At 65.9% G+C, this 90,996-nt stretch carries 91 protein-coding genes, 2 tRNA genes, 1 other RNA gene and 1 riboswitch; of the genes, 54 read left to right on the top strand and 40 right to left on the bottom strand.

Annotated elements, in window-relative coordinates:
• The first annotated feature begins 414 nt into the window (after positions 1 to 414).
• Positions 415 to 591, top strand: coding sequence for a hypothetical protein (locus tag NCCP691_RS19870; protein WP_220810309.1), 177 nt, complete (start codon positions 415 to 417; stop codon positions 589 to 591).
• A gap of 131 nt (positions 592 to 722) precedes the next feature.
• Complete coding sequence (locus NCCP691_RS19865) at positions 723 to 1,391, top strand: hypothetical protein (RefSeq protein WP_220810308.1); 669 nt, start codon at positions 723 to 725, stop codon at positions 1,389 to 1,391.
• A 12-nt stretch (positions 1,392 to 1,403) separates the two neighbouring features.
• Here NCCP691_RS19865 and NCCP691_RS19860 read toward each other — a convergent pair whose 3' ends face one another.
• On the bottom strand, positions 1,404 to 3,359 hold the full coding sequence (locus NCCP691_RS19860) for a cytochrome c/FTR1 family iron permease (protein ID WP_220810307.1): 1,956 nt from the start codon (positions 3,357 to 3,359) through the stop codon (positions 1,404 to 1,406).
• Positions 3,360 to 3,570: 211 nt separating this feature from the next.
• Between NCCP691_RS19860 and NCCP691_RS19855 the strand changes: the two genes are divergently transcribed.
• Entirely contained in the window at positions 3,571 to 4,407 is an 837-nt protein-coding gene (locus NCCP691_RS19855; RefSeq protein WP_220810306.1) for a YdcF family protein, read from the top strand.
• Here the strand turns inward: NCCP691_RS19855 and NCCP691_RS19850 are convergent.
• The 5 genes from NCCP691_RS19850 to NCCP691_RS19830 form a co-directional block, all read right to left on the bottom strand.
• Entirely contained in the window at positions 4,404 to 4,652 is a 249-nt protein-coding gene (locus NCCP691_RS19850) for a hypothetical protein (RefSeq protein WP_220810305.1), read from the bottom strand. The genes NCCP691_RS19855 and NCCP691_RS19850 overlap by 4 nt on opposite strands.
• A 78-nt stretch (positions 4,653 to 4,730) precedes the next feature.
• Positions 4,731 to 5,630 carry a YihY/virulence factor BrkB family protein gene (locus tag NCCP691_RS19845; RefSeq protein WP_220810304.1) on the bottom strand — a complete coding sequence of 300 codons (900 nt, stop codon included), beginning with the start codon at positions 5,628 to 5,630 and terminating at the stop codon, positions 4,731 to 4,733.
• Positions 5,631 to 5,716: 86 nt separating this feature from the next.
• A complete protein-coding gene (locus NCCP691_RS19840) occupies positions 5,717 to 6,034 on the bottom strand; it encodes a hypothetical protein (RefSeq protein ID WP_220810303.1) in 318 nt (105 codons plus the stop codon).
• A 102-nt stretch (positions 6,035 to 6,136) separates the two neighbouring features.
• Positions 6,137 to 6,212 (bottom strand) — tRNA-Asn (locus NCCP691_RS19835).
• A 69-nt stretch (positions 6,213 to 6,281) separates the two neighbouring features.
• Positions 6,282 to 6,539, bottom strand: coding sequence for a hypothetical protein (locus NCCP691_RS19830; RefSeq protein WP_220810302.1), 258 nt, complete (start codon positions 6,537 to 6,539; stop codon positions 6,282 to 6,284).
• Between the two features lie 285 nt (positions 6,540 to 6,824).
• Between NCCP691_RS19830 and NCCP691_RS19825 the strand changes: the two genes are divergently transcribed.
• A complete protein-coding gene (locus tag NCCP691_RS19825) occupies positions 6,825 to 7,037 on the top strand; it encodes a hypothetical protein (RefSeq protein ID WP_220810301.1) in 213 nt (70 codons plus the stop codon).
• A gap of 19 nt (positions 7,038 to 7,056) precedes the next feature.
• Here NCCP691_RS19825 and NCCP691_RS21570 read toward each other — a convergent pair whose 3' ends face one another.
• The 3 genes from NCCP691_RS21570 to NCCP691_RS19810 all read right to left on the bottom strand — a co-directional run bounded on the left by NCCP691_RS21570 (position 7,057) and on the right by NCCP691_RS19810 (position 8,153).
• Complete coding sequence (locus NCCP691_RS21570; protein WP_220810300.1) at positions 7,057 to 7,491, bottom strand: J domain-containing protein; 435 nt, start codon at positions 7,489 to 7,491, stop codon at positions 7,057 to 7,059.
• 81 nt (positions 7,492 to 7,572) lie between these two features.
• Positions 7,573 to 7,806: a hypothetical protein gene (locus NCCP691_RS19815; RefSeq protein WP_220810299.1), complete on the bottom strand. Its 234-nt coding sequence runs from the start codon at positions 7,804 to 7,806 to the stop codon at positions 7,573 to 7,575.
• A 188-nt stretch (positions 7,807 to 7,994) separates the two neighbouring features.
• Positions 7,995 to 8,153: a hypothetical protein gene (locus NCCP691_RS19810; RefSeq protein WP_220810298.1), complete on the bottom strand. Its 159-nt coding sequence runs from the start codon at positions 8,151 to 8,153 to the stop codon at positions 7,995 to 7,997.
• A gap of 262 nt (positions 8,154 to 8,415) precedes the next feature.
• On the opposite strand from NCCP691_RS19810, the gene NCCP691_RS19805 reads away from it, so the two are divergent.
• Positions 8,416 to 8,652, top strand: a complete 237-nt coding sequence (locus NCCP691_RS19805) for a hypothetical protein (RefSeq protein WP_220810297.1) — start codon at positions 8,416 to 8,418, stop codon at positions 8,650 to 8,652.
• 124 nt (positions 8,653 to 8,776) lie between these two features.
• Here the strand turns inward: NCCP691_RS19805 and NCCP691_RS21545 are convergent, their stop codons facing one another.
• The 6 genes from NCCP691_RS21545 to NCCP691_RS19780 form a co-directional block, all read right to left on the bottom strand.
• Positions 8,777 to 8,899 (bottom strand): hypothetical protein, encoded by a 123-nt coding sequence (locus NCCP691_RS21545; protein WP_274387244.1) that lies wholly within the window; start codon positions 8,897 to 8,899, stop codon positions 8,777 to 8,779.
• Positions 8,900 to 9,009: 110 nt separating this feature from the next.
• A complete protein-coding gene (locus NCCP691_RS19800; RefSeq protein WP_220810296.1) occupies positions 9,010 to 10,107 on the bottom strand; it encodes a mechanosensitive ion channel family protein in 1,098 nt (365 codons plus the stop codon).
• A gap of 108 nt (positions 10,108 to 10,215) precedes the next feature.
• Positions 10,216 to 10,353 carry a hypothetical protein gene (locus NCCP691_RS19795; protein WP_220810295.1) on the bottom strand — a complete coding sequence of 46 codons (138 nt, stop codon included), beginning with the start codon at positions 10,351 to 10,353 and terminating at the stop codon, positions 10,216 to 10,218.
• Positions 10,354 to 10,515: 162 nt separating this feature from the next.
• Positions 10,516 to 10,857: a hypothetical protein gene (locus NCCP691_RS19790; protein ID WP_220810294.1), complete on the bottom strand. Its 342-nt coding sequence runs from the start codon at positions 10,855 to 10,857 to the stop codon at positions 10,516 to 10,518.
• A 133-nt stretch (positions 10,858 to 10,990) separates the two neighbouring features.
• Positions 10,991 to 11,248 (bottom strand): DUF1488 family protein, encoded by a 258-nt coding sequence (locus NCCP691_RS19785; protein WP_220810293.1) that lies wholly within the window; start codon positions 11,246 to 11,248, stop codon positions 10,991 to 10,993.
• A gap of 150 nt (positions 11,249 to 11,398) precedes the next feature.
• Positions 11,399 to 11,635, bottom strand: a complete 237-nt coding sequence (locus NCCP691_RS19780) for a hypothetical protein (protein ID WP_220810292.1) — start codon at positions 11,633 to 11,635, stop codon at positions 11,399 to 11,401.
• A gap of 133 nt (positions 11,636 to 11,768) precedes the next feature.
• Between NCCP691_RS19780 and NCCP691_RS19775 the strand changes: the two genes are divergently transcribed.
• The 5 genes from NCCP691_RS19775 to NCCP691_RS19755 all read left to right on the top strand — a co-directional run bounded on the left by NCCP691_RS19775 (position 11,769) and on the right by NCCP691_RS19755 (position 15,215).
• The gene (locus NCCP691_RS19775) at positions 11,769 to 12,059 is read left to right on the top strand and encodes a hypothetical protein (protein WP_220810291.1); all 291 of its coding nucleotides are present in this window, start codon (positions 11,769 to 11,771) and stop codon (positions 12,057 to 12,059) included.
• Between the two features lie 111 nt (positions 12,060 to 12,170).
• Positions 12,171 to 12,368: a hypothetical protein gene (locus NCCP691_RS19770; RefSeq protein ID WP_220810290.1), complete on the top strand. Its 198-nt coding sequence runs from the start codon at positions 12,171 to 12,173 to the stop codon at positions 12,366 to 12,368.
• Positions 12,369 to 12,504: 136 nt separating this feature from the next.
• Entirely contained in the window at positions 12,505 to 12,741 is a 237-nt protein-coding gene (locus tag NCCP691_RS19765) for a hypothetical protein (RefSeq protein WP_220810289.1), read from the top strand.
• Between the two features lie 92 nt (positions 12,742 to 12,833).
• Entirely contained in the window at positions 12,834 to 13,331 is a 498-nt protein-coding gene (locus NCCP691_RS19760; protein ID WP_220810288.1) for a glycine zipper 2TM domain-containing protein, read from the top strand.
• Between the two features lie 99 nt (positions 13,332 to 13,430).
• On the top strand, positions 13,431 to 15,215 hold the full coding sequence (locus tag NCCP691_RS19755) for a glycoside hydrolase family 2 protein (protein ID WP_220810287.1): 1,785 nt from the start codon (positions 13,431 to 13,433) through the stop codon (positions 15,213 to 15,215).
• Here NCCP691_RS19755 and NCCP691_RS19750 read toward each other — a convergent pair whose 3' ends face one another.
• The 7 genes from NCCP691_RS19750 to NCCP691_RS21540 form a co-directional block, all read right to left on the bottom strand.
• Positions 15,216 to 15,914: a UPF0149 family protein gene (locus NCCP691_RS19750; protein WP_220810286.1), complete on the bottom strand. Its 699-nt coding sequence runs from the start codon at positions 15,912 to 15,914 to the stop codon at positions 15,216 to 15,218.
• 111 nt (positions 15,915 to 16,025) lie between these two features.
• The gene (locus NCCP691_RS19745; RefSeq protein ID WP_220810285.1) at positions 16,026 to 19,802 is read right to left on the bottom strand and encodes a pilus assembly protein; all 3,777 of its coding nucleotides are present in this window, start codon (positions 19,800 to 19,802) and stop codon (positions 16,026 to 16,028) included.
• A 17-nt stretch (positions 19,803 to 19,819) separates the two neighbouring features.
• Complete coding sequence (locus tag NCCP691_RS19740) at positions 19,820 to 20,365, bottom strand: pilus assembly PilX family protein (protein ID WP_238482512.1); 546 nt, start codon at positions 20,363 to 20,365, stop codon at positions 19,820 to 19,822.
• A gap of 26 nt (positions 20,366 to 20,391) precedes the next feature.
• A complete protein-coding gene (locus NCCP691_RS19735) occupies positions 20,392 to 21,405 on the bottom strand; it encodes a PilW family protein (RefSeq protein ID WP_220810283.1) in 1,014 nt (337 codons plus the stop codon).
• Positions 21,406 to 21,446: 41 nt separating this feature from the next.
• Positions 21,447 to 22,028, bottom strand: a complete 582-nt coding sequence (gene pilV, locus NCCP691_RS19730; protein WP_220810282.1) for a type IV pilus modification protein PilV — start codon at positions 22,026 to 22,028, stop codon at positions 21,447 to 21,449.
• Positions 22,022 to 22,489 (bottom strand): GspH/FimT family pseudopilin, encoded by a 468-nt coding sequence (locus tag NCCP691_RS19725; protein WP_220810281.1) that lies wholly within the window; start codon positions 22,487 to 22,489, stop codon positions 22,022 to 22,024. Before NCCP691_RS19725 ends, pilV (NCCP691_RS19730) begins: the two co-directional genes overlap by 7 nt.
• Positions 22,483 to 22,905 carry a type IV pilin protein gene (locus tag NCCP691_RS21540; RefSeq protein ID WP_274387243.1) on the bottom strand — a complete coding sequence of 141 codons (423 nt, stop codon included), beginning with the start codon at positions 22,903 to 22,905 and terminating at the stop codon, positions 22,483 to 22,485. Before NCCP691_RS21540 ends, NCCP691_RS19725 begins: the two co-directional genes overlap by 7 nt.
• Before the next feature lie 105 nt (positions 22,906 to 23,010).
• On the opposite strand from NCCP691_RS21540, the gene NCCP691_RS19715 reads away from it, so the two are divergent.
• On the top strand, positions 23,011 to 24,000 hold the full coding sequence (locus NCCP691_RS19715; protein ID WP_220810280.1) for a serine/threonine protein kinase: 990 nt from the start codon (positions 23,011 to 23,013) through the stop codon (positions 23,998 to 24,000).
• A 9-nt stretch (positions 24,001 to 24,009) separates the two neighbouring features.
• On the opposite strand, the gene NCCP691_RS19710 is transcribed toward NCCP691_RS19715, so the two are convergent.
• Both NCCP691_RS19710 and NCCP691_RS19705 read right to left on the bottom strand, forming a co-directional pair.
• Positions 24,010 to 24,348, bottom strand: coding sequence for a hypothetical protein (locus NCCP691_RS19710; protein ID WP_220810279.1), 339 nt, complete (start codon positions 24,346 to 24,348; stop codon positions 24,010 to 24,012).
• A 28-nt stretch (positions 24,349 to 24,376) separates the two neighbouring features.
• Complete coding sequence (locus NCCP691_RS19705; protein ID WP_220810278.1) at positions 24,377 to 24,847, bottom strand: Lrp/AsnC family transcriptional regulator; 471 nt, start codon at positions 24,845 to 24,847, stop codon at positions 24,377 to 24,379.
• A gap of 100 nt (positions 24,848 to 24,947) precedes the next feature.
• On the opposite strand from NCCP691_RS19705, the gene NCCP691_RS19700 reads away from it, so the two are divergent.
• The 5 genes from NCCP691_RS19700 (at position 24,948) to astB (ending at position 31,124) form a co-directional block, all read left to right on the top strand.
• Entirely contained in the window at positions 24,948 to 26,081 is a 1,134-nt protein-coding gene (locus NCCP691_RS19700) for a saccharopine dehydrogenase family protein (RefSeq protein WP_220810277.1), read from the top strand.
• Entirely contained in the window at positions 26,060 to 27,562 is a 1,503-nt protein-coding gene (gene amaB, locus NCCP691_RS19695; protein WP_220810276.1) for an L-piperidine-6-carboxylate dehydrogenase, read from the top strand. The genes NCCP691_RS19700 and amaB overlap by 22 nt, the downstream gene beginning before the upstream one ends.
• Before the next feature lie 109 nt (positions 27,563 to 27,671).
• Positions 27,672 to 28,694, top strand: a complete 1,023-nt coding sequence (gene astA / locus NCCP691_RS19690) for an arginine N-succinyltransferase (protein WP_220810275.1) — start codon at positions 27,672 to 27,674, stop codon at positions 28,692 to 28,694.
• Between the two features lie 7 nt (positions 28,695 to 28,701).
• A complete protein-coding gene (gene astA, locus NCCP691_RS19685; protein ID WP_220810274.1) occupies positions 28,702 to 29,745 on the top strand; it encodes an arginine N-succinyltransferase in 1,044 nt (347 codons plus the stop codon).
• Between the two features lie 29 nt (positions 29,746 to 29,774).
• Positions 29,775 to 31,124 (top strand): N-succinylarginine dihydrolase, encoded by a 1,350-nt coding sequence (gene astB / locus NCCP691_RS19680; RefSeq protein ID WP_220810273.1) that lies wholly within the window; start codon positions 29,775 to 29,777, stop codon positions 31,122 to 31,124.
• On the opposite strand, the gene NCCP691_RS19675 is transcribed toward astB, so the two are convergent.
• On the bottom strand, positions 31,103 to 31,855 hold the full coding sequence (locus NCCP691_RS19675; RefSeq protein WP_220810272.1) for a response regulator: 753 nt from the start codon (positions 31,853 to 31,855) through the stop codon (positions 31,103 to 31,105). The two genes, astB and NCCP691_RS19675, sit on opposite strands and share 22 nt — an antisense overlap.
• A gap of 226 nt (positions 31,856 to 32,081) precedes the next feature.
• Here NCCP691_RS19675 and NCCP691_RS19670 point away from each other — a divergent pair, with 226 nt between their 5' ends.
• From NCCP691_RS19670 to NCCP691_RS19625, 10 genes are all read left to right on the top strand, one after another.
• Complete coding sequence (locus NCCP691_RS19670; RefSeq protein ID WP_220810271.1) at positions 32,082 to 36,311, top strand: hypothetical protein; 4,230 nt, start codon at positions 32,082 to 32,084, stop codon at positions 36,309 to 36,311.
• Positions 36,312 to 36,525: 214 nt separating this feature from the next.
• A complete protein-coding gene (locus NCCP691_RS19665; RefSeq protein ID WP_220810270.1) occupies positions 36,526 to 37,698 on the top strand; it encodes a nuclear transport factor 2 family protein in 1,173 nt (390 codons plus the stop codon).
• A complete protein-coding gene (locus NCCP691_RS19660; RefSeq protein ID WP_220810269.1) occupies positions 37,698 to 38,936 on the top strand; it encodes a L,D-transpeptidase family protein in 1,239 nt (412 codons plus the stop codon). The genes NCCP691_RS19665 and NCCP691_RS19660 overlap by 1 nt, the downstream gene beginning before the upstream one ends.
• Before the next feature lie 506 nt (positions 38,937 to 39,442).
• Entirely contained in the window at positions 39,443 to 40,273 is an 831-nt protein-coding gene (locus tag NCCP691_RS19655) for a hypothetical protein (RefSeq protein WP_220810268.1), read from the top strand.
• A gap of 238 nt (positions 40,274 to 40,511) precedes the next feature.
• Positions 40,512 to 40,772, top strand: coding sequence for an AbrB/MazE/SpoVT family DNA-binding domain-containing protein (locus NCCP691_RS19650; RefSeq protein ID WP_220810267.1), 261 nt, complete (start codon positions 40,512 to 40,514; stop codon positions 40,770 to 40,772).
• Positions 40,766 to 41,086 carry a type II toxin-antitoxin system PemK/MazF family toxin gene (locus NCCP691_RS19645; RefSeq protein WP_220810266.1) on the top strand — a complete coding sequence of 107 codons (321 nt, stop codon included), beginning with the start codon at positions 40,766 to 40,768 and terminating at the stop codon, positions 41,084 to 41,086. The genes NCCP691_RS19650 and NCCP691_RS19645 overlap by 7 nt, the downstream gene beginning before the upstream one ends.
• 17 nt (positions 41,087 to 41,103) lie before the next feature.
• A complete protein-coding gene (flhD, locus tag NCCP691_RS19640) occupies positions 41,104 to 41,415 on the top strand; it encodes a flagellar transcriptional regulator FlhD (protein WP_220810265.1) in 312 nt (103 codons plus the stop codon).
• Positions 41,416 to 41,497: 82 nt separating this feature from the next.
• Positions 41,498 to 42,598 carry a hypothetical protein gene (locus tag NCCP691_RS19635; protein ID WP_220810264.1) on the top strand — a complete coding sequence of 367 codons (1,101 nt, stop codon included), beginning with the start codon at positions 41,498 to 41,500 and terminating at the stop codon, positions 42,596 to 42,598.
• Between the two features lie 282 nt (positions 42,599 to 42,880).
• Positions 42,881 to 46,069, top strand: coding sequence for an ankyrin repeat domain-containing protein (locus NCCP691_RS19630; protein WP_220810263.1), 3,189 nt, complete (start codon positions 42,881 to 42,883; stop codon positions 46,067 to 46,069).
• A 174-nt stretch (positions 46,070 to 46,243) separates the two neighbouring features.
• Entirely contained in the window at positions 46,244 to 49,867 is a 3,624-nt protein-coding gene (locus NCCP691_RS19625; RefSeq protein WP_220810262.1) for an ankyrin repeat domain-containing protein, read from the top strand.
• Between the two features lie 191 nt (positions 49,868 to 50,058).
• On the opposite strand, the gene NCCP691_RS19620 is transcribed toward NCCP691_RS19625, so the two are convergent.
• From NCCP691_RS19620 to NCCP691_RS19580, 9 genes are all read right to left on the bottom strand, one after another.
• Positions 50,059 to 50,134, bottom strand: a tRNA-Lys gene (locus NCCP691_RS19620).
• A gap of 91 nt (positions 50,135 to 50,225) precedes the next feature.
• On the bottom strand, positions 50,226 to 50,972 hold the full coding sequence (gene ybgF / locus NCCP691_RS19615) for a tol-pal system protein YbgF (RefSeq protein WP_220810261.1): 747 nt from the start codon (positions 50,970 to 50,972) through the stop codon (positions 50,226 to 50,228).
• A gap of 3 nt (positions 50,973 to 50,975) precedes the next feature.
• Positions 50,976 to 51,503 carry a peptidoglycan-associated lipoprotein Pal gene (pal, locus tag NCCP691_RS19610; RefSeq protein WP_220810260.1) on the bottom strand — a complete coding sequence of 176 codons (528 nt, stop codon included), beginning with the start codon at positions 51,501 to 51,503 and terminating at the stop codon, positions 50,976 to 50,978.
• 40 nt (positions 51,504 to 51,543) lie between these two features.
• Positions 51,544 to 52,815, bottom strand: coding sequence for a Tol-Pal system beta propeller repeat protein TolB (gene tolB, locus NCCP691_RS19605; protein WP_220810259.1), 1,272 nt, complete (start codon positions 52,813 to 52,815; stop codon positions 51,544 to 51,546).
• A gap of 2 nt (positions 52,816 to 52,817) precedes the next feature.
• Positions 52,818 to 53,768 carry an energy transducer TonB gene (locus NCCP691_RS19600; protein WP_220810258.1) on the bottom strand — a complete coding sequence of 317 codons (951 nt, stop codon included), beginning with the start codon at positions 53,766 to 53,768 and terminating at the stop codon, positions 52,818 to 52,820.
• Positions 53,765 to 54,202, bottom strand: a complete 438-nt coding sequence (locus NCCP691_RS19595) for an ExbD/TolR family protein (RefSeq protein ID WP_220810257.1) — start codon at positions 54,200 to 54,202, stop codon at positions 53,765 to 53,767. Before NCCP691_RS19595 ends, NCCP691_RS19600 begins: the two co-directional genes overlap by 4 nt.
• Entirely contained in the window at positions 54,203 to 54,892 is a 690-nt protein-coding gene (tolQ, locus tag NCCP691_RS19590; RefSeq protein WP_220810256.1) for a protein TolQ, read from the bottom strand.
• A 63-nt stretch (positions 54,893 to 54,955) separates the two neighbouring features.
• Complete coding sequence (gene ybgC, locus NCCP691_RS19585) at positions 54,956 to 55,402, bottom strand: tol-pal system-associated acyl-CoA thioesterase (RefSeq protein ID WP_220810312.1); 447 nt, start codon at positions 55,400 to 55,402, stop codon at positions 54,956 to 54,958.
• A complete protein-coding gene (locus tag NCCP691_RS19580; protein WP_220810255.1) occupies positions 55,402 to 56,148 on the bottom strand; it encodes an SDR family oxidoreductase in 747 nt (248 codons plus the stop codon). The genes ybgC and NCCP691_RS19580 overlap by 1 nt, the downstream gene beginning before the upstream one ends.
• Before the next feature lie 144 nt (positions 56,149 to 56,292).
• A riboswitch (ZMP/ZTP riboswitch) is annotated at positions 56,293 to 56,396 on the top strand.
• Positions 56,397 to 56,492: 96 nt separating this feature from the next.
• Here NCCP691_RS19580 and glyA point away from each other — a divergent pair.
• The 13 genes from glyA to NCCP691_RS19515 all read left to right on the top strand — a co-directional run bounded on the left by glyA (position 56,493) and on the right by NCCP691_RS19515 (position 66,859).
• On the top strand, positions 56,493 to 57,740 hold the full coding sequence (gene glyA / locus NCCP691_RS19575; protein ID WP_220810254.1) for a serine hydroxymethyltransferase: 1,248 nt from the start codon (positions 56,493 to 56,495) through the stop codon (positions 57,738 to 57,740).
• 151 nt (positions 57,741 to 57,891) lie between these two features.
• Positions 57,892 to 58,362, top strand: a complete 471-nt coding sequence (gene nrdR / locus NCCP691_RS19570; protein ID WP_220810253.1) for a transcriptional regulator NrdR — start codon at positions 57,892 to 57,894, stop codon at positions 58,360 to 58,362.
• A gap of 113 nt (positions 58,363 to 58,475) precedes the next feature.
• On the top strand, positions 58,476 to 59,018 hold the full coding sequence (gene pilV, locus NCCP691_RS19565; RefSeq protein ID WP_220810252.1) for a type IV pilus modification protein PilV: 543 nt from the start codon (positions 58,476 to 58,478) through the stop codon (positions 59,016 to 59,018).
• A complete protein-coding gene (locus NCCP691_RS19560) occupies positions 58,943 to 59,902 on the top strand; it encodes a PilW family protein (protein WP_373870375.1) in 960 nt (319 codons plus the stop codon). Before pilV (NCCP691_RS19565) ends, NCCP691_RS19560 begins: the two co-directional genes overlap by 76 nt.
• Positions 59,899 to 60,558 (top strand): pilus assembly protein, encoded by a 660-nt coding sequence (locus NCCP691_RS19555; protein ID WP_220810250.1) that lies wholly within the window; start codon positions 59,899 to 59,901, stop codon positions 60,556 to 60,558. Before NCCP691_RS19560 ends, NCCP691_RS19555 begins: the two co-directional genes overlap by 4 nt.
• A 13-nt stretch (positions 60,559 to 60,571) precedes the next feature.
• Positions 60,572 to 61,006 carry a type IV pilin protein gene (locus NCCP691_RS19550; protein ID WP_220810249.1) on the top strand — a complete coding sequence of 145 codons (435 nt, stop codon included), beginning with the start codon at positions 60,572 to 60,574 and terminating at the stop codon, positions 61,004 to 61,006.
• Positions 61,003 to 61,548 (top strand): GspH/FimT family protein, encoded by a 546-nt coding sequence (locus NCCP691_RS19545; protein ID WP_238482513.1) that lies wholly within the window; start codon positions 61,003 to 61,005, stop codon positions 61,546 to 61,548. The genes NCCP691_RS19550 and NCCP691_RS19545 overlap by 4 nt, the downstream gene beginning before the upstream one ends.
• A 102-nt stretch (positions 61,549 to 61,650) precedes the next feature.
• Positions 61,651 to 62,742: a bifunctional diaminohydroxyphosphoribosylaminopyrimidine deaminase/5-amino-6-(5-phosphoribosylamino)uracil reductase RibD gene (gene ribD, locus NCCP691_RS19540; RefSeq protein ID WP_373870374.1), complete on the top strand. Its 1,092-nt coding sequence runs from the start codon at positions 61,651 to 61,653 to the stop codon at positions 62,740 to 62,742.
• 12 nt (positions 62,743 to 62,754) lie between these two features.
• The gene (locus tag NCCP691_RS19535) at positions 62,755 to 63,378 is read left to right on the top strand and encodes a riboflavin synthase (RefSeq protein ID WP_220810247.1); all 624 of its coding nucleotides are present in this window, start codon (positions 62,755 to 62,757) and stop codon (positions 63,376 to 63,378) included.
• Between the two features lie 77 nt (positions 63,379 to 63,455).
• A complete protein-coding gene (ribBA, locus tag NCCP691_RS19530; protein WP_220810246.1) occupies positions 63,456 to 64,568 on the top strand; it encodes a bifunctional 3,4-dihydroxy-2-butanone-4-phosphate synthase/GTP cyclohydrolase II in 1,113 nt (370 codons plus the stop codon).
• Between the two features lie 106 nt (positions 64,569 to 64,674).
• Positions 64,675 to 65,160 (top strand): 6,7-dimethyl-8-ribityllumazine synthase, encoded by a 486-nt coding sequence (gene ribH, locus NCCP691_RS19525; RefSeq protein ID WP_220810245.1) that lies wholly within the window; start codon positions 64,675 to 64,677, stop codon positions 65,158 to 65,160.
• 3 nt (positions 65,161 to 65,163) lie between these two features.
• Positions 65,164 to 65,634 carry a transcription antitermination factor NusB gene (gene nusB / locus NCCP691_RS19520; protein ID WP_220810244.1) on the top strand — a complete coding sequence of 157 codons (471 nt, stop codon included), beginning with the start codon at positions 65,164 to 65,166 and terminating at the stop codon, positions 65,632 to 65,634.
• Between the two features lie 55 nt (positions 65,635 to 65,689).
• Positions 65,690 to 66,859 (top strand): pyridoxal phosphate-dependent aminotransferase, encoded by a 1,170-nt coding sequence (locus NCCP691_RS19515; protein ID WP_220810243.1) that lies wholly within the window; start codon positions 65,690 to 65,692, stop codon positions 66,857 to 66,859.
• A gap of 44 nt (positions 66,860 to 66,903) precedes the next feature.
• Here the strand turns inward: NCCP691_RS19515 and NCCP691_RS19510 are convergent, their stop codons facing one another.
• Positions 66,904 to 67,833 (bottom strand): lytic transglycosylase domain-containing protein, encoded by a 930-nt coding sequence (locus NCCP691_RS19510; protein WP_220810242.1) that lies wholly within the window; start codon positions 67,831 to 67,833, stop codon positions 66,904 to 66,906.
• 471 nt (positions 67,834 to 68,304) lie between these two features.
• Between NCCP691_RS19510 and ubiD the strand changes: the two genes are divergently transcribed.
• Both ubiD and ffs read left to right on the top strand, forming a co-directional pair.
• Complete coding sequence (ubiD, locus tag NCCP691_RS19505) at positions 68,305 to 69,789, top strand: 4-hydroxy-3-polyprenylbenzoate decarboxylase (protein WP_220810241.1); 1,485 nt, start codon at positions 68,305 to 68,307, stop codon at positions 69,787 to 69,789.
• A gap of 44 nt (positions 69,790 to 69,833) precedes the next feature.
• Positions 69,834 to 69,932, top strand: an RNA gene (ffs, locus tag NCCP691_RS19500) — signal recognition particle sRNA small type.
• A 40-nt stretch (positions 69,933 to 69,972) separates the two neighbouring features.
• Here ffs and NCCP691_RS19495 read toward each other — a convergent pair.
• Positions 69,973 to 71,613, bottom strand: coding sequence for an isovaleryl-CoA dehydrogenase (locus NCCP691_RS19495; protein ID WP_220810240.1), 1,641 nt, complete (start codon positions 71,611 to 71,613; stop codon positions 69,973 to 69,975).
• A 70-nt stretch (positions 71,614 to 71,683) separates the two neighbouring features.
• On the opposite strand from NCCP691_RS19495, the gene dnaX reads away from it, so the two are divergent.
• The 7 genes from dnaX to NCCP691_RS19460 all read left to right on the top strand — a co-directional run bounded on the left by dnaX (position 71,684) and on the right by NCCP691_RS19460 (position 77,871).
• On the top strand, positions 71,684 to 73,561 hold the full coding sequence (gene dnaX / locus NCCP691_RS19490; protein ID WP_220810239.1) for a DNA polymerase III subunit gamma/tau: 1,878 nt from the start codon (positions 71,684 to 71,686) through the stop codon (positions 73,559 to 73,561).
• Between the two features lie 30 nt (positions 73,562 to 73,591).
• Positions 73,592 to 73,918 (top strand): YbaB/EbfC family nucleoid-associated protein, encoded by a 327-nt coding sequence (locus tag NCCP691_RS19485; RefSeq protein WP_220810238.1) that lies wholly within the window; start codon positions 73,592 to 73,594, stop codon positions 73,916 to 73,918.
• 22 nt (positions 73,919 to 73,940) lie between these two features.
• Positions 73,941 to 74,537: a recombination mediator RecR gene (recR, locus tag NCCP691_RS19480; RefSeq protein WP_220810237.1), complete on the top strand. Its 597-nt coding sequence runs from the start codon at positions 73,941 to 73,943 to the stop codon at positions 74,535 to 74,537.
• 4 nt (positions 74,538 to 74,541) lie between these two features.
• On the top strand, positions 74,542 to 75,786 hold the full coding sequence (locus NCCP691_RS19475; protein ID WP_220810236.1) for a CaiB/BaiF CoA transferase family protein: 1,245 nt from the start codon (positions 74,542 to 74,544) through the stop codon (positions 75,784 to 75,786).
• Positions 75,787 to 76,060: 274 nt separating this feature from the next.
• On the top strand, positions 76,061 to 76,648 hold the full coding sequence (locus NCCP691_RS19470) for a HupE/UreJ family protein (protein ID WP_220810235.1): 588 nt from the start codon (positions 76,061 to 76,063) through the stop codon (positions 76,646 to 76,648).
• A gap of 145 nt (positions 76,649 to 76,793) precedes the next feature.
• A complete protein-coding gene (locus tag NCCP691_RS19465; RefSeq protein ID WP_220810234.1) occupies positions 76,794 to 77,255 on the top strand; it encodes an OsmC family protein in 462 nt (153 codons plus the stop codon).
• 1 nt (position 77,256) lies between these two features.
• Positions 77,257 to 77,871 carry an FMN-binding negative transcriptional regulator gene (locus tag NCCP691_RS19460; protein WP_220810233.1) on the top strand — a complete coding sequence of 205 codons (615 nt, stop codon included), beginning with the start codon at positions 77,257 to 77,259 and terminating at the stop codon, positions 77,869 to 77,871.
• Positions 77,872 to 77,908: 37 nt separating this feature from the next.
• On the opposite strand, the gene tal is transcribed toward NCCP691_RS19460, so the two are convergent.
• The 3 genes from tal to pgi all read right to left on the bottom strand — a co-directional run bounded on the left by tal (position 77,909) and on the right by pgi (position 81,474).
• On the bottom strand, positions 77,909 to 78,844 hold the full coding sequence (tal, locus tag NCCP691_RS19455; protein WP_220810232.1) for a transaldolase: 936 nt from the start codon (positions 78,842 to 78,844) through the stop codon (positions 77,909 to 77,911).
• Positions 78,845 to 78,939: 95 nt separating this feature from the next.
• Positions 78,940 to 79,809 carry an SIS domain-containing protein gene (locus NCCP691_RS19450; protein WP_220810231.1) on the bottom strand — a complete coding sequence of 290 codons (870 nt, stop codon included), beginning with the start codon at positions 79,807 to 79,809 and terminating at the stop codon, positions 78,940 to 78,942.
• Positions 79,810 to 79,818: 9 nt separating this feature from the next.
• Positions 79,819 to 81,474 carry a glucose-6-phosphate isomerase gene (gene pgi, locus NCCP691_RS19445; RefSeq protein WP_220810230.1) on the bottom strand — a complete coding sequence of 552 codons (1,656 nt, stop codon included), beginning with the start codon at positions 81,472 to 81,474 and terminating at the stop codon, positions 79,819 to 79,821.
• A gap of 245 nt (positions 81,475 to 81,719) precedes the next feature.
• Here pgi and edd point away from each other — a divergent pair, with 245 nt between their 5' ends.
• The 6 genes from edd to NCCP691_RS19415 all read left to right on the top strand — a co-directional run bounded on the left by edd (position 81,720) and on the right by NCCP691_RS19415 (position 90,874).
• Complete coding sequence (edd, locus tag NCCP691_RS19440; RefSeq protein WP_220810229.1) at positions 81,720 to 83,636, top strand: phosphogluconate dehydratase; 1,917 nt, start codon at positions 81,720 to 81,722, stop codon at positions 83,634 to 83,636.
• The gene (eda, locus tag NCCP691_RS19435; RefSeq protein WP_220810228.1) at positions 83,633 to 84,262 is read left to right on the top strand and encodes a bifunctional 4-hydroxy-2-oxoglutarate aldolase/2-dehydro-3-deoxy-phosphogluconate aldolase; all 630 of its coding nucleotides are present in this window, start codon (positions 83,633 to 83,635) and stop codon (positions 84,260 to 84,262) included. Before edd ends, eda begins: the two co-directional genes overlap by 4 nt.
• Positions 84,263 to 84,367: 105 nt before the next feature.
• Positions 84,368 to 85,039 (top strand): ribose-5-phosphate isomerase RpiA, encoded by a 672-nt coding sequence (gene rpiA, locus NCCP691_RS19430; RefSeq protein WP_220810227.1) that lies wholly within the window; start codon positions 84,368 to 84,370, stop codon positions 85,037 to 85,039.
• Positions 85,040 to 85,165: 126 nt separating this feature from the next.
• On the top strand, positions 85,166 to 86,566 hold the full coding sequence (locus NCCP691_RS19425) for an efflux transporter outer membrane subunit (protein ID WP_238482511.1): 1,401 nt from the start codon (positions 85,166 to 85,168) through the stop codon (positions 86,564 to 86,566).
• Positions 86,567 to 86,579: 13 nt separating this feature from the next.
• Positions 86,580 to 87,746, top strand: a complete 1,167-nt coding sequence (locus NCCP691_RS19420; RefSeq protein WP_220810226.1) for an efflux RND transporter periplasmic adaptor subunit — start codon at positions 86,580 to 86,582, stop codon at positions 87,744 to 87,746.
• A 20-nt stretch (positions 87,747 to 87,766) separates the two neighbouring features.
• Positions 87,767 to 90,874, top strand: coding sequence for an efflux RND transporter permease subunit (locus tag NCCP691_RS19415; protein WP_220810225.1), 3,108 nt, complete (start codon positions 87,767 to 87,769; stop codon positions 90,872 to 90,874).
• Here NCCP691_RS19415 and NCCP691_RS19410 read toward each other — a convergent pair.
• Positions 90,871 to 90,990 carry a hypothetical protein gene (locus tag NCCP691_RS19410; protein ID WP_373870352.1) on the bottom strand — a complete coding sequence of 40 codons (120 nt, stop codon included), beginning with the start codon at positions 90,988 to 90,990 and terminating at the stop codon, positions 90,871 to 90,873. The genes NCCP691_RS19415 and NCCP691_RS19410 overlap by 4 nt on opposite strands.
• Between the last annotated feature and the right edge of the window lie 6 nt (positions 90,991 to 90,996).

Genomic DNA, 90,996 nt, shown 5'->3' with positions numbered 1-90,996 from the left:
AACCGGGAACGTCCGCACCTGGCCCTCCAATACAAAACGCCCGATGCAGTGCATCGGGCGTTTCAAAGGAGCGATCAGGCAGATAATTTACCCTGCTTAACCGTCAACCTATAGCAGGACGGGTCAGGTCCTGACGTATCGATGCCGCGCGCATTCCACTTGTCTGCGAGGCGGATTCCAGCCTCCGCCACCCCCTTTCTCCGTCGCTGCCTTGATTTTACTCAGCCGCAATTTTCTCTTGCGGATCAACGCCTTGTGGCGGAATCACCTGGTTGTCCACAGACTTGGGCACAGAATCTGTGGGCAATCGGGGCACTTGTTCAGCGCGGCGGCAACACTCCCATATTTATGGCTGGCGAGGGGGGAGGGGCTTGGCTATGCTCTGCACCTGCTCATTTTCACTTTGCCGCTGCAATGACGAACCAGGCCACAGAATTCGCCAAAGTCCTTCGGGGACTTGCACGCTTTTCGCAGTGTTCCGAGAGCCGCGCGGCGTTTTCGCAAGCGGCGGAGATGATTGAACGGCTGATCCGGGAGAATCGCGATCTCAGGCAGACGCGCCCGGCCGAGGATCCCGCACAGCTTGCCTGAGGCCGCTTCCTGGTACGCTCAGTCTGTTGAGCATTGTCATAACTTCATTTCTTCTGCCGCCGGCGCGAAGAACCCCGTGACGCATCAGGCATCTAGCCAGATGCCTTCCCTCCCATCGTCACGGAGCAACCATGAAGAAAAACGCGATTCTTCCAGCGCTGCTGGCACTCGGCTGTGCCGCCAGTCCGGTCTATGCCCAGGTCGGCCTCACCGGCAGCATCGGGACCACCGGTCTCGGCCTGCACCTGAACCTGCCGGTGTCGGATCAGCTCGGCGCCCGCATCGGCGTCAACGGGCTCAACTATTCGGATGACATCCGCACCACCAACGTCGAGTACGACGCCAGGCTGAAGCTGAGGACGCTGGAGGCGCTGCTCGACTACTACCCGATGGCCGGCAGCTTCCGCGTCACCGGCGGCGTGGTCTACAACGACAGCAGGCTTACGGGTACGGGCACGCCGCGGGCGGGCGGGTCCTATCGGTTCAATGGCACGACCTATCCGGCGGCGACCGCAGGGGAGCTGGAGGCACGGGTCGACTTCCGCAAGTTCGCGCCTTACCTCGGCATCGGCTTCGGCAAGGCGCCGAAGGAAAGCGGCTGGTCTTTCTCGGCCGATCTGGGCGTGCTGTTCCAGGGCAGCCCCGATACCACGCTGCGCAGCAGGGGATGCACGGCGCCGGCGCCGCTCTGCACGGCGCTTGCGGCCGACCTGGAAGCGGAGCGTCGGGAATTCGAAGACGACGTGGAGGACTACAAGGCTTTTCCGGTCCTCCGCGTCGGCGTCAGCTACGCATTCTGACGCCAGGGACTGTCAGACCGAGGCCGGGGGCGTGGTCGGGCCGCGGTCCCTGCCGTTCATCCGGTAATTCAGTGCCATGCTGCCCGCCACGACAAGCAGTACCAGCAGTTGCGCGAGCATGGTCTGCAGCGAGGGATAGATGCCCAGCAGGTCGATGCTCGGCGCGGCGATCGGGGTGATGTCCAGCATGCCCGCTTCCTGGAGTGCGGCCACGCCCTTGCCGATCAGGACCACGGCGAGCACTGCGACCAGCGCCGAACTCACGGCGAAGAACTGGCTGATGGGCAGGCGTGCGGAAGTGCGCAGCATGAGGAACGCGATCACGGCAAGGATCACGATGCCGAGCCCGAGGCCGGCAAGCAGGTAGGCGCCGCTGCCTTCCGTCCACAGCGCGGCGTAGAAAAGCACGGTCTCGAACACTTCGCGGTAGACGGTGACGAAGGCCAGGATGAACAGCATCAGCGCGGTCCGCTTGCCCAGCGCGCCGGTCAGTTTGTCGCGGATGTACATCTGCCAGCGGCCGGCAAGGCTCTTCTGGTGCATCCAGATGCCGACGGCGAGCAGCACCACCGCCGCGAAGATGGCGGAGAAGCCTTCCGTCAGCTCCCGGCTGGCGCCGCTGACTTCGATCAGGTAGGTCGCGGCGAACCAGGTCAGGCCGCCGGCCGCGAGTGCGCTGATCCACCCCGCATGCACATAGCGCAGGGTATCGGCACGGTCGGCCTTGCGCAGAAAGGCGATCATCGCGACCACCACCAGCAAAGCTTCCACGCCCTCGCGCAGCAGGATGGTCAGCGCGCCGAGGAAGACGCCGAACTTGTCGTCCTGCGCCACGTCGAGCTTGTCCTGTGCCTGGGTGAGGAGTGTCTGCAGGCGGGCCTCGATCTGTCTTGCCTCGTCCTTGTCTGACTGCGAGATGGCAGCGCGGTAGGCGCCCATGGTCTGTTCGATCTCGGTGAACAGCGGCTTGTCCTTGATCGCCAGCGCCGGTTCCACCGGCTCGAATCCGTCGAGGTAGGCGGACAGGGCGAGACGGGTGGCCTCTGCCCGGTCTCCGCGCTCCAGCGCCGTCAGGCTCTCCTGCAGTCGGGTGCGGGCAAGCGACAGGCTGCCTTCGGCGGAGGGGGCGAGCGCTTCGGGGTGGTTGCGCAGGTGGGCCAGCACGGCGGCCGCATCCTTCGCCTGCAGGGTCTTCTCCAGGCCGCTTTCGGACAGCTGCGTCAGCGTTTCGATATTCGGCACGGCCGACTGCACGCGCTTGTCCGATTCCCACAGCGACTTGCCCGCCTCCTGCTCCTGCTTGTCGAAGGCCTGGGTGGATACGAAGAATGCCAGTGCCCAGCGGTCTTCGTCCGAGAGTTGCGCGAACGAGGGCATCGGCGTGCCTTCCACGCCCCGCGTAATGCTCTGGTGGAGCGAGAACACGCTGCGCTCGCGGGCACGGGCGCGGTCGGTGAAAGCGATCGGAGGGGGATTCATGCCGGCGGCGGCAGGGCCGTCGCCGCGGCCCTCGGCCCCGTGGCAAGAGGCGCACTGCGCCTGGTACAGCCTGGCGCCGAGCTTGAGGTCGGGGGTCTTGGCCGGCTTCGTCGGCACGGGGTAGGCGGCGAGCAGTCCGGCGGCGAGACGATTGGCCTGCTCGGCGACGTCAGCGGTGCCGGCCTTGGCCTCGACCTTCGACTTCAGCGCCGCCGCCAGCTGCAGCAGCCCCGCCTTCTCGGCCTTGTCGGGCAGCTCGCCCAGCTGTCGCTCCGCGGTCTGCGCGAATTCCTGCATCTCCGCATATTCATCGGCGTCGATCACCTTGCCGTCCGCCACCGCGCCGCCATAGTCGACCGCCATGTAGTCGAGCAGCTGCCAGATCTGAGCTGCCCTGTCCTGTACCGACACGTCGGCGGCGTAGGCGGAGGAGGTGACGGACGCCATCAGCAGGGCCGCCAGGGTGATCAAGACGCGCATCATTTTCATGTTGTATCCGGGTCGGAAATGGTGGAGACGGGTCGCTGCGGCAGTCCGTGCCTGCAGAACCCATCGCTTCCTCAAACGATAATGAGAATTATATGCATTTGCGAACGAGATGATAAGCGATTCAGTGCAGGATTTGCCAGAAACCGGTGAGCGAGGCCGGTGCGCACAGGGGCGAGGTTAGAATTTCGTCCTCTCCCGGATGCCTGCTCACATGGATACGATCGTCTTCTGGTTCACCAAACTCGCCTGGATGCTGCTGTCCCCTGACAGCCTGTTCCTGTTATGCCTGGTCGGGCTGTGGCTGATGATCAGGTGGGGCTGGACGAGGGCGGCCAGGCGACTGCTGATGGCGCTGATCGTCGTGCTGGCCGTGGTGGCGCTGTTGCCGGTGCATGAATGGATGTTCCATCCGCTCGAGCGCCGGTTCCCTGCGCCGACTTCGCTGCCGGAGTCGGTCGACGGCATCATCCTGCTGGGCGGCGCGGAGGAGGCATTGCAGGCGAATGCATGGGGAGGGCCCGAAGTGAATCAGGCGGCGGAGCGTTATCTTGCCTTTCTCATGCTCGCGCGGACTTACCCGGACGCGAAGCTGGTGTTCACCGGCGGATCGCACCGCCTCGTGGATCAGGCATTGAAGGAAGCGGACGTGGCCGTGCGCTTGTTAACGCAGCAGGGACTGGATACCGGGCGGCTTGTCGTGGAGAGGGAGGCCCGCAATACGGCGGAGAATGTACGCCGGACGCGCGAGCTCTTCAGACCCGCGGCGGGCGAAAAGTGGGTACTCGTGACCTCGGCGTACCACATGCCGAGGGCGGCGGGAAGTTTTTGCAGGGCGGGCTGGCCGGTCATCGCCTACCCGGTGGATCATCGTTCGGTCCCGGGGCGGATGCTCCGGCTGGACCTCGATCTGATCAGGCATGCGGCGGGCGCGACAACCGCCGCGCGCGAGTGGATCGGCCTGGCATCCTACTACCTGGGCGGGAAGACGGAGGCCCTTCTCCCCGCTCCATGCGTGGACGCGCCAAGCGCCAGGGATGCCGGCACTTAGCTGTTGAGCACCAGGAAGTGTCCGCCTTCGCGCTTGATCGCGGTCATCCACTCTTTCAGTACCGGCGGCGGATCGCCGTCGCATGCGAGGTCGACATCATGCTTGACCATCTCGTAAGGACCGAATTGCGGCACGGCGCGCTGACCGGTATAGCCGAAATTCTCCAGGTCTGAAATATCCGTTCCGGCGCGCACGACGAGGTGGCGATAAGGGATCTTGGTCGACTTGTAAATATCCACCAGCATAGGGACTCCACGAAAAGCAGTTTGCGGTGCCCTATAGATTTACGTCGAGAAAAATTGTTCCCGGGAATTTTATTGATTTCAGGTACGGAACGAAGGCGGCTTTCGTTCGCTGTCGCCCGGCTGAAGGTCGCGCTCATACTCGGCAATGACCTGGGCGCCGAACAGCAGCAGGCCGGCCGCGATCTCGAGCGTCAGCAGCACGACGATCGCCGTCGTCAGCGAACCGTAGACTACGCTCACCTGCGACAGCGTCGCGAAATACCAGACCAGCAAGTGGCGCGTGATTTCCCAGAGCAGCGCCGCCGTCACGCCGCCGAGCAGCGCATGCCGGATCGACAGCCGGCCGACCGGCATGACGAGGTAGACCGAGGTCACGACCAGGATTTCGCCCGCCACCCCGAGCAGGTAGAGCAGGGCGCCCGACACGCCGTCGAGAGCCCAGCGCCGTCCAAGCAGGCGCACGCTGTCATCGCCCATCGCCTGCAGGCTTCCCGCCACCAGCGTCACCAGGAGCAGTCCGACGCCGAGGAAAAGGATGTAGCAGTAGGGGAGCAGGGCGGAGATCAGAAAATGACGACGGCGGATCGCGACCCGGTGGAAGAAGATGACCGACATCGCATTCTCGAGCACCGTGAAGGCGAGGGAGCTGAAGAACAGCAGCGTCAGCACGAGCAAGGGGCCGATCACTTCGCGATGGGTGAGGAAGTTCGACAGCTCGGCGACGATGGCGCCGGACTGGCCGGGCAGCAGCCATTCGAGATAGATGGCCAGTGTTTGCAGCAATTCGGTTTCGTCGATCAGGTGCGACAGTGCGATCACGGTCACGATCATCAGCGGCACGATCGACAGCAGCGCGTAATAGGCGACGGCGCCGGCGAGAAGCAGGCCCTGGTTGGCGCGAAAGCTCTTCAGCGCGCGCAGAAAGAATGCGCCGGGATGCGTCCAGATGGTTGCCGTGCCGTGATCGCCGTGTCGCATGCCGCTCCGGGGCAGAGTGTGGGCAAGCGCTTAAGCTAGCGCGACCCGGACACCGCCGGCTTGGCATTCGTCACGAGCGGCGCGCCTCATGCGCGGTCCTTGTCCGTTGACGGACCCGGCTTGCGCTCCTGGGAAGCGCCGATGGAATCGGCGAAGCTGGCGTGGGTCTTGTCGAAGGCGGCTTCGACCGCCGACAGCAGCGGGGTGCCGCGATACTGGTTTTTGAACCACCTGCACCAGTAGGCGTCGCGCTCGAGTTCGGCGCGTGCTTTTTCCAGCGCCTGTATGCGATCGTCGCGCGCGCGAATCTCCTGCTGCAATTGGTCGATGGTGCGTGCGGCCTTGTCGGCGAGTGCGACCAGGTCGTCAAGGATGGCGGCAGTCGCGTCCTGCTTTGGGCTCAATCGCGTTCCCCGGAAACGAAACCTGATGGATGGTGGAGCTTTGCTGCGAGCGCGGCGCGCATCATGAATGCCTGCGAAACCTGCGCAGCCATGGAAGAAGCCTGGCTCCCCGACCTGGACTCGAACCAGGGACCTGCGGATTAACAGTCCGTCGCTCTACCGACTGAGCTATCGGGGAAAGGAGGCGGCATTATAGGGCCGCCTTGCCTTCAAGTCAAAGCGTATCACTCGGCCGCTTCCGGCAGGCTTACTCGAAGCGTTTGATGCTGGTCGGGTCGCGTCCGATCCAGGGCCTGTTCGGGATGAACGGGTCGCGCGGATCGGATTTCTCATCGCACTGGCGGTACAGGTGTGCCCAGATGCTGATCGCGCGCGAGATGTCTTCGCGGGTCAGCCTGGGTTCCTTGGGCTTCTTCGACAGCTTGATGGGTGAGTTGTACGGGGCGCCACCGACAGGCGGAATCGCCTTGTTCAGTGGACGCGAACGGGACTGACGCTTTTCCATGGCGGCCTCGCATGCTGCACAAAATCGGCTCATTTCCAGGCAGTACGTACGCGACGCTGCCTTGTCATTGTCGGCGCTGTCGACTGCGACAGGAACTGCGGCCAGGCGTGCTGTCGTCGTTCGCACGCAGGGGATGGGCGCCATGGAAGCTTGGAACGGCGCGAGGCAAACTAGTTCTCCGCGCGAGAGCGGCAATATGAGCCGTTGAAGCGCGGCGGCGGAACTTACGCAAAGATTCCCGTACGAAGAGCAAATACTGCAAAACCAGTTCTGAAGAGGTCTTCAATGCCTGCCGTCGAACAAACCGCCCAAAGGCTAGAGATACTGGTCGAGGCAGCCTGCCGTTACGGTCTCGTTCTGGATCTGCTCACGGCGATTCACGACATGCAGAACGGGCGCCAGCTCGGGCCGGGAGAGACCGAGCTCTTCAACGCCGCATCCATCGCCGCGCTGCTGGCCAAGCTCGAGCGCGAGCGCCGGGGAATAGACCTGGAGTGAGAACGCGCGGCGCGATGCTTCACGCGCGCCGGAAAAGCTTCTTGGTGAATTCTTCGAGCGACACCAGTGCCCGGTGCACCGCGCGTGCGAGCTGATGCGACGGGCGATGCCGGGAATAGAGCAGGTCGAGCGCTGATCTGCGATGCGATCGGTGGGAGTGCCTGCGGGCGTGACGCGATTCGGCGGCCTCGGCGCGGGGCGCATCCCGCGGCTTCTCCGGCGGAGCGGCTTCGGCGCGGGCGATCCACTCATCGTGTTCCTTGCGCTTGGCCGGATCGGAAAGCACCGAATACGCGGTGTTGATGATCTGGATGACGCGGATGGCCTCGGCACTGTCGCCGTGACGGTCGGGATGGTATTTCTGGCACAGCGTCTTGTACGCCGCACGGATAACCTCCGGCGGCGCGTCGCGGGCCACCTTGAGATTGTCGTAGTGCGTGTGAACGTGTGCCATGTACGGATCAGAGAGTCGATCGGGGAATTCCCCGGTTGCGTTTATCCTAATCGACTCTTGCCTTCCAATAATTGCAGAATATCAATGCTGCGGGCCACTCTCGCGAATGAGCTTGTTTCCCGTGCGCGTGGCGGCTTCGATGGCGGCTTCGTAACTGTCGAAGTGACCGTCCACATGGTGCTTGTCGACCACGCACTCGAAGTCTTCCTTGCCCGCGTCGAAGCGAAAAATGCTGACGAAGGGATCCCAGCCGCCCGCCGGCAGCTCATGGGCGATCAGATGCAGCTGGTACTGGCCAACGGTTTCGATCTGCATGCAGTCCTCCTCAACGCAATGATCCTAGCAGCACATCCATCACTGCCATTGAGCACCGTCATTCCACTGCCGGAAAAAAGTTGGCCCGCCGCAGCCTTCCTATGTTGTTCCTGGGAACAATTTCGTAGAATAGGGGTCTAGTTGCCTTCTCACTCCCCTGACCCCGAAAGCCAATAATGACAAGCGAATCACGAGATCTCGAACTTGCTGCCCTGCGCAAACTGGAAGAAGCGGTACGCGCTTGTGGTCTTCCCACCGTCATGGTTTCGGGGCAGCGGCAGCTCGATATGCTGGCCGACGCGCTGCGTGCCGTCGAGCAGGTCCGCAACGCCGAACAACTCGTCCACGGCTGATCGTTTTCCGCGGGGGCGCTCAAACCCTCCGCAGTCCTGCCCTCACATTCCTGCATCCTGCCGTCTTGCCCGCAATTGCGGGCAACGACGCTGCCGGCCGACATCCGCGGCCAGGCTATTCCCGTTTATCCTCTCGCACCACGCTGCTTCCTCACGCGACAGCAAGCGGCTGCTTCATCATGTCGTCACAATGCAGCGGCAGACTTGCCTCACTGAATACCCGGCCGTCGACACCCGGCTTGCGAAGGGAGAATGCATGGAGATCAACAACGAGATGCTGCAGGCTGCGATCAGGAAGGCCGTTGAGGCAGGGCTGCTTCCCCGACATGCATCCCCTGAAGAAATGCGCATCAATCGCGACCTCATGCGGGTTGTCCTGCAGGCGGCGATGGATCAGGCGCCGTCGCCTTCACGCTATGTGTCGAAGGGCGAGCGATTTCGCCCGGTCGCCGATCTTCCTGTTTTTCGTCCGCGCTTTGCGGGGTCGAACTGACCCCCGCGGGCTTTCCCACACATGTTGTGGTCAATCCTGTGGATAAGTGACTGATGGCAGGCCGAAGTCCCTGTTTTTACAGAAGAAATCGGCGCTGCTTAAACTTGGGGCAGTTCCAGGGCGATCAGAGATGCCTGGCAAAGTAGATGGCGGGGTAGGACCAGGCAGTCCAGTATTCCACCGTCGCCGCCAGCAGTTGTTCATTGAACCGGATAACGTTCTTGTAGCCATCGATATAGTTATGCATCTCTGTCTCCTCCGTGGGGGGAGACAAAATGTAGCAATGCGCTCCAGTGCCGGATTTGTGAAAGCGCAAGGATGTTGCGGCACGGATAGTGCGGAGCGAGCGGCCCGCCGTCATGCGGCATCGAGTTCGGCGCGAACCCGCGGCAGGGAGCCGGGATATTCACGCTGCAGAAAACCGAGCAGCCCTTCTCGTACGCGGCACCGGAGGTCCCATGCTCGCCCGGCGTCGGCAGCACTGACGAGAATGCGAATCTGCATCGCCCGTTCGCTCGTTTCCACTACCTGGGTAATGCACAGGCGCCCGTCCCACTCGGGCGATTCGCGGCAGAGGCGTTCCGCCTGCTCGCGCAGGGCGCCGACCGGCGCGGCATAGTCGACCCAGACGCTGACGGTTCCCAGGATTTCGGAGTTGGTTCGCGTCCAGTTCTGGAACGGATTCTCTATGAACCACTGCAATGGGACGATCATCCTCCGCTGATCCCAGATGCGGACGACGACGTAGGTCCCGGTGATTTCCTCTATCTGCCCCCATTCGTTCTGCACGATCACGACGTCGTCGAGACGGATCGGTTGCGTCAGCGCGATCTGCATGCCCGCGAGCAGATTCCCGAGCACCGGTTTGGCGGCAAAGCCCACTACCAGGCCGGCGACACCGGCGGACGCCAGCAGGCTCGTGCCGATCTCGCGCAGCAGGGGCAGTGTCGACAGTGCGGTGCCGGCGCCGATCATGACGATCAGCGCCATGACCGAGCGTGCGAGTACCCTGGTCTGCGTCTGGATCCGGCGTGCGTGCAGGTTGTCGGGCGTATCGGCGGGATGCAGTTCGATGATGGTATGGGAGACGGCACGCACGCAGCGCAGGCCGAGCCAGGTCAGGCCGCACACGATGACGAGCCCGGTGACATGCCGCGCTGCCGCCAGCCCCGGTATATCGTCGGGCGCGCTGCGAAGTATGACCTGGACGATCAGCAGATAGATGAGCACGCCGACGGCACGATGCCCGTACTGCAGCAGGCGCCGCGAATAGGGCAGCGGCTGGGCGAGGCGCGCGAGCACTCGCGTCGCGATCCCATGCAATAGCAGGACCGGCGGCAGCGCGATCAGCAGTTGTACGACGATGTGAATCCAGGGGAGTTGTCGGACGAGAACGATCCAGGGGATGACCGCGTAGCCGAGCGCACTCGACCAGTCGGGTACGGCTTCCGTCATGTTGGCAAACCTGTTTTGTTTCAGACTTGCCTTATCGAGTAAGGACAATACCGGAAGTTCGATCACATCCGGGTGACGGCGCGACGCGCCGGTGCGAACCGCTCCCTGTCAGGAGGCGAGCTGCCGGTCACCGACCGGATTGTGATCGGGTACCGGATCGTCATCCGGGGACGGCTGCTGATCGGGAGTAGGTTCGTCGCCCGGTGCCGGCTCGCGCGGAACCTGATGGTCGTCAAGTGCGAACATGATTGCTCCGGCCAAGGGAAACAGTGAGTGATACTAGGGTAGCCGGGGACGACGTCTTTGACCAGGATCAGGTGCGCGGGAAGGGGGCGAAGACATGGAGCACCAGCCGTATTCCCGCGACCGGCGGACAGTCCGACGAAGACCGCCCGCGTACAACGCGACTCAGGACGTCGTTGCTTCCGAGCTGGCGGTACCCGTGGAAGCGTCCGTCTTGGGCTTGAACTGTTTATCGCTGATCCGGAATTTGGTGCGGCGGTCGCCCATCAGCTGGCGCAGATCGCGAATGCTGAGTTTCGACACTTCGTGCATGCGGATCAGCAGGGATGCACCGACGGGAAGACGCCGGTGACGGATCTTGCTGATCAGCGGCGGTGCGACCTCGAGGGCGCGGGAAAGCGCGGCGTCGTTCTTCAGGTTGAGTCGCTCGATCAGCGATTCGAGAAGATTGTTCGGGTCGTACTGGAACTGCTGCTCGGCAGGTTTGGTTTCGTTGGCTTGGCTCATCTGTCTAAGTCCCCGTTCTTGTTCAGTCGGGTTTTATTCTGACCATTCGAATGGATGTCTTTTTGATAATTCTCAGAGTTCGTAGCCTGCGTACTTCGAGCGAAGTGTGCGCTTGCGTTTTATCGTCCGGCGCTCACACGAAATAGGCGGCGCCGAGAACCAGCGGCGTTCCGCTCACGCCTGCGACGACAAGCCGCCGCGCCACCGCGTGGATCTGATCCTCGAACGCCCGATATGTCTGAAGGAAATCGAGCTGGCTGTTTCCCTTGAGGCGCTGAAGATGGGCGAGCGCATTGCGCGACACCAGGCATTCACGGTCGGTGAAACCTACCTCGACGGTGAAAGAGACGCCCTCTTCGCTGGCACGCGGCTCCGAAATCGTCTTGTACATGCTGGTCTCCGTTATGAATCGTTATGTGAAGGAAGGAAACTGTTGAGGCCATGGTAATAAGACACCCCGGCATGGTTTTGACGGCAGTCAACGGCAGCGATGCCGTACCGGCCCGGCCCGCGCGGTATTTGTGTGAGCGCATGCGCGCCGTCAGCGCGGCGGGTGCAGAGGGGACTGGAACAGGGTGAGCTCCCAGGTATCCGGGATCAGGTTGTGCCGCAGGATGTAGAGGGCATGATCGCTCGCCTGCAGCTTGAAGTAGTGCTCGTTCTGACCCATCCAGCGGTCCACGATCTGCAGGACCGCGAGGGGACGCTCGCCGAGCCTGAACGCGCTGGGTTCAGGGTCGCCGTGCAGGCCGGGCGTGGTTTCGACAGCGAGCAGCATGGTTCCCTGGCCGGACAAGAAGTGTTTTTTGGGCAGCAGTGGCGACGCTTCGTTCCATCGCGCCCGGAGCGAGGCTTGCGCTGGACGCCGGACTCGCCAACAATGCGGGAATTCACAGCGAAGGGAGGAGCACATGTATCTCGATCATCCAAAGATCAGCGCCACCAACAGCAATACGGAGCCTGACCGGATCGAGCGCCTGAATCGGGTGTATGGCTACGCCGTCGGTCAGGCCGATATCACGGGCGACGGGGCGTTTCTCGGCAAGCTGTCCCAGCTGCACGACCACAAGGGCAATCTGATCGTGGTCTGGTTCGAAGAACCGACGGCGGAGCAGAAGGATTACTGGCTCAGGGCCTGGCGCAGCAAGATAGGGGATGAGAGCACGCAGGTGGAGCACCGCGTGGAAGCGCAGGGCGGCTGACGGCTGCATCGCTGTCGGAATTTGTTCCGCTTTCCAGCGCCCCGACTATACTGCTCTCAGTCTTGCCTCTCGTTCCCCGACTGACATGTCGGTCTCCCTGGGTGACTGTTCATGAGCAATGTAAACGAAAGCGAATCGACTTCCGCCACATTCCCGCGCGGGGGGCAGAGCCTGATTGCCGGACTCAAGCCCAAAGGCGCGTGCTGGTACTGCAATCAGCCGCTGGATAATGTCCGCCGGTTTTGCAGCAAGCTGTGCGCCGACGATTACCTGCTCGAGGAAGAGGGCTTCAACAATCCCCGCACGTGAGCGCGCGCTTTTGTCGCGGCCTGTTTGCGATGCCACAACCGGCACCCGCGCCGGATCCCGCTTGGCACAGAGGGCGGTGGACCCCTCCACTTTAATCTGGGCTCCGACAGCGTCATACCGATCACAGGAGCCGACCATGACACCGGAAGAAATTGTTGCGGAGATCAACACGCGCAATCGCGAGGCGCTCGACGCATGCGACAGCATGGAAAGGCTGACCCGCGACCAGGTGCTGACCCTCATGGACAACGCGGCGATGCAGGGCTTCCGCATGGGCAGCAACGTGGCGCTGTCGATGGTGAAGGGCGCCCTGCTGGTGCAGGTGAGCCGGTCGGGCGGCGTGCGGCGGAACGCGAATTCCGATTTCCCTTAAGATACATTCGGTTACAATCTCCCTGTACACGTTCCGGGCGGAAATCCGTTAATCCGCCAGAACTTTGACCCCAGGCAGCAGGGAGAATCGTAATGAATGCAATCAGGGCTTCCTTCGCGCTGACGCTACTCGGCGCATGTGGCGCCGCCTTCGCGGCGGATTTCGAAGATTATGCGCGGGTGGTGAGCGTCACGCCGCAGATCGAACAGGTCAACTATCCGCAGCAGGAGTGCCGGACGGAGTACGTGCCGGTGCAGCGCGAATCGCGCGGCATGGGCGGTTCGATCATCGGCGGCATCGCCGGCGGCATCCTCGGCAACCAGGTCGGCGGCGGCAACGGGCGGACGGTGGCCACCGCCGCCGGCGCCATCGCCGGTGCGATCGTCGGCGACCGCCTCGAAAACAACGGACAGGGCGGTGCGATGGAGCAGCAGGCGGTACGCAACTGCCGCACCGTCGACAACTGGCAGCAGCGCAACAACGGTTACGCCGTCACCTATGAATATCACGGCCGCATGAGCACGGTCGTTCTGCCGTACGACCCGGGCCAGCGCCTGCGCGTACGTGTCGCCGTCTCCCCGATGCCCTGATTTTTCTTCTGCGGCCGGTCTTGGCCTGCCGCATTGCCGGGAACGGCGCCCGGCCGTGTCACTCCAATCCCCATCGCGTTTATAACCGAGGGACATGGAATGGCCGAACCCGCATACCCCCGCCCGCAACTGGTGCGGGAGCACTGGCAATCGCTGAACGGCAAATGGAAGTTCTGCTTCGACGACGAGCGGCGCTTCCGCCGCCCCGGCGACCCGATCGAGTGGACGCACGAGATCGTCGTTCCCTATCCTCCCGAATCCAGGGCCAGCGGCATCGGCGACCGCGGCTTCCATCGCAGCTGCTGGTACCAGCGTGAATTCGACATCCAGGCGCAGGGGCAGCGCGTGCTCCTGCATTTCGGCGCGGTCGATTACCAGGCGCGCGTGTGGGTCAACGGACACCGGGTCGCGGACCATGAAGGCGGACACAGTTCGTTCTACGCGGACGTGACGGATTACCTGAAGGACGCCAGCCGCCATGTGGTCACCGTGCAGGTCGAGGACGATCCGCATGACCTCGCCAAGCCGCGCGGCAAGCAGGACTGGCAGCTCGAGCCGCACTCGATCTGGTATCCCCGCACCACCGGCATCTGGCAGCAGGTATGGCTGGAGCGCGTGCCCCGTACTTATATCCGCAAGCTGCGCTGGACACCGCATTTCGAGGGATTCGAGATCGGCTGCGAAGCCTTTGTCGGCGGCGACGTGCGCGACGATCTGTCGGTCGAGGTGAAGATACGGCATGGCGACAAGATTCTCGCCGACGATGTGTACAAGGTGATCGGCGAGGAAGCCAGCCGGAGGATCGCACTGTCGGACCCGGGCATAGACGACTCGCGCAACGAGCTGCTGTGGAGCCCGGAACGGCCGACCCTTCTCGACGTGGAGATCATGCTGCGCCACGGCGACGAGGTGCTGGACAGGGTGAGCTCCTATACCGCGCTGCGCTCGGCCAACGTCAGCCGCGACCGCTTCATGCTCAACGGTCGGCCCTACCATCTCAAGCTCGTGCTCGACCAGGGCTACTGGCCGGATACCTTGCTTGCCGCGCCCGACGACGAGGCGCTCAGGCGCGATGTGGAGCTGGCCAAGGCCATGGGCTTCAACGGCGTGCGCAAACATCAGAAGGTCGAGGATCCGCGCTATCTGTACTGGGCCGACAAGCTCGGCCTGATGGTGTGGGAAGAGATGCCGTCCTGCTATCGTTTCACGACCCAGGCGATCAATCGCATGGTGCGCGAATGGGCCGACGTGATCGAGCGCGACGCCAGCCACCCATGCATCGTGGTGTGGGTGCCGTTCAATGAATCATGGGGCGTGCCCAACCTGACGCTCACCCAGGCACAGCGCGACGCGGTGGAGGCGCTCTATCACCTGACCCGCACCATCGACCCGACCCGCCCGGTCATCGGCAACGACGGCTGGGAGGCATCCGCGACCGACCTGATCGGCATCCATGACTACGACGGCGATCCGGAAAGGCTCGGCGCCCGCTATTCGTCCAACGTGCAGGACCTGTTCGACCGGCGGCGTCCCGGCGGCCGCATCCTGACGCTGGACGGCTATCCGCACCGAGGGCAGCCGATCATCCTGACCGAGTTCGGCGGCATCACCTATGCCAAGGAACCCGAGCCGGGCGTCAAGGATGTCTGGGGATACTCGATGGCGGGCAGCGACCAGGATTTCATGGACAGTTACCGGCGTCTGCTGGAGGTCGTCAACGAGACGCCGCTGTTCAGCGGATTCTGCTATACGCAGTTCGCCGACACCTTCCAGGAAGCGAACGGGCTGCTGACCGCGGACCGTCGCCCGAAGCTGCCGCTGGAGGAGATTTCCAAGGCCACGCGCAACGTCAAGCCGCACGCGAAGCGGCAGTACGGCATTTGATTACCCGGCGCCGTCCTGCGCGCCGCAGCACTTCTTGAATTTCTTGCCGCTGCCGCAGGGGCAGGAGTCGTTGCGGCCGACCTTGGGCGTTTCGCGCTGGACCTGCTGCACGGCCGACTTGCGCAGCGGCTGCCAGTAGCGGTGGATGTGGGGAATGGCGGCTTCCGTTTCAATGGCGAGCTTGTGCCGCTTGACGGGGTCGTCGACGAGCGCGGCTTCTTCTTCTTCGATTTCGTCGGCGCCGAGCAGGTAGATCGGCCGCAGCATGTCGGCAATCGGGGACGACCATACCGGTTCCCACGCGTCCGCCCGCAACTGCATGCCTTCCCAGAATCCCCAGGCCCAGGCGTCGCCGTCGAGCAGGGTCTTTCCTTCGTGCTGATGTTCGCAGAACAGCGGCTCGAAGTCCTTCGGCGCGACGTCGAAGGTCATCATGACCTCGTTCATGAAACGCGCGATGAGGCCGGTGATGCGGTCCCTTTCCCTGGGTGTCTTGAACTCCGGGCCTTTTTCGCCGAACTCGCCCCAGACCACGGGCAGCCATTCGGACATCGGCACCTGTTCGGGGCCGATCGCGAGTGCGGTCAGGAAGCCGTGCAGCGCGTCCATGGTCATGCCGTCTTCGGCGCAGCGGTCGGAGAGCAGGAACTGGTCGAGTTCCTTGAATTCCTTGTCGGAGAGGGGGTCGTCGAGATGCATGGGGAGGTGGGGCTGAAAGTCGAAGACCGCTATTGTAAGCCTCAAGACCTGAGGGTGCGGACAGAAAAAAAGGCCCGCTTGGAGCGGGCCTCGATGCGCAGGCACTGAGCGTCAGCGTTCGTCCTTGCTGTAGAAATACATGCGCTTGCGCTTGGAGTTGATGATGGGCTTGAGGGCCTGCGGGCTGATCGACACGTTCGTGCCGGTGCGTCCTTTCTGTACCGCGCCAATCACCACCGTGGTCGCCTTTCCGCCGATCGGCACGGAGGTGGCGAGCACCGGGGAGGGCGGCAGACCTCCGCCGACGAAGACCGACGAGCGTACGCCGCCGCAGGTGCCGTCGACACCGATGGCGCCGGACGCGTTGAGGAGATTGACCCAGTAGCCGCGGGCCTCGCCAAGCGAAGCCGAGCAGGAGTTGGCGTTGGCGACCGGACGATTGGTGCTGAAGGTCACCATGCCGCTGGCAATGAGCGCCGAGGTCACGGTTTGCTCGCCCTGACCGTTCTGGTTCAGGCTCATGAACCAGCCCTTGGTGGTCGACTCCGGCAGCACCGGCGTGGTGCTGCAGCTCGTGTTGCTGGTGTAGTCAAGCAACGAGTCGAGATTGGTCTCGACATTGGTCACCGACGGGTCGTCGACATAAACATAGAAGCGGTTCGTGACCTCGGAGTACGGATAGTCGGTGCGCAGCGGATGCTCGCGGTCGCCACTGCCGAGCGCCAGATAGACCTTCTTGCTGTTCGCGAACACCGCGGGGGCGAACAGGAATTTGCGGCCGCCGCCACCGGTATAGGCTACCCGGCGGCTCGTCCAGGACTGCGGCGCAAGCGGAGTGCGATTCGTCGGGTTGTTGACGAAGTCGACGCGATAGATGTTGCCGCCCGTATCCGTAGCGTAGGCATAGTCGGGATAGGAGTCGCCATCGATGTCGACGAAGGAAATGTCGGCAGCCACCGAACGCTCGGTGTTGAAGCTGGCGAGGAGGGCGCCGGTATCGGCATTGAGGATGAAGATCCTGTTGCCCTTGGTGCTGCCGCAGGCCGGCGTTGCCGTGTTCTGGTCCTCGCAGGCGTCATAGCCGCCACCGACGGCGATGACAGGCGTGGTGGTCGAGAAACCCTTGATGAATGCCACGTTCGGCGCCGACCAGGTCTGCCCGATGCCTGCCATGCCGGTCGTGCAGCCGGTGTCGTCGTTCAGGTTGGGGCAGCCGACCTTCCATTTGAACGCGGGGGTATTCGGGTCGGTTACGTCCAGGCCGTAGATCATCCGGCCGCCGCGGCGCATGGTCGGGAAAATCCAGACCTGGGTGTTATCGCGGTTCTGGTAGAGGCCGGTGGAGCCGTCGAAGAAGTAATTCTTCGGCGCGGGCGTGGGCGCGATGTCGATCGGCTGGTCCGGATACCTGACCATCGGCGAATTCGTCATCAGGCGCGACAGGCTCCCGAAGAACTCCGGGGCAACGAAGGCCCATTTCTCCTTGCCGGTGTCGGCTTCCACCGCCCTGAACGTGCCGTCGTTGGCGCCGTAATAGGCGACCACCTGGCTCGGGTGCGGGGTGCCGTCGGCCCGGGTGCCGGAAGGGGCGTAGTTGACCGGCAGCGGACGCGAGTGAATGACGTCGCCATGAATCGAAGGGCGGGTGGTCGTGGTCGAGTTGCTGCCTTTTTCGTTGTTGACGTCTTCGCCGCGCGTGAAGCGCACGACATTGTCGGCCAGACCCGTATTCCCCGTGGTGAAATCCACGAGGCTGGTACCCGACAGCGTGTAGATATTGCGGTTGACGGCCCAGGTCGGGCTGCCGTTGGTAACCGAGGGATTGTTGCCCTTACGCAGGACTTCGGCGACCGCGCCTTTCTCGACCTGCGGTCCGTCCGGGGCGTCCGAGAATTTGTCGAACGTGGTGGTATCACAGGTGCCTGCCGGGCTCGGATTGATGGAGATGTTCTGCCAGTAGTTGCCCGAATCGGTCGTCCAGTATGAGTTCGCGCAGGCGGTCAGGAAGCCAGTGTTGGTGTTGACGGCCAGGTTGCCGGCGACGTCGCCGAGCTCGATGTTGCCACCGGATTCAATGAGCTGGAAGCGCTTCATGTTGCCGAACCAGCGCGGATTGGCATCGGGATCCGGCCGGAACATGCCGATGAAGACCTGGTTTTCATTCTGCGCCCGGTTGGTGGCGTTGACCGGAAGGCTGGTGGAGGCGAAGGTCGTATTCACCGCCTGGATCTCGACCAGAATCTTCTTGAGCGCATCAACGATCGCATCTTCGTTCTTGGCCGCGAAGTATTTGCCACCGCCTGCCTTGGCCATGCTCATCATCAGAGAGGTATGCGTGCCGTTCTGCTGCGCGTTATAGACGTCGATGGTGTAAGTGGTTATCGAGCGTCGGTTGCTGTCTGCAACGGGAACACCCCGCTGATACAGGAAGCGCGCCCATTCATCGGCATTGCGCGGACCCGTGTCGGTAGAGGTGTTACCGGTCGGCTCCGTAGTGGTCACCATGTCGTTGCCGATCACGCTGTACTTGCTCGTGCCGGCCGGGCAGCTTGGCGTCGTGCTCTCGGTTGGATTGCCGCATGCGCAGCTTACTCCGGTGCCGCTGCATTGCGCGGAATAGTCCGCCGTCGAGCAGCTGGCGGCACTGGAATAGCATTGCGAAGTGAAGCCCAGGTTCGTCTGCGGCCCCGGGCTGCTCGTGGTCGTAACCGTCGTCGGCGATGCATGCTGAACGATACGGTAGCGATCGCTGTTGTTTTCGCAGCTGCCGTGAGTGGTGACATTCGCTGCTTCGTACGAACAGGCGTAGGTCGTAGTCGAGTTACCGGAGATGGTCGGGCCGGGGCAGGTCATGCCACCCAGGTCGGTCCGGTTACTGACTGCGTTGCTGGCCGAGTTGAAGTTCTTGTAGCAGGCGCTTGTGAGGCCGTAATTGGTGATCGTCGCGCCCGAAGTGGTTGTGCTGGTGGTGGTGGTGGTGCTCTTGATTACCGAGTACGACTGCTGCCCGCTTGGGCAGCTGGCCGAGGTGTTTGAAGGGACCGGTGCATCGCAGCTGCAGCCTTCCGAGAAGGCGGAGCACTGGGCAGCAAACTCCGCCGGGGTGCAAGCGGCCTTCGAGGCATAGCACTGCGAGGTGGTGCCCACCGTCGAGGGTAATGTTCGCGTCACTTCCCGGAACTCCGGCAAGCCGATCTGCGTGGTGGAGCCTCCGAGCGCCGCCAGCGCATTGGTATTTGCCTGGGTGTCGGCGGCGGGGCCACTGGAATTCGGATTGCTGATGAAGATGACAAAGGCGTTGGCGCAGCTGTTGTCGGCGCTTAGCGGCGAACGAAAGCGCGTGAAGGTGGTTGCATATCCGTTCGGATCGGCCTTGCTCGCGAGGACGCCGTTGGGCGAGTAGGAATTCCCGCCTGAGAAATAGTTGTACACGTCGTACATCAGGTTCCCGTACGGCGTGTTCGAATTGCGCTTCTCGTCGGGGCTGTTGATGTTGTTGTAGATGGTGGTCAGATGCCCGCTGAAAGCCGTCTTGTGGTCGGCCGTCATTGGATTGATCGCGTAGCGGATGAAGCCGCCGTCGTCGTTGGCGTTTCCGCCCGTGACGAATTCCATCAGGCCGATGTTGACGTTCGCGCCCACGGTCTGAATCACGCGCTTGATTGCATTGACCTCGGCCTGGCCTTGTGCCGCTCCCCCAGGCCATTTCTGACTCTGCCGGGACCAGTTCGAGGTATTGTCCAGCACGATCAGGATATTGGGACTTGCCGCGCTGCCGGCGGAAGAGCCGACAAAGATGTCGATGTCCTCCGCGCTGGTACTGGACGCGAGCATGGCGCCGCAGGCCGCTGCGAAGGCGAGCATGCCAGCCTTGATGATTTTTCTCATGTCGATCTCCGTTTGCGTCAGGGGCAGGCCGTCGATATCGCGTCGTTGCTGACACGAACCGCCACGCCCTGCGTTATTTCCGTCTTTGCTTCGGTCACCATATCGCTGGCGAGAGCATGGATTTCCCAGGTACTGTTCGAGCACATCGAGTCGCCGGTGGCGGCGCCGACGATGCCGCTGTTCTGTCCCTGACCGACCGCGCATCCGAGGTCTTCGGCCTCGGCCGAAGTGATTTCCAGATCATCGTTCTTCACAGCCTGGACCATCACGCAGGTGGGCGCCGGAGTCAGCTGAACCTTGACGTCATGCGTGCCATCGCCATTCGTGTCGATACAGCGCTGGTTTGATACGCCGTCGCACGCGTTGACCAGGACGTTGGCGGGATTGTCGAAGAAGCGGGTGCTGCTGATGGCTTCTTCTATCGTTGCCTGCGCGGCTGCATACACCTCGTTGCGATGCTGCATATTGCCGACCGTCTGCAGGCTGCCCTGGCCGAGATTGGCGCTGGTCACCACGAGCAGGGTGATCAGAACCAGCATGATGAGAGCGACCACGAGGGTCATGCCCTCCTGTCTTCGAAGGCGGTCCATCACAATTCCCTTCTTCCGGACGGATTGATCAGACGGATCAGCGCCTCATAGGCGTGCCGCTTATAGCTGTCGCCGAGCGGTCCTACCGCGTTTTCTTCGCCTTCCGCGTCGGTGCCGAGGACGTATTTCTTGGCATCGCTGTAGCCGGGGGTGGGCTGGTTGTTGCGGGCAAGGAGCCAGGTCTTGACGGCGACAACGTTTCGCCAGTTGTCGATGCAGGTGCTGCCGCTGCAACCGTCATAGCTGCCCGGCGCCGGATGATAGACGTCGGGCGAGCCGTCGTTGTTGGTGTCCATGCCATACTCGACCTGCAGGTTCTCTATGCCCTCGACCAGCGGAACGACGGAGAATCCGCCGGCGCCGAGTTCGGCGCGCTTGAGCGTGGGCCGCCCGTCCGTGCCGGTGTCGCTGTCGGCGATGAAGTAGATATGCACGCGGAAGCGGCGCCGGTCAGCCCCCGTAGTGCAATCGCGCTTGTGCCGCGCGGTGCCGCTTGTGCCGAGCGCGAGCGTGAATCGGTCCGTAACGGTCGGCGAACCCAGTTCCGTCACGTTGTTGCACATGGAAGCCTGGAAGTAGGGCAAGGCGGCATCGACCGCGTCGCAGCCGCCGCTGCCGGCGATGCAGGTCTCGGTGCGGCGCACGACCAGGATATCGGTGCCGGCGCGGATGCCGGGCAGACAGGCAAGTCCGCCCTCATTGTCGATACCCTGCACATGCAACGGCAGGGCTGCAATCAGGTCGGCGGGGGCTGTGGCGCATATGTCGGGCAGTGTGGCAGGCGAGACCAGTTCCGTCGGATTGAACTCGCCATAGAAGCCTGCCATGCGCAGATCGTCAGTGAGGAGCTGGACGGCGAAGCGGCCATTCTCGATCTGACGGTTGGATTTTTCTATTTCGCTCTGGGTGGCGTTGGTATTGACGAAAACGCCCGCCAGGCCGGCGATGATCAGCAGCCCGATGGCGATCGCGACCATCAGCTCCACCAGCGAGAAGCCGGAGGAGCGAGACATGGCGTGGGGGGGGATCCAGTGTCGCATGGTGCGCGCCTTCCTCATTTGCAGCCCGGCAGGCCGATGGCGACCTGCACCGATATCGCGCGGCGGCTGGTTTCTTCGCCATAGTTGCCGCTTCCGCATGTCACCGAGGGGGCGCGGGTGGCATGCAGCCCCTGCCACGCGACTGCCACCTGATAGATGCCCGGCGCACAGGCCCCGGGAGTCGTGCTGGGGGCCTGGACCTCGGTGATGCAGCCTCGCGCTCCGACCATCGCGCCGACGTTCGTCTCGTCGGCCCCCTGTTTCTCTGCCGCGCCTTTGAGCGCGAGGCTCCATTCGCACAGATCGCGCTCCGCGCCGGCGAGCGCCGCGCAGCTTGCCGGTTGTGAATCGCCGGTGCCCAGCGTTTCATCGGTGACGTAATCGCCTGCGTTGGCGCGGTTGGCGTTGATTCGTTCCGCCATGTTGTTGAGCAGGACGACCGCCTGCGCGCGCTGATAGGATTCCAGGGTCCCGACATTGAGCTTGCTTTGCAGCCCCGCCAATCCGAGCAGGCCGAAGGCGAGAATGACGATGGTCACCAGTACTTCAATCAATGTGACCCCGTGCTGTCGAATGCGGAAGGTTGAGCTCAGCATGTTGCCTTCTTCTCCGTATAGGGCCGGCCGCTCAGATCGACGCTGATGCACCAGTGGTAGCTGGCGCCGCTGGCGGTAACATCGAAAGAAGGGGCGGTGCCGGCGTCGAGCCGGCCGGAGCTGCGGTAGGTCACCTCGTCCGGACCGTCGATGGCGACGCCGGCCGCCGCGCCGCGCGCGTGCAGGGCCCGGGTGGAATCGGCCGGGTCGAGAATCTGCCAGCCGCCGTGCCACTGGTCGGCCGTCTTGGGCGTGAGCGAGACGCTTACGTTGCGCTTGAGCGCCTCCGAGCGTGCCTTGGTCAGTGCGATGTAAAGATCCGTGGCGACGCTCTTGGCGCGCTGATTGGCGATCATCTCGCTGAAGGAGGGTGCGGCGAGTCCGGCAAGAATGGCCGCCACCGCCAGCGCGACCATAAGCTCGACCAGCGTGAAGCCGGCAAGGCGGCGAACGGTCACCATTTCTCGGCCGGCGTTTTTTCGCCGTTATGCCTGATCGTCAGATTCCCGTCGCCGGACTGTGCGGTGCCGGCCTTTGCATTGGCGGCTGCAGTGAATCCGGGTGGATTGCCTGCGGGGACAGTGATGACGATGTTATATAGGCCGGCAACCTTCGCCGGCGTGGTCAATCCCAGGTCGCTGACTGAGCTGGCGTAGGCCCTGTTGTCAATCAGGTACTGGGCTTGTTTGTCGGCGATCTCCATCAGGTGAGCCTGCGCGGCCGCGCGGTTCGACTTGACCACATACTGGGTATAGGATGGATAAGCGATGGCGGCGACAATGCCGAGGATGGCGACCGTGATCATCAACTCGATCAGGGTGAACGCACGAATTCGGTTCCGACGCATGGTTTCCTCCGGGATTTTCTTTGACAACATTATGGTTGCTCCTAGGAAAAGTTCACCTTTTTCCGACGAATGGCAAGAAGTCGGCGACGAGCGGCTAGGGCGCTCTTACCCGGGTCATTCCGTACAATGGGCGGAATGAACATCCCCTCACACCCCCCTTATGCCGGCCTGACGCCGGATGTCGTGCTCGGCGCGCTGGAAGAACTGAACCTGTACAGCGACGGCCGGCTGCTCGCCTTGAACAGTTATGAAAACCGCGTGTACCAGGCAGGCATGGAAAGCGGGCCCCCGGTCGTTGTGAAGTTCTACCGCCCCGGGCGTTGGCGGGACGAGGACATCCTGGAAGAGCACGGCTTCGTGGAGGAACTCGCCCAGGCTGAAGTGCCGGTCGTGCCGCCGATGAGCCTGAATGGCGCGACGCTGCATGAGCATGGCGGCTTCCGCTTTTCGGTATTTCCCCGTCGGGGTGGGCGGGCGCCTGAACCCGGCGACAGCGCGACGCTGGAGTGGCTGGGGCGATTCATAGGCCGCATTCACGCGGTTGGCGCGCGCAAGCCCTTCCGGCATCGTCCGTTACTGGACGCGCGTAGTTTCGGCGACTTGCCGTTCGCCTTTCTGATGGAGCATGGAGACGTGCCGGGCGAACTGCGGGAAGCCTGGCGCAGTGTGGTGTTGCAGGCCCTCGACGGCGTGCGCCGCTGCTACGACCGCGCGGGCGACGTGCGCCTGCTGCGCCTGCATGGCGATTGCCATCTCGGCAATGTGCTGTGGACCGACGCCGGCCCGCATTTCGTGGATTTCGACGACAGCCGCACCGGCCCCGCGGTGCAGGACCTGTGGATGCTGCTGTCGGGCGAGCGGGGCGAGATGGTGCGCCAGCTGTCGGACCTGCTGGCGGGCTACGAGGATTTCCGCGAGTTCGACCCGCGCGAGCTGTACCTGATCGAGGCGCTGCGCACGCTGCGCCTGATCCATTACTCCGCCTGGCTGGCGATGCGGTGGGACGATCCCGCCTTTCCCGCGGCTTTCCCCTGGTTCAATACGCAGCGCTACTGGCAGGACCGCATCCTGGAACTGCGGGAGCAGGTGGCGCTGATGGACGAGCCGCCGCTGTGGCCGGTCTGAGCCGGGAACTCAGACCTTCTGGCCGCTTGCCGCGGCGCGGTCCAGGTTTTCGATGACCGCGTCCGGATGGTCGGCGCTGTTGGCGAGCAGGACTGCGCGTTCTATCGCATCGTCGCGCCCGTTCCTCGGGAAATAGCCGAGCAGGTAGTCGGCGTTTTCGGTGCCGCGCAGCCCCCGCGCGTCGTCCTTGCCCAGCTTACGCACATACCACACCGCATAGCCGTTGGCTTCTTCGCAGCAGTAGACCTCGGCGTGATGATAGGGCCCGAGCGGATGCTCGTCTGGGTCGGTGTGCCACACGACCTTGCGCCACAGGTGGTTCTTCTTGGTTTCGGGTATCTGGTCCATGTTTGGTCCTTCAGGATGTCGCGGCGGCTCATGCCGGACCGCGGTCGATTCGCTTGGTCAGAATGATCGAGGTCGAGGTCTGCCGCACGCCGCCCGCCGCGCCTATCCGGTCGAGCAGGCGGTCGAGTTCCGCGGTGGAACGGCAGCGCAGCGTCAGCATGTAGTCGACCGGCCCGCTTACCGCGCACAGCGTTTCCACCTGCGGCAGCTGGTCGAGCAGCCTGACCAGGTCCGGCGCCCCGCGCGGGTCGACGGCGATGCCGACATAGGCGCGTACCGCCGGCTGCGCGAGATCCGGGTTCAGCCGGACGCCATAGCCGGCGATCACCCCGCGCTTTTCAAGCGCGGCGATGCGGGCGATCGCCGTGGTGCGGGCGATCCCGGTCCGGCGTGCGATGGCGGCCACCGGCATGCGGGCGTTCGTCATCAGCAGCGCCAGGATGCGCTGGTCGGTATCGTCGAGCGACGGGTCTGACGGTTTGTCGTCCTCGTTCGTCATATTGACGTGAAAGCATACAGGATGACGACGGTTTGCTCCCTTTTTTCCGACTGCGGGCCGCCATAGACTGAATCCAGATCAATTTCGCGGGGGAGCCGGCATGAAGACACGTCTGATCCTGTTCGGCGCCGGCAAGATCGGCGACGCCATCGCGCACCTGCTCGCCGCCACCGGGGACTACGCGCTGACCGTGGCGGATTGCGACGACGGCAGGCTTGCCGCCATCGCGGCACGGGGGCATGAGGGACTGCGCGTCGTGCGTGCCGACCTGGGCGACAGCGCCGCGCTTGGTGCCGTCACCGCCGGCCATGATGTCGCGCTGTCGGCCTGTCCGTTCTTCCTCACGCCGGCGATCGCGGCGGCGGCACGGAACGCCGGCGCGCATTATTTCGACCTGACGGAGGACGTGGAGAGCACGCGCATCGTGCGGCAGCTGGCCGAGGGCGCCGACACCGCCTTCGTGCCGCAATGCGGGCTGGCGCCGGGCTATGTGTCGATCGCGGCGCACGCGCTGGCCGACCGCTTCGACCGCCTGCGCATGCTGCGGCTGCGGGTCGGCGCGCTGCCGCGCTACCCGAGCAATGCGCTGAAATACAACCTGAGCTGGAGCACCGAGGGCCTGATCAACGAATACTGCAATCCATGCGAAGCGGTGGTCGACGGCAGACCGGCGCTGCTGCAGCCGATGGAAGGGCTGGAGCGGTTCGCGCTGGACGGGGTGGAGTACGAGGCCTTCAACACCTCGGGCGGCCTCGGCAGCCTGGCCGCCAGCCTTGCCGGTAAGGTGCCCGATCTGTCCTACAAGACCATACGCTATCCCGGCCACTGCGAGCTGATGCGCGTGCTGCTGCACGATCTGCGGCTCGGACAGCCGGAGCGCCGGCGGCTGCTGCGCGAGCTGCTGGAATCGGCGCTGCCGGCGACGCCGCAGGACACGGTGCTGGTGTTCATCACCGCCTGCGGGGAACGCGACGGCCGGCTGGAGCAGGAAAGCCATGTGCAGAAGATCCACGCCCGGTCGGTGCACGGCCGGCACCTGTCGGCGATACAGCTGGCGACGGCCGCCGGCGCCTGCGCGATGGTGGATCTGCTGCGCGAGGGCAGGCTGCCGCGGCGGGGGCTGGTGCGGCAGGAGCAGGCGCGGCTGCAGGATTTCCTCGCCAACCGTTTCGGAAGTTACTACGCTGAACAGGAACACGCACAGGAGGCAGCATGTACGAGCCCGAATCGCTGATGAAGGAGCTGGGTGTCGATTTCGCCCGCTGGCACGGCGGCGACCTGGTTTGCAGAAGCCCGATCGACGGCCGGGAGCTGGCGCGGCTGCGCGCCGACCGCGGTGCCGACTGCGCGGCCAAGGTCGGGCGGGCGGAGGCCGCGTTCATCGAGTGGCGGCGCCTGCCGCCGCCGCGCCGCGGCGAACTGGTGCGCCTGCTCGGCGGCCAGCTGCGCCGGCACAAGGAGGCGCTCGGGCGGCTGGTGACCATGGAAAGCGGCAAGATCCTCCAGGAAGGGCTGGGCGAGGTGCAGGAGATGATCGACATCTGCGACTTCGCGACCGGCCTCTCCCGGCAGCTGTACGGACTGACCATCGCCTCCGAGCGGCCCGGGCACCGGATGATGGAAACCTGGCACCCGCTGGGGCCGGTGGGCATCATCTCCGCGTTCAATTTCCCGGTCGCGGTATGGTCGTGGAATGCGGCGCTGGCGCTGGTGTGCGGCGACAGCCTCGTGTGGAAGCCATCGGAGAAGACGTGCCTGTCGGCGCTCGCGGTGCAGTCCCTGCTGGAGCAGGCGATGCGCGAGTTCGGCGAGGCGCCGGCGGATCTGTCGCAGCTGCTCCTGGGCGGGCGCGAATGCGGCATGATGCTGGCGCAGGATACCCGGCTGCCGCTCGTCAGCGCCACCGGCAGTACCCGCATGGGCCGGGAGGTGGCCCAGGCCTGCGCGGCGCGGCTGGGACGCAGCATCCTGGAACTGGGCGGCAACAACACCGCCGTCATTGCGCCGAGCGCCGACCTCGAGCTGGCGGTGCGCGCCGTGGTATTCGCGGCGGCGGGGACGGCGGGCCAGCGCTGCACCTCGCTGCGCCGGCTGTTCGTCCATGCCTCGGTCTATGACCGGGTGCGGGAACGGCTGATCGCCGCCTTCCGCTCGCTCGCGGTCGGCAATCCGCTGGACGCGGGCACGCTCGTCGGCCCCCTGATCGACGAACACGCATGGACCGTCATGCAGGATGCGTTGCGGCGCGCGCAGGCCGAGGGAGGGCGGGTGCACGGCGGCGAGCGGGTGCCGGTAGAGGGCTGCGACGGCGGCTTTTACGCGCGCCCGGCGCTGGTCGAGATGCCTGCGCAGGGCGGCGTGGTGCAGGAAGAGACCTTTGCGCCGATTCTCTACCTGCTGCGCTATCAGACGCTGGAACAGGCGATCGCCTGGAACAACGCGGTGCCGCAGGGACTGGCGTCGAGCATCTTCAGCAACGACCTGCGCGAGGCGGAGCTGTTCCTGTCGCCGGCGGGCAGCGACTGCGGCATCGCCAACGTCAACATCGGTCCGAGCGGCGCCGAGATCGGCGGCGCCTTCGGCGGGGAGAAGGATACCGGGGGCGGCAGGGAGGCGGGCTCGGACGCCTGGAAGAATTACATGCGGCGCGCGACCAATACCATCAACTACAGCAGCGAGCTGCCGCTTGCGCAGGGCGTGCGTTTCAGCATCTGAGGCGTGCATGCCGCAGCGCAAGCAGGGCGGCGGCGCAAGGAACCGGGGCTGCGGGAGGATGTCCAGAACAGGGGCGGCCGGGCCGGTCGCGGCGTGAAAGGGGGGAGGCATGTTCGTGGTGAGGCCGGTGGAAAGCGGGGACATACCCGCGTTCGAGCAACTCGTCGCCGAACCGGTGCCGGTGGTGCACACCTTGCCCCGCAGCCGGCAGGCGATCGAAGACGCCGTCGAACGCTCGGCGGCGGCATTTGCCGCCTCGCCCCGCGCGCCGTCGGACGAGTCCTATCTGTTCGTGCTGACGGCGGAGGACGGGAACCTCGCAGGCACCGCCGCGCTCACCGCCACCGCCGGCGCGCGCGGCGCCTACTACGCATTCCGCAGGGACGTGCTGGCCCAGGTCTCGCACGATCTCGGCATCAGTCACAACGTGCACGCGCTGAGCCTCTGTTCCGACCTGACCAACTGCAGCCAGCTGTCGGGCTTTCACCTGGCGCGCGGCGGCAGGACCGAGGCGGCGCTGCTGTCGCGCGCGCGGCTGCTGTTCGCGGCCGCGTCTCCGCACCGTTTTGCCGGCAAGTTCTTCGCCGCGATCTCGGGCCAGCTCGATGCCGAAGGCCGCTCGCCGTTCTGGGAAGCGCTGGGCCGCAAGTTCTTCCAGATGGATTTTCAGATGGCCGAACGCCTGGTCGGCGGCGCCCGCAACCGGAGCTTCATCGTCGAGCTGATGCCGCACTATCCGGTCTATGTGCCGCTGCTGTCCCCGGCGGCCCAGCAGGCGATGGGCCAGGTGCATGGCGCCGCGCGCGAGGCATACGATCTCCTGCGCGCGGAGGGCTTCGAGGCGGATGTCTACCTCGACGTGTTCGACGGCGGGCCGGTGCTGCAGGCGCCGCGCAAGGCACTCAATGCCTTTTCGCGCAGCAGGCGCAAGCGGGCGAGCGCCGCCGCGGCGGGCGCCATTCCCGACAGCGCGCCCTTGCACCTGGTGGCGCCGTTGCGGGCGGAGCGCTTTCGGGCGGTGGCTACCCGATGCGAAGTGTCGGGGCGGTCCGACGGCGTGGCGCTCGATCAGGATGCGCTGCGCGCGCTGGACGTCGCGCCGGGCGAGCATGTGCTGTGCCTGAAACTGTGAGGTCCGGATGCTGATCATTCGCGCCATTGCCGAATCCGACATCGACGGCCTGCTGGCCCTGGCGCAGCTGGTCGGCCCCGGCATGACCACGCTCAAGCCGGACCGGCGCGCCCTCGGCGCGCGGGTGGAAATAGCCTGCGCATCCTTCGCCGAGCAGATCGACCCGACCGAGCGCGATTACCTGTTCGTAATGGAAGACAGCGAGCGGGGAGCGATCGTCGGCGCCTGCGCGGTCAGGGCCGCAGTCGGTCTCCACGAGCCGTTCTACAACTACCGCATCGGCACCCTGGTCCACTCCAGCAAGGAGCTCGGGGTTTTCTCGCAGCTCGACACGCTGTACCTGTCGAACGACCTCACCGGCAGCGCCGAGCTGTGTTCGCTGTTCCTGCACCCGGACTATCGCAGGGGACATCACGGCAAGCTGCTGTCGCGCAGCCGCTTCCTGTTCATCGCACAGTTTCCGCACCTGTTTCCCGAGCGGCTGATCGCGGAGATGCGCGGCTACCAGGATGAAGCGGGACGCTCGCCTTTCTGGGACAGCCTGGGCCAGCATTTCTTCCGCATGGATTTCAGTCGCGCCGACGACCTGACCAGCCTCGGCAAGAAATCCTTCATCGCCGAGCTGATGCCGCGCCATCCGCTGTATGTCGCCTACCTGACGGGCGCGGCGCAGGAAGTCATCGGCCAGGTGCATCGAGATACCGCGCCGGCGCAGCGGCTGCTGGAGCAGGAGGGCATGCACTTCGAAGGCTATGTCGACATCTTCGACGCCGGTCCGACGCTGCAGGCGCGGGTCAGCGAGCTGCGGGCGCTGCGCGAGAGCGAGCTGGCCATCGTCGACGATGCGCGCGCCGCGGCGCAGTCGGAGGATCTGTGGATGGTGGCGCGCCTCGGCCTGCCCGATTTCAGGGTCATCGCCACCACCGCCCATCCCAACCGCGGCCGCATCGAACTGCCCCCGCAGGAACGGGATCTGCTGCACTGCCGACGCGGCGATCCGGTGCGCGCGATGCAGCTCGTTCCGCGCCGGCCGCAGTACGGGCCGCGCTAGGAGCAGCGTGCCGCATTCAAGGAGCTTCGATGGACAGCACACGGGAATACAACTTCGACGGCCTGGTCGGCCCCTCGCACAACTATGCCGGGCTATCCTTCGGCAACGTGGCCTCGTCCAGCAATCTGCGCCAGGCTTCCAATCCGCGCGAGGCCGCGCTGCAGGGCCTGGCGAAGATGCGCGCGCTGGCGGCGCGCGGCTTCGGACAGGGTTTGCTGCCGCCGCAGCCGCGCCCCGATTTCGCCCTGCTCAGGCGCATCGGTTTTCGCGGCACGCCCGCGCAGATCCTCGCGCGCGCCGCGGCCGAAGCGCCGGTGATACTCGCCGCCGCATGGTCGGCGTCGCCGATGTGGACCGCCAATGCGGCCACCGTCAGCCCCGCGCCGGACACCGCCGACGGCCGCACCCATTTCACCGTCGCCAATCTCAACAACAAGCTGCACCGCTCGCAGGAGCAGCGGCAGACCGCCCGCAGCCTGCGCGCGATCTTCCACGACGAGAGCCGGTTCTGCGTGCATGACGCGCTGCCGTCCACGCCGGCGTTCGCGGATGAGGGCGCGGCCAATCATACCCGCTTCTGCGCGGATCACGGGCTGCCGGGGCTGGAGATGTTCGTGCACGGACGCGCCGAGTTCGATCCCTCTCTGGCCGCGCCGCGTCGCTATCCGGCGCGGCAGACGCGGGAAGCGGGCGAGGCGGTGGCGCGCCTGCACGGTCTGGCGCCGGAGCGCGTCCTGCATGTGCAGCAGGATCCGGCCGCCATCGACCAGGGCGTCTTCCACAATGACGTGATTGCCGTCGGCAGCCGCCATGTCCTGTTCTATCACCAGCATGCCTTCGTCGACGAGGCGAACGTCCTGTCGACCCTGCGCAGCCGGCTCGCCGGGCTCGGCGTCGACCTGCAGGCGGTGCGCGTCGACGCGGGCCAGGTGCCGGTGCGCGACGCGGTGCAGAGCTATCTGTTCAACAGTCAGCTGCTCGATGCGCCGGGCGGCGGTTTCATCCTGCTCGTGCCGCGCGAGTGCCGTGAAAACCAGGCGGTCTCGCGCTACCTCGAGGCCGCCGTCGGAAACGGCGGGCCGATCGTGGAGCTGCTCGACTTCGACCTGCGGCAGAGCATGCGCAATGGCGGCGGCCCTGCCTGCCTGCGGCTGCGCGTGGCACTCAACGGGGAAGACGCCGGCCGGGTTCACCCCGGCGTGCTGATGAACGAGCCGCTCTACGCGCGTCTCGTGCAATGGGTGGAAAGGCATTACCGCGACCGGCTGCTGCCCGATGACCTGGCCGATCCGCAGCTGGCGCTGGAGGTGAGGGCGGCGCTCGAAGCGCTCGAAAGCATCCTCGGCCTGCCCGGACTCTACGACTGGACGGACGACTGAAGCATTTGCCGCAGGCGGGCGGCGACCTCGGCGCAGCCCGCTTCGATCCGGGCAAGCCGGTCGGCGAGGCCGGCCGCGTGCCCGCCGCGCGCTTGCCGCTCCATCTCCTGGCACTGCGCCGACACCTCCCGCGCGCCGATGGACGCACAGGCGCCGGCGAGCGCGTGCGCCGCCCTCGCCGCGCCCATGACATCGCCGTCAGCCACGGCGCTGCGCAGCGCGTCGAGCCGGTGCGGACAGTCGTCCAGCCAGAGCGTCGCCAGCTCCGGATGGCGGTTGCCGAGATGGCGCGCCACCGCTTCCAGTCCGTCGGTCTCGCTCGTCCCGCGGGTGTCGGCCGCCGCAGGGCTGCGTCGCGCCAGTACCTCTTCCAGGCCGGTCAGGCTCAATGGCTTGCAGAGGAAATCGTCCATGCCTGCCTCGAGGCAGGACAGGCGCTCTTCCTCGCCGAGCGCGGCGGTTAGCGCGACGACCGGCGTGTGACGCATATTGCCCTCCAGCGCCCGCAGTCGCCGGGTCGCCGCATAACCATCGAGGCGCGGCATTTCGCAATCCATCAGCACCAGGTCGTAGTGACGCTCGGCCAGCATGCGCAGCGCCTGTTCACCATCGGCCGCCATGTCGGCCGCATGGCCGAGCTTTTCCGCCAGCCCGGCGGCGATCATCCTGCTGACCGCATTGTCGTCCGCGATCAGCAGGCGCAGGCGGGGAGAAGCGGGTCGTGAATCCATGTGCTCGATCCTGCAATGTGTCGTGTTGTGCAATCCGGCCGTCACTGTAGCCCTTTTTGCGTCCGCAGGGCAGGGGTGCCGGGGCAGTTGCATAACAGGGAAGTAAACCGGATTCCGCCCGCTGTTCGTCGCCTGCCGCGGGACCCCGGCCGGGGATAATTCATGGTATGTCATGCCGGCCCGCGTACTGGACTCAGCGCCGGCCCATTCAGCGGGAGCGAAAAAAATGAACAACAAGCAGGCGCCGACAACCCCGAGCCAGGCCGCGATCTCCACCCTCGAGGAGGACGATATCGCCGCCGCCGGCTCGCCCGCTTCCCGCGCCGGCGCGATCGACCTCAAGGCGATTCGTGAAGCCATTGCCCGGGTCGAAGCCGAAGCCCGCGCCACGGTAGCCGCCGAGAACCGCGCGCACGCCGAGGCCCGCGCGAGGGCGCTGGCCGAAGACAAGGCGCGGCTTGAAGCCGCCGCCGCCGCCGAGGCCTACCAGAACGCCCGGGCCGCGGAAGAAGCGATTGCGGCCAGCCGCGCCAGGCTGGAAGCCGAGCGCGAGGCGCGCGAGGCGAGCGAGGCCCGCGCCGCGGCCATCCAGCGCGAAATCAACGAACTCAAGGCTCGCGCCGAAGCGGAAGCCGAGGCCCGCCGCAGCGCCGAAGAACGCTCGCGCCTGGAGCAGGAAGCCCGCCTGCGCGCCGAGGAAAAGCTGGCCGCCGAAAACGAACTCGCCTCCCGTGCCCGGGCCGCCGCCGAAGAACTGGCGCAGGAAACCGAACTGGCCCGCTGGCAGGCCGCACAGCGCGTCGCCGCCAGCGAAGCCGCGCGCCAGGAAGCCGAAGCCCGCGCCCGCGCGGAAGCCCGGATGGCCGCCCTCGCGCGCGAGCAGGAACGGCGCGAGAAAGAGGCGCGCCAGTCCGCGGAAATGCTGGCCGATGCGCGGCGCGAGGCGCTCGAGCTTGCGCGCGAACGCGAGCGCGCCGAAACCATGGCCCTGCAGGCCGCGCTGTCCCGCGCGCCGGCGGAAGTGCGCGCGCGCGAAGAGGCGCGCGCCCGCGCCCTGATCGAACAGGAAAAGGAAGAAGCCGCACAGGCACGCATCGCGCTCGAACAGCGCACCGCCGAGTCGCTCAAGCTGCGCCTGCAGGCCGAGGCCGAGATGCAGGAAGCGGCGGCCCGCCGGCAACACGCCGAGTCCGTGGCCGCCGCCGCGGCGACTGCCCGCCGCGAGGCCGAGCAGCAGATACACGCCGCCACCGAGGCACGCATCCAGACCGAGCGCGAGTTGCAGGCCCTGGCGCTGTCCCGTGTCGAAGCCGAACACCAGGCCGAACAGCAGGCACGCGAACGCGCGGCGCTCGAAGCCCGCGCCGCGCAGGAAGCCGCGCAACGGTCCGCCGCCGAGCAGGCCGTGGCCCGCACTGCCCGCGAGCGCATCGAGGAAGAGCAGCGCGCCCGCGCACTGGCGGAGAAGCGTGTCGAAATGGAACAGGCGGCGGCCCGCCTCGCCGCCGAGCAGGCGGCCGCCGAACAGGAGGCGTTCGTCCGCGCCACCGAGCATGCGGAACTGCAGCGCCAGGCCGCCGAACTCGCCGCGCTCAGGGCGCGCGAGGCAACCGAACATGCGCGCGCCGAGCGTGAACGCGCCGAAGCCGAGCAGCAGGCCGTTGCCGCGCTGCAGGACAAGCTGCGCGCGGAAGAAGCGGCGATCGCCGCCGCCCGCGCACGCCAGGCGGCCGAACAGGAACATGCCGGCCTCCTGCGCGAGCAGGCGCAGGCCGAAGCGCTGGCCCGGCAGGCGCGGGAAGAAGAATGCGCCGCCGCCCGCGTGGCCCTGCGGAAGGCGATCGAACGCGCGGACGCCCGGCGCCAGGCCGCCGAGGCCGCCGTGCAGAAAGCCAGGGAAGCCGTGGAACTGGCCCGGCTCGAACGCCAGCGCGCCGACGATGAGCAGGCCGCGCTCGCCGCCTTGCAGGAAAAAGTGGCGGTCGAGCGCCAGCGCGCCGACGCCGCGCGCCAGGCACTCGCCGAGGCGCGCCGGAAGCTGGAAGCGGGCAAGGCCGCCGTTGCCGAATCCCGCGCCCGGGCCGAGGCCGACCGGGAGCACGCCGAGGCCCTGCGCGCCAGGGAAGAATCCGAGCGCGCACTACGCGCCGCGAAGGAAGCCGAAGCCACCGCCGCCCGCCACGCCGCGGAACAGGCACAGGCGGAGATCCTGCTGCAGCGCCAGGCCGCGCAGGCCGCCCTGCAAAAGGCGCGCGAAGCCACCGAGCGGACGCGCATCGAGCGCGAGCGTGCCGCCGCCGAACAGGCCGCCCTGCAGGCCGAGCAGCAAAAGCGCGACGCCGAGCTTGCGCTGCAACAGCAGGCCGAAGCCCGCACGCTGGCCGAAAACGAACAGCAGCGCCTGCTGCGCGCGCGGGCGGCCGAGGAAGCATCGCTGCGCGAAGTCGCCGAACGGCGCGCCGCCGCCGAGCGGGAACAGCTCGCGCACGCCGAACAACAGGCCCGCCTGCAGCGCGAGGCCGCCGGGCTGGCAGCGCGCCGCGCCCGGGAAGCCGAGGCCCTGGCCAGGACCGAAGAGGAAAGGGTGGCGGCTGAACAGCAGGCACTGGCCGCAATCGAAGCCCGCCGCGCCGCCGCCCAGGCCACCCGCGACTATGCCGCGGCGCGCGCCGCCGCCGAAGCGCAGCAAGCCGAGCTGATCCGCCAGCGTGAAGCGGCCGAACAAGCCGCCAGCCAGGCAGCCGAGGCCGCGCGCGACGCCGCGCAGCAGGAAGCCAGCCAGGCCGCGGCGCTGGCCGACGCCGCGCGCCGCGCCGCCGAGGCGGCGGAAGCCAGGGCGAGCCAGGCGGAAGCGCTGGCGCGCGCCGAACAGCGCCGCGCCGAGGCTGAACGACAGGCGCTGGAAGCCGTGCGCGTCCAGCTGGCCGCCGAGCAGGCCGCGCGCGAGGAAGCCGAAGCACGCGCCCGCGCCGAACAGGAACACGCGCAGGCATTGCAGGCGCGCGAGCAGGCCGAGCGCGTGGCAAACGCCGCCATCGCCGCGCAGCTCAGGTCGGAGCAGCAGCTCGCCGCCGCGGCCGCCGAGCGCGCCCAGTTCGAACGCCAGGCCGCCGCCGCCGTGATGAAGAAAGTCCGCGAGGCGCTCGCGCTGGCGAAGGCGGAGCGCGAGCGCGCCGCCGCCGAACAGCAGGCACTGGCCGCGATCGAGCAGAAACTCGCAAGTGAAACCGCGGCGCGCCGGGAAGCGGAGGCAAGGCTCGCCGCCGAGCAGGCTCAGGCGCGCCTGGCCCAGGAAAAGGAAACGGCTGAGCGCGACGCCCGCGCCGCCATCGAGGCCAGCCGCGACGCCGAGCAGACGCTGCTCGCCAAGGCGCGCGAGCAGGCCGATGCCCAGCGCCGGACAGCGGGAGCCGCGATTGCACGCGCGCGCGACGCGGTGCAGCTGGCCAGCGCAGAAAGACAGCGCGCCGATGCCGAACAGCAGGCGCTGGCCGCCGTACGCGACAAGCTGCGTGTCGAGCAGGAGCGCTGCGCGGCGGAGCAGGCGGCACAGCGCGCCGCCGACGCCGCGCTCGCCGCCGAACAGCGTGCGCTCGACGAGGCGCGTGCGCGTGCCGCCGCCGAGGAAGCGCAGGCCGGCGTCACCCGGGCGCGCGAACAGGCCGCCTGTCAGGCACGCCTGGCGGCCGAGGCGCGGCTCGCACTCGAACAGCGCTTTCTCGAACAGGCCGAGCAGCAGGCGAGGGCACAGGCCGACGCCGCCGCCGCGGCCGAGGCGCGCGCACGCGAAGCGACCGAACTGGCGCGCGTGGAAAGCGCCCGCGCCCGCGCGGAACAGCAGCTGCTGGAAGCCATCCGCGAACAGCTGGAGAAGGAAGAACAGGCCCGCGCCGAGGCCGAGCTGCGCGCCCACGCCGCCATCGAAACCGCGCGGCTGGCAGAGCTGCGCCTGAAGGCCGAAACCGAAGCCCGCGCGGAGCAGCAGGCCTGCGCCGAAGCGGAAAAGCTGGCCCTCGAGGCAGCGCGCCGGCAGCAGGAATATGCGCGCGAGAGCGCCCGCCAGGCCGACCGCCTGCGCGAGCGCTGCGAACAGGAGCGGGAACAGGCGCAGGCCCTGGCGTCGGACCTGATCGGACGCCTGAGCGCGGAAGGCGACCAGGCCGGCCAGTGGCGCGAACGCGCGGAAGCCGTCCTGGCCGAATCGCCGCTGTCCGCGCCGCGACGCCGCCGCGTCAGCATCGCCGCCGCGCTCGGCGGTGCCACGCTCGCAGGCGGCATGGCACTCGCCGGTGCCTGGGCCTACTTCGCCGGCGACGCCTCACCCGCCGCGCCTGCGACGGCCGCGCCGGCGGCAGTGGCGCAGGCTTCCGGCACGCTGTCCGCCGGCGTGCCGGCCGTCCTGCAGCTGTCCTATGAGCTGCGCACGGACCCGGATGGCGCCGCCGGCAAGCCATGACGGACGTTCCCGGCGTGTTCCGGGAGCGTTCATTCCTCCGTGTTCCACCTTGCCTTTCTTGCTTGCGCAAGCGTCAAGTCCCGCCCGCGAAATGGCCTTCCGACGGCGCTGAGTATAGAATGCTGTGGTTTTTGCGCCGGCCGCCGGCCGGCGCGCGGTACGCGCCGCGCGCGCCACTGCCGATTTGCTGCAAAATATCGCCGATCCACATTCCATGACCCCCGTCCCGCGTCGCATGTTCCGCTTTTCCCTGCGCTCCAAACTGCACCAGTCGGCTGCCGGCGGCCTGCTCGCCGCGCTGCTGTGCGTGCCCGCGTTCGCGGACGAGCTTGCGGATGTCAACAGATTCATCCGCGCCAACCAGCATGCCGAGGCCCTGTTGCGGGCCGATGCCTATCTCGCGAAAAATCCGCGGGATGTGCAGATGCGTTTTCTGAAGGGCGTCATCCTCGCCGAGCAGAACAAGCCGGCGGAAGCCATCGCCATCTTTCAGAAGCTGACGGAAGACCATCCTTCGCTGCCGGAACCGTACAACAACCTCGCCGTGCTGTATGCGGCGTCGGGGCAGTATGAAAAGGCGCGCGCGGCGCTGGATGCGGCCATACGCACCAACCCCAGCTACGCCACCGCCTACGAAAACCTGGGCGACGTGCACGCCAAGCTCGCCAGCCAGGCCTATGACAAGGCATTGCAGCTCGAATCGGGCAATGCAGCCGCCAAGTCCAGGCTCACCCTGGTGCGTTCGATGAACGGAACCGGCGACGCCACCCGACTCGCCGGCGTCCCGACACCGGCCGCGAGACCGGCGCCGCCGCCGGCCAGGCCCGCCGAGCAGCTCGCGATGGCACGGCCGGAACCGGCTGCGCCGCCCGCGAAACCGGTCGAGCCGCCCGCGCGGCAGGAACCGCGCGCGGAGGCCGCGAAGCCACAGCCCAGGGCCGAGCCGCCCAGGGCCGAAGCACCGAAGGCCGAAGCACCTAAGGCCGAAGCCAAGCCCATGCCGCCCAAGGCCGAACCGCCCAGGCCCGCGCCGAGGCCGTCCAACGCCGAGCGCAACGAAGTGGCCGAAGTGGTCGAAGCCTGGGCACGCGCCTGGAGCGCGCAGGACGTGAAGTCCTATCTCGCTTTCTACGGCAATGATTTCCAGACGCCCGGCGGGCAGTCGCGCAAGGCATGGGAAGACGACCGCCGCGCCCGGATCGCGGGCAAGGGCAGCATCAAGGTCAGGATAGAATCGCCCCAGGTCAGCGTCGAGGGCAACAACGCCACCGTGCGCTTCCGCCAGGTCTACATATCCGACCGCCTCACCGCCACCACCCGCAAGACGCTGGTGCTGGCCAGGCAGGGCGGGCGATGGAAAATCAAGCAGGAGAACACAGGCAGTTGATGTTGCGCTTCCCAATCACATTCCCATTCCTGTCGCCTCGCCCGGGCAAGGCGGCCCGCGCCCTGTTGCTGAGCATGGCCTGTCTGCTTTCCGTGTCCGGAACGGCCGGCGCCGGCCCGCGCGACCGCGACGACAAGCCCGATCCCGAGGCCCTGCTGATCGAGGTCTACAAGGAGCTCGGCGCCAACAACCTGCGTGCCGCGCAGGAAAAGGCCGACCGTCTGGTCGAAGCCTATCCCAACTTCCGTCTCGGCCACCTGGTGCGCGGCGACCTGCTGCTGATGCATACCCGCCCGGTCAAGGTGCTGGGTGCGGTCGACGGCCCCGAGGACAAGCTCAAGAACCTGCGCGCCGAAGCCATGCAGCGCCTGCGCTTCCTGCGCGAGCGGCCCGATCCCAACCTGGTGCCGCGCGTCGTGCTGCAGATGCGCGCCGACCAGAAGCATGTGCTGCTGGTCGACGCCAAGCGCTCGCGCCTGTTCGTGTACCGTCATGAAGGCGGGCAGCTGAAGTTCGTGACCGACTACTACGTCAGCCAGGGCAAGCTTGGCATCAACAAGCTCAAGGAAGGCGACCAGAAGACGCCGGTCGGCGTCTACTACATCACCAGCCATCTTCCCGACTCGCGCCTGCCCGAGTTCTATGGCACCGGCGCGCTGCCGATCAACTATCCCAACGAATGGGACAAGCTCAACGGCCGCAGCGGCTCGGGCATCTGGCTGCACGGCACGCCGCCCGACAGCTACAGCCGGCCGCCGCTGTCCTCCGACGGCTGCGTCGTGCTCACCAATCCCGACCTCGAGAAACTCGCCGAGTCGGTAGAAATCGGCAAGACGCCGGTCGTCATCGCCGAGAGCATTGAATTCGTCGGCAAGCTGCGCTGGGAAAACGACCGCCAGCTGGCCGCGCGCCTGGTGGAAAACTGGCGGCGCGACGTCGAGAGCCTGGTGCCCTCGCGCGTACTGGCCAATTACAGCCGCGACTTCAAGTCGGAGCGGGGCGAAGACCTCAAGACCTGGTTCAACAAGCCGCAGCAGTCCGTCCTGCGCAACGTCAGGAAGCTCGAAGTCAAGCTGCGCGACACCACCCACTTCTTCTACCCGGGCCGTTCCGACATGATCGTCAGCACCTTCACCCAGGAAACGACGATCGGCAAGAACACTTCCTCCATCCGCAAGCGGCAGTACTGGGAGAAGGAAGCCGGCCAGTGGAAGATCATTTACGAACTCACCTTGTGATCCCTCATGCGCCACGCATTCGCGTGGCGCTACCATTTCCGTTCGACGAATAGCAAGCCTGCTTCAGGCTGGTTGAACTTCAGCTCATTGGCGGCGGTCTTTTCGATACGGCAGCATTCCCGCGCCTTGCCGCGGCTTCGCCACGCGATACTCCTCCAGCCCGGCATTGCGCGCACTTCGCGCGCTTTGTGCGCAGCAATGCATGCCGGCACTTCCAGTTTTTTTCGAACATGAGGGCAAGTCGCTTGGCCGGATTCAGATCAGCGGGACGTCCCCGCCAACCTCCACCAACGCCCTCCGGCAATGCCGGAGGCGATGCGTCCCGTTTTGCCGCCGCCAACCTTCCGCCCTACAGGGCCCAGGACGCGGCCCGGCCGCAGCGCACCGAGCCGGAGCTGGATCTCAGCCCGGAGGCCCTCGCAGCCAAGGCGGCGGCCGCCCATTACGACGCGCTCTATGGCGGCGGACCGCAAACCCCGGCGCGCCGTCGTTCACCCTTGCTCATCATGTCGCTCGTTTTCGCGGTGGGCGCGGGCGCCGGCCTCGCCGGCTCGAAATGGTTTGCTTCCACGCCAAAGAATCCGCCCCTCTCCGCGTCCGCGCTGGCGTTGTCCGCCCCGGCCGCCACCGTCGTCGACCCCGACGGCGAGGAGAGGGCGCTGCGCGGCATACGGCCGAGCGAACTCCCCTACGACGGCAAGGCGCCCGCCGGGGAGGTCGAGGGCGGCCAGCGCGAGGCCAGGGCCGAACGGCCGGACCCGGCGCCCGCCGGCGCACCCACGGCCGCCGCCGTGCCGGAATCGAAACCGGCGCCGCCTGAACCGAAAGCCGCGGTGGCGGAAGCGGCTCCCGCCCGGGCCGAGCCGAAAGCCGCCGCGCCCGAGCCGAAACCCCCTGTCCCCGAGCAGAAGCTCGCGGCCAGGGAATCCCGGCCCGAGCCGGTGCGGGAGCAGAGCCGGGCACGGCAAGCCGACCGCGCGGAGGCAGGCGAAACCGCCGCGCCGGCCAGGGAAACGAGACGCGCCGAGACGCCGCGCAAGGCGGCCACCCCGACCCGCACGGCGAAGGCCGGCACCGAAAACGCCGGCGAGGTCGAGCGCATGCGCCGGCAGGCGGATGAAGAATTGAACAAGAAGACCGCCGCCGCCAGCAGCACCCCCCGCCGTGGCGGCGACAATTCACGCCTGCAGCAGGTGTCCAGCGCGCTCGCGAGCTGCGACCGGCGCGCCAACATCATCCTGCGCGAGCACTGCCGCTGGCAGGTCTGCAACGGCATGTGGGGCAAGAACGGCTGCCCGTCCTACGCCAGCGCCCGCCGCGATCCCTACGCCTACTGAACGACGGCGCCGCGTCCGCGGCCCGTCAGCCATCCTTCTTCCTTGTTTCTCAATGCCTTGCGCATCCGCGCTGTCCGTGTTTCTCATCCCGCTTCAACTTCGTCACAACAAAGTTCTTCCGTATAGGCATAACAAAGTTCTTACGAAGTAAGAATTTGTTCGAACAATGTACGAATAAGAATTTTCCAACCAGAAATTTTGTAGTACGATGTTAGAACCTACTGTTAAAGGGATTTCTATGAAGACTGCGATCCGCAAGATGGGAAATTCACAGGGCGTCCTGATCCCGAAGCCCTTCCTTTTGCAGACCGGTCTCGATATCGGTGAAGTCGAGATCCAGGTGGAGAACGACGCGATCGTGATCCGCAAGCCCAAGAAGAAATGCCGCGAGGGCTGGGCCGAGGCATGCCAGCAGATCGCTTCGGCGACGGCGGAAGCCGAGCAGGTGGTCGCCTGGCCGCTGGTACCCGCCGACAAGGAAGCGGGCTTCACATGGTAAAGCGGGCCGAAGTCTGGCTGGTCGAGTTCGACAAGCCGGTCGGCAGCATCACGCAGGAGCGCTGGCCCTGCGTGATCGTCTCGCCGGAAGAGATGGATGAATACCTGAACACCCTCATCGTCGCCCCGATGAGCACGCATGACCTGCCCGCGCCGTTCCGGATTCCCGTGCAGTTCATGCAGAAGGACGGACTGATCCTGCTGGATCAGATCTGCACGCTGGAAAAGGCGCGCCTGATCAGAAGGCTGGGCGAGATTGACGACCTCACCATGGCCCGCGCGCTGGAAGTACTTCAAGAAGTTTTCGCTTATTGAGATAAGGATCGAAACACATGAACGATTACCTGTCCGAAATCCGCGATGTGAATCTCAGCTATCTGATGATCGCCCAGCAGATGATTCGCCACGACCGCGCGGAAGCGATCTTCCGTCTCGGCATCAGCGGCGAAATCGCCGACCTGATCGCCAGCATGAGCAATGCGCAGGTCCTGAAGATGGCGAGCTGCAACGTCATGCTGTCGCGCTTCCGGTTCGACGACAGCACGATCCTCTCGACCCTGGTGCGCGACAAGGCCGGCGCCGCGCCCACGCCGCTGCACGCGTCGATCATCATGGCGTCGCAGGCGCCTGAACAGGTCGCCTGAGAGGGCTTTCGGAACAAGACAGAGATGGTCTCCCGATTCCTGAACGGCCCGGCGCTCGTCGTCATGCGGGGAGCGTGCTGACATGCACACGCTCGACGTGATCGACAGCGCCCTGCAATGGGAGACCGAGCGGCAGAACCGCCTGCATCAGCAGGCGCTCGAGCTGAAGAAAAAACAGGCGCTTGAGGACTCCCATCAGGCCGCCCCCGCCATGATGCCGGCCGCTGCCGTCGACGCCGCGCCCGGCCTGCCCGACAGAGTCAGCCGCATCCCGGACATGCGTTCGGCGCTGATTCCATTCGAAGAGACCGCCGGCGACGAAGTCTGGAGCAAGCCCTTCGCGCTGACCAAGGCCGACCTCGAGCCCTGGACATCCTTCCTCGCCGGCTACAACCAGTCCCGGCTTTTCCTGCAGCCCGCAGGCGGCGCCGCGTCCGCCGCCGCCGCCCAGGCACAGGATCCATCGCACCTCGACTACGCGGTGCGCGCATTGCTGACCCTCAAACGCGTGCCGCCGCGGCTCGTGCTGGAACCGCCGGTGCAGATCAACCGGCAAGTCGAATACCAGGACGTGGAAGCCGAATTGCAGGCATCCGAAGGCAGGCTGCGCCGCGACACGATGCTCAAGCTCGCGCAGGAACTGCATCAGAAGCAGCTCGCCAGAGCGGTGGAGGCAGGCCGCAAGCTTGGCGACGACCTGTATGAAGCGATGATGGGCGAGGGTTACGTCAACCTCATCCGGGCATGGGAGCGCGTCCACGACCGCAAGCCATCGATCGAGGAATTGCACGTGATGCTCAGTACCGGCAAGGTCAAGGCATTGCCGCAGCGCGCGCCCGCATCCGCACCTTCCCCCACCCTTGCATCCGCACCCGCAACCACGCCAGCCTCCGCTCCCGCCGTCGAGAGCGGCGCCAGGCGCAGCGGCACCGCCGCGTTCGCGCAACACGCGGCCCCGGCAGCGGCGCGGCCGGCGCCCAGGCCACCTGCAATGGAGCCGGTGGCCGAGGACGATGATGATGCCGACGCACTCGTGTCCCTCGGCGCCGCGCGCAGGATCGCGCGCGATGAACACCGCCCGGCGCCGAAAGCGAAGCCGGTGCCCCGCATCTACTGGTATCTCCTTCACGCCGCGGCCAGCAGCGCAAGCGCGGCCGCGCTTGCCTGGTTCTGGCTCGGCTGACCGCGGCCACGTCCATCCACGATTTCCGCACCATACCCGCGGCCGCGTTACGCAAACAGCCCGGTTGCTCGTTCACCGGCGCCCCTGAGCGGCATCGCGGGCGCTGCTTCCTCCTGATCAAGTCCACGCACTGACGGCCTTTCCGCGGCTGCCTGCCAACGCATGCCCCTGCGTGGCGCGACGCAGGGAACCCCGGTCGCCCGCCCGCTACTCACGCCTGTGCCTGCTTCCATCCAGCCCGGGCCTCATGGTGGTCGCGGTAATCGACACGGAGAGACAACTATGAGAACGCGCTTTTCAAATACCTTCTTCCTGCCGGATATCGCCCCGCCCGTGCGTGCGGAAGCATCCCGCCCCAGTCGAGCAGCCGCATCGCCGGTGCTGTATGCGCCTGCCAGGTACGGCAACATTCCCAACTTCCGCCAGCATGCGGATTTTCCGAAATTTGAGCGCGAATACCGTGAGTTGATCGACCGCTTGCCAGCATTTGTCGCGGCCCGTGCAGGCGAGCTGGATCCGCCTGTGAGCGAGGCACGGCAAGATGCGATCAGGGCCGACTGTGAAACCTTCAAGGGCCACCTGTTCGAGCCCCAGGGGTTCTTCAGCGATCACGCGAATATCATGTACGGCAGCGCCAAGGAGATGCTGGCCGCTTTTGCCGACAAACTCAGCGACGAGCGCATCGCCCTCCGGTCCCGAATAGACGCGGTAGCGAATCTGAGTTCGACGCTGGCGGTGTGTGCCGGCGGCGTGACGACAGCGATCACCGATGGGCTCTATCAGCTTCGCATGGCGAACACGGGCATCAAAGGGCAGGCAAGGCGGATGATGAAGGCGATGGCGGTTGCCGCGATCCTCTCCCATGTCAAGGCCTCGCACGAGTACTCCGCTAACTTCGAGGTGCATCTGGTGAACCATTACTTCAATCGTCTTGCGGACAAACTCGGCCTCCCGGAGGAGCCGGACCCGTTCGCGCCCAGCATGGCCGCGCGTGTGACGGATGAACTGGCGAGGCGTTGCGAGGACAGCGTGTTCGCCGTGTTGAAGCCGGGTCTGCTCATCAACCGGCTCGCGGACGACTACTTTACACGGGTGAGGGATGCGGTGGGAGCATCGCCGGCGCAAGACGTGGAACTGGGACCCGGGCAGCTGGCGACACTCAACGACCTGAAGCAGAACGTCCTGGATCCGGAGTATGGAGATATCTCCACTCATAGCTTTGTTCACGCCGACGATGAAACGGGCCAGTGTCACCTCTGGCGGACCAGCGCGGGCATCGCGGAGAAGGTGACGCAGTTGATGCGCCGGGAGGAATTGATCGACTTCGATAAAGCCATCACGCTCGCCGAGGACGCCGGCGATGGTGGAGCCATCATGCAACTTGGTCCGTTGTTCTGGACGAAGGACAAGGACGGTCGCTGCGACCCGCTGGAGGCAAGACGCCTGCTGGACATTTCTCCGCTCACGTTGAATCGTCATCCCGAGATTGAGGTCGACGACCTTCCCGAGACCATGTCCGAGATCGCCGGATACCTGATTGAGCAGACCGATCGCGAAAACCTGCAGGCATGCGAGAACGCCGCCCAGTGGATAGGCGAGTTTGTACAGGTCATGCAAGCAGTCCCGCGGGTTGCCTCCGCATGCGCCAGGCAGGTTCTTTTTCTCGGCGCGTCTTTCGGCAATCCCGACGTCATCCAGGAGGTCCTGCAGCTGAACGAGGAAGAGGAGCAGATTTACAAGGATGTCGATATCGAGGGCCGGGACCCGCAAGGACGCACGGCACTGATGCTTGCTGCGGCAGGCGGCCACACCGGCGCCCTCCAGACCCTGATCGAAAGGGGCGCCGATATCGAGGCCGTAACGCCGAATAAAGATACCGCCTTGCATCTGGCGGCCCATCATGGACAGGATGGGGCCATATCGCATTTGCTCACGAAGGGCGCGAACATCGACGCGCTCAACGGCTCCCACATCACTCCCGCGGGTGTGGCGGCAGGGAGAGGGCAGTTGAAGGCCTTGCACGTGTTGATCAAGAACGGCGCGGAGTTGACGAACGTACCCCTGCTGGCCGGGGAACAAGGTCAGACCGAGGCGCTTGAGATATTGCTTAATCATGGAATCGACGAGGATCAGCAACACCGGGGAGACCGGACTGTGCTGATGGCGGCGGCCGGGTTCGGCCATGTGGCGGTGCTGGAGATGCTTCTCAAGAAAGGCGCAGATCCTGGCATCGTGACTGCCAGTTCTCCGCCCGCGCTCCATCTGGCCGCGGAGGCAGGCCACGCGGAAGCTCTCCGGATTCTGCTCCACCACGGAGTGCTCCCCGATCTTCGTGGGCACCACGGTGCCACCGCAGCCATTTGTGCGGCCAGGCAAGGGAAGGCCGAGTGTTTGCGGATCCTGATCGACCGCGGGGCCGATATCAATGCGGAAGATGACCGTGGCTATACAGCCCTTCTGGCTGCTGCGGAACAGGGTCATGTCGAGGCGTTTCGGGTCGCCCTGGAGGGGGGCGCAAGTATCACCGCTCGCACAGTGCAAGACCACACCGCGGCGATGCTGGCCGCCTCGGTCGGCAGCATCGAGATGTTGCAGCGGCTGTTGCAGCATGAGGCAGACCTGCATCTCGCTGACGGGGTCGGGAAGACAGCGATGATGTATGCAGCCGAAGCGGGCAAGGTCGAAGCATTGCGCTTCCTGCTTGACCAGGGTGCGCCGGTGGACGGACGCACCAGCCGGCAGTGGAGCGCACTCATGTATGCCGCCATCCGCGGTCATGGCGAGGCACTCGGGTTGCTGATCGAGCGGGGCGCGGATGTGAACGCACCCGACAATAACGGTACAACGCCGCTCATGCTCGCAGCCCGCGGGGGGCACCCGGACGCGATACGTCTGCTGGTCGAAGCAGGGGCGATCGTCGATGCCGCCGACAACCAGGGCGCCACTCCGCTCATCGCGGCTGCGCTTGCAAACCGCGCGACGGCGGTCGTTGCGCTGCTCGAGGCCGGCGCGGACATTCATGCACAGGCGTCCGATGGAAGGACCGCGGTGATCGCTGCAGCCGAGCAAGGCCATACTTCGGCATTCACCGCTTTGTTCAAACCAGGCGTGCACGATGTGGAAGGGGCATTGCTGCGCGCCTCACCCGCCATGCTGACCGGCATCGAAAGCATGCTGAGGGCACTCGAGCCGGATTTCAAGCTGGAGGTTCTCAGGGTGGTCGCGAAGGGTCTCCGCGGGGCGATCGCCTCCGAGGCGATCAACAATCTTGATGCCTTTATCACGATGGTGAACAACTCCAGGGAAAACCTGAGTCCGACCCAGAAGAAAAGCCTGCTGACGAAAATCAGGGGCGCCCAGAAAATGATGAAGGGGATCTGCAACTCACGGCAATACCACCGGCTCAAGACCAGGCACCCTGAGTTCCATGAACGATACAAGGCAATGAAAACGAACTTGAAGCATGCGTAGTGCCGCGCCCGGCCCGCCTGTCCGGGGCCGCCAGCGCACCGCTCGTGATCGTTGACGGAACCGTGTTTCCATGCCCGACACTCAAGCGGATCGCCTGCTTTAGTCGGGCTCCCGCTCCGTCGAGGCCATCGCCAGGGAGGGAGGAGTCCGGCCAGGCTCCATCAGGAGACGATCATGAGAATGCAGTTCAACCCTGGCTTTTTCACGCCGGTTCAGGTCCCGCCCGCGCCGCCGCAAGCGTCGGCTTCCAGCAGCGCTCCCGCATCCCCGCTGTTATATTCGCCGGCCAGGTATCAGTCGCTCAATGCATTTCTCCAGCACGAGGACTATGCGCGCCTGGAGCATGAGTACCGCGAGATTATCGACCGCATTCCGGATTTTGCAGCGGCGAATGCGGACAAGGTCGCCCCTCCGCTGAGCAGGGCGAGCCTGAACCGGATCAGAGCCGACTGCGAGGCATTCAAGCACCAGCTCTTCCATCAGCAGGGGGCACTCTACGATGCGCACAGGGAAATCATGTACGGCATCGCGAAGGAGACCCTGACTGCCTTCACCGAGCTGCTTGCGGATCAAAGCCTCGCGCTTCACAAGCGGCTTGATGCCGTCGTGAACCTGACCCCGCAACTCAGAGTGTGTTCCGGGGGAACGATGACGGAACTAACCAACGAATTGCAGAAGCTGCGGGCTGCCAGATCCGGCATCAAGGGAGCAGCCATGCAGCTGAAGAAGAGGATGGCCCAGGCAGCCATCGCTGAACATATTCGAGCCCGGCATCCTGACTTCAATCCTGGCAACGAAGTGCACCTGGTGAATTTCTATCTCGATCAAGTTGCGGGGGAGCTCGGCCTGAGCCTGGAGCAGGATTCATTTCTTCAAAGTGTCGCAGCCGACGTGACGCCTGGCTTGATCGCTGAATGCAAGAAGCGGGTATTCGCCGTGTTGAAGCCCGGGCGTCTCATTGCCAGTATGGCCGACGATTACTTCGGCAGGGTGAGGGCAGCGGCGGGCGCGCCTGTCTCGGTCGATGCACCGCTTGGGAATGCTGAGTTGCAGAAGATAAGCGACGTCAAGCAGCAGGAACTCGATCCCGAGTACGGCGAAGTCAGCATGCACAGCTTCATCCGTCTCGGAGAGGACGATTCGGTATCACACCTGGCCGGAACGCCCGGCGGTATTGCCGAAGAAATGGCGCGATCAATGCACGGTCAGGGCTTGATCAACGTCGACAATGCGATCGCTCTCTCGGAGGCCTCCGATGCGGGCGGCGCCATCATGCTGCTCGGTCATCTTTTCTGGACCAGGGACAAGGAAGGTCGCTGCGATCCGCTGCCGGCGAGGCGCTGGTTTGAATTATCTCCGCTAGCGCTGCGGAACCACCCTGACATCGATGGTGACGATCTCGCGGTTGTTCTCACGAACATGGCGCAGCACATACTTGACCAGACCGATGCGGAGAATCTGCAGCCCGGGGACATGCCCGCCGGTTGGCTCGATGATTTCCTGAAGGTTGTGATGGCCGTCCCGTCGTTGGTGACCGCCTGTGCCGGGCATCTCCTGTTTCTCGGCGCATCTTTCGGCGAGACGCAAGTAGTGAAACGGATTCAGGGATTCGTGCATGATCGCCCCAGGTACAGAGGCATCGATAGCCCGGATGCGCAGCGCCGCACGCCCCTGATGCTGGCCGCCATGCGCGGGCATGCCGAGACAGTTGATCTGCTGCTTCAGAAAGGGGCGAACCTCAAGGCGGTAACGCGAGGAAGGGATACCGCCTTGCACCTGGCCGCCAGCCACGGGCATGTCGAGGTGATCGGGCGATTGATCGCGGCGGGTGCGGAAATTGATGCATCCAACGGTTCGCGCCGAACTCCGGCCATGCTCGCCGCCGAGGGCGGGCATGCCGCGGTGCTCGATGTGCTGCTTGAGCAAGGGGCGAACCTCAAGGCGGTAACGCGAGGGGGAAATACCGCCCTGCATCTGGCAGCCAGGCATGGTCATGTCGGCGTGATCAGGCGATTAATTGCGGCGGGTGCCGGGCTTGATGCACTCAATCATTCGAACCAGACCGCTGCCATACTCGCCGCTGGAGGCGGGCATACCGAGGCCCTGCGCCTGTTGATTGATGGTGGCGCCAATCTTGGGGACACTCCTCTTCCGGCCGCGAGGAGCGGACGCCTCGAGACGCTCGAACTGTTGCTCGACCTCGGCTTCGACAAGCACAAGAACATGCTCTTGCCGCAGCAGTCCGGGCGGCAGCGCACCGTGCTGATGGAGGCAGCCAGGTTAGGGCACCTCGAGATGCTGGGGATGCTCCTCGAACGGGGCGCGGATCCCAATGTCACGACGCCCCGACACGAAAGTACGACGGCACTCCATCTCGCTGCCGATGCGGGCCAAACAAAAGTCGTCGAGTGCTTGCTTGATCATGGCGCAAGCCTCAATCTCGGCGACGGCTGGAAATACACCCCCGTCATGCTTGCGACCAAGGGCGGACACCTGGAGACACTGAAATCGCTCATTGACCGAGGTGCGGACCTCAACGTGTCGGCCGATCGCGGTACAACGGCGCTCATGGTCGCCGCGGATTGGGGGCGGATCGAGGCCCTTCAACTCATCATCGACAAGGGCGGGAATATCGACGACACAAACGATGACAACAGGACTGCCCTGCTGCAGGCGGCGGCCCGGGGCAGAACCGAGGTTGTCCGGGTCCTGGCCGAAAAAGGCGCAAACGTGAATGCAGCGGACAACAACGGAGAGACGCCGCTGCTGCTTGCGATACAACGGCGCGACACGGCCGCGGTGGAAGTGCTGCTTGAAAAGGGGGCCGACGTCAACGCGCGCAACCGTGCCGGATCCACCCCCCTCCTGCTGGCGGTGAATCAGGGCACGGGAGACATGGTGCGACTGCTGGCCGAGAAAGGGGCGAACGTGAATGCAGCGGACCATGAGGGAGAACCGCTGCTCCTGCTGGCAATACGGAAGGGCGATCCCGCCATAGTGGAAGCGCTGATCGATAAGGGTGCGGATGTCAATGTCCGCAACGCTGACGGGTCCACCCCGATCCTTATGGCAGTGGATCAGGGCATGGCGGATGTGGTGCGAGCGCTGGCCCGGAGAGGCGCGGACCTGGATGCGACGGACAGTGAGGGGGTGGCCCCGCTCCTGCTGGCGATGCAGAAGGAGGATCGCAGCCTTGCGGAAGCGCTGATCGACAATTATGCGGATGTCAACGTGCGCAACAATGCGGGTGCTACGCCGCTCATGCTGGCCGCCGAGGCTAACGATGTGGAACTTGTGGAGCAGCTGGTGGCACGGGGTGCCGACGTCAAGTTGGAGGCGCCCGGTGGCAGAACCCCAGCCGTGATTGCGGCGGAAGCGGACAAGCCCGGCATCCTCGCTGTTCTGTTCGGCGCCGGCGCCCTGGACGACGCCTGGCTGGCGCTGTCGCGCCCTGCCATGTTCACCGGTATCAGGTCGCTGCTTGCCAACCTGGACCCCGACATGCGTCTGCCGATACTCCTGGCGCTCTGCAAGGGACTGCGCGCGGCGATTGCCGACAAACGCGTTGAGGGACTGAATGGGTTCGTTCAGACGGTGAATGCCGCAGTCAGCCCGCCGGATGAAGCAGTGGCCCCGCTCGACCGCAGGCAGTGCAACCGCCTGTTGTCCGCCATCCGGGGCGCGCAAAAATACCCGCACGGATTGTGCAACACGAAGGAGTACACGCAACTGAAGCAGAGCAACCCGGATCTCTACCAGAATTTCAAGGCGTTGAAACAGTTGTTGAAGTCCCAGTAGCCACATCGGACGAGGAGCGGGCAGATGCTCAGGGTGAACGCAGCATCGCGCAACCGGGGATGGGGCGGCTGACGGCAATCCGGGGGATCAGCCGGCTTCGCCAGGGAAGCGCGCGCGGGCCCCTGTCCAGAAACGCGGACGGCGCGCCAAAAGAAAAAAGCGGTCACTATTGCTAGTGACCGCTTCAATTCTGGTAGGCCGTGCTGGGCTCGAACCAGCGACCAACGGATTAAAAGTCCGCTGCTCTACCAACTGAGCTAACGACCCGAAGACCAAGATTATAGAGATCGTTTATCGCTCCTGTCAATTCGACAGCGAAGAAATTTTCCGTTCTCCAACTGTCGGCGCGACGGAGCGATTACTTCAGCGCAGCAAGCCTTTCCTGCGCGGTCTGCGCCGCCGGCGAGCCGGGGAACTGCGCCACCAGCGTCTCCAGCGTCTTCCTTGCCCCCGGACGGTCCTTGAGCTCCAGCTGGCAGCTCGCGATGTTCAGCAAGGCGTCGGCGGCCTTGGGACTGTCAGGGAAGTTCTTGACCACCGTCTGCTGCGCGCTGATCGCGTTCTTGTAGTCGCGTTGCGCGTAGTAGGTATTGCCGAGCCAGTAGTACGCCGACGGCGCCAGTCCGGAATTCGGGTAGCGGCGGGTGAAGTCGTAGAACGCCGCGCCCGCGTTCTTGTAGTCGCCCGCCTTAAAGTAGGCGAGGGCGGCGTCGTAGGCACGCTGCTCCGCCTGCTCGACGCTGAACTCCTTGCCGTCCACCGTCACCGTCTGCGGTTCCAGCTTGCGCAGGCGGGCGTCGAGGTCGACATAGAAATCCTTCTGACGCTTCTGTGCATTGGCGAGCTCGTTGGTCAGCAGCTCGATCTGGCCGCGCAGACGCGCGATCTCCTGGCGCAGTTGCTCGTTCTGCGTGTTGAGATCAAGGCTGTTGGTCTTGTCGGCCTTGGCGTTGATCTCGTTCTGCATGTTGTTCAGGCGCGCGCGGATGTCGAGGATGGCGCGGCGCGCTTCATCGTCTTCGAACAATGCGGCGCCTGCCTGCAGCGGAGCCAGTGAACATGCGGCCAGTACGGCCGCGGCGATGGAAGACTGGATCTTGTTCATGGATTACTGGTAAGCCAGATCGGCGCGGCGGTTCTCGGCCCAGGCAGCTTCGTCGCTGCCGGTCGCCTTCGGCTTTTCTTCGCCGAACGACACCGCTTCGATTTGTTGATCGGATACGCCCAGCAGCGACATCGCGCGACGTACTGCTTCGGCGCGCTTCTGGCCGAGCGCCAGGTTGTATTCGCGGCCGCCGCGCTCATCGGTATTGCCCTGGATGATGACCTTGCGGCCCTTGTTGGCGGCGAGGTACTTGGCGTGCGCTTCGATCACCGGCTTGAACTCGTCCTTGACGATGTAGGAATCGTAGTCGAAGTAGATGCTGCGCTTGGCCAGCACGCCCTTCGGATCGTTCAGCGGATCGACCGAGCCGGTGGTCAGCGGAGCGACGGAGCGGGCGTCGGCGGTGCCGGTGGTCGGGGTGCCGGTGCGGTCTTCGACCTTGACGTTGTCATCCAGCTTGACGTTGGAGCCGCAGGCGGCAAGCAGCATGGCGCTGGACAGGATGAGTGCAAGAGTCGTGTTGTTGCGCATTCTTAGTTTCTCCCAAAGAAAAATGATGCAAAGGCTTGAATTATTTCATGAAAGGGCCCCAGGTGGGCTCGCGGATGTCTCCGGCCTGCGTCGTCAGGCGTTGTTTTACGCGGCCGTCGACGGAAACCACGGCCAGGCTGCCCCGCCGTCCCGCTTCGGTCGCGTACATGATGTACTTGCCGTTGGGCGAGAAGCTGGGGGATTCGTCGCGCGAGGTATCGGACAGGCGCAGCTCCTGGCCGCTGGCCAGGTCCAGCGCGTACAGCTGGAAGCGGCCCTCGCGGCGCGAGATGTAGGCCAGCGTCTTGCCGTCCGGCGAAAGCCGCGGGCTGATGTTGTAGCTGCCGTTGAAGGTCACGCGCTGCGCCTCGCCGCCGCTGGCGCTCATCCGGTAGATCTGCGGTCCGCCGCTGCGGTCGCTGGTGAAGTAGATGAACTGCCCGTCCGCCGAGAACTGCGGCTCGGTCTCGATGCCGTTCGTATTGGTCAGCTGGCGCAGCCCGCTGCCGTCGGCATTGACGACATAGACCTGGGTATAACCGCTGCGCGACAGGGCGAGCGCGAGCCGGCTGCCGTCGGGCGACCACGAGGGCGCGGAATTGCTGCCGCGGTGGTTGGCGATCACCGTCCGCTGGCGATTGGTCAGGTCCTGCACGTACACCACCGGCTTCTTCGCCTCGAACGAGACATAGGCGACCTTGGTGCCGTCGGGCGACCAGGCGGGGGAGATGATCGGCTCGTTGGAACGCAGCGCGACCTGGGTGCTTTCGCCGTCGGCGTCGGCCACTTCAAGCCGGTATTCGTTGCCCGACTTGGTGACGTAGGCGATGCGGGTGGCGAACATGCCGCGCACGCCGGTCAGCTTTTCGTAGATGTCATCGGCGATCTTGTGCGCAGCCACCCGCAGGCGGTCCGGCCCGGCGGTCTGGCCGAAGCCAGACAGGTTGCTGTTCCTGACCGTGTCCATCAGGCGGTAGCGCACGTCATAGCGGCCGTCGGCCAGGCGCTGCACGCTGCCGACCACCAGCGCGTCGGCGCCGCGCCCCTTCCAGTCGGCGAGGTTGACCGGTGTGGTTTCCGACATCACGTTGCCGGTGTCGATGATCTTGAAATAGCCGCTGCGCTGCAGGTCGGCCTTGACGATGGCGGTGATCTGTTGCGGCGCCATGGTTTCGTCGGCGAAGCCGGCGATGGCGACCGGGATCTGGGTGGCGCCCACACCCGAGGTTTCGACCCTCAGCTGGGCCTGGGCGGCGCCGACAAAGCCGAGCGCCAGCACGAAGAAACCGCGCGTAAAGAAGTTTTTCATCATCGCTATTGGTCTTTCGGTTTGTGTATGCCTATGAAAGTCGACGGCACGCTGCCGTTGCTGTCCTTCGGGAAGGGCTGCGAACGCTCGATCGCGCGCGCGACCGCTTCGTCGAATCCCGGAACGCCGGAGGATTTCAGCTTGCGCATGCCGGCGACGGAGCCGTCGGGCAGCAGCCGAACCTCGTATTCTACCGGCGGGTTGCCCGGCAGGCCTTCGGGCGCGATGAAGGTAATGTTCGACTTGATCTTCGCGCCGATGCGGCCCGCGTATTCGGAGCTGGCGCGTCCGCCCTGGGACTTCGGCGCGTCGCCGTTGCCGCCCGTGCCGACCGCGCCGGTCATGCGCTTCATTTCTTCCTCGCGCACCTTGGCCGCCAGCTTCTGGTCGGCCTCATCCTGCCTGCGCTTCTTGTCGGCGGCTTCCTTTTCCTTGCGTTCCTTCTCGAGCCTGGCGAGTTTCTCTTTCTCGAGTTTCTCTTTCTCGAGCTTTTCCTTCTCGAGTTTTTCCTTTTCCAGCTTCGCGAGCTTCTGCTTTTCTTCCTCGCGCTTCCTGCGCTCGTCTTCCTCGCGCTTCTTCGCGAGCCTTTCCTGCTCTTCCTCGCGCTTGCGCTTTTCTTCTTCCTTGCGCTTCTTTTCTTGTTCCAGCGCGATGTCGACCTTGGGCTTGGGCGGTTCTTCCACCTTGGGCCTGGGCGGCTCCTTCACCGGCTCGGGCTTCGGCTCGGGTCTGGGCTCGGGCTCGGGCTTCGGTTCCTCCTGCGGCAGGGGCGGTGGCGCGGCTTCCTGCGGCTGGGGACTCCAGACCTCGGCCTCGATGGTGGTCGGGGTTTCGCTCTGCCAGCGAATGCCGACCCAAAGGAATACGAGCAGGGCGAGGTGAACCAGCGCCGCCAGCAGCAGCGAGCGCAGGCGGCCGGGCTCTTTCGGAACGTTGTACTGGCTTGCGTCTGTCATTGCTTCGTCGCGAGCCCCACGCGGTCGATGCCTATTTTCTTGGCTTCCGATACCACCTGGATCACCTCGTCGTACTTGATGTCCTTGTCGGCCGAAATCATGACCGGCATGGTCGGGTTCTGTTCATGCATGCTGCGCAGGCGCTTCATCAGCGCCGCCCGCCCGCCCACCTTTTCGGGCTGGGAGCTGCCGCTTTTCTGGCCGTTGATGCCGATGGTCGCCGAAGTGTCCGGCTGCAGCGAGATCTGGATGTACTCCGTCGGCGGCAGGTTGGACCTGGCGGCGGTCGGCAGGTCGATCACGCCAGGATTGGTCATCGGCGCGGCGACCATGAAAATGATCAGCAGCACCAGCATCACGTCGATGTAGGGAACGACGTTGATCTCCGACTTGAACTTGCGGCCGCGTCCGCCGCGCATCGTGCTGTTGCCCATTTACCGAACCTGGCGCTGCAGAATGTTGGAGAATTCTTCGATGAAGCTCTCGAAGCGGATTGCCAGCCGGTCGATGTCGTGCGAATAGCGGTTGAAGGCGACGACCGCCGGGATCGCGGCGAACAGGCCGATGGCGGTGGCGATCAGCGCCTCGGCGATGCCGGGCGCGACCGATGCCAGGGTCGCCTGCTGCACGTTGGCCAGTCCGCGGAAGGCATTCATGATGCCCCAGACGGTGCCGAACAGGCCGACATAGGGCGAGACCGAACCGACCGAGGCGAGGAAGGCCAGATGCGACTCCAGCGCGTCCATCTCGCGCTGGTAGGCGGCCCGCATCGCGCGGCGCGCGCCGTCGATCATGCTGTTGGCATCCTTGCCGCCGATGGTGGCCTTGGCCTTGATGAATTCGCCCATGCCGGACTCGAAGATGCGTTCGAGCGCGCCGCTCTGGCCGCTGCGGCGGCGGTTGGAGGTGGCCTCCTCGTACAGCGCATTGAGATTCCCGCCGGACCAGAAGGCGCGTTCAAAGTCCTCGGTTTGCCGCCGTGCGCTGCGGATGGCGAACATCTTGTGGAATATATAGGTCCAGCTCATGATCGAAACCAGGAGCAGCAGGGCCATGACGAGCTGGACCAGCAGCGAGGCGTTGCTGATGAGTGCGACGAAGGACAGATCTTGTGTAACGGTCATAGTGGTCAGGTTTGCAGGTTCCCGCCCGGCGCTCCCTGACGCACGGGCTCGTTGTAATGCTTGTCAGGATAGAACGTGGCGGCGGCCGATCAGGTTGAATACCTCGTCCGGGATCGCGCTGGGCCGGAAGGTCCGGCTATCGACGCAGCCCACCTTGATGCGGCCGCTCGCCAGCAGCCGGCGCTCGTTGCCTTCCATGCGCCATGCCTCCTGAAAAAATTGCACAGAGGCACGACCCAGGCGTTCGACAACGACGGAGAGTTTCAGTTCATCATCTAATTTCGCCGGCGCAAGATAATCGACGGCCGTGCTGCGCACGACGAACATCGCGTGATGGGTTTCGGCCAGCTTTTGCTGCCCGATGCCGACGGCGCGCAGCCATTCGGTGCGCGCGCGCTCGAAGAACTTCAGGTAATTCGCGTAAAAAACGACGCCGCCGGTATCGGTGTCTTCGTAATAGACCCGCACATTCCAGGTGAAGACGCCGTCCGGCGGAGGAGCAACTTCCATCAACTGTTCCGCTTGATGTTGAAAGGACCGAAAGCCTGGCAGGTCGGCATCATCTCGATGTAGTTGATGTTTACATGCGGCGGCAGGCTGGCGATCCAGAACGCGGTCTCGGCGATATCGTTCGCGTTGAGCGGCACCGTGCCTTCATAGACTTTGGCCGCCGCCGCGTCGTCACGCAGCCGCACGTTCGAGAATTCCGTTCCGCCGCACAGGCCCGGGGCGATGTTGGTGGCACGCACGCCGGTGCCGACGAGGTCGGCGCGCAGGTTGAGCGTGAACTGATCGACGAAGGCCTTGGTCGCGCCGTAGACGTTCCCGCCCGGGTAGGGGTAGGCGCCGGCGACCGAGCCGAGATTGATCACCAGCCCGCGGCCGCGCGCGACCATGCCGGGCAGGAGGGCGCGGGTAACCGTGACCAGGCCCTTGCAGTTGGTGTCGATCATGGTTTCCCAGTCGTCCAGCGATGCCTGTTGCGCGGGTTCGATGCCGAGCGCGAGGCCCGCGTTGTTGATCAGGATATCGATATCCTTCCAGTTGGCCGGCAGGCTGGCCAGCGAGGCGTTGATCGACTCCTTGCGGCTGACATCCATCTCCAGGGGCAGCAGGGCGGGGCCGAGTTCGTCGGCGAGTTTCTGCAAGCGGTCCATGCGGCGCGCGGCCGCAATCACGCGGTGGCCGCCTTGGCAGAACCTGCGGGCCATTTCTTCGCCAAAGCCGGAGCTGGCGCCGGTAACCAGGACGATCATTGAATTTCCTTTCGTGCGCTAACGGGAAGGTGGACGGGCGAGATTGTAGCCGAAACCCGGAGAGCGCTTCCCGGGGGCACGAAAATCCCGGGGGCGGGAGCGTTCTTGCCGAATCCAGGTAGCTATCTTACAATCTAGCTCCATTTCGTCTCACGTGACTGGCGAATGCCGGCCCCCGCGGCCGGCGCAAGGTGGAGCTCCACCGGGGAACGTGAGGCATCAAATAGCCGTTCGCCTGGGCAGCCCAAATGGAATGCACGACTGAGGCTGCCTGTCATTCCCGCTGGCTCCTCATTCGATTCAGGCAAAGCAAGCTGCTGCATACCTCATCGATCGGAGTTTTCATGTTCGCAAAAGACCATACCCTCGCCAAAATCGACCCCGAACTCTGGGATGCCATCCAGAAGGAAAATACGCGCCAGCAGGACCACATCGAGCTGATCGCGTCCGAGAACTACACCTCGCCCGCGGTGATGGAAGCGCAGGGCTCCCAGCTCACCAACAAGTATGCGGAAGGCTATCCGGGCAAGCGCTACTACGGCGGCTGCGAATACGTCGACGTCGCCGAGACGCTGGCCATCAGCCGCCTCAAGGAGCTGTTCGGCGCCGAGGCGGCGAACGTGCAGCCGAACTCCGGCTCCCAGGCCAACCAGGGCGTGTTCTTCGCCATGCTCAAGCCGGGCGACACCATCATGGGCATGTCGCTCGCGGAAGGCGGCCACCTGACCCACGGCATGGCGCTGAACATGTCGGGCAAATGGTTCAACGTCGTCTCCTACGGGCTGAACGAGAAGGAAGAGATCGACTACGACGCGATGGAACGCCTCGCGCACGAGAAGAAGCCGAAGATGATCATCGCCGGCGCCTCGGCCTACTCGCTGCGCATCGACTTCGAGCGCTTCGCCAGGGTCGCCAGGGACGTGGGGGCGTACTTCATGGTCGACATGGCGCACTATGCCGGCCTGATCGCCGCCGGCGTCTATCCGAATCCCGTGCCGCACGCCGACTTCGTGACCTCCACCACCCACAAGTCGCTGCGCGGTCCGCGCGGCGGCGTGATCCTGATGAAGGCCGAGCATGAAAAGGCCATCAACTCTGCGATCTTCCCCGGTATCCAGGGCGGCCCGCTGATGCATGTCATCGCCGGCAAGGCGGTGGCATTCAAGGAGGCGCTGTCGCCCGAGTTCAAGACCTACCAGCAGCAGGTGGTCAGGAACGCCGACGCGCTGGCGCGCACCCTGATCGAGCGCGGCCTGCGCATCGTCTCCGGCGGCACCCAGTCGCACGTGATGCTGGTCGACCTGCGCGCCAAGAAGATCACCGGCAAGGAAGCCGAAGCCATCCTCGGCTCCGCGCACATGACCTGCAACAAGAACGCGATCCCGAACGATCCGGAAAAGCCCTTCGTCACCTCCGGCATCCGCCTCGGCAGCCCTGCGATGACCACCCGCGGCTTCGGGGAAGCGGAAGCGGTCAAGGTCGGTCATCTGATCGCCGACGTGCTCGACAATCCGCACGATGCCGCCAACATCGAGCGCGTGAAGGCCGAAGTCAAGAAGCTGACCGACGCCTTCCCGGTCTACGCACGCTGAGCGGCAGACCCTGTTGGAAAGCTGTGCACGTGCAAAGAAAAAGCGCGTGCACGGCTTGAATTTTTTGTCGTCTGCGAACAGAATTGCCTGAATATCAAGTTCGCCGCGGCAAAGCCCGCATTCATCGTTCACCGCAAAGCGCGCCACCGCCATGAAATGTCCGTTCTGTCATCACGGCGATACCCAGGTCATCGACACCCGGGTCTCGGAAGAGGGTGACACCATACGCCGCCGCCGGCGTTGCTCGCACTGCGACAAGCGCTTCACGACTTATGAACGCATTGAACTGTCGATGCCGGTGGTCGTGAAGAAGAACGGCAGCCGCACCGACTACGACCCGGCGAAACTCCGCGGCAGCCTGATGCTCGCGCTGCGCAAGCGTCCGGTGTCGGCGGAAGCGGTCGATGGCGCGATCCAGCGGATAGAGGAAAAGCTGCTTTCGAGCGGCGCACGCGAGGTGGTGTCCGGACATATCGGCGAACTCGTCATGCGTGAACTGAAGCGGCTCGACAAGATCGCCTACATCCGCTTCGCCTCGGTCTACAAGAGCTTCGAGGACGTGGCGGAATTCCAGGACGCGATCGCCGAAGTCGGACGCGAACGAAAAAGCCCGCACAAATAAGCGGGCACCAGCAAGGCCTCGATCGGGGCCTTTTTTGCAAGCCGGAGATTGTCTGAAAGTTAACTATGCCCGGGTGCGGCAGGCCCGGGGCATCTCGCGCGAGGAGGCGCAGCATGCGGTTGACAGAAAAACAGTCCGGCGTTTCGCTGACGGAGGTGCTCGTCGCGGTCATGGTGCTCGCCCTGGCCGTGGTTGGCGCCGCGGCCCTGCAGTGGCGCGCGCTGCGCGCCGCGCATGAAGCCGCCCTGCAGTCCGCGGCCGCACGCATCGCCGCCGACCTGGCGGAACATCTGCATGCCTTTCACGGCCGCGCCGACAACGGCTTCGCCCGGTTCGCCTTCGATGCGGCGGCCGGCCGCGAGATCACCGCCGTGCCCTGCCATGCGGCGTCCTGTACGCCGGCGCAACTGGCGGCATACGAGATGCAGGACCTCGCGAGACGGGCGCGCGAGACGCTTCCGGAAGGCCGCATCCTCGTCTGTCGCGACGCCGTTCCCTGGGACCCGGACCGGCAGGCGGCGGACTGGTCCTGCGCGGAAGGCGAGGGCGCCGCGGTCGCGCCGCTCGTGGTCAAGATTGGATGGCGCTCGCGGCAGGATTCGCCCGGCGCGCGCATCCGCCCCTTGCTTGTGCAGCCTGTGTTTCCCTCGCCATGAACGGGCGGCTGCCTTGTCGTTCGCGCGCGGCGGGTCTGTCCCTCGTCGAACTGATGGTATCCCTGCTCGTGGGGCTGATCGTGGTGCTGGCCGCGACTTCGCTTCTCCTGTCCGTGCAGCGCAGCCACGCGGTTCAGGACGACCTGCTTCGGCTCGACGAAAACGCTCGCTTCGCACTGGAGGTGCTCGCCAGGACGGTGCGGCATGCCGGTTTCGCTGCCCCGGACGATGCCGCCGCTCCGCCGGCTTCAGCCGCCGTACTCGGCATCGATGCGGCGAGCCTGGCGCGCAACAGCGAAGGCATAGCCGATCCGCAGCCCTCCGGGGTCAACGCAAGCGACGTGCTGGCGATCCGCCACGCCGCGTCCGGACCATTCGCCGTTCCCAACTGCGCGGGCTTCCGTGGCACTGCCGCCGGCGAGGCGCGTGCGAGCTGGAGCATTTTCTATGTCGCGCGCGACGCCGAGGGCGAGCCCCAGCTCTATTGCAAATACGAGGGCGAGCATGGGTGGAATGCGGATGCCATCGTCGCCGGCGTCGAGGGATTCCAGGTCCTGTATGGCATCGACGGCGACGGGGATGGCCTGCCCGACCGCCTCCTCAGCGCGGCGGCTCTTGGGCCGCCGGATGCGACCGCAGCCTGGAGACAGGTGGTCATGATCCGCATCGCCATGCTGCTGCGCGGCCAGTCGCGCGGCGAGGCCACGCGAGTCGACGAGGTTCATGACCTGTTCGGGCCGGCCTATGGCGCGGAGCATGCATCCGACGACGCCGGGGTACGCCTGAGCGAGGCCGAGCTCTCCGGACAGAGCGGCGCGCGCATGCGCAGGGTGGTTCAGGCAACCGTCTATCTGCGCAACGCGGAAGCGGGGAGGGTGCGATGAGGACTTCCCTGTTCGCGACGCAGCGCGGCCTGTCGCTCGCGGTGGTGCTGATGATGCTGGTCATCGTCCTGCTGCTGGCGCTGGCAGGGGCCCGCAACGCGCTGCTCGCCGAAAAGGCTTCGCGCAACGACCGCGACCGGCAGCAGGCGCTGCGGGCGGCGGAAGCCGCGCTGCTCGATGCCCAGACTGAAATAATGCAGTCCGGACAGGCGCCGCGGCACGAGGTGCTGGCGGGACGGACCGTGGCCGATCTCGCCCCGGGGACGTGCGTGGATGCAGTTGACGACCCGCTTCTGGGCGTGTGCCGGCCCTCGCCGACGGACACCGTGCCGCCATCGCTCCGCTCGTGGCTGCGGGACGGCGAAGCCGGCTGCCCCGGCGTGCCGTATGGCCGCTTTACCGGCCGCCACTTTCCGCACGGCGAAGGGCCGCTGCCGATACAGCCGCCGCACTATCTGATCGAAGTGCTGGAAGGCGGGCCGCCCGGCCGGAGGGAAAGACGCTTTCGCATCACCGCGATCGGATTCGGCCCGCGAGCCGGCGCACACGTGATCCTGCAGGCCTGGTTCCGCATCGCTGGCGCCGGCCAGGGAGGCGAGCGGCTCGCCTGGCGTGAACTGACCGACTGGAGCAGCGATGAGCAGAACGAACACTGAGGCCCCGAGGGGCATGACCGGAAGGACGGGCTTCACCCTGGTCGAGGTGATGATCGTGTTGGCGATCGTCATCCTCCTCGCGGCGCTGGCCTGGCCTTCCTATGCCGCGTATGTGGTGCGCAGCAAGCGGGTGGAGGCCGTCTCGGCGCTGATGGAGACCATGCAGCAGCAGGAGCGGCTGTATTCGCGCCGCAATCGCTATCTCGCGTTTTCCCGCGACGACAATCCGGAACGGCTGCGCTGGCACTCGGCCGCCGACCCCCGCCGCAGTTCGCACGAGATCAGTGCCCGTCCATGCGGCGAACAGTCGCTTGCCGCCTGCGTGGAGCTGGTTGCGGTGCCAGGCAGTGCGGCGGTCGACAGTGCGTTCCGCGATCCCGTGTGCGGCACCCTGACCCTCAACAGCCAGGGCGTCCGGTCTCCGGAGCATGCGGCTTGCTGGCAGTGACGGCGATGATGGATGCCGCACAAACAGAATCCGGGGGCTTTACGCTGGTGGAGCTGATGGTGGTGGTGGCCGTCGTCGCCATACTGGCCGGCGTTGCATACCCGTCGATGCGCGATGTCGTCGACGCGCGGCGCGTTCGGGTAGCCGCCGCCGAATTCATGACCGCGATTCAGCTTGCGCGCTCGGAAGCAATCCATCGCGGCGAGCGGGTCGATCTCGCGGCCATCGACAATGACTGGCGCAATGGCTGGACAGTGTTCGTCGACCGCAACCGGAACCGTATCGCGGACGCGGGCGACGACATCCTGTTGCGACAGCCGGCGATGTCCGGCCTGCTGCAGATCGAATCGGGGCTGCTCGACCGCAGTCTCCACTACCTAGCCTACCATCCGACCGGGCGCAGCCGCACCGACGCCAGCCCGCAGCAGCCGCAATTCGGCACCCTGCGTTTCCGCGTCGGCGGGCAGCGCCGCCACATCGTCCTCAACATGCTCGGCAGGCCGAGGCTTTGCACGCCGGCCGCGGGCAGTGACAGTTGCTGAGCGGGAGGGGCGCATGCTTGTCCACGCGTCGGAGCCGGCCCATATCCGGGCTAGAATGTGGCCCTGTGCCGCGATGCGGCAGGCAATTGAACGGGATACAGAGTGCAGATCAGAGACGACGCTGCCGCCATGGCGCTTGCGCTGCAGTGGGCAGCCAGGGGCATGTACACCACCACGCCCAATCCGCGCGTCGGATGCGTGATCGTCAGGGACGGACAGGTGATAGGCGAAGGTTTCACCCAGCCGCCGGGGCAAGCCCACGCCGAAATACAGGCCATGGCCGATGCCGTCCGCCGGGGACATGATGTGCGCGGGGCAACCGCCTATGTGACGCTGGAGCCCTGCAGCCATTTCGGCCGTACGCCGCCCTGCGCCGACGCCCTCATCCGGGCCGGCATCGGACGTGTCGTGGCCGCCCTGCGCGATCCCAATCCGCTGGTCGCGGGCCAGGGGCTGGCAAGGTTGCAGGCCGCCGGCATACAGGTCACGAGCGGCGTGCTCGAAGATGAAGCGCGCGAGATGAACATCGGCTTCCTCTCCCGCATGCAGCGGGGCCGTCCTTGGGTGCGCCTGAAAACCGCCGCCAGCCTGGACGGCGGCACCAGCCTGCACAACGGACGGAGCCAATGGATCACCTCGTCCCAGGCACGCGACGACGGCCACGCGTGGCGGGCCCGGGCCTGCGCCATCCTGACCGGGATCGGCACGGTGCAGCTCGATGATCCGCAGCTCAACGTGCGCGCGGTGGAAACGCCGCGCCAGCCGCTGCGCGTCGTGGTCGACAGCGGCCTGCAGATCGACCCGGCCGCCAGGGTGCTCGCGGGAGGCGGCACCCTGGTGGTGGCCGCGCGGCCCGATCCGCAGAAGGAATCGCTGCTGCGCGAGCGCGGCGCCGAAGTGATCGTGCTGCCCAATGCGCATGGCAAGGTCGATCTGGCGGCGCTGATGGAAGAGCTCGGCCGGCGCCAGGTCAACGAGCTGCACGTGGAGGCCGGCTTCAAGCTCAACGGCTCGCTGATCCGCGAGAACTGCGTCGACGAGCTGCTGGTATATCTCGCACCCAGCCTGCTCGGCGACGCCCAGGGCATGTTCGCCTTGCCCGCGCTCGACGATCTCGGTCAGCGGCGGCGGCTGAGCTTCCACCAGGTCGAGCAGATCGGTCCCGATTTGCGTATCCTTGCCCGTTTCATCTGAGGACGTTTTCCCATGTTCACCGGTATCGTCGCCGCGGTCGGCGCCATCACTTCCATCACTCCCCTCGGCAGCAGCCCGGACGCCGGCGTGCGCCTCGAGATCCATGCCGGCGGACTGTCGCTCGGCGATGTCGCCCTCGGCGACTCGATCGCCATCAACGGCGCCTGCATGACCGTCATCGCCAAGCGGGAGGACGGTTTCAGCGTCGAGGTTTCGCGCGAGAGCCTCAACCGCACCGCCGGCCTCGATGCGCCGGGCGAGGTGAACCTGGAAAAAGCCCTGACGCTTGCCGACCGCCTCGGCGGGCACCTGGTCTCCGGCCATGTCGATGGCCTCGGCCTGGTGAAACGCTTTGACCCGGTCGGCGAGTCCATGGAACTCGTGATCGAGGCGCCGAAAGACCTGGCGAAATACCTTGCCTACAAGGGCTCCATCGTCGTCAACGGTGTCTCGCTGACGGTCAACCGCGTATCCGACACGGCCGCCGGCTGCGAATTCTCGATCAACCTGATCCCGCATACGGTCGCCGTGACCACCCTCAAGCACCTGCATGCGGGCAGCCGCGTGAACCTGGAGATCGACCTGATTGCGCGTTATGTCGAGCGCATGCTCGGCATGGACAAGGCAGGCGCCTGAGCGCCGGGAAGTTTCGGAAATGAAAGTCGCGGCCCAGCCAAATCCATTAGAATGGCGGGCTACATAGGATTCTAGTCATGGCAATTTCAACAACCCAAGAGATCGTCGCCGAAATGCGGGCTGGCCGCATGGTCATCCTGGTCGACGAAGAGGACCGCGAAAACGAAGGCGACCTGGTGCTTGCCGCCGAGTTCGTCACGCCGGAAGCCATCAATTTCATGGCCAAGTACGGCCGCGGCCTGATCTGCCTGACGCTCACCGAAGAGCGTTGCAACCAGTTGAACCTGCCCATGATGACCGCCCGCAACGGTACCGCGCACGGCACGGCCTTCACGGTCTCGATCGAGGCCGCCGAAGGCGTCAGCACCGGGATTTCGGCGGCCGACCGCGCGCGCACCGTGCAGGTGGCGGTGGCGCGCAACGCCAGGCCGTCCGACCTGGTGCAGCCCGGCCACATCTTCCCGCTCAAGGCACAGAAGGGCGGCGTGCTGATGCGCGCCGGGCATACCGAGGCCGGTTGCGACTTCGCCGAACTGGCGGGCCTCGAACCGGCGGCGGTGATCTGCGAAATCATGAAGGACGACGGCACCATGGCGCGCCTGCCCGACCTGATCGAGTTCGCGCGCGAACACGGCCTGAAGATCGGCACCATCGCCGACCTGATCCACTATCGCAGCCAGAACGAAAGCATCGTCGAGCGGGTCGCCGAACGCACGATGCAGACGGTGCACGGGCCGTTCCGCGCCATCGCCTATCGCGACAAGCCGAGCGGCGGCGCGCACCTGGCGTTGGTGCACGGCGACCTGACGCCCGAGAACGAAACCCTGGTGCGGGTGCATCAGCCGGTGTCCATTCTCGATCTGCTCGAAACCAAGGTCACCACCCATTCCTGGAACATCGCATCGGCAATGGCGGCGATCAAGGCGGGCGAGCGCGGCGCGATGGTGCTGCTCAACTGCGAGGAATCGGCGGACCAGATGTTCGCGCAGTTCAATGCGCTCAACGCGCCCGAACAGCCGCCCGTGCCGCGCGCGGCGCGCATGGACCTGCGAACCTACGGCATCGGCGCCCAGATTCTGAAAGACCTCGGCGTGGGCAAGATGAAGCTGCTGGCCAGCCCGCGGAAGATGCCGTCGATGACCGGCTTCGACCTCGAGGTCACGGGCTACCAGGCCCACCCGGAGAACTGATTCGAACACCGGGCCTCCGGGTCCGGCCAACCTGACAAGAACGACCGCGCGATCTGCATGAGGCAGGCGCGCGGTCATTGAGCGCTGAGCGCGTGGAGGAATAACCATGACCGTTGGAACCTATACCAGCAACCTGGACGGCCAGGGCTTGCGTGTCGGCATCGTGCAGGCGCGCTTCAACGAAGACGTCTGCCACGGCCTGCTGTCGTCATGCCTGGCCGAGCTGAAGCGGCTCGGCGTCGCCGACGAGGACGTGCTCCACGTCACCGTGCCCGGCGCGCTAGAGATTCCGTTCGCGCTGCAGAAGATGGCCGAGACCGAGCAGTTCGACTCGCTGATTGCGATCGGTGCCGTCATCCGCGGCGAAACCTATCACTTCGAGCTCGTATCCAACGAGTCCGGCGCCGGCATTACCCGGGTCGGCCTCGACTTCGGCATTCCGATCGCCAACGCCGTGCTGACCACCGATACGGACGAGCAGGCCGAAGCGCGGATGGCGGAGAAGGGCGCCGACGCCGCGCGCGTGGCCATCGAAATGGCCAACCTGGCGCTTGCGCTGGAAGAACTGGCCGAAGCAACGGAAGAAGAGTAAGCAATGAACGCAAAGACCGTCCACGCCAATCCGAGCAAGAACCGCACGCCGCGTCACCGGGCGCGCGAGTTCGCGCTGCAGGGTCTGTACCAGTGGCTGCTGAACAATGAAGACTCGGGCGCGATCGACGCCCACATCCGCGAAGCGCATGGTTTCGACAAGGCCGACAGCGAGCATTTCCAGACCCTGCTGCACGGCGCCATCGGGCAGGCCCCCGCGCTGCGCGAGGGGCTCAAGCCGCTGATCGACCGTCCGCTCGACCAGCTGTCGCCGGTCGAGCACGCGGCGCTGCTGATAGGCGCCTACGAGTTGCGCAACCACATCGAGATCCCGTACAAGGTGGTGATCAACGAGGCGGTGGAGCTGACCAAGTCCTTTGGCGGCATCGACGGCCATAAATACGTCAATGGCGTGCTTGACCGTTTCGCCGCCCAGGTGCGCGAAGTCGAAGTCGACGACGCGAAAAAACGCTGATCACCGCATCCGCAAGAACCGGCGCGGACAGCCCGCGCCGCCGCCTTTCCCTCACATGAATCCTGTCCTGGCATCCCGTCTGGCCAACATCGCCCCCTTCCATGTGATGGAGCTGGCGAAGATGGCGACCGAACTGGAACGGCAAGGCCGCTCCATCATCCACATGGGCATCGGCGAGCCCGACTTCACCGCGGCGCCGCTGGTCATCGAGGCCGCCATACGGGCGATGCAGGACGGCCGCCTGCAGTACACCGCCGCGACCGGCATCCCGGCGTTGCGCGAGGCGATATCCGAACACTATCGGCGGGTATATGGACTGACCGTGCCCGCCTCCCGCATCGTGATCACCGCCGGCGCCTCGGCCGCACTGCTGCTGGCCTGCGCCGCGCTGGTCGAACCAGGTTCCGAGGTGCTGATGCCGGATCCGTCCTATCCGTGCAACCGGCATTTCGTCGCCGCGTTCGAGGGCAGGGCGAAGCTGGTGCCGAGCGGCCCCGCGCAGCGCTTCCAGCTGTCCGAGGCGATGGTGCGCGAGCACTGGAGCCCGGCGACGCGTGGCGTACTGCTGGCGTCGCCTTCCAATCCGACCGGCACTTCGATCGCCCATGACGAGCTGGCGCGCATCGTGGACGCGGTGCGGGAGAAGCAGGGCTTCACCATCGTCGACGAGATCTACCAGGGACTGAGCTACGACGGCGCGCCATTCTCCGCGCTCTCGCTCGGCGATGACGTCATCGTCATCAACAGCTTCTCGAAGTACTTCAACATGACCGGCTGGCGTCTCGGCTGGCTGGTGCTGCCCGAGCAGCTGGTGCCGCAGGTGGAGAAGCTCGCGCAGAACCTGTTCATCTGCGCGTCGAGCGTCGCCCAGCATGCCGGGGTCGCCTGCTTCGAGCCGGCATCGATCGCGCTGTTCGAGGAGCGCAAGGCGGAGTTCAGGCGCCGCCGGGACTACATCGTGCCGGCCTTGCGCGAACTCGGTTTCCGCGTGCCGGTGACGCCGGACGGGGCCTTCTACGTGTATGCGGATTGCACGCCGCTCGCCGACGACGCGGACCGCCTGACGCGCGACATGCTCAGTGAGGCAGGGGTGGTGCTGGTGCCGGGACTCGACTTCGGGCCCGCCACGGCACACAGCTACATCCGCGTGTCCTATGCCACCGCATACGAAAAGCTGGAGGAAGCCGTCGCGAGGCTGCATCGGTACTTCGGGGAGCGCAAATAAAAAAGGAGCCGAAGCTCCTTTTTTTATTGTTGATACTGGCCAGATCAGAGTGCGGCGACCTTGTCGGCCTGGTTCAGCTCCGGGGATGAGCCGTTGCTGTCGTCCTCCGCCTGAAGCGGCTTGGGCTCGGCGCGTGGCTTGGCGGGAGCGGCAACGACGGCGGATCCGTTGACCGGCACCTTCTTGCCCATCGCGACATCCTTCAGGCGGCGGTACTCCGCCAGCACCTTGGCGCCATAGCCCGAATCCGACTCCATCGCGCCGGCGCCGACATACAGCTTGAGGCCGGCCTCGACCGAGCCGCCGCGCGTCACATAGTCCTTCAGGATCTGCGAACCGACCCGGATGTTGGCGACCGGATTGAGCGCCGCCTTGACGCCGCCGAGTTCTTCGAACTTGTCGTGATGGACCTTGGACATCACCTGCATCAGTCCCTGCGCGCCCACCGGGCTTTCGGCGAAAGGATTGAAACCGGATTCGATGGCCATGACCGACAGGATCAGCAAGGGATCGAGCTTGATTTCGCTCGCAGTCAGATAGGCGGCCGACACCAGCATGTTGGTCGCGTCGGCGGCGACGCGGTAGCGCCGCGAGAGCCAGTTGGTTACCCACTGCTGCTGCCGCGCGTCGCCGGCGAACGCCTTATCCGTGGATACGGGGACGGCCAGCGCGGCCGGCGCGGTGTCGAGCGCCTGGGCCTGCATCGCGAAGGCCGGGTCGTCCCGGGACTGTTCCTCGTTCGCCGCCTGGGGCTGAGCGAAAGGCGAGACGGCCTTCAGGCGGTCGGCAAATTGCGGTTGCACGAACATCAGCGTCAGGGCGGCGAGAGCGGTAATGCCGAGCACCATCAGCAGGTGGCGCGCGGTCGTGACGAAGCCGCTCAGCGTGTCGCGGACGAAGATCGTCCAGGCGGCTGTACGGCCGGCAGCGCTCTGTGTACGGGCAAGCGTCACCCGGGACAAGCGATTGATCATTGAACCTCCTGAAAACTCAAGGCAAGCGAAAAGCCCACGAAGGTGTCCATAGACCTTTGTGCATGCCGTGAATCTAAACATTCGCCTGGTCTCTCGCGCGCGGTGCGCATTCCAGGCGTCGGATTCGTCTGCCTTCCGGCTGCGGGCTGTTGGGCGCCGGTATAGTGGCAGACTGCGTTTCGGGGGGTGAGGCGGAAGCCTCTTGAAAACACTCCTTAAAATGTCATGTGGGACCCCGACATCCCGTGAAAGAAGAGCACTCTGTTGTCCTGCCCGGTACTGTCCGGCGGCGTGCTCTTCAAGTTGGGCGAATTTTAGGGGCGGGTTTATATCGAGTCAATACTATCAATCACGTTCTTTATTACTTTTAAATCTCACTTCCTTGCTGCGTCGCACTAGTTAATCAATAGAATCAACGACTTGGCAGAACATTGTATAAACCTGCCCCAAGCACAAACTTTGTTAAAAATCATGAGATATCTGGATCTGCGGGACTTCCTGGCCCAGCTCGAACGACTGGGCGAACTCAAACACGTATCGGTTCCCGTATCCACGCACCTGGAAATGACCGAAATCTGCGACCGCACGCTGCGGGCGGCCGGACCCGCGCTGGTCTTCGATCAGCCACAGGGGCACCGCATCCCGGTGCTCGGCAACCTGTTCGGCACCACGCGGCGCGTCGCGCTCGGCATGGGAGCGGAAGACATCGGCGAGCTGCGCAAGATCGGCCAGCTGCTGGCCATGCTCAAGGAGCCGGAGCCGCCGAAGGGTTTGCGCGACGTGCTCGGCCTTGGCAGCATGCTCAAGTCGTTGTGGGACATGGCGCCGCGCGAGCATCGCTCGGCCCCCTGCCAGGATGTGGTGTGGGAGGGAAATGAGGTGGATCTGGGCAGGCTGCCCATCCAGCACTGCTGGCCGGGCGACGTCGCGCCGCTGATCACCTGGGGCCTCGTGATTACCAAGGGCCCGCACAAGAAGCGGCAGAACCTCGGGATCTACCGCCAGCAGGTCCTCGGTCGCAACAAGGTGATCATGCGCTGGCTCGCCCACCGTGGCGGCGCGCTCGATTTCCGCGAGCACGCGCTCGTCAATCGCGGCAAGCCTTACCCGGTGGCGGTCGCGCTCGGCGCCGATCCGGCCACCATACTCGGCGCGGTGACGCCGGTGCCGGACAGCCTGTCGGAATACCAGTTCGCCGGGCTGCTGCGCGGCAGCCGGACCGAGCTGGTGAAGGCGATCGGCAGCGAGCTGCGCGTGCCGGCGTCGGCCGAGATCGTGCTGGAAGGGCATATCTACCCTGACGAAAATCATCCGAGCGGCTATGAACATGCGCTCGAAGGGCCGTACGGCGACCATACCGGCTATTACAACGAGCAGGACTGGTTCCCGGTATTCACCATCGACCGCATCACGATGCGGCGCGATCCCATCTATCACTCCACCTATACCGGCAAGCCGCCGGACGAGCCCGCGATACTCGGCGTGGCGCTCAACGAAGTGTTCATTCCGCTGCTGCAGAAGCAGTTCACCGAGATCACCGACTTCTACCTGCCACCCGAAGGCTGCAGCTACCGGATGGCGGTGGTGCAGATGAAGAAGGCCTATCCCGGGCACGCCAAGCGGGTGATGTTCGGCGTGTGGAGTTTCCTGCGGCAGTTCATGTACACCAAGTTCATCGTGGTGGTCGACGAGGACGTCGACATCCGCGACTGGAAGGAAGTGATCTGGGCGATCACCACGCGGGTCGATCCGAGCCGGGACACGACCCTGGTCGACAACACGCCGATCGACTATCTCGACTTCGCCTCGCCGGTCAGCGGACTGGGCAGCAAGATGGGCATCGATGCGACCAACAAGTGGCCGGGGGAAACCAGCCGCGAGTGGGGCACGGCGATCGCCATGACGCCCGAGGTGAAGGCGCGGGTGGACGGCATCTGGGAATCGCTCGGCATCTGATTCTTTTCAGGCCGCCGGGGCGCTTTGCTGGTAGAATTGCGCTCGGCGGGCCCCTGCGCATTGCGGTATGGCCAACCTGGTCAGGTCGGGAACGAAGCAGCCACAGTCATTTCCCGCAAGTGCCGCAGACAAGGCTCGCCCCTTCCTTTTTCTTCCCTTGAATTTCTTCCCCTGATTGCCTGCTCATTCGGGCCAGGCGCGGCGCAGAATGTCCTGCTGCACGCCGGCTGATGCCAGCGTGCCGTAGACGCGGCCGCAGGCGGCGTCGGCGCGGCTGCGGATGAAGGCGTCTGCGATCGCTTCGGGCGCATGTTGCAGCATCAGCGTGGCCTGAGCGGCGAGCACGAGTTTCTGGACGAAGCGCCGGGCCAGCATCTCGCGCTGATCGGGCGGCATGGCGAGGTCCTGCTTCAGGCCGTCGATCATCGCGGCCAGGCCGGCATGGCGGCGCGCGGGCTCTTCCATATGCTGCAGCAGCAGCATGAGGCCGTCGCCCTCGCGCTCGATCGCCCGCAGCACGTCGAGGCACATCACATTGCCCGAGCCTTCCCAGATCGAGTTGACCGGCGCCTCGCGGTAGAAGCGGGCCATCGGGCCTGTCTCGACATAGCCGTTGCCGCCCCAGACTTCCATGCATTCGCCGGTGAATTCGAGCGCCCGCTTGCAGATCCAGAACTTGGCCGCCGGCGTCAGTATGCGGCGCCAGGCGCGCTCGAGCCGGTCCGACGGATGGCCGAACGATTGTGCCAGGCGCAGCATCAGCAGGGTAGCGGCCTCGCTCTCCAGCGCGAGGTCGGAGAGCACGTTGCGCATCAGCGGCTGTTCCGCCAGGTGCCGGCCGAAGGCCACCCGGTGGCGAGCATGATGCGCGGCCTGGACGAATGCCTGGCGCATCAGGCCGGCGCTGCCGATCACGCAGTCGAGGCGCGTGTAGTTGGCCATCTCGATGATGGTGGGGACGCCGCGGCCGTCGTCGCCGACCATCACGCCCCACGCATCCTGAAACTCCACCTCGCTGCTGGAATTGGAGCGGTTGCCCATCTTGTCCTTGAGACGCTGCACCAGCACCGCGTTCTTGCTGCCGTCCGGGCGCCAGCGGGGCACGAAGAAGCAGGACAGGCCGTTGTCGGTGCGCGCCAGCACGAGGTGGGCGTCGCACATCGGGGCCGAGAAAAACCATTTGTGGCCGGTGAGGGCATAGGTCGCGCCCCGGCCCTCGCCATTGAGGGGGCGGGCGACGGTGGCGTTGGTGCGCACATCGGAGCCGCCCTGCTTTTCGGTCATGCCCATGCCGATCAGGATCGAGCGCTTCTCCGCCAGCGGAAGATCGCGCGGATCATGTTCGCGCGAGTAGAGCTTGTCGCGCAGGGTGGCGAACAGCGCAGGCTCGTTCTGCAGGACCGGGATCGCGGCAAAGGTCATGGTGGTCGGACAGAGTGAGCCGGATTCGACCTGGGATTGCAGGAAATAGCCGGCCGCGCGCGCGACGTGGGCACCGGGTCGCGGGTCGGTCCAGGGCAGCGCGTGCAAGCCTTCCCTGCGCAGCAGGCCGAGCAGCTGGTGCCAGCTTGGATGGAACCCGACCTGGTCGATGCGGTTGCCGACGCGGTCGTGGGTGCTGAGTTCGGGCAGGTGGCGATTGGCGAGTTCGCCGAGCTGCAATATCTCCTTGCGGCCGAGTTCGGCGCCGAAGCGCTTCAGGTCGGCCTCATGCCAGGCGGCTTCGCGGCGCACGGCCGCGGTGAGCGCGACATCGGTCTCATAAAGGTTGTAGCCGGAAAGCTCCGGCACCTGGTTGCTCACCTCGTGGGTCGGCCATTGCATCGCGGACATCTCCTCGTTCTCTGTTGGCAGCTCAGGTAAAATGCCGGGACGACCAAAACCCGGTTCCACCATGTCTTATCAAGTCCTCGCCCGCAAGTATCGCCCAAAGAGCTTTGAAACGCTCGTCGGGCAGGAGCACGTCGTGCGGGCGCTCACGCATGCGCTGGACCAGCAACGGCTGCATCACGCCTATCTGTTCACGGGCACCCGCGGCGTCGGCAAGACGACGCTGTCGCGCATCCTGGCCAAGTCGCTCAATTGCGAAACCGGCATCACCGCGAAGCCCTGCGGCGTGTGCGAAGCCTGCGTCGCGATCGATGCGGGGCGCTTTGTTGACTACATAGAAATGGACGCCGCGTCCAATCGTGGCGTCGATGAAATGGCGCAGCTGCTGGAGCAGGCGATCTATGCGCCGTCGAATGCCCGCTTCAAGGTCTACATGATCGACGAAGTGCACATGCTGACCAACCACGCGTTCAATTCCATGCTCAAGACGCTGGAGGAACCGCCGGAGCATGTGAAATTCATTCTCGCGACCACGGACCCGCAGAAAATTCCGGTCACCGTGCTGTCGCGCTGCCTGCAGTTCAACCTGAAGCAGATGCCGCCCGGCCACATCGTCGGGCACCTGGAAAACATTCTCGGCCAGGAACAGATCGCCTTCGATCCGCCCGCGCTGCGCTTGCTGGCGCAGGCCGCGCATGGCTCCATGCGCGATGCGCTGTCCCTGACGGACCAGGCGATCGCGTATGCGGCCGGCACGGTGACGCTGGAAGCGGTGCAGGGCATGCTGGGCGCGCTCGACCAGTCCTACCTGGTGCGGGTGCTCGACGCGCTCGCCGCCCGGGATGGCGCGGCGCTGCTCGGCGTGGCCGACGAGATGGCGACGCGCAGCCTGTCCTACAACGCGGCGCTGCAGGACCTCGGCACGCTGCTGCACCGGATCGCGCTCGCGCAGACCGTCCCCTCGGCGCTGCCGGGCGACCTGCCGGAACGCGAAGACATTCTGCGTCTGGGCGGCCAGTTCGAGCCGGAAGAAGTGCAGCTGTTCTACCAGATCGCGGTGCACGGGCGTAACGACTTGAGCCTGGCGCCGGATGAATACGCCGGCTTTTCGATGACATTGCTGCGCATGCTGGCTTTCCGCCCGGGTGTCGGCGGCGCCGAGGCGCGTCCCGCCGCGGCGGCTCCCGCGCCTGCACCGCGCGCGGCGAGCATGCCTGCCGCGGTGGCGGCGCCGGCTGCGTCCGCCGCCCCGGCGCCGTCCCGTCCCGCCGGCGGCATGAGCCCGGCCCGTGCCGCACTCGAAGCGGCGCGCAGCGGCAAGGCGGCGTCCGCGCCCGCACGGCCGGCGATGCCGCCCGCGCCGCCGCCTTGGGACGACGAAGTGCCGCCGCCGCGCGAGCGCGCGATGCCTGAACCGGCGGAGCCGGCGGCTCAAAAAAAAACTGAATTCCGTGCCGCCGCGCCCGTCGTAGATGACGAAGTCGCGGTGTCCGAACGGCCGCCGGCGCCCGCGCCGGCAGTCGCCGCACCGCCGTCGGCGCCGGTGCCCGTGCCGTCGCTCGGCTGGAACGGCGACTGGCCCGCGCTGGCCGCTTCGCTGCCCCTGCGAGGGGTGGTGCAGCAGCTGGCGCAGCAGAGCGAGCTGCTGCAGTGCGAGGATGGCGGCAGCGTGCTTTTCAAGCTGCGCATCCCGGTCGACACCCTGCGTACCGCGGGCGCGGTAGACAAGCTCGCGGCCGCGCTGACCGAGCATTTCGGCAAACCGGCGCGGGTCGAGACGGAGATCGGCGCCGTGCGGCAGACCGCCAACGCTGCGGCGGTCGCCGAACGCGAGGCGCGCCAGCGCGAGGCGGAGCAGCACATGCAGGGCGACCCCTTCGTGCAGGCGCTGATGCGCGAATTCGGCGCCACCATCGTACCCGGCTCGATCAAGCCGGCGTGACCGAACAACACTCACACCAGGAGCATGAACATGATGAAGGGCCAACTCGCCGGGCTGATGAAGCAAGCCCAGCAAATGCAGGACAACATGAAGAAGATGCAGGAGCAGCTTGCATCGATCGAGGTCGAGGGCCAGTCCGGCGCCGGCATGGTGAAGGTCGTCATGACCTGCAAGCACGACGTCAAGCGCGTCGTCATCGATCCGTCGCTGCTCGGCGACGACAAGGACATGCTGGAAGACCTGGTGGCGGCCGCGTTCAACGACGCGGTGCGCAAGGCCGAGGCCACCTCCTCGGAAAAGATGGCAAGCATCACGGCCGGCATGCCGCTGCCGCCCGGCTTCAAGATGCCGTTCTGAGGATGCCGCAGGCAGGATCGCATTGAAAGCCCCGACCAGTCTCGAATTCCTGACCGAAGCGCTGCGCCGGCTGCCCGGCGTGGGGCCGAAGTCGGCCCAGCGCATGGCCTATCACCTGATGCAGCACGACAGGGAGGGGGCGTCGCTGCTCGGCCGCGCGCTGAGCCAGGCGGTCGAGCGCGTGCGCCACTGCGCCAGCTGCAATACCTTCACCGAGCACGAGGTCTGCGAGACCTGCCTCGATCCCGAGCGCGACGCCGGCCTGCTGTGCGTGGTGGAGACGCCCGCCGATCAGCTGATGATCGAGCAGACCATGACCTACAAGGGACTGTACTTCGTGCTGATGGGGCATCTGTCGCCGCTCGACGGCATAGGACCCAGGGACATCCACCTGGAGAAGCTGGTGCGCCGGGCCACCGACGGCATCGTGCAGGAAGTGGTGCTGGCCACGAACTTCACGAACGAGGGCGAGGCCACCGCGCACTACATCAGCGAGACGCTCAAGGCGCGCGGCCTGAAGGTCAGCCGGCTTGCCCGCGGCGTGCCGGTGGGAGGCGAACTTGAATACGTCGACGCCGGCACCATCGCACGCGCGATGCTCGACCGCCGCGCCACCTGATGCCATGAGCGAGCCGACGCGCCAGGGACCGCTGGCCGGCATCAAGGTGCTGGAGCTCGGCACGCTGATCGCCGGCCCGTTCTGTTCCCGCATGCTGGCCGAGTTCGGCGCCGAGGTGATCAAGGTTGAAAGCCCCGACGGCGGCGACCCGATCCGCCAGTGGCGGGTACTCAAGGATGGCACTTCGCTCTGGTGGTCGGTCCAGTCGCGCAACAAGAAAAGCATCACCCTCAACCTGAAGGACGAGCGCGCGCAGGACATTGCGCGCCGGCTCGCACTCGACGCCGACATCGTCATCGAGAACTATCGCCCCGGCGTGCTCGAGAAATGGGGGCTCGGCTATGAGGACCTCAGGCGTATCAACCCGGCCGCCATCATGGTCCGCCTGTCCGGCTACGGGCAGACGGGGCCGATGAGGGACCAGCCCGGATTCGGCGCGATCGGCGAATCGATGGGCGGCCTGCGCTATGTGTCCGGCCATCCCGACCGGCCGCCCGTGCGCATCGGCATCTCCATCGGCGACTCGGTGGCGGCGCTGCACGGCGTGATCGGCGCGATGATGGCGCTGCGGCACCGCGACGTCACCGGCGGGCGCTGGAACGGCCGGCAGGGCGCGGAGTGCGTGGCCGGGCAGGGGCAGATGGTGGACGTCGCGCTCTACGAGGCGGTGTTCAACATGATGGAGTCGCTGGTGCCGGAATACGATCACGCGGGCGTGGTGCGGGAGCGCACCGGGGGTGCCTTGCCCGGCATCGTGCCGTCCAATACCTACACCACCGGCGACGGCGAGAACATCGTCATCGCCGGCAACGGCGACGCCATCTTCAGGCGGCTGATGCTGGCGATAGGACGCGAGGACATGGCCGCCGATCCGCAACTGGCGCGCAACGACGGCCGGGTGGCGCGCACCGAGGAAATCGACGGCGCGATACAGGACTGGTGCGCGCGGCACGATATCGATTCCGCGCTGGCCGCACTCAAGGCCGCCGACGTCCCCGTGGGGAAGATCTATTCGGTGCGCGACATGATGAACGATCCGCAGTTTCTCGCGCGCGGCATGTTCGAGCAGCATGCGTTCGCCGACGGCACGCCGGTCAGGATGCCGGCGATTACGCCGAAACTGTCCGCCACGCCGGGCAGGACGGAATGGCTCGGCCCGAAGCTGGGCGAACACAACGAGCAGATTCTGCGCGCGCTCGGCTATGACGACGAGGGCATCGCCGCCCTCAGAAAAGAAAAAGTAATCTAGGAGACGCTACGATGGACAAGAAGACATTCTGGAAGCAGCTGCTGATCGCGCTGGCACTTTTCCTGGCCGGCTATTTCACCTTCAACGGACTGCCGATCGGCTGATTCCGTCCGCAGGCCGGGCAGGCTTGCCTTTTGCTAATTCAGCCGTGAAACCGGAAATCGCACCGGCGTGGTGCCGTGCCGGCGATTCGCACCCGGATGTGCCCGATGCCGGCCCATTTCGGTGCGCGATGCGCCAAAACCGGGACAATCAACAGCACACTGGAGAAAGCATGCCCCGTCCGTCCGTCGCACTTCGATCCCTCGCACTCATTGCCGTCGGCCTGCTGGCCGCGCCCGCGTTCGCCCATCCCGGCGCCCACCACGCCGCCGGCCTGTCGAGCGGCTTCCTGCATCCGCTGTCGGGCTGGGACCACCTGCTGGCGATGCTCGCGGCGGGCGTCTGGGCCGCGCAGCAGCGTCGCATGGCGTGGAGCCTGCTGGCGCTGTTTCCGGCGGCGATGGCGTTCGGTGCCTTGCTCGCCTTCGGCGGCTTTTCGCTGCCGCTCGTGGAACCGGGCATTGCAGCCTCGGTCCTGGTGCTCGGCCTGACGGTGGCTTTCGCGGTTCGCATGCCTGCACTGGCGGGCGGCGCGCTCGTCGCGCTGTTCGCGATGTGCCATGGGTTCGCGCACGGCGCCGAGCTGCCCGCGCAGACGTCCGCCGCCGGCTATGCCGCCGGCTTCCTGGCTGCCACGCTGGCGCTGCATCTGGCCGGCGCCGCCGGCAGCCGCCTGCTGCAGGGGCTGCACGCGGCCATCGTGCGCGCCGCCGGCGCGGGCGTCGCATTCGCGGGCGCCTGGATGCTGGCCGCGATCTGACGCTCTGAAGCGAAGCCAGGGGGCATGACGGCAAGCCTGGTCGGATGCGCGCAGCACTGGTACACCGGAATTCTATTGATAGGTACTTCAGGAAAGCCAAGTCCGGAATTAAGCTATGCGTGTTTCAACCAAGGGGAAAGATGCCATGCATGCTTATCAGGCCACCGTCAGCTGGACGCGCGACGGCCAGACATTCACCGATAACCGCTACAGCCGCGGACATGAGTGGTCTTTCGACGGCGGCGCGAAAGTGGCGGCCTCGTCTTCGCCTTCGATCGTGCCGCTGCCGATGTCGGTCGCGGCCAACGTGGATCCGGAAGAGGCGCTGGTGGCGGCGGCGTCGAGCTGCCACATGCTGTTCTTCCTGTCGTTCGCCGCGCGCGCCGGCTACGTGGTGGACAGCTACGTCGACCGGGCGGAAGGCTTCATGGACAGGAATGCCGGCGGAAAGATGGCGATGACGCGCATCGTGCTGCGGCCTGAAATCCGCTTCGGCGGCGAGCGCGTGCCGGACCGGGCGGAGCTGGATCGGCTGCACCACCGGTCGCACGAGGAATGCTTCATCGCCAACTCCCTGACCTGCGCGATCGTGGTCGAGGGCAGCTAGCATGTACATCCCCCGCCATTTCGAGGAAAGCCGTGAAGCGGTATTGCACGCGCTGATCCGCGAGCATCCGCTCGGTGCGCTGGTCGTCAGCGGGCCGGACGGGCTCGAGGCCAATCATCTGCCGTTCGAGCTCGACACGGAGCAGGGCGTGCTGAGGGCGCACGTGGCGCGCGCCAATCCGCTGTGGCGTGCCGCGCCGTGCGAAGCGCTGGCGATCTTCCAGGGGCCGTCCGCCTACATCAGCCCATCGTTCTATCCCGGCAAGGCGGAACATGGCAGGGCGGTCCCGACCTGGAACTACATCGCGGTGCATGCCGGCGGTCCGCTGCGGGTCGTCGATGATCCCGCCTGGCTGCGCGCGCTCGTCGATCGCCTGACGAACCGTTTCGAGGCCGGGCGGCCGGCGCCATGGAAGCTGGACGACGCGCCCGACGACTATCTGCACAAGCTGCTCGGGCAGATCGTGGGCATCGAACTGGAGATTGCGCGCATCGCGGGCAAGTGGAAGATGAGCCAGAACCAGCCGGAGGCGAACCGCGCGGGGGTCGAGCAGGGCCTGCGCGCCGAGGGCGGTGGCGCCGCCGATGTGGCGGAGCACATGGCGCGGCTGCGCTGAGGCCGCCGCGCCCGTGACTCGACAAGGCGCGAAGTGCTCAGCGCAACGCTTCGACCAGCTTGTCGAGCTTGATCGCGTCCGCGCAGAACTGGCGGATGCCTTCGGCCAGCTTCTCGGTGGCCATCGCATCCTCGTTGAGCTGGAAGCGGAAGGTCTTTTCATCGAGCGCGATCTTTTGCAGATCGGCCGCCTCGGCCTGCTGCACGCTCAGCTTGCGTTCCACCGGCGCATTGCTCTCGGCCAGCTTCTGCAGCAGATCGGGGCTGATGGTGAGCAGGTCACAGCCCGCCAGTTCGGTGATCTGGGAGGTATTGCGGAAGCTCGCGCCCATGACTTCGGTGCGGTAGCCGAACTTGCGGAAATAGGTGTAGATGCGGCGTACCGACTGCACGCCCGGATCGTCGGCGCCGCTGTACTCCTGGCCGGTCGACTTCTTGTACCAGTCGTAGATGCGGCCGACGAACGGCGAGATCAGCTGCACGCCGGCTTCGGCGCAGGCGATCGCCTGCGGCAGTGAGAACAGCAGGGTGAGGTTGCAGCGGATGCCTTCCTTTTCCAGCACTTCCGCGGCGCGGATGCCTTCCCAGGTGGAGGCGATCTTGATCAGCACGCGCTCGCGCGGAATGCCGGCCTTTTCATAGAGCGCGATCAGCGCCCGGCCCTTGGCGATCGTGCCCTCGGTGTCAAAGGACAGGCGGGCGTCGGTCTCGGTCGAGACGCGGCCGGGAATCAGTTTCAGGATCTCCATGCCGAAGGCGACCAGCAGGTTGTCGATCACTTCTTCGGTCGGCTTGCCGCCATGGTCGCGCACCGCCTTTTCCAGCAGCGGCCGGTATTCATCCTTCTGTACCGCCTTCAGGATCAGCGACGGGTTGGTGGTGGCGTCCTGCGGCGCGAACGCCTTCATCGCCTGGAAATCGCCGGTGTCGGCGACGATGGTGGTGTACTGCTTCAGTTGTTCGAGCTGGTTCATGGCAATGCGGCTTCAAGGTGGAGGCAACAAAACATGCATGATACCCGCAAGCCGGCGCGGGCTTTCGGTTTGCGGCTTGAGGCCGGGCAAGACGGCTACAGTTTCGGCGGGTGGCGCAGGAAGGAGTCGAACTGCATGTCGAGCTTCTGCAGCGCCTTTTGCGCATTTTGCATCTTCTTGCGGAATTCCGGCCCGCCCTTGAGCGCGAGGCCGACCGCGAGGATGTCGATCACGACCAGGTGCGCCAGGCGCGCCGAGATCGGGGTGTAGGGGTCGATGTTGAAGCTCAGGTCGATCGGCACCAGCACGGTCGCGATCTCGGACAGCGGCGTGCCGCTCGGGGTGAGCGCGATCACGTCCGCGCCCAGCTTGCGCGCCAGCTGCACGCTGTGCAGCAGCGCGGTGCTGTTGCCGCGCTGGGAAATGGCGACCACCGTGTCGCCCTTCTTCAGCAGGGCGGCGGAGATCGCATGGATGTGCGGGTCGGAATAGGCGACCGTGTACACGCCGGAGCGGAAGAACTTGTGCTGCGCATCGGCGGCGACGATGCCCGAGGTGCCTTGTCCCCAGAACTCGATCTTGTCGGACCGGGCGAGCACGTCGAGCGCGCGCTCGATCGCCGCCGGCTGCAGGTTGTTGCGCAGGTCGAGCAGGGCGTTGATGGAGCGGCTGCAGATCTTGCTGACCAGGTCGGAGGCGAGGTCGTCCTGCAGCGGGGATTCATCGGCCTGCGGCAGCGCCAGCGCCAGGGTCTGCGCCAGCTTCAGCTTGAACTCATGCCAGCCGTCGTAGCCGAGCGCCCGGCAGAAGCGGACCACGGTCGGCTCCGACACCTGCGCGCTCCTGGCGAGCGCGGTGATGTTGCCGGAGACCGCATGGTCGGGATTCTTGAGGACGGCGAGGCCGACTTTCTTTTCCGACCGGGACAGCGCGTCGAGCTGGGTGCGTATCGAGTCAAGCAGCATGGCGTGTTGCTATGTTGTGCGCAGGGCCTGCCGGGCCCGTTCGATGAGTGCGCTGGTCGAGGCGTCGTGAGCCTGCGGGCGGGGCTCGCCGCCGATCTCCCTCTCCAGCGTGCTGGCCAGCACCTTGCCCAGCTCGACGCCCCACTGGTCGAAACTGTTGACGCCCCATGCCACGCCCTGCACGAAGACCTTGTGTTCGTACAGCGCGATCAGCGCGCCGAGCGACGCGGGCGTGAGCGCGTCCATCAGGATCATGTTGCTCGGCCGGTTGCCGGGGAAGGTGCGGTGAGGCAGCAGGGCGGCGATGCGATCCTCCGGCAGGTTCTGCGCCCGCATTTCCTCGCGCACTTCCTCCGCCGTCTTGCCGAGCATGAAGGCCTCCGCCTGGGCGAAACAGTTGGCGAGCAGCGCCTCGTGGTGGCCGGGCAGCGCATGCGACGGGCGCAGCGCGGCGATGAAGTCGACCGGGATCAGGTCGGTGCCCTGGTGCAGCAGCTGGAAATAGGCATGCTGGCCGTTGGTGCCGACATCGCCCCAGACCACCGGGCAGGTGGCGAGGTCGACGTCGCTGCCGTCGGCGCGCACCCGCTTGCCGTTGCTTTCCATCTCCAGCTGCTGCAGGTAGGCGGCGAACTGGGACAGGTCCTGGTGATAGGGCGCGATGGAAAGCGAGGCGCTGCCGAAGAAGTTGCGGTACCAGATGCCGAGCGCGGCCAGGATCGCGGGCATGTTGCGCTCCAGCGGCGTGCTGCGGAAATGCTCGTCCATCGCATGGGCGCCGGCCAGGAACTCGCGGAAGCGTTCGGGTCCGACCGCCAGCGCGACCGGCAGTCCGATCGCCGACCAGACGGAATAGCGACCGCCGACCCAGTCCCAGAACGGGAACATGTTGTCGGTATCGATGCCGAAGGCGCGCACTGCCGCGCTGTTGGTGGAGACCGCGACGAAGTGCCGGGCCAGCTCGTCCTCCCTTCCGCCCTGGCGCAGGAACCAGGCGCGCGCGGACTGGGCATTCATCATCGTCTCGCGCGTGGTGAAGGTCTTGGAGGCGATCACGAACAGCGTGCTGTCGGCCTGCAGACGCGACAGGACCGCATCGAGATCGTGGCCGTCGACATTGGCGACGAAATGCAGGCGCAGGCGCGGGTCGGCGAAGCCGCGCAGGGCCTTGCACACCATCTCCGGGCCGAGGTCGGAGCCGCCGATGCCGATGTTGACGATGTCGGTCACCGGCTTGCCGCTGCGGCCGGTCCAGTTGCCGGAGCGCACCCGCCCGGCGAACGCGCAGACCCGGTCGAGCACCGCATGAACCTCTGCGTTCACATCCTGTCCATCCACCACCAGCGGCCTGCCGCGCGGCGCGCGCAGGGCGGTATGCAGTACCGCGCGCTGTTCCGTGTCGTTGATGCGCTGGCCGCCGAACATCGCATCGCGCCGCGCCTCGACGCCGGCTTCCCGCAGCAGCTGGGCCAGCAGGCGCATCGTGGTGGCGTCGATCCGGTTCTTGGAATAATCGAGCAGCAGTCCGGCGGCTTCGACGGAAAACGCCGCGAAGCGGTTGCCGGGGGCGGAGAAGAGGTCGCGCATCTGCCAGGTCCTCGCCTGCAGATGGTGGTCGGCGAGTGCTTGGTAGGCAGGCAGTCCGGTGGTGGCTTGCTGGGGCATGGAGACGCTTGAAGCTGTGAACATGGCAACTATACCGTAGAACCAGGAAAAATCACTACATGGTAGTGCAGCCCGGGCCCCCTTCATTGCGATTTCTCAGCGCCGCTCCGGGCCATTCGTGCATACCATTTCGTTCTTTCCCTGTTCTTTCCCGCTGCGGCGCGCTTCATCGGAACGCCGCAGCTCGCCGTCCTGACTTCCTGTAGTAAAATTTCAGAACACTGCACCACTCCGGTTCATCCATCATGCCCATTCATTCCGTTCTCGACTCCGTCACCCGCCGCATCGTCGCCCGCAGCAAGCCCTGGCGCGATGCCTACCTGGCCCGCCTGGACGCCGCGCGCGTGCAGGGCGTGCACCGCGGCACCCTGGCCTGCACCAATCTCGCCCACGGCTTCGCCGCCTTTCCGGCGAATGACAAACTGAAACTGAAACAATACAAGGTGCCCTCCGTCGCCATTGTTTCCGCCTACAACGACATGCTGTCGGCGCACCAGCCGTTCGAGGGCTTCCCGCGCATCATCAAGGAAGCGGTGCGCGAGGCGGGGGCGGTCGCCCAGTTCGCCGGCGGCACCCCGGCCATGTGCGACGGCGTGACCCAGGGGCAGCCCGGCATGGAGCTGTCGCTGTTCTCGCGCGACACGATCGCGATGGCCACCGCAGTGGCGCTGTCGCACAACATGTTCGACGCGGCCGTCTACCTCGGCGTGTGCGACAAGATCGTGCCGGGACTGCTGATCGGGGCGCTGCATTTCGGCCATCTGCCGGCGGTCTTCCTGCCGGCCGGGCCGATGACCACCGGCATTTCCAACGCGGAAAAAGCCAGGGTGCGCCAGCTCTATGCGCAGGGCAAGGTGGGGCGCGACGCGCTGCTCGAGTCGGAAGCCTCGTCCTATCACGGCGCCGGCACCTGCACCTTCTATGGCACGGCCAACAGCAACCAGATGCTGATGGAAGTCATGGGCCTGCACCTTCCGGGCACCGCCTTCATCACGCCCGGCACCGAACTGCGCGATGCGCTCACCGCGGCCGGCGCGAAGCGGGCGGTGGCCATCAGCGCGCAGGGAGAGCGCTACATCCCGGTCGGCCGCGTGGTCGATGAAAAGGCCATCGTCAATGCCATCGTCGCGCTGCTGGCCACCGGCGGGTCGACCAATCACACCCTGCACCTGGTCGCCATCGCGCGCGCGGCGGGCATCGTGATCGACTGGAACGACTTCGATGAACTGTCTTCCGTGGTGCCGCTGCTGACCCGCATCTATCCGAACGGCGATGCCGACGTCAACCACTTCCACGCCGCCGGCGGCACCGGCTTCGTGATCCGCGAACTGCTCGACGCCGGCCTGCTGCATGAAGACGTCACCACCGTGCTCGGCGAGGGCCTGCGCGCCCACTGCACCGAACCCTTCCTCGAGGACGGCAAGCTGGTGTGGAAGCCGGCGGCCGCGGAAAGCGGCGACAGCGCGGTGCTGCGCAAGGCGTCGGATCCTTTTTCCAGAGATGGCGGCCTGCGTCTGCTCAACGGCAATCTCGGCCGCGCCGTGATCAAGGTCTCGGCGGTGAAGCCCCAGCATAGGGTGGTGGAAGCGCCGGCGCTGGTGTTCAATTCGCAGGAGGCGCTGATGGATGCCTACAAGGCCGGCAGGCTGGACCGCGATTTCGTGGCGGTGGTGCGCTACCAGGGACCGCGCGCCAACGGCATGCCCGAACTGCATGCGCTCACGCCGGCGCTGTCGAGCCTGCAGGACGCGGGACGCAGGGTGGCGCTGGTGACCGACGGCCGCATGTCGGGCGCGTCGGGCAAGGTGCCGGCGGCGATCCATGTGTCGCCCGAAGTCCTTGCCGGCGGCCCGCTCGGCAAGGTGCGCGACGGCGACCTGATCCGTCTCGACGCGGAAACGGGCACGCTGCAGGCGCTGGTCGACGAGGCGGAGTGGAACAGGCGCGCGATGGAGCCGGCGGACCTGTCGGCGAGCCACGTCGGCATGGGCCGCGAACTGTTCGCCATGTTCCGCCACTCGGTGAGCGCGGCCGAGGAAGGCGCCGCCACCTTCGGCCTGCCGCCGCCGGTGCACCTGGCCGAAGAGCAAGACAACCCGCTGGCGGTGCCCGAGGGAGAGAATCAATCCGATGAAGATTTTCTGATAGCGAAGAACAAATGATGAACCTGATCGACATCATGCGCGCGTCCCCGGTGATCCCGGTGATCGCGATCGACAATCCGGATCACGCGGTGCCGATGGCGCGCGCGCTGGTCGAGGGCGGCATCCGGGTGCTGGAAATCACGCTGCGCACCGCGCACGGCCTGCCGGCCATCCGCGCCATCGCCGGGCAGGTGCCGGGCGCCATCGTCGGCGTCGGCACGCTGACCCAGCCGGAAGAACTCGCCGCCGCACGCGAGGCCGGCGCGGTGTTCGGCGTCTCGCCCGGGCTGACGCCGGCCCTGGTGGCGGCGGCGAAGACCAGCGGCCTGCCGCTTCTGCCCGGCGTGATGACGCCGTCGGAAGTCATGGCCGCGCGCGATGCCGGCTTCCGGCAGCTCAAGCTGTTCCCGGCCGTGCCCGCCGGCGGCGTCGGCATGCTCAACGCGATCGCCGGTCCGCTGCCGGACGTCACGTTCTGTCCGACCGGGGGGATTTCGCAGGAGACCGCGCCGCAATTCCTCGCCTGCAAGAACGTCGCCTGCGTGGGCGGATCCTGGCTGACGCCGAAGGATGCGATGCAGGCGGGCGACTGGGACAGGATCAGGGAAATCGCCAGGGCCGCCGCGGCGCTGGCGGTCCGCTGAGCGTACGCGGAGCGGGACCGGCAGCCGCCGGCGCGGAAAAGAAAAAGCGGGCCGGGATGCCGGCAGCGCTTAAAATACCGCTTCCCGTTTTCTCTGCACTGCATCATGACCCAGGACGAACTGAAACAGGCGGTGGCCCGCGCCGCGATCGAATATGTGCCGGCCAATGAAATCATCGGCGTCGGCACCGGCTCCACCGCCAACTATTTCATCGATGAGCTCGGCAAGATCAAGGACCGGATCAAGGGCGCGGTGGCCTCGTCGGAAGCGACCGCCGCCCGCCTGCGCTCGCACGGCATCGCGGTGCTCGATCTCAATGACGTCGATTTCCTGCCGGTCTACATCGACGGCGCCGACGAGATCACCGCGGATGGCGCGATGATCAAGGGCGGCGGCGCGGCGCTGACGCGCGAAAAAATCGTGGCCTCGGTGGCCGGCCGGTTCGTCTGCATCGCCGACGGCTCCAAGCTGGTCACGCAACTCGGCGCGTTCCCGCTGCCGGTGGAAGTGATCCCGATGGCGCAGGCGGCGGTGGCCCGTCAGCTCAAGGCGCTCGGCGGCGAGCCGCGGCTGCGGATGAAGGACGGCCAGCCGCTGATCACCGACAACGGCTGCATGATCATCGACCTGGCCGGCCTGCACATCGCCGACCCGCGGGATCTGGAAGCACGCATCAACAATATCGTCGGCGTGGTCACCGTCGGCCTGTTCGCGCAACGCGGCGCCGACGTCGCCCTGCTGGGCACCGGCGACGGCGTGCAGAAGATGAGCTTCTGAACCGCCGCCCGCTTCCGCCACGCAGCCCGCCGGTATGACTCGCGGGCTGTTTTGTTTTCAGGGCGCGAAAGCCGCGAGTTGAATGATGGATAATGCCGGCTGCAATGCGATTTCGGAAAGGAAGCGATGAAGCCGTTCAAGCATCTCGTCCTGGCGTGCCTCGCGGGAATGATGGCCGCGTGCGCAGGCTTGACCGCGCCGCCTCCGCAGCAGGCGGTGCCGGCGCAATGGCAGGCGCCGCTCCCGCATAACGGCAGCGTGAGCGACCTGTCGCGCTGGTGGGAGCAGCAGGGCGACCCGATACTGGTGCAGCTGATCGCCGCCGCGCAGGAAGCGAGTCCCACGATCGCCGCCGCGCGCTCGCGCATGATCCAGGCGCAGACGGTGCGCACGGCGGCCGGCGCCGCCCTGGTGCCGTCGCTCGACGCCACCGGCAGCGTGGGGCGCACCAGCGCCCAGCCGCCGCAGCCGCTGGGGACGACATCCCAGGCGGCGCTGCAGACCGCCTGGGAGATCGATGTATTCGGTGCGCGCCGCGCCAGCCGCAATGCCGCCGATGCCAGGCTGGAAGGCGCACAGGCGGGCTGGCACGAGGCCCGGGTGACGGTGGCCGCCGAAGTCGCCAGTCAGTATTTCGGCCTGCGCGCCTGCCGGCGGCAACTGGCGATCGCCGAATCCGACGCAGCCTCCCGCAGCGAGATCGCGCGCCTGTCCGAGCTGAGCGCGAGGGCGGGCTTCCAGGCGCCGGCCAACGCCGCGCTGGCGAGGGCGAGCGCGGCCGAAGGCAATGCGCGCCTGCTGCAGCAGCGCGCCCAGTGCGAGATCGAGCTCAAGAGCCTGGTCGCGCTGACCGCCATCGCCGAACCGGCACTGCGGGCGGGCCTCGACGGCGGCGATGTGTCGCCGGAGGCGGCACAGGCCATCGCCATCGAGAACCTGCCCGCCGCCGTGCTGGCCCAGCGTCCCGACCTGTTCGGCGCCGAACGGGAAGTGGCGGCCGCCGCCTTCGAGGTCGCCGGCGCACACGCGCAACGCTATCCACGCCTGAGCCTGTCCGGCTCGGTCGGCATCGCCAACTTACGGGGCGGCGGCATGAATGCCGATCTCGACACCTGGTCGGTCGGTCCGCTCGCGCTGAGCCTGCCGCTGTTCGACGGTGGCCGGCGCGCCGCCGAGGTCGAGGCCGCCCGCGCCCGCTACGAGGAAGCCGCCGCCAACTACCGTGCCCGCGTGCGGCAGGCGGTGCGCGAAGTGGAAGAAGCCCTGGTCACCCTGCACAGCACCGCCGCCCGCAGCGCCGACGTCCTGACCGCGGCCGAGGGCTACCGCAGCTCGTTCAATGCCGCCGAGAGCCGTTATCGCAACGGCCTGGCGAGCCTGATCGAACTCGAAGAATCGCGCCGCACGCTGCTCGCGGCAGAGACGGCGGTGGTGACGCTCGAGCGCGAAAGGCGCGCGGCATGGATCTCGCTCTACCGCGCCGCCGGCGGCGGCTGGAACGCGCCCGGGGCGCGCACAACGAACTGAACGCCTACACAGCATGAAACCATTCAAACGCAAACCGCTCGTCATCGCCGTCCTGGCCGTCGTCATCGCAGCCGGCGCCGGGATCGCGCTGATGGCGCCGAAGAACGAAGCGCCCGCCAGGACCGCGGCGGCAACCGTCAAGCCGGCCCTCACCGTAAGCGTGGTGCGCCCGCAGCAGCAGCCGTTGCCGATCCGGCTCGCGGCCAACGGCAACATCATGGCCTGGCAGGAGGCCAGCATCGGCAGCGAATCGAACGGCCTGCGGCTGGCCGAGGTGCGTGTCAACGTCGGCGACAGCGTGCGCGCGGGCGAGGTGCTCGCCATCTTCGCGCGCGAAGCGGTCGAAGCCGACGTCGCGCAGGCCCGCGCGGCACTGATGGAGGCGGAGGCCCTGGCGGCCGATGCGGCGGCCAATGCGGCACGCGCCCGCACCCTGGACGCGAGCGGGGCGCTGAGCGCGCAGCAGATCGCGCAATACCAGACCAGCGAGCAGACCGCCCGCGCGCGCGTCCAGGCGGCCAGGGCGACGCTCGCCGCGCAGCAGCTGCGGCTGCGCCATGTGCAAGTGCTGGCGCCGGACAGCGGCGTGATTTCCGAGCGCAAGGCGACGGTCGGCGCGGTAGTGCCCGCCGGGACCGAGCTGTTCCGTCTGATCCGCAAGGGACGCCTGGAATGGCGGGCCGAAGTCACGGCGACCGAACTCGGCCGCATCAAGGCAGGCACGCCGGCCACGCTGGTCGCCGCCAACGGTACGCGGCTGCAGGGCAAAGTGCGCATGATCGGCCCGACCGTCGATCCGCAGAGCCGATCGGCGCTGGTCTATGTGGACCTGCAGCCGGCGGCGGCGGACGCGGCGCCGGCCAGCGCCGGCATGTTCGCGCGCGGCGAGTTCGACCTCGGCAGCTCGCCGGCGCTCACCGTGCCCCAACAGGCGGTGGTGCTGCGCGACGGCTTCAGCTATGTGTTCCGCCTCGGCCCCGACAACCGCGTCACCCAGCTCAAGGTGAGGCCGGGACGCCGCATAGGCGACCGCGTCGAGATACTCGAGGGACTCCCGCCGGATGCGAGCGTGGTGGCCAGCGGCGCCGGCTTCCTCAACGAAGGCGATACCGTGCGCGTGGTGGGCGACGGCAATGGCGGCGCGGCGCAGGCCGGGACGACGGCGCCGCGGCGCCAGTAGCGAGAGATGGGAACATACAGATGAATTTTTCCGCCTGGTCGATCCGGAATCCGATTCCGGCGCTGATGCTGTTCGTCCTGCTGAGCTTCGCCGGCATGCTGTCCTTCAGCATGATGAAAGTCCAGAACTTTCCCGACATCGAACTGCCGACGGTCACGGTGAGCGCATCGCTGCCGGGCGCGGCGCCGGGGCAGCTCGAGACCGATGTCGCCCGCAAGATCGAGGACTCCATCGCCACCGTGCAGGGCCTCAAGCATATCTATACCAAGGTGCAGGACGGGGTCGTCACGATCACCGCCGAGTTCCGGCTCGAGAAGCCGGTGCAGGAAGCGGTCGACGATGTGCGCTCGGCGGTGGCGCGGGTGCGCGCCGACCTGCCCGGCGATCTGCGCGATCCCATCGTCAACAAGGTCGATCTCGCGGGCCAGCCGGTGCTGGCCTTCACCATCTATTCGCCCAGCTTGGACGAAGAGGCGCTGTCCTGGTTCGTCGACAACGATGTCTCGCGCAAGCTGCTCGCGGTACCCGGCGTCGGCGCCGTCAAGCGGGTCGGCGGCGTCAGCCGCGAGGTGAGGGTGGCGCTGGACACGGCGAAGCTGCAGGCGCTGGGCGCCACCGCCGCCGACATCTCGCGCCAGCTGCGGCAGGTGCAGACGGAAAGCGCCGGCGGCCGGGCCGATCTCGGCGGCGGCGAACAGCCGGTGCGCACGCTCGCCACCGTCGCCTCGGCGGAAGAGCTGGCGCGGCTGGAACTGGCCCTGCCCGACGGCCGCCGCATCCGTCTCGACCAGGTCGCCACCGTGACCGACACCATCGCCGAACCGCGCGCCGCGGCACTGCTCGACGGCAAACGGGTGGTCGGATTCGAGGTCGCCCGCAGCCGCGGCGCGAGCGAAGTCGAGGTCGGCGCCAAGGTGCACCAGGCGCTCGATGAAATGAAACAGCGGCATCCCGACCTGCAGCTCACGCAGGCTTTCGATTTCGTCTCGCCGGTGGAGGAGGAGTACCGCGGCTCCATGCACCTGCTGTACGAGGGCGCGATCCTGGCGGTGATCGTGGTCTGGCTGTTCCTGCGCGACTGGCGCGCCACCTTCGTGTCGGCGGTGGCCCTGCCTCTGTCAGTGATACCGGCCTTCATCGGCATGTACCTGCTCGGCTTTTCGATCAACGTGGTGTCGCTGCTGGCGATGTCGCTGGTGGTCGGCATACTGGTCGACGACGCGATCGTCGAGGTGGAAAACATCGTCCGCCATCTGCGCATGGGCAAGACGCCGTTCCAGGCGGCGATGGAGGCGGCGGATGAGATCGGCCTGGCGGTGATCGCCACCACCTTTACGCTGATCGCAGTCTTCCTGCCGACCGCCTTCATGAGCGGCGTCGCCGGCAAGTTCTTCAAGCAGTTCGGCTGGACGGCGGCGCTGGCGGTGTTCGCCTCGCTGGTGGTGGCGCGCATGCTCACGCCGATGATGTCGGCCTATCTGCTCAAGCCCGCTTCCGGGACCGGGCACGCCGATCCTTTCTGGATGCCGGCCTACCTGCGCTGCGTGTCCTGGAGCCTGCGCCACCGGCTGGCGACGATGGCACTGGCGACCTTGTTCTTCATCGGTTCGGTGGCCCTGATCCCGCTGCTGCCCACCGGCTTCATTCCGCCCGACGACAATTCCCAGACCCAGGTCTATCTCGAACTGCCGCCCGGCTCGACCCTGCAGCAGACGCTGGCGGCGGCGGAGCAGGCTCGCGTGCTGGTGGCCGGCGTCGAGCATGTGCAGAGCGTCTATACCTCGGTCGGCGGCGGCAGCGCCGGCGGCGATCCCTTCGGTCCGCAGGGCAGCGCCGAGGTGCGCAAGGCGACGCTGACCATCCGCCTGAGCCCGCGCGGGGAGCGGCCGCGCAAGCAGGGCATCGAGAACAACATCCGCGCCGCGCTCGAAAAGCTGCCCGGCGCGCGCAGCAAGGTCGGCCTCGGCGGTTCGGGGGAAAAGTACATCCTGGTGCTGACCGGCGAAGATCCGAACGCGCTCGCCGCCGCCGCCCGCGCCGTCGAACGCGACCTGCGCACCATTCCCGGTCTCGGCAGCGTGGCCTCCACCGCCAGCCTGATCCGCCCGGAGATCGCGGTACGCCCCGACTTCGCGCGGGCCGCCGACCTGGGCGTGACCAGTGCGGCCATCGGCGAAACCCTGCGCATCGCCACCATCGGCGACTATGACGTGGCCCTGCCGAAGATGAACCTGTCGCAGCGCCAGGTGCCGATCGTGGTCAAGCTCGAGGACCAGGCCCGCACCGATCTGTCCGTGCTCGGCCGCCTCGCCGTGCCCGGCGCCCGCGGCCCCGTCATGCTCGACCAGGTCGCCGACCTCGAAGTCGCCGGCGGTCCGGCGGTGATCGACCGCTACGACCGTTCACGCAATATCAATTTCGAGATCGAACTGTCCGGCCTGCCGCTCGGCGACGTCGCCGCGGCGGTGCAGAAACTGCCGTCGGTGCAGAACCTGCCGGCCGGAGTGAGGGTGGTGGAAATCGGCGACGCCGAGGTGATGGGCGAACTCTTCGCCAGCTTCGGCCTGGCGATGCTCACCGGGGTGCTCTGCATTTACATCGTGCTGGTGCTGCTGTTCAAGGACTTCCTGCAGCCGGTCACGATTCTCGCCGCGCTGCCGCTGTCGCTCGGCGGCGCCTTCGTCGGCCTGCTGCTGGCGCAGAAGAGCTTCTCGATGCCGTCGCTGATCGGCCTGATCATGCTGATGGGGATTGCGACCAAGAACTCCATCCTGCTGGTCGAGTACGCGATCGTGGCCCGCCGCGACCACGGCATGAGCCGCCTCGATGCGCTCATCGATGCCTGCCACAAGCGGGCACGGCCGATCGTGATGACCACGCTGGCGATGGGCGCCGGCATGCTGCCGATCGCGGTCGGCATCGGCCAGGCCGATCCCAGCTTCCGCTCGCCGATGGCAATCGCGGTGATCGGCGGCCTCATCACCTCGACCGTCCTGAGCCTGCTGGTGGTGCCGGCGGTGTTCACCTATGTGGATGATGTCGAGCACCTGTTCCGGCGAATCCGGGATCGACTGCGCGGAAGACCGGCCGGGCAAGGGCTGGCGCAAGCGGGGGGCCGGAAGAGCTAGGTGTGAAGTTGCAAGAGGTTATTTCGGTTGGTTGAGAGTCTGGACATTGGTGCTTTGCCGCCGATACCTTGGTGCGGGCGGTGCCAGTTGTAGTGGTGGTTCCACTGATGGAGCATTTCGGC

Origin of the sequence: Noviherbaspirillum aridicola (assembly GCF_019656455.1) — a bacterium.
GTDB classification, from domain to species: Bacteria; Pseudomonadota; Gammaproteobacteria; order Burkholderiales; family Burkholderiaceae_D; genus Noviherbaspirillum; species Noviherbaspirillum aridicola.
The sequence above is the reverse complement of the archived record's forward strand: the minus strand, read 5'-3'. Positions and strand labels throughout refer to the sequence as shown.

Coding starts and splice junctions, on each gene's coding strand:
- pilV (WP_220810252.1), top strand. CDS start 58,476: ATGCGGTTGACAGAAAAACAGTCCGGCGTTTCGCTGACGGAGGTGCTC.
- pal (WP_220810260.1), bottom strand. CDS start 51,503: ATGCGCAACAACACGACTCTTGCACTCATCCTGTCCAGCGCCATGCTG.
- NCCP691_RS19460 (WP_220810233.1), top strand. CDS start 77,257: ATGTACATCCCCCGCCATTTCGAGGAAAGCCGTGAAGCGGTATTGCAC.
- NCCP691_RS19550 (WP_220810249.1), top strand. CDS start 60,572: ATGACCGGAAGGACGGGCTTCACCCTGGTCGAGGTGATGATCGTGTTG.
- ybgF (WP_220810261.1), bottom strand. CDS start 50,972: ATGAACAAGATCCAGTCTTCCATCGCCGCGGCCGTACTGGCCGCATGT.
- nusB (WP_220810244.1), top strand. CDS start 65,164: ATGAACGCAAAGACCGTCCACGCCAATCCGAGCAAGAACCGCACGCCG.
- NCCP691_RS19725 (WP_220810281.1), bottom strand. CDS start 22,489: ATGGTGACCGTTCGCCGCCTTGCCGGCTTCACGCTGGTCGAGCTTATG.
- NCCP691_RS19535 (WP_220810247.1), top strand. CDS start 62,755: ATGTTCACCGGTATCGTCGCCGCGGTCGGCGCCATCACTTCCATCACT.
- dnaX (WP_220810239.1), top strand. CDS start 71,684: ATGTCTTATCAAGTCCTCGCCCGCAAGTATCGCCCAAAGAGCTTTGAA.
- tal (WP_220810232.1), bottom strand. CDS start 78,844: ATGAACCAGCTCGAACAACTGAAGCAGTACACCACCATCGTCGCCGAC.
- NCCP691_RS19710 (WP_220810279.1), bottom strand. CDS start 24,348: ATGGACCAGATACCCGAAACCAAGAAGAACCACCTGTGGCGCAAGGTC.
- NCCP691_RS19645 (WP_220810266.1), top strand. CDS start 40,766: ATGGTAAAGCGGGCCGAAGTCTGGCTGGTCGAGTTCGACAAGCCGGTC.
- NCCP691_RS19465 (WP_220810234.1), top strand. CDS start 76,794: ATGCATGCTTATCAGGCCACCGTCAGCTGGACGCGCGACGGCCAGACA.
- NCCP691_RS19665 (WP_220810270.1), top strand. CDS start 36,526: ATGACCCCCGTCCCGCGTCGCATGTTCCGCTTTTCCCTGCGCTCCAAA.
- NCCP691_RS19750 (WP_220810286.1), bottom strand. CDS start 15,914: ATGCATCTCGACGACCCCCTCTCCGACAAGGAATTCAAGGAACTCGAC.
- NCCP691_RS19795 (WP_220810295.1), bottom strand. CDS start 10,353: ATGTTCGCACTTGACGACCATCAGGTTCCGCGCGAGCCGGCACCGGGC.
- NCCP691_RS19425 (WP_238482511.1), top strand. CDS start 85,166: ATGAAGCCGTTCAAGCATCTCGTCCTGGCGTGCCTCGCGGGAATGATG.
- NCCP691_RS19745 (WP_220810285.1), bottom strand. CDS start 19,802: ATGAGAAAAATCATCAAGGCTGGCATGCTCGCCTTCGCAGCGGCCTGC.
- NCCP691_RS19735 (WP_220810283.1), bottom strand. CDS start 21,405: ATGTCTCGCTCCTCCGGCTTCTCGCTGGTGGAGCTGATGGTCGCGATC.
- NCCP691_RS19850 (WP_220810305.1), bottom strand. CDS start 4,652: ATGCTGGTGGATATTTACAAGTCGACCAAGATCCCTTATCGCCACCTC.
- flhD (WP_220810265.1), top strand. CDS start 41,104: ATGAACGATTACCTGTCCGAAATCCGCGATGTGAATCTCAGCTATCTG.
- NCCP691_RS19555 (WP_220810250.1), top strand. CDS start 59,899: ATGAGGACTTCCCTGTTCGCGACGCAGCGCGGCCTGTCGCTCGCGGTG.
- pgi (WP_220810230.1), bottom strand. CDS start 81,474: ATGCCCCAGCAAGCCACCACCGGACTGCCTGCCTACCAAGCACTCGCC.
- NCCP691_RS19855 (WP_220810306.1), top strand. CDS start 3,571: ATGGATACGATCGTCTTCTGGTTCACCAAACTCGCCTGGATGCTGCTG.
- NCCP691_RS19660 (WP_220810269.1), top strand. CDS start 37,698: ATGTTGCGCTTCCCAATCACATTCCCATTCCTGTCGCCTCGCCCGGGC.
- ribH (WP_220810245.1), top strand. CDS start 64,675: ATGACCGTTGGAACCTATACCAGCAACCTGGACGGCCAGGGCTTGCGT.
- NCCP691_RS19775 (WP_220810291.1), top strand. CDS start 11,769: ATGTATCTCGATCATCCAAAGATCAGCGCCACCAACAGCAATACGGAG.
- NCCP691_RS19655 (WP_220810268.1), top strand. CDS start 39,443: ATGTCGCTCGTTTTCGCGGTGGGCGCGGGCGCCGGCCTCGCCGGCTCG.
- ubiD (WP_220810241.1), top strand. CDS start 68,305: ATGAGATATCTGGATCTGCGGGACTTCCTGGCCCAGCTCGAACGACTG.
- NCCP691_RS19860 (WP_220810307.1), bottom strand. CDS start 3,359: ATGAAAATGATGCGCGTCTTGATCACCCTGGCGGCCCTGCTGATGGCG.
- glyA (WP_220810254.1), top strand. CDS start 56,493: ATGTTCGCAAAAGACCATACCCTCGCCAAAATCGACCCCGAACTCTGG.
- NCCP691_RS19870 (WP_220810309.1), top strand. CDS start 415: ATGACGAACCAGGCCACAGAATTCGCCAAAGTCCTTCGGGGACTTGCA.
- NCCP691_RS19760 (WP_220810288.1), top strand. CDS start 12,834: ATGAATGCAATCAGGGCTTCCTTCGCGCTGACGCTACTCGGCGCATGT.
- NCCP691_RS19765 (WP_220810289.1), top strand. CDS start 12,505: ATGACACCGGAAGAAATTGTTGCGGAGATCAACACGCGCAATCGCGAG.
- NCCP691_RS19770 (WP_220810290.1), top strand. CDS start 12,171: ATGAGCAATGTAAACGAAAGCGAATCGACTTCCGCCACATTCCCGCGC.
- NCCP691_RS19755 (WP_220810287.1), top strand. CDS start 13,431: ATGGCCGAACCCGCATACCCCCGCCCGCAACTGGTGCGGGAGCACTGG.
- NCCP691_RS19625 (WP_220810262.1), top strand. CDS start 46,244: ATGAGAATGCAGTTCAACCCTGGCTTTTTCACGCCGGTTCAGGTCCCG.
- NCCP691_RS19470 (WP_220810235.1), top strand. CDS start 76,061: ATGCCCCGTCCGTCCGTCGCACTTCGATCCCTCGCACTCATTGCCGTC.
- NCCP691_RS19670 (WP_220810271.1), top strand. CDS start 32,082: ATGAACAACAAGCAGGCGCCGACAACCCCGAGCCAGGCCGCGATCTCC.
- NCCP691_RS19845 (WP_220810304.1), bottom strand. CDS start 5,630: ATGCGACACGGCGATCACGGCACGGCAACCATCTGGACGCATCCCGGC.
- NCCP691_RS19740 (WP_238482512.1), bottom strand. CDS start 20,365: ATGACCCTCGTGGTCGCTCTCATCATGCTGGTTCTGATCACCCTGCTC.
- ribBA (WP_220810246.1), top strand. CDS start 63,456: ATGGCAATTTCAACAACCCAAGAGATCGTCGCCGAAATGCGGGCTGGC.
- NCCP691_RS19705 (WP_220810278.1), bottom strand. CDS start 24,847: ATGACGAACGAGGACGACAAACCGTCAGACCCGTCGCTCGACGATACC.
- astA (WP_220810275.1), top strand. CDS start 27,672: ATGTTCGTGGTGAGGCCGGTGGAAAGCGGGGACATACCCGCGTTCGAG.
- eda (WP_220810228.1), top strand. CDS start 83,633: ATGATGAACCTGATCGACATCATGCGCGCGTCCCCGGTGATCCCGGTG.
- astB (WP_220810273.1), top strand. CDS start 29,775: ATGGACAGCACACGGGAATACAACTTCGACGGCCTGGTCGGCCCCTCG.
- NCCP691_RS19825 (WP_220810301.1), top strand. CDS start 6,825: ATGCCTGCCGTCGAACAAACCGCCCAAAGGCTAGAGATACTGGTCGAG.
- NCCP691_RS19475 (WP_220810236.1), top strand. CDS start 74,542: ATGAGCGAGCCGACGCGCCAGGGACCGCTGGCCGGCATCAAGGTGCTG.
- NCCP691_RS21540 (WP_274387243.1), bottom strand. CDS start 22,905: ATGTTGTCAAAGAAAATCCCGGAGGAAACCATGCGTCGGAACCGAATT.
- edd (WP_220810229.1), top strand. CDS start 81,720: ATGCCCATTCATTCCGTTCTCGACTCCGTCACCCGCCGCATCGTCGCC.
- nrdR (WP_220810253.1), top strand. CDS start 57,892: ATGAAATGTCCGTTCTGTCATCACGGCGATACCCAGGTCATCGACACC.
- NCCP691_RS21545 (WP_274387244.1), bottom strand. CDS start 8,899: ATGCATAACTATATCGATGGCTACAAGAACGTTATCCGGTTCAATGAA.
- NCCP691_RS19805 (WP_220810297.1), top strand. CDS start 8,416: ATGGAGATCAACAACGAGATGCTGCAGGCTGCGATCAGGAAGGCCGTT.
- NCCP691_RS19420 (WP_220810226.1), top strand. CDS start 86,580: ATGAAACCATTCAAACGCAAACCGCTCGTCATCGCCGTCCTGGCCGTC.
- NCCP691_RS19560 (WP_373870375.1), top strand. CDS start 58,943: ATGGCGCTCGCGGCAGGATTCGCCCGGCGCGCGCATCCGCCCCTTGCT.
- NCCP691_RS19595 (WP_220810257.1), bottom strand. CDS start 54,202: ATGGGCAACAGCACGATGCGCGGCGGACGCGGCCGCAAGTTCAAGTCG.
- NCCP691_RS19450 (WP_220810231.1), bottom strand. CDS start 79,809: ATGCTGCTTGACTCGATACGCACCCAGCTCGACGCGCTGTCCCGGTCG.
- NCCP691_RS19700 (WP_220810277.1), top strand. CDS start 24,948: ATGAAGACACGTCTGATCCTGTTCGGCGCCGGCAAGATCGGCGACGCC.
- ybgC (WP_220810312.1), bottom strand. CDS start 55,402: ATGGAAGTTGCTCCTCCGCCGGACGGCGTCTTCACCTGGAATGTGCGG.
- NCCP691_RS19495 (WP_220810240.1), bottom strand. CDS start 71,613: ATGCAATGGCCGACCCACGAGGTGAGCAACCAGGTGCCGGAGCTTTCC.
- rpiA (WP_220810227.1), top strand. CDS start 84,368: ATGACCCAGGACGAACTGAAACAGGCGGTGGCCCGCGCCGCGATCGAA.
- NCCP691_RS19410 (WP_373870352.1), bottom strand. CDS start 90,990: ATGCTCCATCAGTGGAACCACCACTACAACTGGCACCGCCCGCACCAA.
- NCCP691_RS19715 (WP_220810280.1), top strand. CDS start 23,011: ATGAACATCCCCTCACACCCCCCTTATGCCGGCCTGACGCCGGATGTC.
- tolQ (WP_220810256.1), bottom strand. CDS start 54,892: ATGACCGTTACACAAGATCTGTCCTTCGTCGCACTCATCAGCAACGCC.
- NCCP691_RS19415 (WP_220810225.1), top strand. CDS start 87,767: ATGAATTTTTCCGCCTGGTCGATCCGGAATCCGATTCCGGCGCTGATG.
- NCCP691_RS19650 (WP_220810267.1), top strand. CDS start 40,512: ATGAAGACTGCGATCCGCAAGATGGGAAATTCACAGGGCGTCCTGATC.
- NCCP691_RS19635 (WP_220810264.1), top strand. CDS start 41,498: ATGCACACGCTCGACGTGATCGACAGCGCCCTGCAATGGGAGACCGAG.
- NCCP691_RS19790 (WP_220810294.1), bottom strand. CDS start 10,857: ATGAGCCAAGCCAACGAAACCAAACCTGCCGAGCAGCAGTTCCAGTAC.
- NCCP691_RS19785 (WP_220810293.1), bottom strand. CDS start 11,248: ATGTACAAGACGATTTCGGAGCCGCGTGCCAGCGAAGAGGGCGTCTCT.
- NCCP691_RS19675 (WP_220810272.1), bottom strand. CDS start 31,855: ATGGATTCACGACCCGCTTCTCCCCGCCTGCGCCTGCTGATCGCGGAC.
- pilV (WP_220810282.1), bottom strand. CDS start 22,028: ATGCTGAGCTCAACCTTCCGCATTCGACAGCACGGGGTCACATTGATT.
- NCCP691_RS19600 (WP_220810258.1), bottom strand. CDS start 53,768: ATGACAGACGCAAGCCAGTACAACGTTCCGAAAGAGCCCGGCCGCCTG.
- NCCP691_RS19630 (WP_220810263.1), top strand. CDS start 42,881: ATGAGAACGCGCTTTTCAAATACCTTCTTCCTGCCGGATATCGCCCCG.
- astA (WP_220810274.1), top strand. CDS start 28,702: ATGCTGATCATTCGCGCCATTGCCGAATCCGACATCGACGGCCTGCTG.
- NCCP691_RS21570 (WP_220810300.1), bottom strand. CDS start 7,491: ATGGCACACGTTCACACGCACTACGACAATCTCAAGGTGGCCCGCGAC.
- amaB (WP_220810276.1), top strand. CDS start 26,060: ATGTACGAGCCCGAATCGCTGATGAAGGAGCTGGGTGTCGATTTCGCC.
- NCCP691_RS19510 (WP_220810242.1), bottom strand. CDS start 67,833: ATGATCAATCGCTTGTCCCGGGTGACGCTTGCCCGTACACAGAGCGCT.
- NCCP691_RS19515 (WP_220810243.1), top strand. CDS start 65,690: ATGAATCCTGTCCTGGCATCCCGTCTGGCCAACATCGCCCCCTTCCAT.
- NCCP691_RS19865 (WP_220810308.1), top strand. CDS start 723: ATGAAGAAAAACGCGATTCTTCCAGCGCTGCTGGCACTCGGCTGTGCC.
- tolB (WP_220810259.1), bottom strand. CDS start 52,815: ATGATGAAAAACTTCTTTACGCGCGGTTTCTTCGTGCTGGCGCTCGGC.
- NCCP691_RS19830 (WP_220810302.1), bottom strand. CDS start 6,539: ATGGAAAAGCGTCAGTCCCGTTCGCGTCCACTGAACAAGGCGATTCCG.
- NCCP691_RS19580 (WP_220810255.1), bottom strand. CDS start 56,148: ATGATCGTCCTGGTTACCGGCGCCAGCTCCGGCTTTGGCGAAGAAATG.
- NCCP691_RS19815 (WP_220810299.1), bottom strand. CDS start 7,806: ATGCAGATCGAAACCGTTGGCCAGTACCAGCTGCATCTGATCGCCCAT.
- NCCP691_RS19485 (WP_220810238.1), top strand. CDS start 73,592: ATGATGAAGGGCCAACTCGCCGGGCTGATGAAGCAAGCCCAGCAAATG.
- NCCP691_RS19800 (WP_220810296.1), bottom strand. CDS start 10,107: ATGACGGAAGCCGTACCCGACTGGTCGAGTGCGCTCGGCTACGCGGTC.
- NCCP691_RS19780 (WP_220810292.1), bottom strand. CDS start 11,635: ATGCTGCTCGCTGTCGAAACCACGCCCGGCCTGCACGGCGACCCTGAA.